Annotated in this window: 105 protein-coding genes, 1 tRNA gene, 1 other RNA gene and 1 riboswitch (2 of these 108 running past the window's edge); of the genes, 65 read left to right on the top strand and 42 right to left on the bottom strand. The window is 52.3% G+C overall.

The window, feature by feature from the left end; all coding sequences use genetic code 11:
- Together nadE and J0A68_RS16925 are read left to right on the top strand one after the other, a co-directional pair.
- Positions 1-156 carry the final stretch of an NAD(+) synthase gene (gene nadE / locus J0A68_RS16920; RefSeq protein ID WP_206579418.1) on the top strand. The gene continues 1,683 nt to the left of window position 1, outside the view, so the window shows 156 of its 1,839 coding nt (coding positions 1,684-1,839); its start codon lies beyond the left edge, outside the window; its stop codon occupies positions 154-156.
- A gap of 9 nt (positions 157-165) precedes the next feature.
- Positions 166-1,269 (top strand): prolipoprotein diacylglyceryl transferase, encoded by a 1,104-nt coding sequence (locus tag J0A68_RS16925; protein WP_206579419.1) that lies wholly within the window; start codon positions 166-168, stop codon positions 1,267-1,269.
- A 7-nt stretch (positions 1,270-1,276) separates the two neighbouring features.
- Here J0A68_RS16925 and yidD read toward each other — a convergent pair whose 3' ends face one another.
- Positions 1,277-1,486, bottom strand: coding sequence for a membrane protein insertion efficiency factor YidD (gene yidD, locus J0A68_RS16930; RefSeq protein WP_206579420.1), 210 nt, complete (start codon positions 1,484-1,486; stop codon positions 1,277-1,279).
- A 74-nt stretch (positions 1,487-1,560) separates the two neighbouring features.
- Between yidD and J0A68_RS16935 the strand changes: the two genes are divergently transcribed.
- The 8 genes from J0A68_RS16935 to J0A68_RS16970 all read left to right on the top strand — a co-directional run bounded on the left by J0A68_RS16935 (position 1,561) and on the right by J0A68_RS16970 (position 14,187).
- Positions 1,561-3,006 (top strand): POTRA domain-containing protein, encoded by a 1,446-nt coding sequence (locus J0A68_RS16935; RefSeq protein ID WP_317195126.1) that lies wholly within the window; start codon positions 1,561-1,563, stop codon positions 3,004-3,006.
- A 70-nt stretch (positions 3,007-3,076) separates the two neighbouring features.
- Complete coding sequence (locus J0A68_RS16940; protein ID WP_206579421.1) at positions 3,077-3,898, top strand: PorV/PorQ family protein; 822 nt, start codon at positions 3,077-3,079, stop codon at positions 3,896-3,898.
- Positions 3,899-3,978: 80 nt separating this feature from the next.
- Positions 3,979-5,979 (top strand): ComEA family DNA-binding protein, encoded by a 2,001-nt coding sequence (locus tag J0A68_RS16945; protein WP_236025645.1) that lies wholly within the window; start codon positions 3,979-3,981, stop codon positions 5,977-5,979.
- A 146-nt stretch (positions 5,980-6,125) separates the two neighbouring features.
- A complete protein-coding gene (locus J0A68_RS16950) occupies positions 6,126-8,459 on the top strand; it encodes a zinc-dependent metalloprotease (protein ID WP_317195127.1) in 2,334 nt (777 codons plus the stop codon).
- A gap of 230 nt (positions 8,460-8,689) precedes the next feature.
- Positions 8,690-10,063, top strand: a complete 1,374-nt coding sequence (locus J0A68_RS16955; protein ID WP_206579424.1) for a tetratricopeptide repeat-containing protein — start codon at positions 8,690-8,692, stop codon at positions 10,061-10,063.
- Positions 10,064-10,087: 24 nt separating this feature from the next.
- Entirely contained in the window at positions 10,088-12,118 is a 2,031-nt protein-coding gene (locus J0A68_RS16960; protein ID WP_206579425.1) for a M3 family metallopeptidase, read from the top strand.
- Positions 12,119-12,176: 58 nt separating this feature from the next.
- Positions 12,177-13,271, top strand: coding sequence for an AI-2E family transporter (locus J0A68_RS16965; RefSeq protein WP_206579426.1), 1,095 nt, complete (start codon positions 12,177-12,179; stop codon positions 13,269-13,271).
- Positions 13,255-14,187 (top strand): tetratricopeptide repeat protein, encoded by a 933-nt coding sequence (locus J0A68_RS16970; RefSeq protein ID WP_206579427.1) that lies wholly within the window; start codon positions 13,255-13,257, stop codon positions 14,185-14,187. Before J0A68_RS16965 ends, J0A68_RS16970 begins: the two co-directional genes overlap by 17 nt.
- On the opposite strand, the gene J0A68_RS16975 is transcribed toward J0A68_RS16970, so the two are convergent.
- The 3 genes from J0A68_RS16975 to J0A68_RS16985 form a co-directional block, all read right to left on the bottom strand.
- Entirely contained in the window at positions 14,175-17,108 is a 2,934-nt protein-coding gene (locus J0A68_RS16975; protein WP_206579428.1) for a hybrid sensor histidine kinase/response regulator, read from the bottom strand. The genes J0A68_RS16970 and J0A68_RS16975 overlap by 13 nt on opposite strands.
- Before the next feature lie 129 nt (positions 17,109-17,237).
- Positions 17,238-18,440: a porin gene (locus tag J0A68_RS16980; RefSeq protein WP_206579429.1), complete on the bottom strand. Its 1,203-nt coding sequence runs from the start codon at positions 18,438-18,440 to the stop codon at positions 17,238-17,240.
- Between the two features lie 64 nt (positions 18,441-18,504).
- Positions 18,505-20,766 (bottom strand): aconitate hydratase, encoded by a 2,262-nt coding sequence (locus tag J0A68_RS16985; RefSeq protein ID WP_206579430.1) that lies wholly within the window; start codon positions 20,764-20,766, stop codon positions 18,505-18,507.
- A gap of 409 nt (positions 20,767-21,175) precedes the next feature.
- On the opposite strand from J0A68_RS16985, the gene J0A68_RS16990 reads away from it, so the two are divergent.
- A complete protein-coding gene (locus J0A68_RS16990; protein WP_206579431.1) occupies positions 21,176-22,951 on the top strand; it encodes a sensor histidine kinase in 1,776 nt (591 codons plus the stop codon).
- Here the strand turns inward: J0A68_RS16990 and J0A68_RS16995 are convergent.
- Positions 22,948-23,976: an acyl-CoA reductase gene (locus J0A68_RS16995; RefSeq protein ID WP_206579432.1), complete on the bottom strand. Its 1,029-nt coding sequence runs from the start codon at positions 23,974-23,976 to the stop codon at positions 22,948-22,950. The two genes, J0A68_RS16990 and J0A68_RS16995, sit on opposite strands and share 4 nt — an antisense overlap.
- A gap of 119 nt (positions 23,977-24,095) precedes the next feature.
- Here J0A68_RS16995 and J0A68_RS17000 point away from each other — a divergent pair, with 119 nt between their 5' ends.
- The 5 genes from J0A68_RS17000 (at position 24,096) to cas6 (ending at position 28,215) form a co-directional block, all read left to right on the top strand.
- Positions 24,096-24,443 (top strand): 4Fe-4S binding protein, encoded by a 348-nt coding sequence (locus tag J0A68_RS17000; RefSeq protein ID WP_206579433.1) that lies wholly within the window; start codon positions 24,096-24,098, stop codon positions 24,441-24,443.
- Between the two features lie 178 nt (positions 24,444-24,621).
- Positions 24,622-24,951 carry a DUF3276 family protein gene (locus J0A68_RS17005; RefSeq protein WP_206579434.1) on the top strand — a complete coding sequence of 110 codons (330 nt, stop codon included), beginning with the start codon at positions 24,622-24,624 and terminating at the stop codon, positions 24,949-24,951.
- Between the two features lie 82 nt (positions 24,952-25,033).
- A complete protein-coding gene (locus J0A68_RS17010) occupies positions 25,034-26,128 on the top strand; it encodes an AI-2E family transporter (protein ID WP_206579435.1) in 1,095 nt (364 codons plus the stop codon).
- Positions 26,128-27,225, top strand: coding sequence for a redox-regulated ATPase YchF (ychF, locus tag J0A68_RS17015; RefSeq protein WP_206579436.1), 1,098 nt, complete (start codon positions 26,128-26,130; stop codon positions 27,223-27,225). Before J0A68_RS17010 ends, ychF begins: the two co-directional genes overlap by 1 nt.
- 93 nt (positions 27,226-27,318) lie before the next feature.
- Positions 27,319-28,215: a CRISPR-associated endoribonuclease Cas6 gene (cas6, locus tag J0A68_RS17020; protein ID WP_206579437.1), complete on the top strand. Its 897-nt coding sequence runs from the start codon at positions 27,319-27,321 to the stop codon at positions 28,213-28,215.
- 35 nt (positions 28,216-28,250) lie between these two features.
- On the opposite strand, the gene J0A68_RS17025 is transcribed toward cas6, so the two are convergent.
- Together J0A68_RS17025 and J0A68_RS17030 are read right to left on the bottom strand one after the other, a co-directional pair.
- Positions 28,251-29,525: a type IX secretion system plug protein gene (locus J0A68_RS17025; protein ID WP_206579438.1), complete on the bottom strand. Its 1,275-nt coding sequence runs from the start codon at positions 29,523-29,525 to the stop codon at positions 28,251-28,253.
- A 36-nt stretch (positions 29,526-29,561) separates the two neighbouring features.
- A complete protein-coding gene (locus J0A68_RS17030) occupies positions 29,562-31,487 on the bottom strand; it encodes an ABC-F family ATP-binding cassette domain-containing protein (RefSeq protein WP_206579439.1) in 1,926 nt (641 codons plus the stop codon).
- 93 nt (positions 31,488-31,580) lie between these two features.
- Between J0A68_RS17030 and J0A68_RS17035 the strand changes: the two genes are divergently transcribed.
- A complete protein-coding gene (locus J0A68_RS17035; RefSeq protein ID WP_206579440.1) occupies positions 31,581-32,744 on the top strand; it encodes a PQQ-dependent sugar dehydrogenase in 1,164 nt (387 codons plus the stop codon).
- Positions 32,745-32,760: 16 nt separating this feature from the next.
- Here the strand turns inward: J0A68_RS17035 and J0A68_RS17040 are convergent, their stop codons facing one another.
- The 4 genes from J0A68_RS17040 to J0A68_RS17055 form a co-directional block, all read right to left on the bottom strand.
- On the bottom strand, positions 32,761-34,080 hold the full coding sequence (locus J0A68_RS17040) for an ABC1 kinase family protein (RefSeq protein ID WP_206579441.1): 1,320 nt from the start codon (positions 34,078-34,080) through the stop codon (positions 32,761-32,763).
- A gap of 3 nt (positions 34,081-34,083) precedes the next feature.
- A complete protein-coding gene (locus tag J0A68_RS17045; RefSeq protein WP_206579442.1) occupies positions 34,084-34,749 on the bottom strand; it encodes a TetR/AcrR family transcriptional regulator in 666 nt (221 codons plus the stop codon).
- A gap of 113 nt (positions 34,750-34,862) precedes the next feature.
- Complete coding sequence (gene hslV / locus J0A68_RS17050) at positions 34,863-35,405, bottom strand: ATP-dependent protease subunit HslV (protein WP_206579443.1); 543 nt, start codon at positions 35,403-35,405, stop codon at positions 34,863-34,865.
- Between the two features lie 132 nt (positions 35,406-35,537).
- Complete coding sequence (locus J0A68_RS17055) at positions 35,538-37,187, bottom strand: pyruvate dehydrogenase complex dihydrolipoamide acetyltransferase (protein WP_206579444.1); 1,650 nt, start codon at positions 37,185-37,187, stop codon at positions 35,538-35,540.
- A gap of 110 nt (positions 37,188-37,297) precedes the next feature.
- Between J0A68_RS17055 and J0A68_RS17060 the strand changes: the two genes are divergently transcribed.
- From J0A68_RS17060 to J0A68_RS17080, 5 genes are all read left to right on the top strand, one after another.
- Positions 37,298-38,257: a YheT family hydrolase gene (locus tag J0A68_RS17060; protein WP_206579445.1), complete on the top strand. Its 960-nt coding sequence runs from the start codon at positions 37,298-37,300 to the stop codon at positions 38,255-38,257.
- A 30-nt stretch (positions 38,258-38,287) separates the two neighbouring features.
- Entirely contained in the window at positions 38,288-38,986 is a 699-nt protein-coding gene (locus J0A68_RS17065) for an SOS response-associated peptidase (RefSeq protein WP_206579446.1), read from the top strand.
- A gap of 173 nt (positions 38,987-39,159) precedes the next feature.
- The gene (locus tag J0A68_RS17070; RefSeq protein WP_206579447.1) at positions 39,160-40,158 is read left to right on the top strand and encodes a 3-oxoacyl-ACP synthase III family protein; all 999 of its coding nucleotides are present in this window, start codon (positions 39,160-39,162) and stop codon (positions 40,156-40,158) included.
- A gap of 2 nt (positions 40,159-40,160) precedes the next feature.
- On the top strand, positions 40,161-40,736 hold the full coding sequence (locus tag J0A68_RS17075) for a hypothetical protein (RefSeq protein WP_206579448.1): 576 nt from the start codon (positions 40,161-40,163) through the stop codon (positions 40,734-40,736).
- 106 nt (positions 40,737-40,842) lie between these two features.
- On the top strand, positions 40,843-42,387 hold the full coding sequence (locus J0A68_RS17080) for a toxin-antitoxin system YwqK family antitoxin (RefSeq protein WP_206579449.1): 1,545 nt from the start codon (positions 40,843-40,845) through the stop codon (positions 42,385-42,387).
- Positions 42,388-42,712: 325 nt separating this feature from the next.
- Here J0A68_RS17080 and J0A68_RS17085 read toward each other — a convergent pair whose 3' ends face one another.
- Positions 42,713-43,234 carry a cupin domain-containing protein gene (locus J0A68_RS17085; protein WP_206579450.1) on the bottom strand — a complete coding sequence of 174 codons (522 nt, stop codon included), beginning with the start codon at positions 43,232-43,234 and terminating at the stop codon, positions 42,713-42,715.
- Positions 43,235-43,437: 203 nt separating this feature from the next.
- Here J0A68_RS17085 and J0A68_RS17090 point away from each other — a divergent pair, with 203 nt between their 5' ends.
- On the top strand, positions 43,438-44,685 hold the full coding sequence (locus J0A68_RS17090) for an ROK family transcriptional regulator (RefSeq protein ID WP_206579451.1): 1,248 nt from the start codon (positions 43,438-43,440) through the stop codon (positions 44,683-44,685).
- 38 nt (positions 44,686-44,723) lie between these two features.
- On the opposite strand, the gene J0A68_RS17095 is transcribed toward J0A68_RS17090, so the two are convergent.
- Positions 44,724-45,584 carry an ROK family protein gene (locus tag J0A68_RS17095; protein WP_206579452.1) on the bottom strand — a complete coding sequence of 287 codons (861 nt, stop codon included), beginning with the start codon at positions 45,582-45,584 and terminating at the stop codon, positions 44,724-44,726.
- A 203-nt stretch (positions 45,585-45,787) separates the two neighbouring features.
- On the opposite strand from J0A68_RS17095, the gene J0A68_RS17100 reads away from it, so the two are divergent.
- Positions 45,788-46,366 (top strand): hypothetical protein, encoded by a 579-nt coding sequence (locus tag J0A68_RS17100; RefSeq protein ID WP_206579453.1) that lies wholly within the window; start codon positions 45,788-45,790, stop codon positions 46,364-46,366.
- Between the two features lie 85 nt (positions 46,367-46,451).
- Entirely contained in the window at positions 46,452-47,012 is a 561-nt protein-coding gene (locus tag J0A68_RS17105) for a pentapeptide repeat-containing protein (RefSeq protein ID WP_206579454.1), read from the top strand.
- 212 nt (positions 47,013-47,224) lie between these two features.
- On the opposite strand, the gene J0A68_RS17110 is transcribed toward J0A68_RS17105, so the two are convergent.
- Positions 47,225-48,865, bottom strand: coding sequence for a M28 family metallopeptidase (locus J0A68_RS17110; protein WP_206579455.1), 1,641 nt, complete (start codon positions 48,863-48,865; stop codon positions 47,225-47,227).
- 136 nt (positions 48,866-49,001) lie between these two features.
- On the opposite strand from J0A68_RS17110, the gene ffs reads away from it, so the two are divergent.
- From ffs to J0A68_RS17140, 6 genes are all read left to right on the top strand, one after another.
- Positions 49,002-49,088: signal recognition particle sRNA small type (gene ffs / locus J0A68_RS17115), an RNA gene on the top strand.
- Between the two features lie 139 nt (positions 49,089-49,227).
- Positions 49,228-49,887 carry a fructose-6-phosphate aldolase gene (fsa, locus tag J0A68_RS17120; RefSeq protein ID WP_206579456.1) on the top strand — a complete coding sequence of 220 codons (660 nt, stop codon included), beginning with the start codon at positions 49,228-49,230 and terminating at the stop codon, positions 49,885-49,887.
- A 55-nt stretch (positions 49,888-49,942) separates the two neighbouring features.
- The gene (locus tag J0A68_RS17125) at positions 49,943-50,146 is read left to right on the top strand and encodes a fructose-6-phosphate aldolase (protein WP_206569356.1); all 204 of its coding nucleotides are present in this window, start codon (positions 49,943-49,945) and stop codon (positions 50,144-50,146) included.
- Positions 50,147-50,149: 3 nt separating this feature from the next.
- Positions 50,150-50,860 (top strand): cell division ATP-binding protein FtsE, encoded by a 711-nt coding sequence (locus tag J0A68_RS17130; protein ID WP_206579457.1) that lies wholly within the window; start codon positions 50,150-50,152, stop codon positions 50,858-50,860.
- A gap of 74 nt (positions 50,861-50,934) precedes the next feature.
- Positions 50,935-52,320 (top strand): S41 family peptidase, encoded by a 1,386-nt coding sequence (locus tag J0A68_RS17135; protein WP_206579458.1) that lies wholly within the window; start codon positions 50,935-50,937, stop codon positions 52,318-52,320.
- Between the two features lie 141 nt (positions 52,321-52,461).
- The gene (locus J0A68_RS17140; protein WP_206579459.1) at positions 52,462-52,674 is read left to right on the top strand and encodes a hypothetical protein; all 213 of its coding nucleotides are present in this window, start codon (positions 52,462-52,464) and stop codon (positions 52,672-52,674) included.
- Between the two features lie 55 nt (positions 52,675-52,729).
- On the opposite strand, the gene J0A68_RS17145 is transcribed toward J0A68_RS17140, so the two are convergent.
- The 4 genes from J0A68_RS17145 to J0A68_RS17160 all read right to left on the bottom strand — a co-directional run bounded on the left by J0A68_RS17145 (position 52,730) and on the right by J0A68_RS17160 (position 55,809).
- A complete protein-coding gene (locus J0A68_RS17145; protein WP_206579460.1) occupies positions 52,730-53,434 on the bottom strand; it encodes a tetratricopeptide repeat protein in 705 nt (234 codons plus the stop codon).
- A gap of 3 nt (positions 53,435-53,437) precedes the next feature.
- Positions 53,438-54,886, bottom strand: coding sequence for a CCA tRNA nucleotidyltransferase (locus J0A68_RS17150; protein ID WP_206579461.1), 1,449 nt, complete (start codon positions 54,884-54,886; stop codon positions 53,438-53,440).
- Entirely contained in the window at positions 54,883-55,350 is a 468-nt protein-coding gene (locus J0A68_RS17155) for a hypothetical protein (RefSeq protein WP_206579462.1), read from the bottom strand. The genes J0A68_RS17150 and J0A68_RS17155 overlap by 4 nt, the downstream gene beginning before the upstream one ends.
- Positions 55,351-55,473: 123 nt before the next feature.
- Entirely contained in the window at positions 55,474-55,809 is a 336-nt protein-coding gene (locus J0A68_RS17160; RefSeq protein WP_206579463.1) for a DUF6249 domain-containing protein, read from the bottom strand.
- Positions 55,810-55,921: 112 nt separating this feature from the next.
- Between J0A68_RS17160 and J0A68_RS17165 the strand changes: the two genes are divergently transcribed.
- Both J0A68_RS17165 and J0A68_RS17170 read left to right on the top strand, forming a co-directional pair.
- Positions 55,922-56,497, top strand: a complete 576-nt coding sequence (locus J0A68_RS17165) for an RNA polymerase sigma factor (RefSeq protein WP_206579464.1) — start codon at positions 55,922-55,924, stop codon at positions 56,495-56,497.
- Positions 56,494-56,916 carry a hypothetical protein gene (locus J0A68_RS17170; protein ID WP_206579465.1) on the top strand — a complete coding sequence of 141 codons (423 nt, stop codon included), beginning with the start codon at positions 56,494-56,496 and terminating at the stop codon, positions 56,914-56,916. The genes J0A68_RS17165 and J0A68_RS17170 overlap by 4 nt, the downstream gene beginning before the upstream one ends.
- Before the next feature lie 51 nt (positions 56,917-56,967).
- Here the strand turns inward: J0A68_RS17170 and J0A68_RS17175 are convergent, their stop codons facing one another.
- Entirely contained in the window at positions 56,968-57,372 is a 405-nt protein-coding gene (locus J0A68_RS17175) for a hypothetical protein (RefSeq protein WP_206579466.1), read from the bottom strand.
- A 119-nt stretch (positions 57,373-57,491) separates the two neighbouring features.
- Positions 57,492-58,253 carry a hypothetical protein gene (locus tag J0A68_RS17180; RefSeq protein WP_206579467.1) on the bottom strand — a complete coding sequence of 254 codons (762 nt, stop codon included), beginning with the start codon at positions 58,251-58,253 and terminating at the stop codon, positions 57,492-57,494.
- A 344-nt stretch (positions 58,254-58,597) separates the two neighbouring features.
- On the opposite strand from J0A68_RS17180, the gene pyrG reads away from it, so the two are divergent.
- From pyrG to lepB, 7 genes are all read left to right on the top strand, one after another.
- Complete coding sequence (gene pyrG / locus J0A68_RS17185; protein WP_206579468.1) at positions 58,598-60,217, top strand: CTP synthase; 1,620 nt, start codon at positions 58,598-58,600, stop codon at positions 60,215-60,217.
- A gap of 40 nt (positions 60,218-60,257) precedes the next feature.
- Positions 60,258-62,051, top strand: coding sequence for a membrane protein insertase YidC (gene yidC / locus J0A68_RS17190; protein WP_206579469.1), 1,794 nt, complete (start codon positions 60,258-60,260; stop codon positions 62,049-62,051).
- Positions 62,052-62,255: 204 nt separating this feature from the next.
- The gene (locus tag J0A68_RS17195) at positions 62,256-63,038 is read left to right on the top strand and encodes a ParA family protein (protein ID WP_206579470.1); all 783 of its coding nucleotides are present in this window, start codon (positions 62,256-62,258) and stop codon (positions 63,036-63,038) included.
- 2 nt (positions 63,039-63,040) lie between these two features.
- A complete protein-coding gene (locus J0A68_RS17200) occupies positions 63,041-63,952 on the top strand; it encodes a ParB/RepB/Spo0J family partition protein (protein ID WP_206579471.1) in 912 nt (303 codons plus the stop codon).
- A 3-nt stretch (positions 63,953-63,955) separates the two neighbouring features.
- Positions 63,956-64,570, top strand: a complete 615-nt coding sequence (locus J0A68_RS17205; RefSeq protein ID WP_236025647.1) for a DUF5683 domain-containing protein — start codon at positions 63,956-63,958, stop codon at positions 64,568-64,570.
- Complete coding sequence (dapB, locus tag J0A68_RS17210; protein WP_206579472.1) at positions 64,570-65,292, top strand: 4-hydroxy-tetrahydrodipicolinate reductase; 723 nt, start codon at positions 64,570-64,572, stop codon at positions 65,290-65,292. The genes J0A68_RS17205 and dapB overlap by 1 nt, the downstream gene beginning before the upstream one ends.
- Positions 65,293-65,307: 15 nt before the next feature.
- A complete protein-coding gene (lepB, locus tag J0A68_RS17215; RefSeq protein ID WP_206579473.1) occupies positions 65,308-66,384 on the top strand; it encodes a signal peptidase I in 1,077 nt (358 codons plus the stop codon).
- Between the two features lie 213 nt (positions 66,385-66,597).
- Here lepB and ung read toward each other — a convergent pair whose 3' ends face one another.
- The gene (gene ung / locus J0A68_RS17220; RefSeq protein WP_206579474.1) at positions 66,598-67,260 is read right to left on the bottom strand and encodes a uracil-DNA glycosylase; all 663 of its coding nucleotides are present in this window, start codon (positions 67,258-67,260) and stop codon (positions 66,598-66,600) included.
- A 63-nt stretch (positions 67,261-67,323) separates the two neighbouring features.
- Between ung and apaG the strand changes: the two genes are divergently transcribed.
- Together apaG and J0A68_RS17230 are read left to right on the top strand one after the other, a co-directional pair.
- A complete protein-coding gene (apaG, locus tag J0A68_RS17225) occupies positions 67,324-67,710 on the top strand; it encodes a Co2+/Mg2+ efflux facilitator ApaG/CorD (RefSeq protein WP_206579475.1) in 387 nt (128 codons plus the stop codon).
- 1 nt (position 67,711) lies between these two features.
- Positions 67,712-68,491, top strand: coding sequence for an O-methyltransferase (locus J0A68_RS17230; RefSeq protein ID WP_206579476.1), 780 nt, complete (start codon positions 67,712-67,714; stop codon positions 68,489-68,491).
- On the opposite strand, the gene J0A68_RS17235 is transcribed toward J0A68_RS17230, so the two are convergent.
- Positions 68,474-69,100, bottom strand: a complete 627-nt coding sequence (locus J0A68_RS17235) for a class I SAM-dependent methyltransferase (RefSeq protein ID WP_236025648.1) — start codon at positions 69,098-69,100, stop codon at positions 68,474-68,476. The two genes, J0A68_RS17230 and J0A68_RS17235, sit on opposite strands and share 18 nt — an antisense overlap.
- On the opposite strand from J0A68_RS17235, the gene J0A68_RS17240 reads away from it, so the two are divergent.
- The 4 genes from J0A68_RS17240 (at position 69,099) to rplI (ending at position 71,280) form a co-directional block, all read left to right on the top strand.
- Entirely contained in the window at positions 69,099-70,028 is a 930-nt protein-coding gene (locus tag J0A68_RS17240) for a DUF8428 domain-containing protein (protein ID WP_206579477.1), read from the top strand. The genes J0A68_RS17235 and J0A68_RS17240 overlap by 2 nt on opposite strands.
- Before the next feature lie 149 nt (positions 70,029-70,177).
- Entirely contained in the window at positions 70,178-70,546 is a 369-nt protein-coding gene (rpsF, locus tag J0A68_RS17245; protein WP_206579478.1) for a 30S ribosomal protein S6, read from the top strand.
- On the top strand, positions 70,546-70,797 hold the full coding sequence (gene rpsR / locus J0A68_RS17250; RefSeq protein ID WP_092729973.1) for a 30S ribosomal protein S18: 252 nt from the start codon (positions 70,546-70,548) through the stop codon (positions 70,795-70,797). Before rpsF ends, rpsR begins: the two co-directional genes overlap by 1 nt.
- Before the next feature lie 39 nt (positions 70,798-70,836).
- Complete coding sequence (gene rplI / locus J0A68_RS17255) at positions 70,837-71,280, top strand: 50S ribosomal protein L9 (protein ID WP_206579479.1); 444 nt, start codon at positions 70,837-70,839, stop codon at positions 71,278-71,280.
- A 63-nt stretch (positions 71,281-71,343) separates the two neighbouring features.
- Here the strand turns inward: rplI and J0A68_RS17260 are convergent, their stop codons facing one another.
- Complete coding sequence (locus J0A68_RS17260) at positions 71,344-71,586, bottom strand: hypothetical protein (RefSeq protein ID WP_206579480.1); 243 nt, start codon at positions 71,584-71,586, stop codon at positions 71,344-71,346.
- A 303-nt stretch (positions 71,587-71,889) separates the two neighbouring features.
- Between J0A68_RS17260 and J0A68_RS17265 the strand changes: the two genes are divergently transcribed.
- A tRNA-Gln gene (locus J0A68_RS17265) sits at positions 71,890-71,962 on the top strand.
- A 69-nt stretch (positions 71,963-72,031) separates the two neighbouring features.
- Here the strand turns inward: J0A68_RS17265 and J0A68_RS17270 are convergent.
- Positions 72,032-72,787: an EcsC family protein gene (locus tag J0A68_RS17270; protein ID WP_236025649.1), complete on the bottom strand. Its 756-nt coding sequence runs from the start codon at positions 72,785-72,787 to the stop codon at positions 72,032-72,034.
- Between the two features lie 119 nt (positions 72,788-72,906).
- Positions 72,907-75,621, bottom strand: coding sequence for a M14 family metallopeptidase (locus J0A68_RS17275; RefSeq protein ID WP_206579481.1), 2,715 nt, complete (start codon positions 75,619-75,621; stop codon positions 72,907-72,909).
- 265 nt (positions 75,622-75,886) lie between these two features.
- Between J0A68_RS17275 and J0A68_RS17280 the strand changes: the two genes are divergently transcribed.
- The 4 genes from J0A68_RS17280 (at position 75,887) to J0A68_RS17295 (ending at position 79,694) form a co-directional block, all read left to right on the top strand.
- Positions 75,887-76,813, top strand: a complete 927-nt coding sequence (locus J0A68_RS17280) for a ribose-phosphate pyrophosphokinase (protein WP_206579482.1) — start codon at positions 75,887-75,889, stop codon at positions 76,811-76,813.
- Between the two features lie 26 nt (positions 76,814-76,839).
- On the top strand, positions 76,840-77,412 hold the full coding sequence (locus J0A68_RS17285) for a 50S ribosomal protein L25/general stress protein Ctc (protein ID WP_206579483.1): 573 nt from the start codon (positions 76,840-76,842) through the stop codon (positions 77,410-77,412).
- A 78-nt stretch (positions 77,413-77,490) separates the two neighbouring features.
- Positions 77,491-78,051: an aminoacyl-tRNA hydrolase gene (gene pth / locus J0A68_RS17290; protein WP_206579484.1), complete on the top strand. Its 561-nt coding sequence runs from the start codon at positions 77,491-77,493 to the stop codon at positions 78,049-78,051.
- 275 nt (positions 78,052-78,326) lie between these two features.
- A riboswitch (SAM riboswitch) is annotated at positions 78,327-78,430 on the top strand.
- A gap of 97 nt (positions 78,431-78,527) precedes the next feature.
- Complete coding sequence (locus J0A68_RS17295; protein ID WP_206579485.1) at positions 78,528-79,694, top strand: trans-sulfuration enzyme family protein; 1,167 nt, start codon at positions 78,528-78,530, stop codon at positions 79,692-79,694.
- Between the two features lie 58 nt (positions 79,695-79,752).
- Here the strand turns inward: J0A68_RS17295 and J0A68_RS17300 are convergent, their stop codons facing one another.
- From J0A68_RS17300 to J0A68_RS17315, 4 genes are all read right to left on the bottom strand, one after another.
- Positions 79,753-80,211, bottom strand: a complete 459-nt coding sequence (locus tag J0A68_RS17300) for a CBS domain-containing protein (protein ID WP_206579486.1) — start codon at positions 80,209-80,211, stop codon at positions 79,753-79,755.
- 118 nt (positions 80,212-80,329) lie between these two features.
- Positions 80,330-81,868 carry an FG-GAP-like repeat-containing protein gene (locus tag J0A68_RS17305; protein WP_206579487.1) on the bottom strand — a complete coding sequence of 513 codons (1,539 nt, stop codon included), beginning with the start codon at positions 81,866-81,868 and terminating at the stop codon, positions 80,330-80,332.
- A 6-nt stretch (positions 81,869-81,874) separates the two neighbouring features.
- Positions 81,875-82,612: a copper homeostasis protein CutC gene (locus tag J0A68_RS17310; protein ID WP_206579488.1), complete on the bottom strand. Its 738-nt coding sequence runs from the start codon at positions 82,610-82,612 to the stop codon at positions 81,875-81,877.
- Entirely contained in the window at positions 82,609-83,598 is a 990-nt protein-coding gene (locus J0A68_RS17315; RefSeq protein WP_206579489.1) for an isoaspartyl peptidase/L-asparaginase family protein, read from the bottom strand. The genes J0A68_RS17310 and J0A68_RS17315 overlap by 4 nt, the downstream gene beginning before the upstream one ends.
- A gap of 84 nt (positions 83,599-83,682) precedes the next feature.
- Between J0A68_RS17315 and J0A68_RS17320 the strand changes: the two genes are divergently transcribed.
- Positions 83,683-84,444: a creatininase family protein gene (locus J0A68_RS17320; protein WP_206579490.1), complete on the top strand. Its 762-nt coding sequence runs from the start codon at positions 83,683-83,685 to the stop codon at positions 84,442-84,444.
- Here J0A68_RS17320 and J0A68_RS17325 read toward each other — a convergent pair.
- The 4 genes from J0A68_RS17325 to J0A68_RS17340 form a co-directional block, all read right to left on the bottom strand.
- Complete coding sequence (locus J0A68_RS17325; protein WP_206579491.1) at positions 84,441-87,965, bottom strand: VCBS repeat-containing protein; 3,525 nt, start codon at positions 87,963-87,965, stop codon at positions 84,441-84,443. The two genes, J0A68_RS17320 and J0A68_RS17325, sit on opposite strands and share 4 nt — an antisense overlap.
- A gap of 128 nt (positions 87,966-88,093) precedes the next feature.
- The gene (locus tag J0A68_RS17330; protein WP_206579492.1) at positions 88,094-89,827 is read right to left on the bottom strand and encodes a RagB/SusD family nutrient uptake outer membrane protein; all 1,734 of its coding nucleotides are present in this window, start codon (positions 89,825-89,827) and stop codon (positions 88,094-88,096) included.
- A 51-nt stretch (positions 89,828-89,878) separates the two neighbouring features.
- Positions 89,879-93,169 carry a SusC/RagA family TonB-linked outer membrane protein gene (locus tag J0A68_RS17335; RefSeq protein ID WP_206579595.1) on the bottom strand — a complete coding sequence of 1,097 codons (3,291 nt, stop codon included), beginning with the start codon at positions 93,167-93,169 and terminating at the stop codon, positions 89,879-89,881.
- A gap of 472 nt (positions 93,170-93,641) precedes the next feature.
- Complete coding sequence (locus J0A68_RS17340) at positions 93,642-95,348, bottom strand: TPR end-of-group domain-containing protein (protein WP_206579493.1); 1,707 nt, start codon at positions 95,346-95,348, stop codon at positions 93,642-93,644.
- A gap of 138 nt (positions 95,349-95,486) precedes the next feature.
- Here J0A68_RS17340 and J0A68_RS17345 point away from each other — a divergent pair, with 138 nt between their 5' ends.
- On the top strand, positions 95,487-95,705 hold the full coding sequence (locus J0A68_RS17345; protein ID WP_206579494.1) for a PspC family transcriptional regulator: 219 nt from the start codon (positions 95,487-95,489) through the stop codon (positions 95,703-95,705).
- On the opposite strand, the gene J0A68_RS17350 is transcribed toward J0A68_RS17345, so the two are convergent.
- Both J0A68_RS17350 and J0A68_RS17355 read right to left on the bottom strand, forming a co-directional pair.
- A complete protein-coding gene (locus J0A68_RS17350) occupies positions 95,702-96,703 on the bottom strand; it encodes a glycosyltransferase family 2 protein (RefSeq protein ID WP_206579495.1) in 1,002 nt (333 codons plus the stop codon). The two genes, J0A68_RS17345 and J0A68_RS17350, sit on opposite strands and share 4 nt — an antisense overlap.
- A gap of 63 nt (positions 96,704-96,766) precedes the next feature.
- A complete protein-coding gene (locus J0A68_RS17355) occupies positions 96,767-97,102 on the bottom strand; it encodes a YbaB/EbfC family nucleoid-associated protein (protein WP_206579496.1) in 336 nt (111 codons plus the stop codon).
- Positions 97,103-97,292: 190 nt separating this feature from the next.
- On the opposite strand from J0A68_RS17355, the gene J0A68_RS17360 reads away from it, so the two are divergent.
- On the top strand, positions 97,293-97,574 hold the full coding sequence (locus tag J0A68_RS17360) for a hypothetical protein (RefSeq protein WP_206579497.1): 282 nt from the start codon (positions 97,293-97,295) through the stop codon (positions 97,572-97,574).
- Here J0A68_RS17360 and hisS read toward each other — a convergent pair.
- Positions 97,571-98,932 carry a histidine--tRNA ligase gene (gene hisS / locus J0A68_RS17365; RefSeq protein ID WP_206579498.1) on the bottom strand — a complete coding sequence of 454 codons (1,362 nt, stop codon included), beginning with the start codon at positions 98,930-98,932 and terminating at the stop codon, positions 97,571-97,573. The genes J0A68_RS17360 and hisS overlap by 4 nt on opposite strands.
- A 166-nt stretch (positions 98,933-99,098) precedes the next feature.
- Here hisS and J0A68_RS17370 point away from each other — a divergent pair, with 166 nt between their 5' ends.
- The gene (locus J0A68_RS17370; protein WP_206579499.1) at positions 99,099-99,242 is read left to right on the top strand and encodes a hypothetical protein; all 144 of its coding nucleotides are present in this window, start codon (positions 99,099-99,101) and stop codon (positions 99,240-99,242) included.
- 186 nt (positions 99,243-99,428) lie between these two features.
- Here the strand turns inward: J0A68_RS17370 and J0A68_RS17375 are convergent, their stop codons facing one another.
- Positions 99,429-100,310, bottom strand: a complete 882-nt coding sequence (locus J0A68_RS17375) for a LysR family transcriptional regulator (RefSeq protein ID WP_206579500.1) — start codon at positions 100,308-100,310, stop codon at positions 99,429-99,431.
- Between the two features lie 182 nt (positions 100,311-100,492).
- Here J0A68_RS17375 and hutH point away from each other — a divergent pair, with 182 nt between their 5' ends.
- The 5 genes from hutH to J0A68_RS23175 all read left to right on the top strand — a co-directional run bounded on the left by hutH (position 100,493) and on the right by J0A68_RS23175 (position 106,334).
- Positions 100,493-102,058, top strand: coding sequence for a histidine ammonia-lyase (gene hutH / locus J0A68_RS17380; protein ID WP_206579501.1), 1,566 nt, complete (start codon positions 100,493-100,495; stop codon positions 102,056-102,058).
- A gap of 71 nt (positions 102,059-102,129) precedes the next feature.
- Entirely contained in the window at positions 102,130-103,365 is a 1,236-nt protein-coding gene (gene hutI, locus J0A68_RS17385; protein WP_206579502.1) for an imidazolonepropionase, read from the top strand.
- Between the two features lie 276 nt (positions 103,366-103,641).
- Positions 103,642-105,642 (top strand): urocanate hydratase, encoded by a 2,001-nt coding sequence (hutU, locus tag J0A68_RS17390; protein ID WP_206579503.1) that lies wholly within the window; start codon positions 103,642-103,644, stop codon positions 105,640-105,642.
- A gap of 219 nt (positions 105,643-105,861) precedes the next feature.
- Positions 105,862-106,044, top strand: coding sequence for a hypothetical protein (locus J0A68_RS17395; protein ID WP_206579504.1), 183 nt, complete (start codon positions 105,862-105,864; stop codon positions 106,042-106,044).
- Positions 106,032-106,334 carry a type II toxin-antitoxin system RelE/ParE family toxin gene (locus tag J0A68_RS23175; protein ID WP_206579505.1) on the top strand — a complete coding sequence of 101 codons (303 nt, stop codon included), beginning with the start codon at positions 106,032-106,034 and terminating at the stop codon, positions 106,332-106,334. Before J0A68_RS17395 ends, J0A68_RS23175 begins: the two co-directional genes overlap by 13 nt.
- A 50-nt stretch (positions 106,335-106,384) precedes the next feature.
- Here J0A68_RS23175 and J0A68_RS17405 read toward each other — a convergent pair whose 3' ends face one another.
- On the bottom strand, positions 106,385-107,008 hold the full coding sequence (locus tag J0A68_RS17405; protein WP_206579506.1) for a Uma2 family endonuclease: 624 nt from the start codon (positions 107,006-107,008) through the stop codon (positions 106,385-106,387).
- A gap of 187 nt (positions 107,009-107,195) precedes the next feature.
- Here J0A68_RS17405 and hutG point away from each other — a divergent pair, with 187 nt between their 5' ends.
- Complete coding sequence (gene hutG, locus J0A68_RS17410) at positions 107,196-108,158, top strand: formimidoylglutamase (RefSeq protein ID WP_206579507.1); 963 nt, start codon at positions 107,196-107,198, stop codon at positions 108,156-108,158.
- A gap of 87 nt (positions 108,159-108,245) precedes the next feature.
- On the opposite strand, the gene J0A68_RS17415 is transcribed toward hutG, so the two are convergent.
- On the bottom strand, positions 108,246-109,079 hold the full coding sequence (locus J0A68_RS17415; protein WP_206579508.1) for a 1,4-dihydroxy-2-naphthoyl-CoA synthase: 834 nt from the start codon (positions 109,077-109,079) through the stop codon (positions 108,246-108,248).
- 93 nt (positions 109,080-109,172) lie between these two features.
- Between J0A68_RS17415 and J0A68_RS17420 the strand changes: the two genes are divergently transcribed.
- A complete protein-coding gene (locus J0A68_RS17420) occupies positions 109,173-110,237 on the top strand; it encodes an AMP-binding protein (RefSeq protein WP_206579509.1) in 1,065 nt (354 codons plus the stop codon).
- Positions 110,234-110,662: a DUF2141 domain-containing protein gene (locus tag J0A68_RS17425; protein WP_206579510.1), complete on the top strand. Its 429-nt coding sequence runs from the start codon at positions 110,234-110,236 to the stop codon at positions 110,660-110,662. The genes J0A68_RS17420 and J0A68_RS17425 overlap by 4 nt, the downstream gene beginning before the upstream one ends.
- On the opposite strand, the gene J0A68_RS17430 is transcribed toward J0A68_RS17425, so the two are convergent.
- Complete coding sequence (locus tag J0A68_RS17430; RefSeq protein ID WP_317195128.1) at positions 110,659-111,270, bottom strand: 2OG-Fe(II) oxygenase; 612 nt, start codon at positions 111,268-111,270, stop codon at positions 110,659-110,661. The genes J0A68_RS17425 and J0A68_RS17430 overlap by 4 nt on opposite strands.
- A 73-nt stretch (positions 111,271-111,343) precedes the next feature.
- Between J0A68_RS17430 and J0A68_RS17435 the strand changes: the two genes are divergently transcribed.
- Both J0A68_RS17435 and J0A68_RS17440 read left to right on the top strand, forming a co-directional pair.
- On the top strand, positions 111,344-112,105 hold the full coding sequence (locus J0A68_RS17435) for a hypothetical protein (RefSeq protein WP_206579512.1): 762 nt from the start codon (positions 111,344-111,346) through the stop codon (positions 112,103-112,105).
- A 64-nt stretch (positions 112,106-112,169) separates the two neighbouring features.
- Complete coding sequence (locus J0A68_RS17440; protein WP_206579513.1) at positions 112,170-113,222, top strand: toll/interleukin-1 receptor domain-containing protein; 1,053 nt, start codon at positions 112,170-112,172, stop codon at positions 113,220-113,222.
- Here J0A68_RS17440 and J0A68_RS17445 read toward each other — a convergent pair.
- A complete protein-coding gene (locus J0A68_RS17445; RefSeq protein ID WP_206579514.1) occupies positions 113,219-113,992 on the bottom strand; it encodes a helix-turn-helix domain-containing protein in 774 nt (257 codons plus the stop codon). The genes J0A68_RS17440 and J0A68_RS17445 overlap by 4 nt on opposite strands.
- Positions 113,989-113,997: the 3' end of a hypothetical protein gene (locus J0A68_RS17450; protein ID WP_206579515.1), read on the bottom strand. It continues 249 nt past the right edge of the window; only the last 9 of its 258 coding nucleotides appear in the window; the start codon falls outside the window, past its right edge — the gene reads right to left on this strand; the stop codon is at positions 113,989-113,991. Before J0A68_RS17450 ends, J0A68_RS17445 begins: the two co-directional genes overlap by 4 nt.

Below are 113,997 nucleotides of genomic sequence, written 5' to 3' on the forward strand. Positions count from 1 at the left end.
TTCTTCCGACTTTGGTCACGAAACCAGTGGAAGCGCGAGCGATTGGCTCCCTCCTTTCATCTGGATGAATTCAACGTCGATCCCAAAACCTGGTACCGCTTCCCCATCCTTTCCGGAGGCTTTGCCGAAGAACTCGAACAACTAGATCACCTCTAATCCGACATTATGCTTGAATCTTTTCTGAACTACGTAGTCTGGGATCCAAACCAGGCGGTTTTTGCCGGTTTTGACAGACTCAGATGGTACAGCCTGCTTTTCGCGCTGGGCTTCATCATCTCCCAGCAGTTTATGGTTTACTTTTTCAGAAAGGAAGGGCAAGACGAGACCCTCGTCGACAAGCTGACGATCTACATGGTCTTGGCCACCATCATCGGTGCGAGGCTGGGACACGTGCTTTTTTACGAGCCGGAAAAATACCTCAGCGACCCGATCGAAATCCTGAAAGTCTGGGAGGGCGGATTGGCCTCCCACGGCGCGGCCATTGCCATTCTGTTTGCGCTTTGGCTCTATTCCAAAAGAACTCCAGGACAAAGCTACCTCTGGGTGGTGGACCGCATCGTGATCGTGACTGCCATGACTGGAGCCTTGATCCGCTTTGGCAACCTGATGAACTCAGAGATTGGCGGAAAAGACACCGGTTCGGACAGCGGATTTGTCTTTGCCCGCGATGCGGAAGAAATCCTGGAAACGCTGAAAGTGCCACTGGAGTCCATCGACGCATATAAGCCCGAAGACCGAAATGCGGAGCTGCAAGGCAACGGCATCGTACCGGTAAACTTTGACATCAAGATCGCCAAGGGCAGCTTCTCCAAGGAAGACCTGGGCAATATCCTGGAGCGGGACATCAAATATGCCCTGACCCAGTTCCGATCCTCCAAGGAATACCTCGCCGAGCCGGTCGAATCCCCGCTCAACTTTGAGATCATCGAGCAGCCCGACTCCTACCTGGTGACTGTGAAGACCTTCGGCCGAGCCAAATATCCTACGCAGATCTACGAGTCCCTTTCCTATTTTGTGATTTTCCTGATTCTGTTTGCGCTTTGGGCCAAATACAAATCCAGGCTACCCGACGGCCTTTTGTTGGGATTGTTTCTGATTTCGGTGTTCGGGATGCGCTTCGTGTGGGAGTTTTGGAAGGAAGTCCAGGTGGACTTTGAGCAGTCCATGCAGTTCAACATGGGGCAACTGCTCAGCGTGCCGCTGGTGGTGATCGGCGTCGTGCTGGTGGGTATGGCGTTGAAAAAAGGCATCAAGCCCGAGAAAATCTAATCCGGAACTAAGGAACCGGATCGTGGCCGTGCCCTCCCCATGGATGGCATCGGCATATTCTTTTCAGGCCCAGCCAACCGCCCTTGATCACCCCGTGCTTGGTGATGGACTCGATCATGTATTGGCTGCAAGTGGGGGTGTATCTGCAGCTCGCCGGGAAGAGCGGCGAGATGACGTACTGGTACACCAACACAGGAAATATGGCCAACTTTCTCATGGGTTTCAAACTTTTATCCTACCTTTTGGATCGGTATGCAGAGTTGCAACCAAAATTACTCAATTAGAATTCCTTTGGTTTCTCTTTTTAAATACATACTCACCACCTTCCTGATTGCCCTGCTGGTGAGCCTTGGAGAGATCAAAGCGCAGGACACGAGCCTGAGCCCCGTGAACCCTTCCACTCCCGACAGCGTCAAGGTAAACAACATCTTCATCATCGGGAATGAGAAAACCCAGAAAAGCATCATTCTCCGGGAGCTGGACTTCACCACGGACTTCGTGTACGACTGGGACACTTTCATGGGAATCATCAAGGCCGACCAGCAAAAGATCTACAACCTGAGGCTTTTTACCGAAGTGGAGATCACGCCGCTCTTCATGAATGACCGGGAGGTAGAAATCCTCATCTCGGTCAAAGAGCGCTGGTATGTCATCCCCTCCGTGATCTTTCAGCTGGCTGACCGCAACTTTTCCGAATGGTGGACCAACCAAGGCAGAGACTGGTCGAGGGTAAACTACGGCGTAAAAATAAACCACAGCAACGTAGGCGGAAGAAACGAAAAGCTCCGCTTCTCCGGGCAGCTGGGCTTCACCAAAGGCCTGGACATCCTCTACTCCAAGCCCTACATCGACAAGAAGCAAAAGCACGGTCTGGCCGTACAGCTGACCTATGCCGACCAGAAAACCATCCCGATCCGCTCTGCCGAAAACCGCCAGGTGTTCTACACCAATGAGACAGAAAGCGTGCTGAGGAAAAACTTTGCCACCGCCATCCGGTACAGCTATAGGAGGACCTTCTACAACTATCACTTTGTCACCTTGGGATACAACAAAACCTGGGTAAGCCCCGATGTCCTGGTAGAAAATCCCGAATACTTCCAGCATGGCGACAACGAGCTGAAATACGCCTACCTCCAATATTCCTTCCGGCACGACAACCGCAACGTGGCCGCCTACGCCACCAAGGGCGAACTGCTCCAGTTCACGGCTACCAAATACGGGATCTTCTATACCAAGGACCTCGACGAAGTCGAGCTGAACCTGGTCGCCAACAAGTATTTCACGCTCAGCGATCGCTTCCATTACGCCGCCGGACTGACCGGGGTGTGGTTTCTGAGTCCCCAGCAGCCTTACACTTTGGTCCGTGGGATTGGCTATTCCCCCAATTTCATCCGTGGCTACGAGCTGAATGTGATCGAGGGCCAGCAGCTCTACGTTCAGAAAAACAGCCTCCGCTACAAGCTGGTAGACCTATCCTTTGACATCTCGAGATTCATGCCCCTGGAGCAGTTTAGCACGGTGCCCTTTAAGGTCTATTTGAGCGGAAACTTCGACCACGGCAGCGTGACCGACAGAAACAATATTCCGGAAAACGCCAGACTGACCAACAAGTACCTCTTCGGCTACGGAGCTGGAGTGGACGTGGTGGCGATCTACGACATGGTGCTCCGCTTCGAATACTCGCTCAACAACCAAGGCGAGGGCAATTTCTTCTTCAATTTCCGGGCGCCGTTTTAGCGAAAAACCCTCTTTACTTAATTTCGATTTTTAACTAAATTACTTTCGGTATTTTTTTCCCCCGAAAGTGATGAAGCAGCTATTTTTCACGTGCTTCTGTATCCTCTTGGCAAGTTTGGGCTTCGCCCAAACCGACCCGCTGACCCAAGCCCAGGGAGCCCGGGCCCAAGGCATGGGCAATGCCAAGGTCTTTCTGCCCGATGCCTGGAGCTACTTCAACAATGTCGGGGTGCTCGACAGGCTGGAAGAAACCGAGATCTCGGCAGGATTTGACCATCGCTATGGCCTGTCGGAGCTCAGCACGGTGGGACTCGCGCTGGCCTGGAAAAAAGATTTCGGCACCTTTGGCTTGGGTGTTTCGCGCTTCGGGGGAAAACTTTTCAACCAGCAGCTCCTCGGCATTGGCTTTTCGAATACACTGGGAATAGTCAGCATAGGCGCCAAAATCGACTGGTTCCAGACCCAGATCGAGGGATTTGGCAATGGACACGCCTTCCTTTTCTCTCTCGGAGGTGTGGCCGAGCTGGGGCCAAAGTTCTTTTTGGGAGCAAACCTTTCGAACTTAAACCGAGCCAAAGTCAGCCAAAACAGCGAACAAAGGCTGCCCACGGCGATCCAGCTGGGACTGAGCTACCTGCCTGCGGAGTCGCTTCGAATCCTGATGGAGCTGGAAAAGGACATCGAGTCCGATCCTGTCTTCAAAACGGGCCTTGAATATCGGCTAAGGGAATGGATTCTGCTCCGAACAGGTGTCAGCAGCCATCCCAGCCGCCTCACATTCGGTTTGGGAATGAGAAGGGAGCAATTCGGCTTCGACTATGCCTATGCCCAAAACTCGGCGCTAGGCCCGAGCCACCATCTCAGTCTTTCGATGAAGCTGGCGGAAAAATGAAAGCGAGGTTCGGACTACTTTTGGCGACCTTGCTGCCCTTTTGGGTTTTCTCCCAAAATCCGCCTCGGCCCCCCATTGATATGGAGACCTTCATCGAGCGACTTTTTCCCATTCAGGAGGAGGACATAGACTATGAGGCGATCTATGAGGTGCTCTTTCAGCTCTACCTCAACCCCATCGACATCAACCGCGCCGATGCCGAAGTGCTGCAGGCCACTTACCTACTCAATCCCACTCAGGTCAGTGAGCTGATCGCCTACCGACGTCGCTTCGGCCCGCTGCTGTCCCTCTACGAGCTCCAAGCCGTGCCGGACTTTGACCTGCCCACCATCGAGCGATTGCTCCCCTTTGTGAGCCTGGGAGACTCTGGCTTGAAAAGCAAGCCCTTTTGGCAGCGGGTAAAAGAGGAAGAACAGGCCTACTTCCTGCTGCGCCACCAGCGTACTTGGGAAAAGCGTCGGGGCTTCAGTCCGGCGGACACCAGCAGCACGGGTACAGTGTCCAGCCGCTACCTCGGCGATCCCAACACGGTCTATCTGCGCTTTCGCATCCAGCATGCGCGGGACTTCAGCATGGGAATCACCCTGGACAAGGACGCCGGGGAGCAGTTTGCCTGGGACGGCAAGACCGCGCGCTATGGGTTCAACTTCCTCTCTTTCCACTTCACCCGCTACTACGTCGGCAGGTGGAAGACCCTCACGGCGGGAGATTACCAAGCCTCCTTTGGGCAGGGACTGGTCTTCGGGGCGGGCTACACCCTGGGCAAAGGCGCCGAGACCGTCCCCACCGTACGCCGCAGCAGCATCGGCATTCTTCCTTACACAGCCGCGATGGAGTTTGGGTTCTTCCGGGGCATTGCGGCTACGAGGCAGTTCAAAAATTGGCAAGCCTCGCTCCTCGCCTCCCATGCCCCACGGGATGGACGTGCGGCTGTCGCCAGCGAAGACGAGCGGGAAAGCATCAGCTCCTTCAACCAATCTGGGCTGCATCGTACACCGAGCGAACTCGCCACCAAAAACCAGATCCGGGAATCGAGCCTTGGGGCAAACCTGCAGTACGCCCATCCTTCCGGCAGATTCCAGACCGGGATCAATTCCCTCTACACCCACTTTGACCGACCGTGGATCCGCTCTCCGGAAGTGTACAACCAGTTTGAGTTTGCCGGGCAAAGCAATCTGGTCTCCAGCCTCTATTTCAACTACAACTGGAAAAACTTCCTGCTCTTTGGCGAGTCGGCTTTGGCCAAAAGTGGGGGTAGTGGCACGGTCTTGGGCTTCGTCAGCAGCCTCGGCAAGCAGGTGGATTTCTCCTTGCTTTGGCGAAAATACGACCGGGACTTCCACAGCTTTTACGCCTCGGGCTTTGCCGAAAATACCCGCCCGATCAACGAGCAGGGCGTCTATATGGGTGTCCAAGTGGTCCCTGACAAACGCTGGAAAATCAATGCCTACTACGACTTCTTCAAATTCCCATGGCTCGGGTACCGGGTCTATGCGCCCTCGGCTGGCTATGAATGGCTAGCCCGCCTCAGCTATCAGCCGCGAAGGACCTTGGTGGCTTTCGTCCAAGTCAGGCAGGAGGAAAAAGACCGCAATCTCAGCGACTCGGGCGAGCCGGCATTGCCCTACCTCGTCCACCCCGTGAAAAAGCTCAATGGTCTGCTCAGCCTGGAAAACCAGCTTTCCAGAAACCTCTTCATTCGCTCCCGCATCCTGATCAGCCGCGTGGAGATCTTGGAGAGGACCAGCCACGGATTTATGATGCTCCAGGATGTGCAGTATGGCCAGGAGAAATGGCGACTCACGGGGAGGGTGGCGCTCTTTGATGCGGAGGACTATGACAATCGCCTCTATGCCTTCGAAAACAACGTACTATGGACTTTTTCCCTCCCGGCCTTTTATGGGCAGGGCATGCGCTATTACCTACTCGGACAGTATCAAATCACGCCCAAACTCACGGCTTACCTGCGCTTTGCCCGCACGGCCTATACCGACCGGGAGTCCATCAGCAGTGGGCTCCAAACCATCGAATTGCCCCACCAAACCGACACCGCGCTCATGCTGCGGTATTTTCTTCGGTGAAATTCCATTAGTGGCGTGGGACTGCCTTTGCTTTTTGATAATTTGTGGCAAAGCAAAAATACCCTATGAAAAAACCACTTTACCTACTCTGTTTTTTGATGCTTTCCGCTTTTTCGGGTTTCTGTCAAAACCTCGATCTGAGCAAAATGAGCAAAAAGGAGGGATTTGTGCCTTTTTACCTCGATGAGGAAAAAGGCAAAATCTACCTCGAAATCGCCAATCTGGACCAGGAATTCCTCTACGTTAACTCCCTCACCGCCGGTGTCGGGTCAAACGACATCGGACTGGACCGTGGGCAGCTGGGTGACGACCGCGTGGTGGAATTCCGCAAGACCGGCAACAAGGTCTTCCTCGTCCACAAAAACCTCGGCTTCCGTGCCTTCACCGACAATCCCTACGAGGCCAAGTCCATCCAAGACGCCTTTGCGGAGTCTATCCTCTGGGGCTTTGAAATCGCCCAAAAGGACGGCGACAAGCTGATCGTGGACGCGACCAACTTTTACCTCCAAGATGCCCATGGCGTCGGCGAGACCCTGACCCGATCCCGTCAGGGCAGCTATCGCGTCGATGCCAGCCGCTCGGGACTGTACTTCCCCATGACCAAAAACTTCCCCGAAAACACCGAGGTGGAAGCCACCATTACGCTCACGGGCACCGGAGCAGGAGGCAATCTCCGCTCGGTGACTCCCACTCCCGAGGCTGTGAGCGTGCGCATGAGGCACTCGTTCATCCAGCTGCCCGACCTGTACGCCAAGCGGGAGTTTGATCCGCGCGGGGGATTCTTCTCCATCAGCTATCAGGACTACACTACCCCCATCGACCAGCCCTTGGTGAAGCGCTTCATCTCCAGACACAGACTGGAGAAAAAAGACCCGACAGCCGCTGTGTCGGAAGTCGTCGAACCCATCGTCTATTACCTTGACCGGGGCACGCCCGAGCCTGTCGCTTCGGCGCTGATCGAGGGTGGCAACTGGTGGGCGCAGGCATTTGAAGCGGCGGGCTTCAAGGATGCCTTTAGAGTAGAACTTGCTCCGGAAGGGATGGATCTCATGGACGTGCGAAACAACGTGATCCAGTGGGTACACCGCTCTACCCGAGGCTGGTCCTATGGCTCCAGCGTCCGCGACCCAAGAACCGGCGAGATCCTAAAGGGGCACGTTTCCTTGGGTTCGCTCCGGGTGAGACAGGACTACCTCATCGCGCTGGGCCTGTTGCAGCCCTTCGAAGACGGCAAGCCAGCCGACCCCAGAGCAATGCAACTAGCGCTAGATCGCCTGAAGCAGCTCTCCGCACACGAAATCGGCCACACGCTCGGCGTGGCCCACAGCTACGCCACCTCTCCAAACGGCCGCTCCTCAGTGATGGACTATCCCCATCCGCTGATCACCGAGGGCGCTGACGGCGAGCTCGACTTCAGCAAAGCTTACGACCTGAAAATCGGTGAATGGGACAAGTGGGCTATCAAATATGGCTACGGCACTCCAGCTCCTGGACAAAGTGAGGGCGAGTTCCTGACCAAAACCCTGGAAGACACCTATGCCGCCGGCTTTGAATTCATCACCGACTCCGACTCCAGAAACCCGAGCGGCGTGCATCCCCGATCCCACCTTTGGGACAATGGCGCTTCTGCCTCCGCAGAGCTAAACCGCATGCTGGAGCTTCGTGCCAATAGAATGAAGAGCTTTGGCCTGAATGCCATCCAATCCGGAGATCCGCAGGCCCTGTTGGAAGAGGTCTTTGTGCCGCTCTACCTCATGCACCGCTACCAGCTGGAGGCTACCTCCAAGCTGATCGGCGGACTGGACTACACCTATAAGATCAAGGGCGACAACCAGTCTAGCCAGAAGCCTGTCCCAGCAAAAGACCAAAACGACGCGCTTGCCGCGCTGATGAATACCCTCTCTCCCGCACAGCTGGAAGTCCCCTCCCACATCCTGGCACTGATCCCCCCGCGTCCCTATGGCTACGGCCGAAACCGCGAGACCTTTTCCTCGCGCACTGGCCCTACCTTTGACCCGATCGCTCCGGCGGAGACCATCGTCGACGCGACCTTTGGATTCCTGCTGGAAAGCGGCCGCGTGAACAGGGTCTATTTGCAAAAGCTTCAGGACAAATCCTTGCCGGGCTATCAGGATTTGTTGGACAAGGTCACCGCACAGCTCTTTTCCAACACCCTGCCCGGCGGATTGAAGGACGAAATCAAACTGATGACCGAGGCCAAATTCACCGACCACCTGATCGCTCTTTCAAAAAGCTCCAACGCTTCCCAAACCGTCCGGGCTATCACCAGAATGCAGCTCGAAAAGATCAGCGACATGACCACCGGCAGCGGTGCGCTCCTAGCCCACCGCGAATACCTGCACGACAAGATCGAGGCCTTCCTTGACCTGCCGGAAGAGTGGCCGGCCCAGCAGCAGTTGAGCATTCCGGATGGAGCCCCCATCGGAGCGGAAGCGATGAGCTGCGATTTTGAATTCTAAGAAGGAAACGGCCGTCTCGGACTGCTGCTATTGAAAGTCGAAAGCTGGGTGTGAGGACACCTGCTTTCGACTTTTTTGCTTCCTGCAACGCCAGTGTCCAGCCGTGCATATCTCAGTTTCGAGACTGTCCCCTGCTTTTCCAAAAAAAGAAGAAACCCAAAACACTTTCATAAAAGCCCTCCATTCGCAATATTTATAGCATCCAATTTTTCACTGGACAGTTTTTTAATATGGGCAATACCGACAAAAGGTGCTTCGTGGTAATGGGCTTCGGGATCAAAACCGACTATATCAACGGCCGCAAACTCGACCTTAACAAATCCTACCGCCTGCTGATCAAGCCGGTGGTCGAAGCCAAAGGAATAGAATGTGTGCGGGCCGATGAGATCACCCACTCCGGATCCATCGATGTGCAGATGTATCGGGAGCTGCTGCAGGCCGATCTGGTCATCGCCGACCTCTCCACGCTCAATGCCAACGCACTGTATGAATTGGGCATACGCCACGCCCTCCGACCCTATACCACCATCGTCATTTCGGAAAACAAGCTGGTCTATCCCTTCGATCTCAACCATGTGGTCATCCACAGCTACCAGCACCTCGGAGACGCGATCGACTACGAGGAAGTGGAGCGTTTTCGCGCTGCGCTGGGCAATGTGATTCAGACGGTGCTGGACAAAACCCAAGCGGACAGTCCGGTGTACACCTACCTGAATTCGCTGATTCCTCCGAAGCTTCAGGAGCAGATCGAAAAAGCGATGGTGGAATCCGAAAAACCCGAAAAGGCTCCCGAGATCGGCAAAGCCCTTTCCCTCATCATCCAAGAAGCCGAGGACGCCATCGACACCAAGGAGTTTGCCAAGGCAAAAAACCTCTTCCAAACGGCTGCCATGCTCTCGACCGCCAACTCGGGGCAAAACGACATCTACCTGACCCACCGTCTTGCCTTCACCACCTACAAGGCCGCCGAGCCCGACTTGGTCACCGCGCTGTATGAATCCCTAGGCCTGCTGAAGTCCATCCACCTGGACACCACCAACGACCCCGAAACCGTCTCCTCGGCCGGTGCGGTGGAAAAGAAACTCTATGAATGCGGCGAAGGAGACCAGCATCTGGAAGACTCCATCCTCTACTATCAGCGCAGCTACTACCTGCTCAACAACCGCTACAACGGCATCAACCTCGCGATGACGCTGGTCTATCACGCCACGTCCGCCTTGGCCGATTCGGATCAGGAGAGGATCGCGGACCTGGTCTTTGCGCAGCGCACCTGGAAGCGCGTGCTCTACCTCTGCGACCGAGACTGGAAGCTGATCCAGGAAAAAGAAAAAAACGACCAGGCCCTCATCACCGACGGCACCAAGGACGGGCAGGAACTCCAGGAATACTACAACAGCCAGAAATACTGGATCTTAGTGAATCGGGCCGAGTCCAGCTTTGGGCTGGGCGACTTCGACACTTACCGGGAGGCGCTCGCCCAGTCAAAAAATATCCCTTTCCATACTTGGCAGCTCGAAAGCTTTACTGAACAAATCGGTAAATTAGAGGCTGAATTGAAAAAAGTCGGGCATCTACTCGATCCGCAATGGATCGCCCCCAATTAAACTACCCAAAGCTTACCCACTACCATGACCAACCCTCTTTTGGCGGATTTCGCCACCCCTTTTGAGACTCCTCCTTTTGACCTGATCCATACTTCCCATTTTCTCCCGGCTGTCAAGGAAGCCATCCAGCTCGGCAAGGCTGACATAGAAAAAATCAAGTCGGAACCGCTTCCCAACTTCGAAAACACCATCGAGGCACTGGATCGCTCCGGCAAAAAGCTCGGCGTGATCTCCGCCGTTTTTTTCAACCTCAACTCCGCTGAAACCAACGATGAAATCCAGAAGCTGGCCAGGGAGATATCTCCCCTACTGACCGCCCATGCCAACGACATTCTCCTCGACCAGGAGCTGTTCCAGCGTGTGGCGCAGGTTTTTGGAGAAAAAGAAAACCTGAAGCTGAGCCCCGAGCAGGAGACCTTGCTGGAAAAGACCTACAAGTCTTTTGTTCGAAACGGCGCAAAACTCAGCCCCAGCGATGCGGACAAACTCCGGGAGATCGACCGGCAACTTGCCCAGCTCAGTTTGAAGTTTGGCGAAAATGTCCTCGCTGAGACCAACAAATACGTCCACTTCGTGGAAAGCGAAAGCGACCTGGAGGGCTTGCCCGAGGGGATCAAAGAGGCGGCTGCCCAGATCGCGGAGGAAAAAGGCCAGCCCGGCAAATGGGCATTCACACTGGACTTTCCCAGCTATGTGCCCGCCATGACCTATGCCAAAAACCGGGAGCTGAGAAAAACCCTCTATCTCGCCTACAACACCAAGTCGGCAAAAGGCGACAACCTGGACAACAAGGAGACCATCCGCGAGCTGCTCAGGCTGCGGCACGAGCGGGCCAATCTCCTGGGCTATGCCTCCCATGCAGACTTTGTGCTGGAGGAGCGCATGGCCAAAAGTCCCAAGGCCGTGATGGATTTCTTGGATTCAATTCTGCAAAAGGCCAAGCCCAAAGCAGAAGCCGATGTGAGTGAAGTGGCCGAATTTGCAAAGAAGAACGACGGACTGGAGCAGCTCCAGCGCTGGGACTTCGGCTACTACTCCGAACTGCTCAAAAAGGAAAAATATGCGCTGGACGACGAACTCCTGCGGCCCTATTTCCAACTGGAAAAGGTCATCGACGGCGTCTTCCAGACCGCTGAAAAGCTTTTTGGAATCACCTTCGTACCCAATGCGGACATCCCCGTCTACCATCCCGACGTCACCGCCTATGAGGTAAAAGACCGGGACGGGAAGCATTTGGCGGTCTTCTACGCAGATTTCTTCCCAAGGGCAGGCAAGCGAAACGGAGCTTGGATGACTTCCTTCCGCGGCCAAAACCTGGATAAAGGGCTAGACCATCGCCCACACGTCTCCATCGTCTGCAACTTCACCAAGCCCACCAAAAGCAAACCCAGCCTACTGACGTTCAACGAGGTCACGACGCTGTTCCATGAGTTTGGCCACGCCCTCCACGGAATGCTGGCAAGGGGCACCTACGAGTCGCTGTCCGGCACGAGCGTATTTTGGGACTTTGTGGAGCTTCCCTCCCAGATTTTCGAAAACTGGTGCTACGAAAAAGACTGTCTGGATCTCTTTGCGAAGCACTACGAAACCGGCGAAAAAATCCCCGCCGAGCTGATCGAGAAAATCAAGAATGCCGCCAATTTCCAACAAGGCTACCTGACGCTCCGCCAGATCAGCTTTGGCCTGCTGGACATGGCCTACCACAGCACCGATCCCGAGGAGATCTCCGACATCGCGGACTTTGAGCAGCAAGTGATGAAAAAGACCGACCTACTTCCCAAAGTACCGGGCACGCTGATGAGCACCAGCTTTTCGCACATCTTCCAGGGAGGCTACTCCTCCGGATACTACAGCTACAAGTGGGCAGAGGTCTTGGACGCCGACGCTTTCGAACTGTTTCAGGAGCAGGGCATCTTCGACCAGGAGACCGCCAGGTCTTTTGAGAAAAACGTGCTCGCTGCCGGAGGAAGCGAGCATCCGAGCCTGCTCTACAAGCGATTTAGGGGAAGGGAGCCCAAGCCGGAGGCCTTGCTGAAGCGCTCGGGGCTCCTGTGAGCGCATTGCAAAATTACGGGATATGTCCTACCTTTTTTGAAACCAAATTTTTGACTGCATGGATTCCGTCCGCCTAAAAATGCCGGCTTATTTGAAAGCCCTCTCCGTGATGGTTTTCATCATAGTTTTGGTCTTTTTCCTGATCATCGGCAAGAGCCTCTTGGTTCCGCTGTTCATGGGTGGTTTTTTCGCAATCCTGCTTACGCCGCTGAGCATGTTTTTGGAAAAATACCGAGTGCCCCGAACCCTCAGCTGCGTCATCTCCCTACTGGCGATGATCGCGATGGTGGTGGGGCTGATCAGCTTCATCATCAACAACATCGTCAACTTTACCAAGGATTTTGACGACGTCTCCGGGCGGCTGGTTCAGATGGCAGAGGACATCGATGCCTGGACGCTCGAGCACCTCGGCATGGACGAAAACCTGGCGGACAAAATCGAAACCGAATACCTGCTCACCCTCCTCAACGACAACAGCAGCAGCATCTCCAGCTTTGCGCTCAACTCCATCGGCTCCCTGTCTGGCATCGTTTTGATCCCGGTTTTCATGTTTTTCTTCCTGCTCTACCGCGACCATCTGGCCAACATGATGATCATGCTGTATCGGGACAAGGATCCGGCTTTGGTCAAGCTCCGCATCAGCAATCTCAGGCGGGTCATCCAGGGCTACATCGTGGGGGTGGTCAAGGTGATGGTCATCCTGGCCATCCTCAACATCATCGCGTATTCCATCATCGGGGTGAAGCACGCCATCTTCTTTGGCGTCATCGGGGCTATCCTGAACATCATTCCCTACGTGGGCCCTTTCTTTGGAGTCTTGCTCCCGATAGTCTATGCCTTTCTCACGATGGACAGCCTCTTCTACCCCTTGGCCATTTTTGCCTGCTACCAGGGCATTCAGCTGATCGAGGGCAACTTCCTCACGCCAAAGATCGTCGGCGGCAACGTGAACCTCAACGCCTTCATCACCTTCCTCGGCCTGCTGGTGGGAGCTTCGATCTGGGGCGTGGCAGGCATGGTGCTGGTGATCCCGACTTTGGCGATCCTGCGAGAGATCTTCGAATTGAGCGAGACTACCCGGCCTTTTGCATTACTTTTGGGGGAAGAAAAAATCGAAGCCAAGGATAAACCCAAAGATGAAGCTGAAGAGTAAAATTTTCTGTGCCCTGCTGATCGGAGCACTTGCGGGCTGCGACAGCCTGGATGACAAAAAGGGCAGATTCCTGCTGAAAGGAAACGAGAAGCTGGAAGAGAACGACGCCAAGTCGGCCATCGCCTTCTACAACGAAGCCATCGCCCTGGACTCTACCTATGCCGATGCCTATTTCAACAAGGCTATGGCCCATCTCCGCCTCAACCAACTCGACGAAACTATCCACGACCTCAGCAAAGCCATCCAGCTCCGTCCGGACTATTCCGAGGCCATCTTTCAGAGAGGCCTGTCCTACCTGGACAACGGGGAGTTTTACAAAGCCGAAGAAGATGCCGAGCGGCTGATGAGGCTTGACGAAAAGGACTGGAAGGCCCATTTTCTGTCTGGACTCAGCCAGGAAAAGCTCAAAAACTATCCGGCCGCCTTGGATGCATTTCAGAAAGCCGCCAACCTGGAACCGGGCAATTCCGATCTTTTGGTCAATCAGGCTACCGTGCTGTATTATCAGCAAGAATACGAGGGAGCAAAAGAGATTTTGGCAAAAGCCGAGGAAGTGAACCCGACCGAACCCAATCTCTACAACCTGAAGTCCATGATTTTATTTGCCGAAAAGGACCTTGAGGGCGCCTTGGCAGCAGTGGAGAAAGCGCTGGCCTTGGACAAGGGCCAAGCTTACTTCTATAATAACAAGGGCTTGTATTTGCTTTTTCTCGACCAAAAAGAAGAAGGGCTTGAGCTGATCAACCAAAGCATACAGATGGACTCAAAAAACCCCTTCGCATTCCGCAACAAGGGGATTTACTATGTGCTGACTGGGGATAAAGTCTCCGCTCTACGCTATCTGGAGGAGCTTGCCAGCAACTATCCCGACATGGAGCTGGTGCAGGAGTACTACGCGAAGGCTCAGGCTCTGTAGTAGCGGTTTGCCGTCACCTCTTTGACCTTTTTGAGCAGTTCGTTGGCATCGATAGGCTTTGCCACAAACCCCTCAAACCCGCACTCGTCGATCTTCTCGATAATCTCCAGCTTTGCTGCGGCAGTCAGCGCGATGACCGGACTGTCGCAAAACTTCTTGATCTCCATCGTCGCCTCAAAGCCGTCCATCTCAGGCATCTGAATATCCATCAGGATGCAGTCGTAGGCACCGATTCTGGCAGCCTCTACTGCCTCTCGGCCATTGTGCACCCGCTGGAAGGTGTAGCCCCATTTTTTGATGATCTTGCCCAGCACGAGAGCGTTGACGTCGTTGTCCTCGGCCATCAAAAGATGGAGCCCTTCGTAAGCGTACTCCTGACTCGTGCCAGTCAAGCCTTGTCCCACTGAGCGCTCGACGAGTTCAAACTCCAGTTCAAAATAAAACCTACTCCCTTTGCCCAGCTGGGACTCCAGTTGGATCTGCCCTCCCATCAGGTTCAGCAGTTTACGGGTAATGGACAGCCCCAAGCCAGTGCCGCCGTATTTGGAGCTGAAGGTGGGCTTCACCTGGTCAAAGTCGTTGAAGATTCTTTCCTGATGCTCGGGGGCGATGCCAATCCCGTTATCCTCGACGGCAAACAGCACCCGTACCTTGTTTCTGATTTGGCCCAAAAGCTCCGCTTTCACCTCCACAGCCCCTTCATGGGTAAACTTCAGGGCGTTGGTGATCAGGTTGTTCAGAATTTGGGAGAGCCGGGTTTTGTCTGCTTTCACCTGGATATCCAATCCCTCGGAGAGCTGTAGCCGCAGTTGGTTTCTGCTGTCTTTGGCGTGGAAGGCGAGCCCCTGCATGACCTGCTCCATCAGCCCGCTCAGGTTCATCGTACTTTGCTCGATCGTCAGCTTGCCCGCCTCGATCTTTTGGAAGTCAAGCAGGTCGTTGATCATGATGATCAGGTTGTCCACCGCAAAATTGATCGTATTCAAAGCCGCACGCTGGCTTTCCGTAGGATTTTCATGGATCAGGGAATACACCGACCCAGAGATGGCGTTGAGGGGAGTACGCAGCTCGTGGCTGATCATGGAGAGAAAATCAGACTTGATCTGGGTGGCTTTCTCTGCCGCCATTCTCGCCTCGTCCAGCTTTGCCTCAAACTCCTTCTGCTTGGAAATATCCGTCAGGTAGCCATACCAGACCATATCCCCAGATTCCAAGGCCTGAGGTCTCGCGGCCCCCAATACCCAGCGGTATTCAGCATCCGCCTGCTTAGGCTTTACCCTAAACTGGCATTGCCAAGGCTCCATCTTGCGGGCGGAGGCCACCGAAGACATGATCACCTGAGGAAGATCCTGTGGATGTACCCTGGAGATCACGGTGGAAAGGTCCGTCATCCCGTTGATTTCCTCCTGGGAGATACCCAGCACCGAGTCTATGCCTTTTGACAAAAATGAAAAATTCATCTGCCCTTCGGCATTCAACACGAGCTGGTAAAGGCCGCCGGGAACCTGCTCGGTCAGATTGACCAAAAAGTCGCTGCTTGCCTCCACCTTTTGCTCCAAGCTGATTTTTTCCGACACATTCCGGAATGAAAGCACCACATAGGCGGTATCGTTGAGCACCGCCTTTCTGGAGGCGACTTCCAAATGGAGTTTCACTCCATCCTCTCCGATCAGATTCGTGGAAAAGTGGGAAACGGAACCGCCGGCAGCCGTAGTTTGCAGCCAGTCTGTCCAGGGAGAGGAATCCTGTAGGAGGATGTTCAGATTGTCCAGATGCCGGATGGGATGGGATCTATCAAAGCCGAAAAGCAGGTCGGCTTCCTTGTTGGCCAAATAGACCTTGCCATCGGACTCCACGACCATCATCGCCTCCGGACTGTCGAGCCAAAGGCCCAATCGCGTCTCGGACTCGGCCTGAAGCGCAAGGCTTTTGCCTTCGTCCCAAACCACTCCCCAGATTTCCACGGGATTGTTTTCGGCGACAAATGCCGAAAAACCCAGACTCAGTGATTCAGAAAGCTTCAATACACCATCAAACTCAGACCTGCTGGAGTTGAGCAATGCAACCTGCTGTCCCAGCTGATCCAAAAAACACGCGGCGAGCTCCGTTGGGCTATAGCTTTCTCCCAACAAATCCCCCAGCATTTTCTCTGTCACGCCTTCCAGCACCAGGCTTTTCTTTCCCAAATCAAGTGTCCAGCCACCGACTTCGGCCAGCTCGGGCGCCTTGCTCCGCAAAGTAGCAAGCTTCCTTTGTTTGGCTTCTTGATACACCCGATCGGAAATATCCCTCGCCATCACAAAAAAACCGTCTGGACCAAACTGGGCAGAGCATTCCAAATATTTGTAGTCACCCTGCTTCGTCTTGCAGCGAAACTCAAAAAAAGCCGTCTCCTGACTTTTCTGGTGCACTTTCCAAAGCTCCTGAATCCTTGCCAAGTCATCTCCATGTACCAGGGAGCAGAGATCGGAATGGATCAACTCGTCTTGCCCATAGCCCAAGATTCGCTGTACGCTCGGGTTGAGGTAAGTCAGGCAGCCCGCCTTTCCCATGCCTATCAGATCTGGATTTCCCTCAAAAAACCGTTGGACCTCCTTTCTATCTGGCAACCCATCGGATTTGATTTCCTGGCCTTTGTAGAAGAGAAAATAGCTGGAACCGCTGTCTTGTGGGAGCTCCAGCTTGAAGGAAAAATCCCTGTGGTCATGGGAAAGGATCAATTCCTCCTTGAAAAGGTAAGCATTGATATCCAGGCCCAAGCCAACCAGTGACCGTTCAGAGAGATCGTTGCCAATCTGCTCCTCGAAGGCCTCATTGGCGTAAAAAATGGAATAGGGATAGGTATCGTCAGCAAGGAAGACCATCTCCGACGACTCGAAAATGATCTTCTTAAACGTGCTGTTTATCCCCTTGTCCTGCATCGAACCGAAAGTTGCTGTTCCTTTATCCGTGAAAAGACGACAATATGTCTCCCCTAGACCGTAAACATACAGCAATTTGTATTTCGTAGCAAATTTGGGTAATTATAAATACATTTTTTTGAAGAAAAGTTAAATCCCAAACTCCACTTGGAAGGTAGCAAACCAGAAATTGGCTGTTTGGATCAAATCAATCTCGCGATTGGCCCAGGAGTAGCCCACATTCCCCTGTAGCTTGATCCTATGCCCGTTGACATAGTGGGAGTAACCCATAGCTGTCTCCTCCAGACGCTGCTCGTAGGGCTGGACTTCCTCGCTTGGGCGCACTGAGGCGTATCGAAATGCCAACTCGGACTTTCTGGTAATCATCCGGCTGAGGTGCACATTGCTCCCCTGTCCTACCCAAACCACCCGGGTATCACCATTGGCGTTGTGCGTAAAGGGGTCGTTGGCTGTCCTTTGGAAATACTCTCCCATCACTCCCCAGCCCATGTATTTGAACATCGCATCGGCTATAAAGACCTGCAGGTCTCTCGCCTCATAGAGGCTAGACCCGAGCTGCCCCCTTGTCCTGACGGCCTCATCGTTGTAGTTGTAGGAAATCCCAATGGAGAGCTTCGGAGTGGGCTCAAACTCCAGGTCCCCCTCGGAGTAGTCTCCAGAATTGCGGAATGTGCCGAAGGGCAGGTATTCAAACCTGGCCGTGTAGCTCAGGCCACCATCTCCAGGTGAGGGATTTCGGCCTTCCCCAGTATTGATCGCTCCTTTGAGCTGATAGTTTGCTCTTCCCTTGGTAGGCAAGGTGTAATAGGCGAAAAAACCAAAATCACGATCTAGGGTGAATACCCCGTTGGCTATGGATCGATCTGCAAACTGCAGGTTGCCAGAGCTGACCACGCGCTCTCGGTTGCCAGGCAACTTACCCTGGCCAAAGCCCACGTAGAAGTTTTTGTCAAAAAAGTAGTAGATCATGGCATCCCGGATGGGCTGGGCGTAGCCCCCACTTTCCAAATCCAAATCAGCCTTTGAAAACCCGAGCTGGATGTAGTATTGCATCCGCGGGTTGAGCACGTATCCGTCAAACCTCAACCGAAGCCTACGCACCCTGAAATCGGTCTGCTCAATGGACAGATCCTCGCCGCTTTCGGTTCGGATACCAAACCTGTTTTGCATCCTGAAGCGGATATTCATCAGAAAAAGGGAGTCCTTTGAGATGCTGATGCCTTTGTCCACTTTGATCAAAGCTCGTTCATCGGATTCATTTTGGGCATAGCCGCGTCCGGCTGCCAACATCAGGCAGGCCAGGGAAATTACAGTATATAAAGATCGTCTCATGGGAAATAGTAAAAGCCGCAACCACGAGGGCTACGGCTTTTAGGGATACTGGTACTGGTAAATATTAAGCTTTCGCCTTGATCAAGTTGAGGGCAGAACCTGCCTTAAACCACTCGATCTGCCCTTCATTGTAGGTATGGTTAGCAGAGATAGTGTCCTGGCTGCCATCTTTATGGTTGAGCACGATCTCCAGAGCCTTGCCCGGAGCAAACTCAGTCAAGCCAAGGATGTCGATGGAATCGTCCTCCTGGATCAAGTCATAGTCGGCTGGGTTGGCAAAAGTCAGGGCAAGCATGCCCTGCTTCTTCAGGTTGGTCTCGTGGATACGGGCAAATGACTTCACCAAGATCGCACGGACGCCCAAGAATCTAGGCTCCATGGCCGCATGCTCTCTGGAGGATCCTTCTCCGTAGTTTTCGTCACCGACTACGATGGAGCCGATTCCCTGAGCTTTGTACTCTCTCTGGGTAGCAGGCACCTCTCCGTAGGCACCGGTCAGTTGGTTTTTCACGGAGTTGGTAGACTCGTTGTAGTAGTTTACCGCGCCGATCAGCATGTTGTTGGAGATGTTGTCCAAGTGGCCACGGTACTTCAGCCAAGGGCCTGCCATGGAGATGTGGTCGGTGGTACACTTTCCTTTGGCTTTGATCAAAAGCTTCAAGCCCTTGAGGTCTGTACCTTCCCAAGCCGCAAAAGAGTCGAGGAGCTGCAGACGGTCAGAAGCCGGATCTACGATCACGGAGACTTTGGAACCATCCTCAGCCGGAGACTGGTATCCAGCATCCTCTACGGCAAAGCCTTTGTTTGGAAGCTCCAAGCCGCTTGGCTCGTCCAGCTTCACTGCGTTGCCCTCGGAGTTGGTCAGGCTATCCACGAGTGGGTTGAAAGTCAAATCACCAGCAATAGCCAAAGCAGTCACGATCTCCGGAGAGGCGACGAAGGCGTGGGTGTTTGGATTGCCATCCGCACGCTTCGCAAAGTTTCTGTTGAAGGAAGTGATGATGGAGTTTTTCTCCTGCTTTTCGGCACCGTGGCGAGCCCACTGACCGATGCACGGTCCACAGGCATTGGCCAGGACGACACCGCCCATTTTACCGAAGGTGTCCAAGAAGCCATCACGCTCTACGGTGTAGCGTACCTGCTCGGAACCGGGAGTGATGGTGTATTCAGACTTGGCTACCAATTTCTTGTCTACGGCCTGCTGGGCCAAAGAGGCTGCTCTGGAGATGTCTTCGTAAGAAGAGTTGGTACAGGAGCCGATCAGACCCACGTCCAATTTCGCTGGCCAGCCGTTTTCCTTCACCGCAGCGGCAAACTTGGAGATAGGCCAAGCCAAATCCGGCGTGAAAGGCCCGTTGACATGAGGCTCCAGCTCGGAAAGGTTGATTTCGATCACCTGATCGAAGTATTTCTCAGGGGCTGCATAAACCTCGGCGTCACCGGTCAAATGCTCGGCGATCTCATCTGCCATCGCTGCTACGTCGGCACGGCCGGTGCCTTGGAAGTAAGCTGCGGACTTCTGGTCGTAGCCAAAGATGGAGGTAGTCGCACCGATCTCAGCACCCATGTTGCAGATAGTGCCTTTGCCTGTCGCGGAAAGGGAACGAGCTCCCTCGCCGAAATATTCAACGATAGCGCCGGTTCCGCCTTTTACGGTCAGGATACCCGCCACTTTCAGGATGACGTCTTTGGCGGAAGTCCAGCCCGACATCTTGCCAGTCAACTTCACACCGATCAGTTTTGGAAACTTCAGCTCCCATGCCAAGCCGGCCATCACGTCGCAAGCATCAGCTCCACCGACGCCGATCGCGATCATGCCCAGACCTCCTGCGTTTGGAGTATGGGAGTCCGTACCGATCATCATCCCCCCCGGGAAAGCGTAGTTTTCCAACACCACCTGGTGGATGATACCGGCACCCGGCTTCCAGAAGCCGATTCCGTATTTGTTGGACACGGAAGCCAAAAAGTCATATACTTCTCTGTTTTTATCCTTGGCCTTGTTCAGGTCTTTCTCGGCTCCGATCTCCGCCTGGATCAGGTGATCACAGTGCACGGTAGATGGAACTGCGACCTTGTCACGACCTGCTTGCATAAACTGCAAAAGCGCCATCTGCGCCGTAGCATCCTGCATTGCCACCCTGTCCGGCTGAAAGTCTACATAGGAAGCACCTCTTTTATAAGCCTGAGTGGCAGGCCCTTCTGTCAAGTGGGCGTAAAGAATTTTTTCAGTCAAAGTAAGCGGTCTTCCCACAGCCTTTCTAGCTGCAGCGATACGCTCGGGAAACCGGGCGTATACCTCTTTGATCATCTCGATATCAAAAGCCATTGTTTTTGGATATTTAGGTGGATATTTAGGTACGATTTTTCGTGGGCGAATATAGCAAAAAGCCCCCAAAAACGGTAACCGATTGCAGAGTCTCTTCCTTGCTTTTACTCAAGCATTTAACTTTCCGCAGCTTCAGGAAGTCCGAAAATCCCTCGCCTGCAGAAACGCCTCCCCTTGCTGGGAGACGACAAGTTACCCAAAAGAAGCTCGGCTGTACCTCGCGGCCAAATCGAAATAGCTCCCTGCTTTGCGAATTTCCAAACCGAAAAATAGCACTGACGAGACCCGAGTTCACAAATAATTTCGTTCGAATTCGACCATGTTTTTTCTAGTTTGATCAATATAGTTTATTATTGACCGTCCAACACCCCCTACCACCCTCCACCCAAAAAGTACGACTGTAGTTCCTATGGAATTCATCCTCAATCCCTATGCGTTGACATTGATCATCTCAAGCTTGCTGGTGGGCGGATTGTCGGTGTACATAGGCTTCAAGCTGGAGGACTCGGTAAGGTGGATTGTGTTTACGATGCTGGCGAGCTCGGTCTGGGGCTTTTTCTATGGTATAGAACTCACCGCGCAGACAGTTGACGACATGCTGGTCTGGAGCAAGCTGCAATATGCCGGCCTGGTGATGGCCCCCTCCTGTTGGGTGGTGTTTTCCCTCAAATACACGGGCTACGACAGCAGCGACAAGCCCTGGGTATATCCCAGCCTCTTCTTCCTCCCCATCGTCACCTACATCCTGGTACTCACCAACTCCTGGCACCACCTGCACTATCGAAGCACCTGGCTGATCACCAGCGGGCCTTTCCCCATCCTCGGAATAGAAAAAGGCATCTGGTACCCAGTGCTGGTCGCATACTCCTACGTCTTCTACTTTCTGGGGACCTTCACACTCTGGAAGCGCTTCAAGTACGCCAACCTGCACTTCCAGCGACAGACGCAGCTGCTGATCATGGGAGGCCTATTCCCCTTTGTTTTCAACCTGCTCTACCAGGCCGCTTGGTTCAAGCCCTTTGACGGGCTGGACATCACCCCTTACGCGTTTTTGTTCACCTACCTGCTGATTTCCATCGCCATCCTGCGGTTTAACCTGTTCAATCTGAAACCGGTGGCTAGGGAAAAAATCCTGGAGGTCATGACCCATGGCGCCATCATCTTTGACCATCGTCACAAGATCGTGGATTTCAACTCCGCCGCCAGGAAGTTTTGGAACGATCCCCTCGACCTGAAAATAGGCGTGCCGGCTGAGCAGATCTTTCATTCCCACCCAGAAATCCTCCAGCTCCTGGGCCAGCCCAGCCATCGGGTACTCCAAACCCGAATGAGCAAAAAAGACTGCTTCTGGGACGTCAAAGTCGAATCCGTGCCCCTCTCCGACAGCGGCGCGATCGTCTCCGGCGGCTTGATGCTCTTCGAAAACATCACGGAGCAGATCAAAACCAACGAGCAGCTCAAAAAGCAGGCCTCTGAACTCCAGCAACTCAACGACCTGAAAGACAAGTTTTTCAGCATCATCTCCCATGACCTGAAAGGACCGGTTTTTGGAGTGAAAGAGCTCATCCACCTCACCCAAAACGGCATCGTCACCGAGGAGGAGTTTTTGGAGATGCTTCCGGAGATATCCAAAAACATGGAGCATGTGGCCATCCTGCTGGAAAACCTGCTCGCCTGGACCAGCTCCCAGCTTCGTGGGGAATATATACAAAGAGAAACGCTGGACCTCGGCAAACTCATCCGCAGCCAGAAAAACCTGCTGGAACGCATTGCGAGGGAAAAATCCATCCTGCTGGAACTGAGGGGATTTGAGGACATTTGGGCAAGCGTGGACAAAAACATGTTTGAGCTGATCATCAGAAACCTGGTATCCAACGCCATCAAGTTTTCCAAGCCGGGATCAAAAGTGCTGATTTCCTGCGAGCAGGAGGACAAGACGCTAAAACTGTGCGTCAAGGACTACGGCATGGGGATATCCGAGGAAAATCTCCAGAAGCTCAACGCCGGCATCTCCTTTTCTACCCGAGGTCAATCCAACGAAAGCGGCACCGGCCTGGGCCTGCTTCTGGTAAGGGAATACATTGTCAAAAATGGCGGCACGCTCACGATAGACTCCAAGCTTGGCGAAGGGACGAAGTTTTGTGTCACCGTCCCCAGAGCCAAAGCTCCGGTCCCGGTAGCCTAAGCCAAATCCAGCAAAAATCCCATCGTGTCCACCCGATCCGCGTAGTCCCAGGGCATTGGACTCTGCGCCTGTCCAAAGGCGACTGCGTCCGCGATCATTTCCGGGCGCGACACCACGCATTGGATCTTCGCCTCCGCGGCGATCAGCTGCTGCCGCAGAGCGGCCAGGTCGTCATAGACTTCATAGAAAAGTACGGCAATGGGAGACACCAGCTCCTGACTTTGCTTCATGATCAAAAAACCGTTGTCCAGGTGAGGGTCACCGTTGACCAAGTAGATGGACTTGTTGTACTCGTAGTTGTTGAGGTACTTGTGGTTTTGGGCCACCCAGTCAAACTTCTCCAGGACTGCCAGCACGCGCTGCAGCTGATCCTCGCTTTTGACATAAACCTTGGAGACGTTTCTACAGCCGAGGCCGAAGTAAAGAAAAACGTCCTTTCCCAATGCCTCAAGCTCGGCATCGCTTTCCTCCCCCGACAGCACCGCCACCGAGGTGCGGTTAGCTCGGATGATGCTCGGGTATTTCCCGAAATAGTAGTGGAAGTATCGGGCGGAATTGTCGCTTCCCGTGGCGATGTAGGCGTCCATGCCCTTGAGCATTTCCTGTATCTGGACAAAGTCTTCCAGCAAAGGCTCCAAAAGGATCAGCTGGCTGATGAGCCACTTGGAAACCACCGAGTCAGAGCTGCTCAGCTTGACTACGGCAATGTGTCCCGAAAGCAGCACACACATCAAGTCGTGAAAACCCACCCCCGGGATGTTGCCGGCCATAAGAATCCCGACTTTTTTGGGAAAAGCCTGCTCCCGCAGGTCGTAAGATTCCAGCCACTTGGAGAGGTTTTCTTCGCTCAGCATTACGGACAGACCGGCAAGGGCCGCCTCCATGGAGACGGGGGTAAACCAGCTGTTTTGGTTGTGGGCGCGGCGGAAGAGATGCTCCTTTTCTTCTACATCCAGATTCTTGATCAGCGTACCCAGCTCCGCAAATACCTGGATTCTCCTGGCGGGTGAAAGTCCTTGGCTCATGCGGCAAAGGTACCAAATGAGGCCCAGCTTAGAATAAAATTAAATTAATTAGTATGACAACTTTTTATTGCCTTGGAGCTGATGAGATTGTACTTTTGGGCTTCAAAATAGATGGAACCATGGCTATAATGATTACAGACGAATGCATCAACTGCGGTGCATGCGAACCTGAATGTCCAAATACGGCAATCTACGAAGGTGGTGTCGAGTGGACTTGGGGCGGAGGAACCAGCCTAAAAGAAGTAACTCTCGAAGACGGTACCGTAGTCTCCGCAAGCGAAAAGCAAGAACCGGTATCCGATGAATTCTACTACATCGTGACCGCCAAGTGCACCGAGTGCAACGGCTTTCACGAGGAGCCACAGTGCGCTGCGGTATGTCCGGTAGATTGCTGCGTGGACGATCCGGATCATCCCGAAACCGAAGAAGAACTGCTTGCCAAAAAGGCATTTATGCACGGAGAATAAGAGTAGCGAAAGCTACTTTTTTCATTTATAGCCCCAATTTTATTGCCGATTTCAAAGTCTTTGTTCGAATTTGTTAGCGAGTTGGTAAAAAAACAACCGTTCATTTTGATTTCTACAGGCCTTTTGTTTTATCTTAGGCACCAGTTAAATAGAACAAAACCCTAATCCGGAAAGCACTGTGGACGATCATCGAGGATACGACAGAGAGGAAATCTTCTCCAAAAAAGTAAAGGCAGGAAAACGAACCTATTTTTTTGACATCAAGTCCACTCGGGCCAACGACTACTACATCACCATCACGGAGAGCAAAAGAAGGACTAACGGCGACAGCTTCAGCTACGAAAAACACAAGATATTCCTCTACAAAGAAGACTTCTTCAAGTTTGCAAACGCGCTCAACGAAGCAGTAGAGCACGTGAAAACCGACCTGATGCCGGACTATGATTTTGAGCAGTTTGAAAACGAAGACTCCGAAGACGAGATCAACAATGAGCTAAGATGGGAGTAAAAACCCCACGGGTGGGCGGTTGCTTATCCCAGAGCGAATAAAGTATATTTGAGGAGGCCCATGCCTCCTTTTCTTTTGTCCTATGCAGCGGTTTTTCATTTACCTGGTACTATTCATCGGTTGCTTCCTGCTCTTTGCGTGGTATTTTTCCAACATCACGCTCTACCTGATCGTGTCCCTGATCATAGCCGCCCTGCTGCGCCCGATGACCAACCGGCTGAACGACTTTCACCTGGTCAAGCAGCACATCCCCAGATGGATGGCCATCATCATATCCTATGCGTCCATCGTCCTGCTGCTTTTCCTGCTGAGCCTGCTTTTCCTGCCTCTGATCAACAACCAGCTGATCATCCTCTCCGAAATGGACCTGGAAGGACTCTACCTCCAAGTGCAGGAGCCCATCGAGCGGATCGAGCGGGTACTCCTGAGATACCAGCTCTTGGAAAACAAGCCGGGCTCGCTCTTTGAAGAGCTGAAAAGCTCCGTGGTCGCCTTCATCAAGACCTTCGATTTCGGCGGCTTTATCAGTGGCTTGGTCAACGTGACCAGCAGCCTGCTGATCGGCGTTATGGCCGTGGGATTCATCACGTTTTTCCTCTTGCTGGAAAATGGCCTGCTGCGCAGAAACCTGCTCAACCTGATCCCAAACGCGTATTTTGAGCTCTCCGTGGCCACCTTTACCAAAGTGGAAAAACTCCTGTCCAACTACCTCTTTGGACTGCTGATCCAGATGCTGCTCATCTTTTCCATCGCCAGCCTCGGGCTCACGATCGCCGGCGTGGACTATGCTCTGACGATCTCGCTGTTTGCCGCTGTAGCCAACCTGATCCCCTACGCGGGACCGCTGCTGGGAGCGGCTTTTGGGATCGTCGTAGGCATATCCACCGGCACTTTTGCCACCGATGCGGAGTATACCTATTTCCTGGTGAAGATTTTGTCCGTTTTCGCAGTGGTACAACTCACTGACAATCTGATACTCCAGCCAATGATTTTCTCCAAATCCGTCAAGGCACATCCCCTTGAGATATTTGTTATTATCTTTGCCGGGGCAAAAATTGCCGGCATCGTGGGGATGATCTTTGCGATTCCGGTGTATACCATCTTCCGGGTTTCCATCATGGAATTTTACGAAGGGTACAAGGCCTACAGGATATTTAAAATTAAAGCAACGAATTAATGGCACTACAATGTGGCATTGTTGGGCTTCCCAATGTGGGCAAGTCCACCTTGTTTAACGCGCTGTCCAGCGCCAAAGCAGAAGCGGCAAACTTTCCTTTTTGTACCATCGAGCCTAATGTGGGCGTCGTGTCAGTACCTGACAAGAGACTGCAGGTACTGGAGGGTTTGGTCAATCCACAGCGTGTCGTGCCCACGATCATCGAGTTTGTGGACATCGCCGGACTGGTGAAGGGAGCATCCAAGGGAGAAGGCCTGGGCAACAAGTTCTTGGCGAACATCCGGGAGGTAAATGCCATCATCCACGTGATCCGCTGCTTTGAAGACGACAACATCGTGCACGTGGCGGGCGGAGTAGACCCTGTTTTTGACAAGGAAGTGATCGACACCGAGCTCCAGCTCAAGGACCTGGAGTCCATCGACAAAAAGATCCAGCGAATCGAAAAGATCGCCAAATCCGGGGATGCCAAAGCCAAAGCCGAACTGGAAATCCTCAACCGATTCAAGCAGGGACTGACCTCCGGTCTCAATGCCCGCGCCATCGAAGTGGAGAAAGAAGAGCTGGAAGCCGTGCGAGACCTGCATCTGCTCACCATCAAGCCTGTCCTCTACGTAGCCAACGTGGACGAGGGGAGCATCCTCAGCGGCAACAAGTACGTGGAGCAGCTAAAGGAGAAGGTGAAAGAGGAAAACGCCGAAGTGATCCTACTATGCGCCGCGCTGGAGTCCCAGATCGCGGAGTTTGACGACCCGGAGGAAGAGGCCATGTTCCTGTCCGAATACGGTCTTGAGGAAAGCGGACTCAACAGATTGATCTCAGGAGCCTATACATTACTCGATTTAATCACCTATTTTACAGCAGGTGTGCAGGAAGTGCGTGCCTGGACGATCAAGCGAGGCTGGAAAGCACCCCAAGCGGCCGGAGTCATCCACACCGATTTCGAACGGGGCTTCATCAAAGCAGAGGTAATCAAGCTCGCGGACTACGTACAATTCAAGACAGAAGCGGGCTGCCGTGAAAATGGGAAAATTGCAATTGAAGGTAAAGAATATGTAGTCCATGATGGTGACATCATGCATTTTAGGTTTAACGTTTGACTTTTTTTGAAATTTATTTGTACTTTTGACACCTGCTTATCCACCCATAAGTATTTTAATTCACCATTTGTCTCATTTTATTTTTAAATCACCGTGAGAGTTAGACTGATATTTTCACTTAAAAACAAAGGCTCCTATTTGCCTTTTCACCACCAGTATATCCTGGCGCAATTCCTGAAAGGACTGATTGTCAAGGGAGGTAGAGAAGAATTCTTCAACTACAACTATTTCAATTTTTCTGGATTGAAAGGCCAGACGAAAGTAAGTAGAAGTGGCTTGCACTACTATTCAAGCCTGGTGACCTTGGTCCTCTCTTCCCAAAGCGAGGACTTCATGGACTACCTGCTCGAGCAGGTCTTTGCCACCCCAAAGATCGAACTGGGCAACCTGATCCTTTCCCCCGAGTACACCGAGCTGGAGACTGAGCCGACCTTGGAGACCAACAACAAGTTTGTCTGCATCTCTCCCCTGGTACTGATTACCCCGGCGTTTAACGAAGAAGCGGGCAAGCGATTCATCAATCCAGACAGCGATGAATTTTCCGACCTGCTCTATGAATCCACCCTTACCCGGATGGAAAAGTCCGGCTGGTACACCCCAGAGCAGATGGAGTCATTCTTCAAGTTCCAGGTGGTACCCGACATGGTGTATGTCAACAAACTGAAAGAACAGCAGAAGAAATTCGCCAGAATCTACGCCGTGTACGACATGGACGTCAAGTATGAAGTAAGGGGCTACACTCTTCCCTTCACGCTCTACGCCGCACCGGAAGTACAGGACTTCGTCTTCAAATGTGGCCTGGGCGCTTTCACCCACAAGGGCTTCGGTATGCTAGACTTGGCCAACCATCCTTCTGGCAACCGCACCACGACGTACAAGTTCAAGCGCGAAGGCTTTGTGCCTTATAAGCCAACCGAGCGGGTGAGACAAAACGTCGCCCCTACTTCGGACGAAGCGAGCAGCGAAGGCGATTCTCCTGAAGAGCTTTAATCATAAAAAAACCTCCCAATGGGAGGTTTTTTCTTTTATAGCCTTCTTCGGTTGGGATGAAGGTAGACGTAGCCGACCAATTGGTCGTATCGCGATCCAAGCGCTCGGTAGTACACCATCACCTCGTATTCGTTTTCCGTTTCGAAAAAGCTCCCCTCAATCGGGTCGGAATCGTATCCCTCCGACGTCATAAAAGCATACTGGTAGTCGTACCAACCCTGCTTCAACAACAGGGACGTACTGTAGTGGCCGGTCTTGGGATCGTAGTTCATTTTGGCTTCCGGACTGTTTCCCCAGGAGGTCAAAGCCCCGAGCATCCGGATATCCCTGCCCGGATCCGCCTCCAGATAGAAAGTCGTGTACATGTACTCACTCTCCACTTCGGGGTTGCCACCGGGGCGATCATTGGTGTACACCATGTATTGTCCATTCAGATCGAGGTACTGGGAGTACACGCCACCCGATCGAGGCTTTTCTGCCAGGGCATTGGCAAAGATCACCGTCTCCTCCACTTGCACCTCGGCGATGTTGACCCCAGTGGCGCGGATAAACCGCAGATCGACAAACCGAAACTCGTTGCCTGCGCGGAAGGTGCTCGACCCGTCGAAGGGCTCGTAGCGTATGGTTTTGGAGTTTTGGTTTAGAAATGTCGGCTTCGCCAAAAACTTCGCATTGTCCCAGCGCTGGTTTTGACGGATCAGCACTTTGACCTGCGTCGTGGGATCCGTCAGGTCAACCTTTGAATAGTTGACCAAGACGTTGATCTGCTGAAGGGCCCTCCTATCCTCCGTCTCCGTCGGAGGCACCACGGAAGCGCCAACCACGAACAACTCCTCGTAAACCATGAATCTACGGGTCAAGACCACGTCCTTTTCATCGCGGTTGCGATAGACTTTCAGCACGTAGTTGCCCGACTTGGTGACTCGAGGCACTGCAAAAGAATAGTGGATGTAGGGAATCCGCGTGTTGACCGAGTAGCTGTATTCCTGGATATTGTATTCGTTGAAGGACAGGGAAAAGTCGTTGTCTCGAAGGGCTGACTTCTGCCAATCGGCATCGCAGTGGATGAGCTTGGCGGAATACTGCTCCGGATCGTAGGCGATGTCGTCAAAGAGCAACACCAAAGGTCTGGAGTCGCTGATCGCGACCACTGGCGCATCCAGCTGGCTGTCCTGCTGCACGCCGAGTGGAAACAACCTGACGGAGTGGATATGCTCGGAATAGACCTTGTCCTCCAGCGCTTGGGCAAAGAGATTGCCCGCGTGGACCAAGGTCAGTAGAAAAAAACAGAATAAGGGCTTTTTAGACATGGGGTCAAAATAAAGAATTCAGCCCAATCCCTCCAATTAGCCGGCCAATTCCTGGAGCGAAGAGATGCGGTCGACCAGCTCTTCCCATTTCCCGTTGGCTTCGGCCAGGCTGGCTTGGATGCGCTGATAGCCTTCCTGGATCTTCTGGGCCTTGGCCTCGTCCTCATAGAGCGCGGGGTCGGCCATCTTTTCCTCGGTTTCAGACTTGAGCAAATCCAGGGATTCGATTTCCTTTTCCACCTTTTGCAGCTGCTCTTCGAGCTTTTTCAGATCCCGCTTGGCCTGCTGGGCCTCGGAGCTGTTGCGCTGCACGGGCGGCTGGACTTTTTTCTCCACCTTCTCGGCCGCTGGCGCAGGCTTCACTTCCACCTGCTGGCTTCGCCAAAACTCATATTCCTCATAAGTCCCCGGATACTCTTTGATCTCGTGGTCTTCGATATACCAGATCTTGTTGGCTACTCCCTTGATAAAATGACGGTCGTGGGATACGGTGACAAAAGTCCCCTCGTACTGCTGCAGCGCCTGGATCAGGATGTTCACCGACTGGAAATCCAGGTGGTTGGTCGGTTCGTCGAGCAGGAGGAAGTTCGCCTCAGAAATTAGGGTTTTCGCCAGCGCGACACGGGATTTTTCACCCCCAGAGAGCACTTTGATTTTCTTGAAGACTTCCTCATTGGAAAAAAGAAAGCAACCCAAAACGCCTCGCAGCTCCATTTCGGACTTGGCGCTGCCCGCCTGGGCAAGCTCCTGGAGGATTTCGTTGTCCAGCGTCAAGGCTTCCAGCTGGTGCTGGGCAAAGAAGGCCTTGACGACATTATAGCCTTCCGTTCTGCCAACGACTCCCTTTTCGGACCCATCGATGATCCGCAGCAAGGTCGACTTACCTTTTCCATTGGCGCCGATCAGAGCGATTTTGTCCCCCCGCTCGATTCTGGCCGAGGTGTTTTTCAGGATGACGTTGTCCCCATAGGCTTTAGAAATGTGATCCAGGACCACCACATCCCGGCCGGAAGGTTTGGAAAACTTAAACTTGAAATTGACGGAAACCTCGTCGTTGACCACTTCGTGCACCCGCTCCATCCTATCCAGCGCCTTGATCCGGGACTGAACTTGGTTGGATTTGGTGGCCTTCGCACGGAATCGCTCGATGAACTTTTCCGTCTGCTTGATCATCTGCTGCTGGTTTTCATAGGCGTTCTGCTGCAGCTCCATGCGCAGCTTTTTCTCTTCCTTGTAGAAAGAGTAGTTACCAGGGTAAAGCGTCAGGCTGTGGTTGGCGACCTCCACCGTACTGCTGATGCAGTTGTCCAGGAAAGTCTGGTCGTGGGAGACGACAATGACCGCCCCCTCGTAGTTTTTCATGTAATTTTCCACCCATTGGATCGAGGGAAGATCCAAGTGGTTGGTAGGCTCATCGAGCATGAGCAGGGAGGGCTTTTCCAACAGTAGCTTGGCCAGCATCACGCGCATCCTCCAGCCTCCGGAAAAGGTTCGCAGCGGCTTTTCCAAATCCGAGGATTTAAAACCTATCCCCTCCAACACCTCTTCGGCCTTGGACTTGATGGTATAGCCCTCGTTGGCTTCGAAGCGCTCCTGCAGGTGTGCGAGGCGATTGATGACTTCCTCGGAATAATCCGTCTCCATCTGCTTGAGCACCTTGTCGATTTCATCTTGCAGCGCCAAAGTCTCCTTGAAAGCGGCCAGGGCCACATTCAAAATGCTTTCGTCAGACTGGTAAGAAAGCAGGTCTTGGTTCAAAAACCCTATCGTGCAGTCCTTCGCTTTCTGCACCTCCCCCGTCGTCGCCTGGTAGTCCCCGTTGATGATTTTCAGCAGGGTGGACTTGCCCGTTCCGTTTTGGCCGACGAGACCGATTTTGTCCTTGGGCTTGATGTGGAGGTTGGCGTTTTCGTACAGCGGACGTCCGCCGATGAAATAGGAAAGGTTGGAAATCGATAACATGGCGCAAAAATAACCAATGCCCCGTTTATACCGTCGCCGCTCGGAAAACATTCTTATTTGTAGTAGCTTATTTAGGACAAAAATCAGAATGCAATGAACCCATCCAAAGCAATATTTTGGTGTCTATGCCTCGGAATGCTGTGCCTGAACGCACATTGCCAGCAAAACGCCAGCGGCAAAAAAGACATCCGATCTGCCACAGCCAAGGTCAAGCTCGACCGGCTCGAGCTCCAGCCCGGCTTCAAAATCGAAGTGTGGGCGGCCGAAGTACCCAATGCCCGATCCATGGCCCTTTCAGACAATGGGACGGTCTTTGTCGGCACTCGCCAGGGGAAAAATGTCTATGGGTTGGTCGATGAAGACAAGGACGGAAAGGCGGATGTTAGATACACCTTGGCGACTGGCTTGGACATGCCCAACGGCGTCGCCTACAAAGACGGAGACCTGTATGTCGCCGAAGTCAGCCGAATCCTGAAATTCGCCGATATCCAAAACACACTTGCCCAGCCTAGCTATGAGGTGGTTTTTGACGGCTATCCCAGCGAGAGACATCATGGCTGGAAATTCATCGCCTTTGGCCCGGACGGCCTACTCTATGTGCCGGTGGGTGCTCCCTGCAACATCTGCGAAAGCGAAAACCCGTTCTTTGCCAGCATCACCCGGCTGGACATTTCCAAGCCGGGTTCCAAACCGGAAATCTACGCCCATGGAGTGCGAAACTCCGTCGGCTTTGATTGGCACCCTGTGACAAAAGAGCTATGGTTTACCGACAACGGACGTGACCTCATGGGAGACGACATCCCGGACTGCGAGCTCAACCATGCGACCGCGGCGGGACAACATTTTGGCTATCCCTACTGGCATGCAGGCACAGTCAAAGACCCTGACTTTGGCGACAAGGGAAAGCCAGCCTCTGCCTACATAGCTCCATCGGTGAAGATGGGGCCACACAACGCGCCCTTGGGAATGAGGTTTTATCGGGGCAGCATGTTTCCCGAGCCATACCACCACAGTGCGATCATTGCCAAACACGGCAGCTGGAACCGAAGCAAAAAGGCGGGCTATGAGGTAGAATGGGTAGCAATGGATGCATCCGGAAAGGTCACTGGGCAGCAAACATTCATCACGGGCTGGCTAGACGATGCCAGCCAAGAAGTCTGGGGTCGCCCTGTGGATGTGCTCGAACTTCCGGACGGAAGCCTTTTGATCTCCGACGACATGGCCGGCTGCATCTATCGCGTGACCTACTCCAATTGAAGTCAAAGGAAAATGGTTACTTAAGCCAGTCCGGTTTGGTAGTCGTGACTTCCGCCTGCAATTGATTCAGCAGATTGTAAAGTCCAAAGTAGGTTCTGTTGATGTAGAGGCCATGGCGTGAACCTCGGGCCTGCCGTGATTTCTTAAACATCTTGTCGTTGGAAATCCTGTCGCCCAGCTGGAAGATCTGCTCGAAATACGAATCGTCCGAGAAATCAAAGGTATCTACATGGAAGGGCTTGCCAAGGAGCGAAATCATTTCCCTAAAGACCTGCTTGAAATAGCTTTTCTCAGCTGGAGAGTCTTTGTCAGAGATAAAGTCCAGTGCATAAAACACCCGATCCAATTCCTCCTCGTCCATTCCCAGCTCCTTTTTGATCAAGGCAAAGTAGCCTTGGTAAAAATCCTCCGGAATGACCTTCACACAGCCAAAATCGATGATACCCAATCGGCCGTCTTCTTGGATGATGAAATTTCCCGGATGTGGATCGGCATGGACCTGCTTGAGCTCGTGGACTTGGAAATGGTAAAAGTCCCACAGGGCCTGCCCAACTTGGTTCCTCAACCCCTGACTGGGCTTGGTCTCCATCCATTCTTTGATGTGTTTTCCAAAAATCCAGTCCATGGTAATGATCCGCTCCGAGCTAAACTCGCTGTAGTACTTTGGAAAGACCAGGTTGGGAATGGAAGCACAGGCTTTGGAAATTTCCCTAGACCGCCGTACTTCCAGCAGGTAGTCCGTCTCCTCCAGCAGCCGCTCCTCTACCTCTTCCATGTAGTGGTCAAGCTCCTTTTCGTTCATATTGAGCAGTCGCAGCGCAAAGGGGCGCACCAGCTTCAGGTCTGAGCTGACGGAGTCAGCCACACCGGGATATTGGATTTTTACCGCCAGGTATTTCCCTTCCAAGGTAGCCTGATGCACCTGACCTATGGAGGCGGCATTCACGGCAGCTCTGGAGAAGGTGTCAAAAAGCTGCTCCGGAGTCTTGGCGAAAAATCGCTGAAACGTCTTCACGACTAGAGGATAGGACAGCGGAGGCGCGGAGTATTGCGCCATGGTAAACTTGTCCTGATAAGCCCTCGGCAGCAGGTTCTTGTCCATGGACATCATCTGGGCGACTTTCAGCGCGGAGCCTTTCAGCTCGCTCAGTGAGGAATAGATGTCTTGGGCGTTGCTTTGGTGAAGCTCCTCCTTGTCCAGTGAGGGATTGACCATCTTCTTGGCATAGTGCTTCACGTAGTTCCCTCCTACTTTCGCTCCCGTAGAGATGAACTTGGCAGCACGCTGCACCTTTGACACAGGAATGGACTCCTGCTCTTTTACTCCGTCAGCCATCGCTTATTTGTTTTGGTAGAGAAACTTCGCGAAGTCCAAAAAAGTATCCAGCGCGCTCTTGCCCATCAAATCAAAGGCGAGGTTGACCGACTTCTCCACTGCCGCATCCGTCTTTTCAAACCTAGGGCTCTTGTCATCCACCCAGAATCCAAAGACGAACATCACCTGAAGCCAAAGCGCTTCTCCATATTTCTCTGTGACATAGGGCCGGCTGGCGATTTCCTCGCTCTCTTTGCCCTCCGCCAAAATCTCCTCGCTGAATTCCAAAAAGGCCTTTTTGAACTCCTTCGTATCAGTGGGAAGCTCCCGGAAAGCCCGCCCCTTGTCCCCGTACAGCACAAGCAGGTAAGAGCGGCTTTTTTTCAGCTCTTCTATCCAGGTAAAAAGAAACCCGAGAAATTTCTCCCTCGCAGAGTATCCGGCGAAAACCTCCTGACTGTGCAAGTCCGCAAGCGTGTCCTCAAAGATCGCCGTCCAAATGGCGGACTTGATCGACTTGAAGGAGGTGAAGTAGGTGTAGAAATCAGCCTCTTTGAGCTTGAGGCTTTGCGCAAATTTGAAGATGGAGGCAGGCTCGGTACCGTGCTCCAACACGTGGTTTTTGAATCCTTCCAAGATCAGCTTTCGCTGGTCTTTTTTGGTTGTCTTTTTCGCAGGGGCAGTTTCCATAGTTCTTTGTTGGCTCTATGGATTTAACCCATCCTGTTTGAGATGGTTTTGATATGGAAGCAAAAAAGCCGGAAATATTTTCCGGCTTCGCTCCGTGAGCATGCGAGATTACTTTAGTCTTTCACCTTCTCCACCACCAGGTTGTGGTTGGTATAGATGCAGACGTCTGCAGCGATATGGAGGCTTTCCCGCACCATTTCCTCGGCGGAGAGCTGGGGAGCAAACTTCTTCATCGCGCGCGCAGCTGACTGGGCAAACATACTTCCTGACCCGATGGTGGCGATCTCCATATCCGGCTCGATCACGTCTCCATTGCCGGAGATGATCAGGATATCCTCGCGGTCGGCCACGATCATCATCGCCTCCAGCTTGCTCAGCATGCGGTCGGTGCGCCATTCTTTGGCCAGCTCTACAGCCGCCCGCTTCATGTTGTTGCCAAAAGCGCCCAGCTTCTCCTCAAACTTCTCCAAAAGCGTAAACGCATCGGCCGTGGATCCGGCAAAGCCGGTGACGATCTTCCCGCCCTGCAATACGCGTATTTTCTTCACCGAACTTTTGGCTACTGTGTTTCCAAGCGTGGCCTGTCCGTCGGCTCCTATGACTACTTCACCGTTGTGCCGAATGGCGACGACGGTGGTTGATTTGATTTTTTCCATGTGGCAAAAGTTGGATAAAGAGTTAGTGGGTTATTGGTTATTGGAGTTTACAGTCCCCGAAACCTTTTACCAATAACCATTCTAAAGCAAAAAGTCCTGTCGAAACAGGACTTTTTGGCAGTTGATTTTTTCTTAGACTAAAATCCTGACCGGATCTTCGAGCAGGCCTTTCAGCGTCAAAAGGAAAGCAGAACCCACGGCTCCGTCCACCACGCGGTGGTCGCAGGAGAGCGTCACCTTCATGATGTTGCCGATCTTCATTTGGCCTTCTTTCACGATCACCGTCTCCTTGATCCCTCCTACTGCAAGGATACAGGCATCCGGCGGGTTGATGATGGCAGTGAACTCGTCGATTCCAAACATGCCCAAGTTGGAGATGGTGAAGGTATTTCCCTCCCAATCTTTCGGCTGTAGTTCTTTGTTTTTGGCTTTTCCACCCAAGGTCTTGGCTTGGTTGGAGATCTGGGACAGGGACAGGCTGTCTGCAAAGCGGATCACGGGAACCAAAAGGCCCTCCTCCACAGCTACCGCCATGCCGATGTGTACGTGGTCGTTGTAGCGGATCTTGTCACCCAGCCAGCTGGAGTTTACTTTGGGATGCTGGCGCAAAGCTGCCGCAGTAGCTTTGATCACCATATCGTTGAAGGAGATTTTCACAGGGGAAATCTCGTTCATGCTCTTTCGCGCTTCGATGGCCTTGTCCATGTTGATCTCCATGGTCAGGTAGAAGTGAGGCGCTCCAAACTTGCTTTCGGCCAAACGCTTGGCGATCACTTTTCTCATTTGGGAGACTTTCTCCTCACGGAAGCTCTCCTGACCCAAGGCAGGAGCGGCGCTTGCGGCGGCGACCGGAGCGGCTGCTGCCGCTGGCACGAAGGTTTCGATATCGCGCTTCACGATTCTTCCTCCTTCGCCTGATCCATTGACCTGACGGATGTCGAATCCTTTTTCCTCCGCCATCTTCTTGGCCAAAGGAGAAGCTTTCACTCTTTCGCCACTCGCGGCAGGGGCCGGAGCACTTGAAGCGGCCGGGGCTGGCGCAGCCTTGGCAGCTGGTGCCTCGGATTTGTCTTCGGCCACTGGCTCAGGCTTGGCTTCCGCCGGGGCGGATGCTTTGCTACCGGCCTGCTGTGCTTTCAGCAACGTCTGGTAGTCAGCGCCTTTTTCCCCGATCACGGCGATCACACCGTCCACCGGCACGCTGTCGCCAGCTTCTACGCCAATGTACAGCAATACGCCGTCCTCGTAGGATTCCAGTTCCATGGTAGCCTTGTCGGTCTCCACTTCGGCAATGATCTCGCCGGACTTGACGCTATCGCCTACTTTCTTGAGCCATGTGGCGATGGTACCCTCCTGCATGGTATCACTCATTTTTGGCATGGTGATCACCGTCGCGTTGATGTTGGAGGTATCTATTTTCTCTGCGGGAACTTCGGCTTTCTCAGCGCTGGCTGGCTCTTCGGCCTTGGCTTCCGGCTTGGATTCTTCTTTTTTGGCTTCGGCGGAGCCGGATGATCCGTTGAGCAGGTGCTCGTATGCTTCGCCCTTTTCGCCGATGACGGCGATGACGCCATTGACAGGTACTGAATCTTTCTCCTGAACTCCAATATATAAAAGGACACCCTCTTCGTAGGACTCCAACTCCATGGTTGCTTTGTCAGTCTCCACTTCGGCCAAGATGTCGCCTGGTTTCACGGTATCCCCTACCTTTTTCAACCACGCAGCGATCACACCCTCCTCCATGGTGTCACTCATTTTTGGCATTCTGATTATTTCGGCCATAGGTAATTTCGAGCTTGTTCGTTTTTAAAGTGTCCAAAAATAGTTTTTAAAAACGCTTTATTCAAATTTATATCCTGTATTTTCCATGTCGTTTTAGGCCGTTTTTCATCATGCCATTGACTTCTGAAAGCCCCTACAAGAGACCTAATTGGCTCTTTAGCGGACACTTAGAAACCATTTATCCCGCGCTTTTCCGAAAAGTAGAAATCCAAAAACCTGTGCGTGAGCGGATAGAAACTCCCGACGGGGACTTCCTGGACTTGGACTGGTTTAGGTCGGGCAATCCCCGCCTGGCCATCATCAGCCATGGCCTGGAGGGCAACAGCAGCCGGCCCTATATGCTGGGCATGGCGAGGGAGTTTGTCCAAAAAGGCTTCGACGTCCTCACCTGGAACTTTCGTGGATGCAGCGAGGAGATGAACCGCAAGGCGATCTTTTACCACAGCGGCGCGACCTATGACCTCCATACCGTCGTCTCCCATGCGCAAGCCGGATATCCCGAGCTCTGCCTGGTCGGCTTCAGCCTCGGTGGCAACCTCACGCTCAAGTACCTGGGCGAGCAACAATCCACCAACCCGCGGATCAAAAAGGGCGTCGCCATCTCGGTGCCCCTTGACCTGGCCAAGTCCTGCGAAAAAATCTCGACTCGGGAAAACACCATCTATTCGAAGCGCTTTCTGAACACGCTGAAGGAGAAAGTGCTTCTGAAGTCGCGGCTTTTCCCCAAAGAACTGTCGACAAAGCCGCTCCGCAAAATCAAAACCCTGCGCGAGTTTGACGATGTCTATACGGGCCCCTTGCATGGCTTTTCCGACGCTGCCGAATACTACGAGGTCAATTCCTCCCTCCAGTTTTTGGACCGAATCGAAGTGCCCACGCTGGTGCTCAATGCGCAAAACGACCCCTTCCTCAGTGACACCTGCTTTCCGGCCGATCTTGCCAAGAGCCTCGACCAGGTTCATTTCGAATTCCCAAAACACGGCGGACATGTAGGTTTTACGGGGCCGTATCCGGAAAAAAGCTATTACTCTGAGCGCAGGGCAGTTGAATTTATAACCTGTGATCTTTAACTTCCGCTCGAATAATTTAACTCCCTGACCATGTGTGGAAGATATTCCCTGAGCAAAAGTAAAGCAGAACTGGAGGAACGGTTTCAGGCAGAAATGCTGGTGGACTTCAAACCCAGGTTCAACATTGCTCCCACGCAGCTGGTGCCGGTGATCACTTCGGACAGCCCGAGGGGCTTTTCCTTTTTCTATTGGGGAGTCACACCTGACTTTGGCCACAACAAGCCCGTCGCCCAAAAACTGATCAACGCCAAGGCGGAATCCGTGCACGAAAAAATCTCGACCAAAGGCGCTTTTCAGAGACGGCGCTGCATCATTCCCGCAGACGGCTATTTTGAGTGGAAAAAACTCGGAAAAAAAACCCGCATCCCTTACCGCTTTACTTTGCGGGAGGAAGAGCTGTTTTCCTTTGCTGGCATTTGGGAGGAGTACGAGACCGTATCGGGCGATACGCAGCATACGTTTCTGATCCTCACCACCACACCCAACGAGGTCGCGGGAGAAGTCCACGACAGCATGCCGGTGATCCTAAGCCGGGAGCAGGAAAAAAAATGGCTGGACAAATACAGCTCGGAAACCGACCTGCTGGCCTCGCTCAAGCCCTATCCCACCGAACTGATGCTCAGCTACTCGGTATCCTCCCTGGTCAATTCGGTCCAAAACGACTCCCCCGGGATCATCCGCAAGATCTCCCCCATGGACCAGTTTGGCAACTACACGCTCTTCGGCTAGTCCCCACACGGCTTCTTTCTTGAAAAAGACCAAGCGGCGGCTTGCTGCCCTTCTTCAGAGAAAAAGCCAAAAGAAAGAGCTGCCACTCCTGTTCACAAAGGTTTTGTGCGTATGCCTGCTAGTAGCGATATTGGCGAATTCATGTATTTCCCCAAAAATAGACCCTAGTACCAATGAACAAATCCCGGATACTCGGCGCTGGCCACTATGTCCCCGAGCGGATCGTGACCAATGAGGAGCTTTCCCAAATGATGAACACCAACAACGAGTGGATCGTGGAAAGGACCGGAATCCATGAAAGAAGGTGGTTTACCCCCGGCGTGGACACGGTCACCAACATGTCGGCCAAAGCCTGCCGCATGGCCATGGAGCGTGCCGGTGTGTCGGCCTCGGAGATCGACTTCATCGTTTTTGCCACGATCACCTCGGATTATTTTCTCCCGGGAAATGGCGTCCTGCTGCAGCGGGAACTGGGAATGACGAGCATAGGTGCGCTTGACGTCAAAAATGCCTGTTCCGGGTTTCTCTACGCCCTCTCGGTGGCAGACCAGTTTATCAAAACAGGGATGTACACAAAGATCCTCGTGGTGGGCGCCGAAATCCAGTCTTCGGCCTTGGACAAAAGCGACGAAGGACGTTCCAGCGCAGTGATCTTTGCCGATGGCGCCGGGGCTGTAGTCTTGGGGACGGCAAAACCGAGCCAGCCGGGCATTCTCAGCTCCCACCTCCATTCGGAAGGCTCCTACGCAGAGGAGCTGTATTGCATTGCCCCTAGCTCCAGCGGAAGCGTCCGCATCTCACAGGAGATGATCGACCGCGGGGACTTTTTCCTAAAGATGAACGGCAACACGGTCTTCAAGCACGCCATCGTCCGATTCATGGAAGTGATCAACGAGGCACTGGACCACAACGGCGTGACCAAAGAAGACATCGACCTCCTCATCCCCCACCAGGCCAACCTCCGGATCAGCCAGTATGTCCAGCAAAAGCTGGAGCTCCCAGACGAAAAAGTGTTCAACAACATCATGTATCTCGGCAACACTACCGCCGGCACCATCCCCATTGCGCTCTCGCAGGCCTGGGAGCAGGGAAGGCTCAAAGAGGGCGACCTGGTGTGTTTGGCGGCATTTGGATCCGGCTTTGCCTGGGCCTCAGTCCTTTTAAGATGGTAAAAATGGAGGATCTGCAACAGCCCTTGGATCTGGATCTCTGGCTAAACCGGGACCTGATCCGCCGCCAAAACTTTCTCAAAAACCAATTTATCAGCATTCTGGAGGAGGTGGCCAACGCCTTTCCGGCACGGGAATTCCAAGACCTATCCCAACGGCCCCGGGGATCCAAGGTATCCAAAGGCAACGATCTACTCGGACTCCCCTACCAAGTGCTTGACCTGATCCGGGACTTCGACTCGCTGGACGGGGTCAATATCCGCCTACTCAACTGGTTTGGGCGGGGATTCTACCTCACGCTACTGCTGGGCAAGGAGAGAAAAAATCCGGTACAGCCCCTGCTGGAGGAAGGTTTTTCCTTCGGACTGAGCGAAAACAAATGGGACTATCCCGACCTGATCCTGAATGGCAACCAGACCCGAGATGCCGCTGCCATCCGGAAAAACGACACCGGCTTTCACCTTTGGATCAAAGCCCTCCCCATCGACGCCAATCCCCAAACCAATGCATCCACTCTCCGTGTAGAGGTAAAAAAAATCCTTGGTATCCTGAGGCTTCCGGGCGAACAAAGCAGGAATTAGCGTAATTTTAAACAGGAAAGTGATTCGCACGTAAAAAGTATGTCGAATCCCTTCTTTCGATCGTTAGTCTTAGGTTCTACCCGGACCACACCCAAATCTACCCACCATGAGAAATTTGCTTCTGGCAGTTTTTACCTTTTTATATTTTTCAGTCTATTCCCAAGAGCCCCGTTTGATTCGGCAATTCAACGCCGACTCGACCTTCATGGCTACAGGAGTGATAGACGGGGGCCTGCGGGAGGGACTGTGGAAATTCTACAATCCCAAGACCAACACGCAGATCGCGGAGGGAAGCTTTGTGGCTGGAAAAAAGGAAGGCACATGGACGAATTTCTACCCAGACGGAAAACGGAGGGAAATCACCGAGTACCGCAACGGAAAATTGTTCGGTCCCGCCCAGTACTTTGATTCCGAGGGAGCGCTGAAAAAGCAGATGATCTTCCAGGACAGCGTTTTGGTAGGCAAATACACCGAGTATTTTGGCAAAGCCGGAAACCCCTCGTACATCGACGCCAGCCAAGTCCAAGTCGAGGGACAATACGAAAACGGGCTTCGATCCGGCCAATGGGTGAGCTACTATGAGTTTGGAGAGTTGGCCGCGAGGGAGTTCTATTCCAAGGGACTTCGCGAGGGGCCTTACCTCGAATACGACCCCGACGGCAACGTCACGGTGGAAGCTACCTATACCGGGGGCCAATTGGAAGGAAGCTTCAAACGATACCTTTTCTCCATCCTACTCGAAACCGGCAACTACAGAAACGGAAAAAAGGTCGGAGACTGGAGGCGCTATTTCCCCGAAACCAAAGTACTGGAAGCGGAAGAGTTTTTCGACAAAGACGGAAACCGGACCGGAGAATGGAAATATTACTACCAAAATGGCAGAACTGCCAGAGTAGAAAAATACGAAAATGACATCGCCGTAGGGGTTTGGGAGGAATATTTTCCGGACAAGAGCTTGTCAAAACGCAAAACCTACGAACTCGGCGTGCCTGTGGGCATCTACATCGAGTATCACAGCACAGGCAATATTTCCGTGCAGGGAGAGTACGAAGGCGGAGCCAAAAGCGGTGTATGGAAGAGCTTCTTCCCCGACGGGAAAGTTTACTCCATCGGAGCGTACAAAAACGACCTGAAAACCGGCCTTTGGAAGTATTTCAACAAAATCGGAATCCTGATCGCAGAGGGCCACTACCAATTGGGCATGGAAGAAGGCCAGTGGTTTTACTACTACGATGGGGGCCAGCTCAAATCGGTCGGCACCTACAAGCTAGGTCTGGAAGATGGGATTTGGGGGCTTTTCTATGACAACAAGCAACTCACCCAGGAGGAATTTTGGGACAACGGAAGCCTAAGAAACGTCGGCGACTACTTCAGCTATGACGGATCGACCAAGCTGGACAAAGGCACGCTAAAAGACGGCGACGGCACGCGTATCACCTACTACGTCTCGGGACAAAAGGAATCTGAGGGCACCTTCAAGTCTGGCAAGGCCGACGGACTGTGGATTTTTTACCATGAAAACGGCCGCAAGGCGTCGGAAGGAGCAATGATAGACGGCTTGAAAGAAGGAGCTTGGAGATACTACAATTCGGCAGGAAGGCTGGAAGACCTGGTCAACTTCAAGAAAGACGAGATTGTGGAAGCCCAATAGTTCAGGAGAAAAGCAAAAACCTGACAGTTCGCTACGTCTGTCAGCCAAACCAGCGTGATAGAATCCGTTTTGGCCAGTTCGACCACGCAAGTCAAAAAAGGGCCTCGAGAAAAACAGCTACGAAAGCAAAAAAAACATTTTTACAGGCATACCGAGCATTTTTAAACCCAATTAATTGGATTTCAAATTTTTATAATTAGCTTCGTATACTTCTTTCGGCTTGTCCGCAGTAGTTTTTTAGACTTGAGTAGTTTATTTTAAGGGTGATTGAGCTACGGACTAAAACTTAAATTTTTAGAGCTCGGGGTGATCCCCCGAGCTTATTTTATTTTCTGGCGTAGTCGTCTTGCAGTCTGACGATATCGTCTTCGTTGGATGGATTGGCAGGATCAGAATGCATCCAGATCTCGGCCACCACTCCCCAGTTTCCTGTACCGATGAGTCTATGCCGCTCCCCTTTGTCCAAGGACACGACTTCCCCAATATTCATGGCCTCCACCGGCCCCTGCTCGTCCGTATGGCTTCTGGCGATGGCGGATTCCCCGGCGATCAGCTTCCATAGTTCCGCCCGTCTGAAATGATATTGCCAGGAAAGCCGTGCGTCCGGCGCCACCAGCAAAAACTTGGGGCTCAACTTCTGCTTCAGCTGCTCCTCAGACAGAGGCACCTCGTCGAAAAACTCGGTTTTAAACTTTAGGATTTGGGATTCGTCAAGCACAAAAAAACCGCCCCAAGGCCGGTTCATGTCTTTTGAGGCGATTTTAAACCCTTTTGCGGCAAGAAACGCTTCCACTTTTTCAAAAACTTCGGCTTTGCTCAGCTGAGCGGCAATTTCAAGATTGTTCATATGGTAAAAATTTTGGTAAACATAAGAAAAGAACAAATCCCCGAAAATCCGGCAAAGAAATTTTCCAATCTTTTCGAAAAACACCGAGCCGATCTGGAATAATTTGGGTTTCCTTCTACTAATCTCTCGATGTTACCTAATTTTTTTCAGGAAGTCTTTTTTGAAATCTAAAATTTCCCTTAATTCAGGCATTCCAAAACGCTATGAACCTAATAAACCCACAAGAGCTCATCTCCAAAATGGAAGGGGTGGTAGAAATAAAGAGCTACCTGAATAAAATCAAAATCATCAAAAACCTTTATCTCAAAGGAGCGAATACAGCCAGCGAGATCTGCAGCGAAGTGGGGATCTCCCTCCCTACCGTCAATGCCCTGCTCGCAGACCTGATGAACTCGGGCGAAGTGATCAAGCAAGGCCGAGCAGAGTCCCAAGGAGGCAGGAAACCAGACCTCTATCGCTTGGCAGAAAACGCATTTTATGTGCTGTCCGTGGACCTTTCCAAGTTTAACATGCACCTGGCGCTCTATTCCTGCACGCATGAGCTTGCCTATGAGAAAGAGGACCACAAGATCATCCTCAACAATGAGAAGGAGACTTTTGACCAGCTGTGCGACTTGATCGAGAGCTATCTGGAGAAGACCAAGATCCCTGCCGAAAAGGTCATCGCGATCGGATTTTCCATGCCAGGTCTGGTAGACTCCATCGGAGGAGTCAACTATACCTACCTTAGATTTGGGAAAAAGACGCTGCTGGAAAACCTGGAGGCCCGATTCCAGAAAAAAATCTTCCTGGAAAACGACGCCCGCGCGATGACTTTGGCCGAATTCAAGTTCGGATCGGTGCACAACCACAAAAACGTACTGGGCATCTTCATAGGCTGGGGAATTGGTCTGGGCGTGATCATCGACGGAAAAATCTACCACGGAGCCTCAGGCTTTGCCGGGGAGTTTTCCCACTCTCCCATCTTCGAGTCCAGGGACGTCACCTGTACCTGCGGCAAGAAAGGCTGCCTGGAATCGGTCTCCTCGGGTACCGCTATCGTACGCATGGCCGAGGACGCCATCAAGCTGGACAAGGACAGCATCCTTGCCCGGATGGTGAGAGATCACCAAGGAGAGCTGGAGCCAGGACTGGTGGTAGAAGCCGCCCTCGCCGGCGACCAGCGTGCCATCACCATCCTATCGGAAGCAGGCCTGGACTTGGGTCGTGGCATCTCCATCCTCATCCAGCTGCTCAACCCCGACCTGATCATCATCGGTGGGTCGGTGGCGGAAGCCAACCAATACCTGATCACCCCTATCCAGCAAGCACTCAATATCTACAGCATGGCGAAGTCCCGCGAAAAATCACAGCTGGCGCTCTACCAGCTCGGCAAGGACGTAGGCCTGCTCGGCGGCGTGGCCGTGGTCAATGAAAAACTCTTTGACGATGTGATCAATCGACTCGGATAAAAGCAGCCGATCTTCAATTTTTTATAATTGGTTTTCAGCTACTTGACACTAGAGATAAAGGGCAGGCAGGCTCCGAGCATGGCTGCCCTTTCTCCCAACTCTCCCACACGCACATCCAGGGCTTGCCCCCTCCCATCCAAATAGGCACGGGTGTAGGGCAGAAACCGTTCGGATGCAAGCGAGATTTTCCCTCCCAAGACCAGGCCCGTAAGCTGCATTTCTGCCAAATAGGGGTAAAGAAACTCGCCCAGTGATTTCCCAAACTCGGAAAGAACCCCTTCTTCCACCTCCCGGCCAAAGCCTCCGGAAAGAAGCTCTTTCATGCCCGTGACTCTCGCTCCAAACCTCTCAGCTGTGTATCTCCTGATCCAGTCCGTCCCGAGATAGTCTTCCGCGATCCCGTCCCGAAAGGGAGCCGTCCATAGCTTGGCATCCCACACCTTCTCACCGACTTTAAACGCGGAGCCTAGCCCCGTGCCGAGCGTAAGACCAACCGAGTTTTTAAATCCACGCCCCGCACCGGCCAAGCTTTCCCCCAACAAAAAGGCTTCTGCGTCATTGGTAAAGGAAATATGGGCGGGATCAATCCCCAGACTTTCAGCCAGTAGGTCTTTCACCGAAAGTCCATAGAGCGCCTTCATTTTCCCCTGATCTATCATCAGAGAAACCCCATTCGGATAGTCAAAAGGGCCCGGCATGGCGATTCCAAGCCGAATATCTCCCTCTGATCCCGCGGCCTGCCTGACTAGGTCGGCCCAAGCCTTGACGATCTCCCCGGCGGACTGAAATGTATCCACATCGGCCTCACAGGGCTTGGAAATTTCGGCATCGGTACCATCCCAGAGAATCCGGGCAACGGAAGCATGGGAGCCTCCTATATCCATTCCAAGTAGTTGCATTTCGATTTGCTTGTCTTCGAGGCTGAATTTGTGGAGAAAAAAGCCAAAACAAAAGGCAAAAGCCATTCAGTACTGAAGTGATTTGTCTAAACCGCAGAAAATCAGGCAAGCCTACCATCCAATCAACCAAGCTCGGCAGAGGCTAAACGCCGTTCTGATCAATCGAAGACATCGGTTATATTTTCATTCAAAACCTTACTCCCATGAAAACCTTTAGCCCCAGTCATCAAAGCCCATTCGAGCTCTATGAATTCTCCGGTTCGGTAGAGGAATCGGGCAAAAACATGGAAACCCAAGTCTACGGAGGCGGAGGAGGCGGCGCCACTTACCGGGGAACCGGCGGCACTGCGCCCGTATCGATCTCATCGCGCACCATCGTCCACGACCAGCTATTCCTTTCCAATGCCATCACGGGAAAAGAACGGGCGTTTCAGCTTCAGGACTTCAACCTCGCTGCGAGAAAGGGAAATTTGCTCACCGTATTCTGGGGTATTCCCTCCGGAAAAAGTTCGGGCTCTTACATCGCGGTCAAAAACCACAGCACCGAGCAGACCTTCTACGCCGACAAGGAGCTCAACAAGCTCTTCATCAAAGGCTGGATTCAGATCATCCTTCTGGCCATTGGCGCCATCTTGCTACTCTCTGGCATTCTCGGGGGATCGGGACTGATATTCGTCGCCCTTGGAGGCGGGGGATTGTTTTTTGCCTGGAAGAGATGGGACACAGCGAAAAAAGAAATATCGGATTTCAAGGCTCATGTCAGCAATTTCACGCTGGACTAGCTTTGGAAGTGGTGCGGATTGCATCCCTCGGCTTTCGGAGGTAGCTTTGGGCAAGTTCATGAGATGAATCTCCAAGCCTTCCAAAATGCCCTTCTTCAGCGACCAGACTTTCCAAAACCTCCAAGCTTCAGATTTTCAGCCCGGCGAATATGACTCCTGTACCTTCACCGGATGCAACCTTTCCAACCTGAACCTCCATGGCTCCAGCTTCGAAAACTGCACCTTCAAAAATTGTGACCTGAGCAACGCCAAAGTATCCGGGGTATCGCTTCAGATGGTCCGTTTTGAGCACTGCAAAATCCTCGGCGTGCATTTCAACTCCGCCAATCCATTTTTGCTGGAGTTCCACTTCGATGGATGCCAGCTGGACTACTGCAATTTCTTCAACCTCAAGCTCAAAAAATCGGTTTTCAAAGCCTGCAGGCTTTTGGAGGTAGATTTTTCGCAGGCGGACCTCGGCGGGGCGAGCTTTGTGGGCTCAGACCTCAGCGGGACTGTGTTCGACCGCAGCCAGCTGGAGAAAGCTGACTTTCGCGAAGCGCTCCACTACCGCATCGACCCAGAGACCAACAAGATCAAAGGAGCCAGATTTGATCTGGAGGGCCTGCCGGGACTACTGGGAAAGTGGGGGATCAAAATAGATTAAAAGAGAAAGCCGGATCTATCGACCCGGCTTCCCTTTGCTTTTTATGATTATCAGCTTTTAAGCCTGTAGGCAGCCGAGACAATCCGAAAGAACGCTAAAGTTGGGGCTTTGCCCTACTTCGGTCTTCGCCTGCGCGCCGTGGCGTGGTCATCGGTCTTCCAGCCCTATTCAAGAAGCAAATTCGCCAACTGGCAAGATTGCGGATAACCATGTTATTTTTTCATATACCCGTCTCTGACCGACTTAAACTCCGAACCTTCCTTCCAGCTCGGCCACTTGTCCGAGTTGGCGAGTGACTTGCCGACGTTGAAGAGCAGCTGCACATCGTCCACTGCCCCGTCGAGGTTCCACCGCTCAGGGTCGTACTCCTCGTTTGGCTTGTGGTAGTAGTTGGCCGTGTAGTCATCCTGCAGCTGCTTGCCATACTCCTTTCCTTTTTCGACATGGTCTATGCCCGTGCCAAAGTAGAGCGCAGGAATGCCCACTTTGGCAAAGTTGAAGTGGTCGGATCGAAAGTAGTAGCCGGCTACCGGATTGGGTTCCGGAGCGCTGTAGCGACCCAGTTTTTCCAGTTCCACATTCAGCAGATCCTCCATCTCAGACTGGCCCACGCCGATGATGGAGACGTCCTTCATCTTTCCATAGGGATTGATGCCGTCCATATTGATGTTGGCGACGGTTTTCTCCACCGGATAGATGGGATTTTGGGCGTAGTAGGCCGAGCCCCAAAGCCCCTGCTCCTCCGCTGTGACAGCGAGAAAGACGACCGTCCGCTCCGGCTGGGCAGCTGTCTTGAAAGCCTTGGCCAGCGCCAGCAGCGCGGCAGTCCCAGACGCGTTGTCCAGCGCGCCATTGTAGATCGAATCCCCGGTCTCGTCTGGCTTTCCGATACCAAAGTGATCCCAATGCGCGGAGTAGATCAGGTATTCCTCAGGCCGGGTTTTTCCGGTCACTTTGGCGACGACGTTTTTGGAAACGTTGTAGTTGGCCTCTACTTGGATGGATGCCGAGGCGGACACCCCCATCGAGACGGCCTGGAAGTCCGACTTTCTCGCCTTTGCCAACATCTCGGAGTCGGTCATCCCTGACATTTCAAAAAGCTTCTTGGCAGTAGGCAGCGTGATCCAGCCTTCAAAGCCCAGCTTGTAGGGCTCCTTGCCGCGATCGTCGAGGTAGAGCTTGGAGGCTTTCCAGCTGTTTTGGATCACGTTGAAGCCATAGCCCGCCGGGATGGTGTTGTGGATGATCAGACATCCCGCAGCGCCTTGCCGGGCGGCTTCCTCGTACTTGTAGGTCCAGCGACCGTAATAGGTCATCGTGTTGCCTTTGAAAAGGGAGGCATCCTCCGTCCCAAAGCCTGGGTCATTGACCAGGACGACTACGATCTTCCCCTTGACGTCGATGTCCTGGTAGTCATTCCAGCCGTATTCGGGCGCCACAATGCCGAAACCCGCAAAAACCACCTCGGCGTCCTTCACCTCCACCAGCGAGTCGGTCCGCTGTGTCCAGATCACAAAGTCCTGCAGCCCCTGCACCTCCAGGTTTCCCTTGGCCGAACTGAAGGTCATTTGCTCCGAGGGTTGGGAGAAAATCGAAACCATCGGCACGTCCTGGAAATAGGAATCGCCGTTTCCCGGCTCCAATCCCATGCTTTTAAACTCGGTTTCAAGAAACTCGGTGGTGATCTCTTCCCCTTCGGTGAAAGGCATCCTCCCCATAAACTCGTCTGAAGAGAGCTTGATGAGATTGGGCTCCAGATCGGCTACCTGAAAGGTATAGCCTGGCTTTTTGGGTGCTTGGCAGGCCACAAGCCCGGCGGAGATCGCCAGGGCTGCGAAAAAGGTCTTTTTCATAAGTCTGATTTGGGTTGGTGGAGATAAACTGCTTAAAGACCCCAAGATAAAAATTTTAGCAGTTGATTTCCTGAGGCATAGGGGCAAAATGGCAGAAAGCCCTTGGATCGGGCAAAATTTGACTTACCTTTGTGGCCTAGCGGCACGACCAGCTCCTGCTGAATCCCCCAGGTCCGGAAGGAAGCAAGGGTAGGCGGTTGTAGCGGTGCGATGCCGCTTCTTTTTTTGCCCTAAATTTTCCAAATACCCCACTTTTTGGAATTCCTAATCCTGATTTAAATTCTAACTTTGTCCGTTAGCCTTTGCTGACGCATTCTCAACCTAAGGCCTTTTGAACAAGTCTTAACAAAAAACCTATTCCCATGAAATTCTTTATTGACACCGCCAATCTCGACGAAATCCGCGAAGCCTACGACCTGGGCGTATTGGACGGCGTGACTACCAACCCTTCCCTGATGGCCAAAGAAGGCATCAGCGGAGACGCAAACGTAAAAGCCCACTACAAGGCTATCTGCGATATCGTGGACGACAAAGTAAGTGCGGAGGTGATCTCCACGGACTTTGACGGCATGATCAAGGAAGGCAAGGAGCTGGCAAAAATCGACGACAAGATCGTGGTGAAAATCCCGATGATCAAGGACGGCGTAAAGGCCCTGAAGTACTTCCACAGCGAGGGCATCCGCACCAACTGCACGCTCGTGTTTTCCGCGGGCCAGGCTATCTTGGCTGCGAAGGCTGGCGCGTCTTACCTTTCCCCATTCATCGGCCGACTGGACGACATCTCCTACGACGGACTGGAGCTGATCGGGCAGATCTCCCACATCTACCAAAACTACGGCTTCGAGACCGAGATCCTCGCAGCGTCAGTGCGCCACACCATGCACCTGATCAAGTGTGCTGAGATCGGTGCCGACGTGGTCACCTGCCCACTGAAAGTGATCACCGGATTACTGAAACACCCCCTGACCGATTCGGGTCTGGCACAGTTTCTGGCTGATCATGCGAAGGCAGCCGGAAAATAACACTCACGGGAGGCTGTTTCTTGCAAGATGCAGCCTCTTTTTTTAACACCACAGCATGTACATCATCAAGGTAAAAGGAAAAGCCAAAATCCCGGACTACATCCAGATCCGGGACGAAAACTTCGTTTTGGTCGCTTACTTCAGGGCTGACCGGCCGCTGAAAAGCATAGAAAAATTTGGGCTGGCAGGCAGGGAAAGCCAGCTTGAGGAAGTGATCAAAAACCTACCTTTCGGCAAACTTCAAAAACTAGAACTCTAAACCATGGATTTCAGTACCCAACCTGTGCTTCAGGTCACGCAGGCCACCATCTTCCAGGGAGACAGCCCCGTGCTATCGGACATCAATTTTGCCGTGGAGCAGCACGAGTTCGTGTTTCTCATCGGACGGACAGGCAGCGGCAAAAGCTCCCTACTCAAGACCCTCTATGCAGACCTTCCCCTGCAATCCGGACTGGGGGAAATCGTGGGATACTCCCTCACCAAGATAAAAAACAGCGAAATCCCCTACCTCAGGAGAAAAATCGGAATCATCTTCCAGGACTTCCAGCTCTTCAGCGACCGCACGATACGCGAAAATCTGTCTTTCGTCCTGAAAGCCACCGGCTGGAAAGACACCTCCAAGATCAAAGAGCGGATCAGCGAGGTATTGATCCAAGTCGGGCTGACCGACGCCCTCCAAAAGATGCCCCACCAGCTCTCCGGCGGAGAGCAACAGCGTGTGGTCATCGCCAGAGCCCTGCTCAACGAACCCTCCATCCTCCTGGCTGACGAACCCACCGGAAACCTGGACCCGGACGTCGCCGATGGAATATTTAAGCTCTTTCAGGAGATCAACAAAAAAGGAACCGCCATCCTGATGGCCACGCACAACCATGAGCTGCTTCGCAAGTTCCCCTATCGCGTCCTGAAATGCGAAAACGGAAAGCTCCTTGACAGCAAACTTCATGACATTTCCTTCAGCTCTTCCTTCTGAAGCCCAAAAAGAACCACCGCCCGACAAAACAACCGCACACCCGAGGCCGTTTTGAAAAGGCTAACATATCAACCATGAGACTTACCAAACCAACTCTATTGCTTCTGGCGGCGGGCTTGGCATTTTCCTGCCAACCCGAAGACGAACTTCCACAGGTCGATCCGGCTTCCAACCAAGCGGCCAACCGCTGGATACTCGATGTGATGGAGGAGGTTTATTATTGGCTCGATGATCTCGGAACCCCCATCTCGGAGAGCTCCGACCCGGCGGATTACTTCGAAGCCCTGCTCAACCGGCCCACGGATCGATTTTCGGTGATCTATCCCGACTATCAGGAGCTGATCAATGCGCTCAGTGGAGTCAATCTGGAGGCTGGATATGAATTCATCCTGTACCGAGAGAGCTCCGAGGCCAACAGCAACGTGTACGCCTCGGTCTCTTATATCAAGAAAAACAGCCCCGCTTCCAATGTCGACCTCAAGCGTGGCGACATCATCAACAAGATCAACGGCACACAGCTGACGATGAACAACTACTCCGAGCTGCTCGGGGCCACAGCGGGCATGCACACGCTCTCCTATGCCAGATTCAGCGAAGCCAGCAATGCCTATTCGCCCATGCCTGACGTGACGCTTACCGCAGTGCAGCTGGCAGAAAACCCGAACTTTCTCGACACGGTCTACACCATCGACAATGAGAAAATCGGCTACGTGGTGTACCACTTCTTTGCCCCTGGGCCGAGCGCAAACAACACCTCCTACGACACCGAAATGGATGGTATCTTTGCCAGCTTCAAAGCCGAGGGCATCGACCATCTGATCGTGGACTTTCGCTACAATGGTGGCGGATACGTCTCCTCGGCGGTCAATCTGGCCAGCCTCATCGCGCCGGGCGTGGGAAGCACGAGTGTTTTCTCAAAAACCAAGTACAACAACTATCTCATGGATCAGTTTTCCGAACTGAGAAACGTGCAGACCCCCTTCCTTGCCAAGACCCAAAATCTCGGAAACACACTCTCCGACAACCGGGTCTATATCCTGACCTCCTCTAGGACCGCCTCTGCCTCGGAGCTGATCATCAACGGGCTAAAACCCTACATGGATGTATTCCTGATCGGTGACGTGACTACGGGCAAAAATGTCGGCTCGATTCCTTTTGAGGACGAAGAAAACAGCCAAAACGAATACGGCATCCTGCCCATCGTCTCCCAAAGCTTCAATAGCCTCGACCAGTCTGACTACACCGCAGGCTTCACGCCAAACATCACCGTAAAGGAAACACAGGAACGCCTTCGGCCCTTTGGCGATATAAACGAGCTCCTGCTGCGAACGGCCATCTCCCAGATCACGGGCGTGCCCTCGGGGGCAAGATTTGAGCAGCTCAGCCGCCAGGATATCGGCAGCTCGCTGGACGTCCAGATCCGCTCTGGTATCCAGATCGAGGCCCCACTCCAAAAGTAACCCACAGCCCCTTCTAGGGGCTTTTTTATTGTCTTTTGCCGCGCTTGCCAAGAGCAAAATACCACCAAGTCACAGATTAACAAATTGTTAAGTATCCGGTCATGGGTTCATACTTAGCCGCGACAACTTTAAATTCGAGGCATGGAAACTGCAGCGTCATTTTTGATTCTTTTGGTCTTGTATTTTCTGGGAGGGCTTGCGGTCGTGCAGCTCGTGGTCAAGCCGGTCAGAAAATTGGTCCCCAACGCCAACGGGCAGAGCAAGCACTGGGAGACAAACTATTCGAAACTTTTAGCCATCAGCCTGCTGCTCTCCATCGCCACCGCCACCTTGGCTCTTTTTATTTTCCCCTGAGAAAACAAAAAGCCGGCTCATCGGCCGGCTTCAAGGACATCTAGAGTGATTCAGATCAGTTGGTCTTCTTCAGGTTTTCTTTGGCCTGATCAAACGCGGGATCCATTGCAATGGCCTCGTTGAAAGCGGTTTTGGCTTCCGCCTTGGAGTTTTGATCCAGGTAGATCAAGCCTTTCAGGTTAAGTGCGGCTGCCTTCATGCTGATCTGCTGGGTCTCGGTCTGCGACTTGGGAAAGCCGATCTTTTCGTCTGCCTTGGCATTTTTCACCAGCATGGTCACGGAGTTCATCGCTTCTTCATAGCGCTTCAGGTTGTACTGGATAAAGCCGGACTTGTAAAGGCTGAAGTTGTCCCCAGTCAGCAGGTAGAGGCTTTCGAAGTGGGGCAAAGCCCTGTCCAAAGCGCCCAGTTGCTCCAGCGAGTAGGCGGCGATCTCGAGAGCGCCGATATTTTTGTCATTTACCTTGAGGATATCCATGGATACCAGCGCCGCGGAAGCATACTGCTGGGCGTCAAAATACAGGTTTGCCAAAGCTTCGCGATAGCGCATGTCCTCGGGATTTCTCACCATGAGGTCAAAGAGTTTGGTCTTGGCAATGCCGACGTCGCTGTAGGACATGGCGATCTGGTAGGCTGCCTGGTCGGTCGCGTTGAGTACGGCTTTCAGCTTTGGATCCAGCTTGGGCAGGGAGTCGTTGGTTTGGGCAGTGAGATTTCCGGCACAGAAGGCCAGGAGCAGCAGGATTAAGGTGCGCTTCATTTGTTAATCGTTGTTTTCTTGGTGATGTGAATTGTCGTCTACAGGAGCGATGCCTTTTTCACGGGCAATGTCAAACATGAGTTTTCGGGCAGCTTCTGGATTGTTTTGGATTTTGCCCTCCAATATAGCTTCTTTTATTTCTTCCTTGATTTCCCCGATGATTTTGGACGGAGGAAGGCCAAAAATCGCCATGATTTCCTCGCCGCTGACCGGAGGCTGGAAGTTTCGTACCTGGTCTTTCTCCTCCACCTCTTTGAGCTTCTCCTCTACCTTGTCAAAATTGTCCAGGTAGCGCTGGACTTTCTTGTTGTTTTTGGAGGTGACGTCCGCCCGGCAGAGCTTCATCAGGTCGTCGATGTCATCCCCTGCGTCAAAAAGCAGCCTTCGCAGCGCCGAGTCAGTCACCTCATCCTTCACCAGCGCGATGGGGCGAAGGTGGAGCCTCACGAGCTTCTGCACGTATTTCATGCGCTCGTCCATGGGCAGCTTCATCCTGCGAAAAATACCCGGAGTCATGCGGGCGCCTTTGTCCTCATGGCCGTGGAAAGTCCAACCCACCTTGGGGTTGAAGCGCTTGGTGGCAGGCTTGGCGATGTCGTGCATGATCGCTGCCCAGCGGAGCCAGAGGTTGTCCGTCATCACACAGACATTGTCCAGCACCTGGAGCGTATGGTAGAAATTGTCCTTGTGCGACTTGTCATCCACGGAGTCCACGCCCTGCAGGGCGACCATTTCCGGGAAAAACTCCTGGAGTAGCTTGGACGCAAAGAGCAATTTAAACCCATAGGAAGGCTTGGGAGTCTTCACGATCTTGTTGACTTCGTCGATGATACGCTCGGCAGAGATGATCTTCAGCCGGTCGGCATTTTCCGTGATCGCAAAAAAAGTGTCGGGGTCGATGTCAAAATTGAGCTGCGCGGCAAAGCGGACCGCCCGCATCATGCGCAGCGGATCGTCCGAAAAGGTCACCCCAGGCTCCAATGGCGTCTTGATGGTCTTTCTTTTGATATCGCCTATGCCGTCAAAAGGATCCACCAGCTCGCCATAGTCCTCAGCATTGAGCGAGACAGCCATCGCGTTGATCGTAAAGTCCCTGCGCTCCAAATCCTCCTGCAAAGTACCGTCCTCGACGATAGGCTTGCGTGATTCCAGGCGATAGGATTCCTTGCGCGCGCCGACAAACTCCAGCTCACAGTCCTCGAGCTTCAGCATGGCGGTGCCAAAGTTTTTGAAAACGGAAAGCGGCACATGCGTGTCAAAAGACTTGGCGACTTCCTGCGCCAGGCTGATTCCGCTTCCCACACAGGTAAAGTCTATGTCCTTGCTGGGACGGCCCAGTACCAAGTCTCGGACATAGCCGCCCACCACGTAGGACTTGATGCCCAAACGGCCAGCTGCCGCGCCCACTTTTTCAAATATGTCGTGCTCGTCCAGCCTCGATTTGAAATTCATCCGGTGATAATTTTGATGTCGCCCTCAGGGCCCAGAAACATTTCTTTGGTATTGGGTCCCAAAAGGGGAAAATAAAGATCAGTACTAAAATCCGCCTCTCCGGAACCAATCCTGGCCAGAACAGGCTGGGATATGGCGAAAAGCAGTTTGTTCCAGTTGGAATCCCGAATCAGGGAAAAGCGGATGTTGCCATCCCGCAGGGGGGCTGTCTTCAGCACCGGATTCACCGGGCTGTGGTAGATCGTAGGCTTGGTCGCAAACTCCACCACATCCAGCGACACTTCCGAAAAAGGCTCACATACAGACCGGATCTGGAACATGTCAAACAGGAGAAAAGTCCAGTCCTCCCCCATTTCGGCTTGCCAAGACTCGCTTTTCAAAAGCGTCAAGGTCTTGCCGTTTCCCTCTTTGATAGTCACCTGCCCTTTGTCACGAAAGGTTTTTACGATTGCCTGCTGATCCAAGTGATTTTGAATTTTGGCGTAAAAATAGTCAGATTATCTTGCCCGAGCCGCTAAAATCTAAAACACAAAAAAACCTCCCCGGAATACGGAGAGGCGAAAGGGCAGTCTTTAGCGTGGTTTAGCTTACTCTTTTTCCAGCTTTCGGTTGACAAAAAAGCTGGTCACCAGCCCGAGTCCGCCGAAGATGAAAATACTTGCCGGGAAGGACACGTCGTCATCCATTCCTGCCTGCTCCAGAGCCGCTCCGACCAGCACACCGATGCCGATACCGATGGCCAGCAGGGCCAGATTGAGGATGATAGAGCCTATGCCGTTCTTTTTGCCGGTGTTGAAGAGCGAGGCATCCGCCCCCTTTTCGATGAGCGCCAGTCGCTCCTTGTTTCTTGTGGTCAGGTAGACGTACACTACGCCAAAGATGGAGGAGAAAACGATGAGCGGGATGAGGATGTCTTCTTGCATGTGGTTTTTGGTTTGTTTGTCCTTTGGATGCGGGGTGGGCAAAAAAGGTTACAAGACACTTTAAAAAAAATTGCTGTAACTTCTTTGGCGGTATCCGCATCTAAGCTTTTGAATGCAATTCCTGGAAGACAACCACTACATCGAGCTAGCCCGCCAAGGCGACACGAAGGCTTTTGGCTCTCTGGTGCAAAAACACCAGCGCCTGGTCTATACCTTGGCACTCCGGATGCTGAAAAATACCGAAGAAGCACAGGAAGCCGCGCAGGACACCTTTGTAAAGGTGTACCAATCGCTGGGCAGCTTTGAGGGAAAGTCGAAGTTTACTACCTGGATGTATCGGGTAGTCTATAATGAGTGCGCCGGAAGGCTGAGAAAAACCAAAAGGCAGCTGACCTGGATCGAGGACCTGATGGAAAAATCCGGCGAGCCAGCGGACTTTTTGGACGGACTGGAGATCTTGCAGCGCGATGAGCGGGCAGCGCTAGTAAAAAAGGGAATCGAGCTCCTCACCCCGGCGGAGGCCGTGGTCTTGACCCTGTTTTACTTCGAAGAACTCTCCATCAAGGAAATCGTCTCTATCACCGGACACACCGAGTCCAACGTAAAGGTGCAGCTCTTTCGCGGAAGGAAGCATCTGGAAGAAAATCTGAAAAAACTGTCAAGCAAAGAACTAATTGGCCTGCTATGAAAGAAGAAAAAGCCACCTCCCAAGACTCCCTGAAAAAATGGATCGTCGAAGCAGGAATGGATTCGCCTGGAGAAGACTTCCACCTAGCGGTATTGAAAAAAATCGAGTCCCTACCCCAAGCCGCTCCCGCCTATCGTCCGGTCATCGCGCCCTGGGCCTGGATGCTCATCTTGGGACTGGTGTCCCTGATTGTCGCCGGAAGCTTCCTTACTTCTGCCTCTCCCTCTTCCCCAGAAGCGGACCTGCTGGCGGAGAGCTTGCAGCGACTGAAGCAGACTTTGCCCAACTTCGGAGGTCTGGGATTGACTTTGCCTTCACTCCACTTGAGCCCTCCCTTTGTCATCGGGGTACTGGCTTTTTTTATATTGGGTTTTATCGCGATAGCCGGTCCGCTCAGGCGAAGACAGGAAGCTATATAAAAACAAAAAAGACAGCAATGCTGTCTTTTTTGTTTGATGCCATTGGCTAAATTAACCTTTCAACCAGTTAATAAAAGTCTGATAACCAACACCAATTTCTCTAGCGAAAGCTGCTTTGGTTTTTTTGCCGGCAGCTTCTACTTTTTGCCACTCTTCTACAATTTTGCTCTTCTCGGCGTCAGAAAAAGATCTTCTTTTGCCAGTTCCTTTGGATGAAGAACCACCGCTCAATGCAGCAATCAGATCATTCAATTCGCTTACAAATTTACCGTCTGTCAAAAACAAACCAGCCGCTTCCAGCTTCTTGATCACCTCGTCTTTTGGATTTACGGGAGTGACGGCAATGCCTCTTGCAGCAGCTTCATGCAAGTCGATTTTCTTTCCTTCAGAAGTTACATAGATAAAGCCCTCTGTTCTTTTTAGATCAGCGATAGCTTCTTTAATTAGTTCTCTCATTTTCGTAAAGATTAATATGTATCAATATAAATCCCCGAAAGATATCAATTGATTTTTATTCGATAAATAGATTTAATGAATATTTACAAATTAATATCCAGGCTATCTCCGAGCACACATCAATTTAAAGAATAAGAAAGCAACCAGGCTTCTATTAGGTTTCCGGATCCGGTCTTTTTGGCCAACAGGCTAAAGTAAGTTTTCTCCAAATGTGGATCGCAAAACTGCGTTTGGTAGAGACTGAGGTCTTTGCTGGCCAGGAGCTGGGCCAGCATCTCGTGGAAGGAGGCAAATTCCGGCAGCGTGTTTGGGATGCCCTTTGGAGCAAGATCATTGCCCAAGCCCTCTCCACAGTAGGCAAACGTATATCTAGGCTGCCCCTCCGCACCCAACTTGAACAAAACAATAGAGTCACGGCCAGAAGTAAGCGTGGCCACCTCCTCCAGATCCTCGTTTAGCCGGATATCTTCCAGTAGAGACTCGACCAAAAAATACACAAAACGCTTCCATGCCCCAAGTATGGAAGGGCTGAAACCATAATTGTCCACTTCAAAAAACCCGTGTTTATATACTTCCAATTCCCAGTCATTGCTCTCGCATAGCGAATTCAATTCAAACCACTCGCCACCAAATTGCTCCGAAAGAGGCCAAAAACAAACCAACTTTTTTCTCGCTATCACTATTTCATCAAAAACATGTGAATAGATCTTGTTGATCACATTTACATCTTCTTCAAAACGAGTCCAGTCGGTTTGGGAAAATAACCTAACAGGATCCAATGCAAACGCTTCCACATTGCTTGTTGAAAAACCGAAAGGCTCCTGACCGCCTTCATCTGACAGGTGATCTACCAACGCAATACTTTTGTTTCTTAAGTCCATGACCGTGCTTATTTAATTTTTCTATTATATTCTTAATCCACATTTTGAATCCTATGCTTCCTACTCACTGACAGCTAATTGGTAAAAAAACAGCTGTCAAAAGAAAAGAAATCAGGGATTACTCAAGTCCCTTGGAATCATGAATCTAAGGTAAGCCAGTACTTCCAGTCAAAAAACCAATTGACATATATTGTCACGAAATACTTTGTCGTAATCCCTCGTCCGCATGGAGCTAAAAAGGGAGAATCCTCAAAAATGAAATCAGAGAACAGAAGCCAAGTCAGGAAATTTCCCTAATTTTGAGCCCCATAAGATTCCAACCAAAATCATCCTTCTCCATTCTTATGGGCTCATCCACCAAGTACATTTTCATCACCGGAGGTGTTACCTCGTCTCTCGGCAAAGGCATCATCGCTGCATCTTTGGGCAGACTGCTGCAAGCCAGGGGCTTCTCTGTGACCATCCAAAAATTTGACCCCTATCTCAACATCGACCCGGGGACGCTCAACCCCTACGAACATGGGGAATGCTACGTGACCGATGACGGTGCCGAGACGGACTTGGATCTGGGGCACTACGAGCGGTTCCTAAACGTCACCACCTCCCAGAGCAACAACGTCACCACCGGAAGGATCTACAACAACGTCATCACCAAAGAGCGCAAGGGTGAATTCCTCGGCAAAACCGTCCAGGTCATCCCCCACATCACCGACGAAATCAAGGCCAACTTCTACAAGCTGGGCGAAGACGGCAAATACGACGTGGTCATCACCGAAATCGGCGGCTGCGTGGGCGACATCGAGTCCCTGCCCTTCATAGAGGCGGTGCGCCAGGCGCGATGGGACCTGGGGCCAAACAACTTTTTGGTGATCCACCTCACGCTCATCCCTTACCTCAGCGCTGCCAAGGAACTGAAGACCAAGCCTACCCAGCACTCCGTGAAGCAATTGCTGGAGGCCGGTATCCAGCCGGATATCCTCGTGTGCCGCACCGAGCACCACTTGCCGCAGGACGTCAAGAAAAAGCTGGCGCTCTTCTGCAACGTGCAGCTCAACAGCGTGATCGAAGCCATGGACGCCGAAACCATCTACGATGTGCCGCTGCTGATGAAAAAGGAAAAGCTCGACGAGCGGGTCATGTCCAAACTCAAGCTGACCTCCAAGTCAAACACCGACCTGGAGCACTGGAAGGATTTCCTCGGCAGGCTGAAAAACCCAACCCAGGAAGTCACCATTGGCTTGATCGGCAAATACGTGTCGCTGCCCGATTCCTATAAATCCATCATCGAATCCTTCACCCACGCCGGCGCGGCAGTGGAGTGCAAGGTACACCTCAAGCTCATCTCTTCTGAGGAAATCCACAACGACAACATCGAAGCCAAGCTGAGCGAGCTGGACGGCATTTTGGTCGCTCCGGGATTTGGTGAGCGGGGCTTTGAGGGAAAAATCGAAACTGTCCGCTACGCCCGAGAAAACAAGATCCCGTTCTTTGGGATCTGTCTGGGCATGCAGGTGGCGGTGATCGAGTTTGCCCGCAACGTGATGGGACTGGCAAGCGCCAACTCCACAGAGATGGATCCAGCCACAGCCTATCCTGTGATCGGACTGATGGAAGAGCAAAAGAAAATCGACCAAATGGGCGGAACTATGCGACTAGGTTCGTATGCTTGCGACCTCAAAAAAGGAAGCAAGGCTGCCCAGGCCTACGGCAAGACCAAAATCCACGAGCGCCATCGCCACAGATACGAGTTTAACAACGACTATCTGGAGCAGGTGGAAGAAGCCGGACTGCTTGCCACGGGCAAAAATCCGGACACCGGATTGGTGGAGATAGTAGAGCTGAAAAACCATCCTTGGTTTGTCGGCGTACAGTTCCATCCAGAGTACAAGAGTACAGCCCTGAATCCTCAGCCGCTGTTTGTCAAATTCATTCAGGCAGCAATAGACGTCAAAAAAGTAAAGTAATCCCGTAGCGCTAAGTCCCTTAGCCACGAAAAAAACACCTATGGATAGAAATCAAGCAACGGGTTTGATCCTGTTTGCAGCGGTGATCTTGGTCTACTCGCTCTTTTTCGCGAGCAGTCCCGAGATCCCTGCTGTAGAAGAACCCCCACAGCAAACCGAAACGCCCGTTTCGGCAAATGTTCAGGAATCCTTTTCAGAAACCACCCTGCCAGACAGTCTGGTAGACGCCCAGCGAGTCGCCCAATACGGCGCCTTGGCTCCCCTTACCTCCGGTGTCGAGGAAGACATCGTGTTGGAAAACGACCAGGTCACCGTGACACTTTCCACCAAAGGCGCGGCGATCAAGTCGGTAGTGCTCAAGGAATACAAAAGCTGGGACGGCGAGCCGCTCGTCCTCTTGGACGAAACCAGCTCTTCGATGGCCTACACCCTCGAGAGCAGCAAGGGCTCGCTCAACCTGGCCGACCTCTACTTCAGCCCAAAGCTGAGCGAGACCGACGCTGAGGGAGTAAAAACCAAGGTTTTGACCCTTACGGCGGCCACCGAAGCTGGACAGATCTCCCAGACCTTCTCGCTTGAAGAGGGCAGCTTTGTAGTCAAAAAATCCCTCCAGATCGATCGCTTTCAGGGAGTATTCACCGGCAACGCGCTCAATCTAGCTTGGGAGGACCACATCAAAGCCCAGGAAAAAGACCTGAGCGAGTCCCGCAGACAAACAAAGCTCAACTACTACCTCGCCTCTGAGTCCTACGAAAACCTGGGAGCAGGCAATGATCCCGAGCAGGAGCAGGTAGCCGAGCCGGTGAAATGGATCGGGTTTAGCCAGCGCTTCTTCACGGCAGGAATCATCGCGGACTCTGTGTTCCAAAACGTCAGCCTCACGCAGACCACCCCGACAGACTCCTCCATCGTGCGGACCATGACGGCGTCGTTTGCCATTCCTATGCAAAACGGACAGGCGGACATGAGCTTCTACTTTGGCCCGGACAAGTACAAAACTCTGAAAACCGTGACTGACGGCTTCGAAAAGAACGTCGACATGGGCTACTTCTTCGTCAGCTGGGTCAACAAGTACATCGTCGTACACCTCTTCTCCTTCTTGGAGAAGTATTTCAACAACTACGGCATCATCATCATCCTGATCGTGCTGATCATCAAGCTCGCCCTGTCGCCTCTGACCTACAAGTCCTACATCGGCATGGCCAAGATGCGGGTGATCAAGCCGGAGATCGACGAGCTGAAGGAAAAATACGGCGATGACGCTACCAAGATGCAGCAGGAGCAGATGAAGCTCTTCTCGCAGCTCGGCGTGAGCCCGATCTCAGGATGCCTTCCCCTCCTACTCCAGATGCCCTTCCTTTTTGCGATGTTCTTCTTCTTCCCCAATGCAGTAGAACTACGCCAGGAATCCTTCCTTTGGGCCAATGACCTCTCCACGTACGACGAGTTCATCAAGCTGCCCTTCACCATTCCGTTCTATGGCTCCCATGTCAGCTTGTTTACCTTGCTGATGACCGTGTCGCAGATCATCTACACGCACTTCAACAACCAGCTGACCACGGCCACCGGCCCGATGAAAAACCTCGGCTACATCATGCCGGTGATGTTCATGTTCATCCTGAACTCCTACCCGGCTGGTCTGAGCTTCTACTACTTTGTGTCAAACATCGTCACCTTCAGCCAGCAGGCGGTCATCAAGCTTTTTGTGGACGATGAAAAAATCCGCGCCAAGGTGGAGGAAAGCAAAGCGAAAAACGTCAACAAAAAGAAGTCTAAGTTCCAGCAGCGATTGGAAGAGGCGATGAAAGCCGCCGATGCCAACAAGAGGAAATAAAACCGAAAAAAGGAGCTTTTCATAGAGCTCCTTTTTTCTTGGCCTAGCCTTGGCAAAAGCTCCAACGGCAGCTCTGTTACACGTCTGGTTTTAACCCATTTAACCTTTTTTCACAGGAGTCTTTAGCCAAAAAAAGAAAAACCGACCCAAGGAAAAGACCCGAATTTGATTAATATTGGAGTCAAATTACCCTTTAGCTCAACCATGGGAAAAATAATTGCAATAGCCAACCAAAAAGGCGGAGTGGGAAAAACCACCACTGCAATGAACCTTGCTGCCAGCTTGGCTGTATTGGAGTTTAATACCCTGGTCATCGATGCCGATCCCCAGGCCAACACCACCTCCGGGCTCGGGCACGACCCAAAGGCCATCGACACCAGCATCTACGAGTGCATGGTCGACGGGATCAACGTCCGGGACATCATCCTCAAGACCTCCATCGAGCATCTGGATCTGGTTCCCTCCCACATCGACCTGGTCGGTGCCGAGGTGGAGATGATCAACCTGGAAAACCGGGAAGAAAAGATGAAGGAAGTCATCGCTCCCATCAAGGACCTCTACGACTTCATCATCATCGACTGCTCCCCTTCCCTAGGTCTGATCACCATCAATGCCCTCACTGCGGCCAATTCTGTAATCATACCCGTCCAATGCGAATACTTTGCATTGGAAGGCCTGGGCAAACTGCTCAATACCATCAAGATCATCCAGACCCGGCTCAATCCCGACCTGGAAATCGAAGGCATCCTCCTCACCATGTACGACGTGCGCCTGCGCCTGTCCAACCAAGTGGTGGAAGAAGTCAGGCTGCACTTCAAAAACATGGTGTTTGACACCATCATACCAAGAAATGTCCGGCTCTCCGAATCACCGAGCTTCGGTTTGCCGGTCATCGCATTTGACGCAGAGGGCAAAGGCTCCATCGCGTACCTCAACCTGGCCGGGGAAATAGCCCAGAAAAACGGCCTCCAAAAAGTGACCACGTAAGCATGTCTGATCATAAACCCAACCGAAAAAGTGCGTTAGGAAGAGGGCTGGGAGCGCTGTTGGAAGACAGTCCTGCCAAGCACAAAAACACCGAAATCCTACCGGAAGTGGCCAAAACGGGAATTTTCGAAATTCCTTTGGGCGAAATCCAAGTCAATCCCTTTCAGCCACGGGTCCACTTTGACAAAGAAGCGCTGCAAGAGCTGGCGGACTCCATTTCCGTCCAGGGCATCATCCAGCCGGTGACGGTCAGAAAGCTCGCCCCAAACGAGTACCAGCTCATCTCCGGAGAGCGCCGCTTCCAGGCTTCCAAGCTGGCAGGCCTGACCCAGATCCCTGCCTATGTCCGCACGGCCAACGACCAGCAGATGCTGGAAATGGCACTCATCGAAAACATCCAGCGGGAAAACCTCAATGCGCTCGAAATCGCCCAATCCTACCAACGTCTCCTTGCCGAGTGTGATCTCAAGCAGGAGGAACTGGGCGACCGCGTGGGAAAAAACAGGACTACGGTCAACAACTACCTCCGCCTGCTGAAGCTTCCCCCAACGATCCAAGCGGCTATCCGGGACCAGCAGCTCACCATGGGCCATGCCCGCGCGCTGATCAACATCGAAGACGTGGACAAGCAACTTGCGATATTCAGAAAAGCCATCGATGAGGAACTGAGCGTCCGCAAAGTCGAGGCACTGGTAAAAGCACTCAATGAGGGCAAACCCCAAAAAGAAACCACCGAAAAAGGACTGGATCCGGTAAGGAAATACGAGATCAACAAGATACAGCAGCGTTTGGCTTCCCACTTTGGCACCAAAGTCGGCCTAAAAGCGGACGACAAAAACCGCGGGGAGATCAAGATTCCCTTCAACTCGGCTACGGACCTCAACCGCATCCTCGAAATCCTCGAAATCATCTGAAAATTGAAAGTCTTTTTTCCAGATATTACAGCAAAGCCCAAGACCCCATGGATTTCCTTGGGGCTTTTGCTTTTGGTAATCCTGCTTTCCAATCCGGCATTTTCCCAGGAGAACGCTGCTGCCAAAGCACCTGAGCCTCCCAAAGAGAAAAAGGAAAAGCCAGACTACTCCTCCCTGCCCAAAGATCCGAGAAAGGCCACCATCCTCTCCGCGATCCTACCGGGAGCCGGCCAGGTGTACAACGGCAAAGCTTGGAAAGTACCGCTGCTCTACGCGGGATTCATGACGGACATCTACTTCATCGGCTACAACAACAAGCGCTACCAGACCTTTCGCAGCGCGCTGTTTGCCTACGACGATGGAGACCAGAGCCAGTTCCCCTCTCTTAATCGGGAAGGCCTGGTGCGAAATGTCGACTACTGGCGCCAAAACCGGGATCTGACCATCCTCCTGCTCCTGGGCATCTACGCGCTCAACCTGATCGACGCCAACGTGGACGCACACCTGTCAGGCTTCGATATTTCCGACGACCTGGCCCTAAAATTTGAACCAAATGTGGGTACTTTCGCAGCATCCAGTACCTCCATGGGACTCACTATGAAACTTCAATTCAAATAATGAACATTCTCATCCTAGGATATGGCAAAATGGGCAAGATCATCGGCGAAATCGCCGAGTCCCGCGGCCATTCCCTTGCAGCCAAGATCAATATTGACAACCGCCACGAGCTGGACAGCCTTGACGCTTCCAAGATCGACGTGGCCATCGAGTTTAGCCAGCCGGAGGCCGCTGTGGAAAATATCGCCTGGGCGATGGAGCGCGGCATTCCCGTGGTGTCCGGCACGACGGGTTGGCTTTCCCGCAAGGCGGAGATCGAAAAGCTCACCGCCGAGCAAAACGGCGCATTCTTTTACGCTTCCAACTACAGCATCGGAGTCAACATCTTCTTCAAGGTCAACGAATTTCTCGCCAAGCTGATGAACGAAACCTCGGGCTACCAAGCCTCCATGGAGGAGATCCACCACACCGAAAAGAAGGATGCCCCCTCGGGCACCGCGATCACCCTGGCAGAGGGGATTTTCAAAAACCTGGAAAGCCTCAATAGCTGGCACCTGGCCGGACAGCCGAACGGAAATGAACACTCGCTCCCCATCACCGCCAAGCGTATAGACCCCGCTCCCGGCACCCATATCATCCGCTATAGCTCTGCAATCGACGAGATTGAGATCACGCACACCGCACACAGCAGACAGGGTTTTGCCCTTGGCGCAGTTTTGGTGGCGGAGTGGATCCAAGGCCGAAAAGGAGTGCTCTCCATGGACGATTTTCTATCTTTCTGAATCAACTAGCAACACATGAGTCAACCTAAAAAGAAAAAATCAGCAACCCGCGAATGGCTGGACGCGCTGGTTTTTGCAGTCGTCGCAGCCAGCTTGATCCGTTGGCTTTTGCTCGAGCCTTTTACCATCCCTACCGCTTCCATGGAGAAATCCCTGCTGGTAGGCGACTTCCTTTTTGTCAGCAAAATGCACTACGGCACCCGGATACCAAAGACCGTCCTCCAGGTACCGCTTACCCATCAGAAGATCTGGGGAACAGACATCCCCTCCTACTCTGATGCGATCCAGTTGCCCTACTATCGCCTTCCCGGATTCAGCGACGTAGAGCGAAATGACGTCGTGGTATTCAACTACCCGGTCGAATTCCAATATCCCAGCGACCTCAAGACCAACTACATCAAGCGCGCAGTGGGTATCCCCGGTGACGTGATTGAGGTCAAGGCAGGCGAACTCGTCGTCAATGGCCAAGCCGCCCCCAAACCGGAGGAAATGCAGTATTCCTACGACTTGATCAGCAACCGTCCGCTCACTGTGGACTTCTTTGCGGAGTACGGTGTGAATCCAGACAGCTTCATGGCTTTCTCCAACGGCTCGGGCTACATGGTCTTTGCGACCAATGAGGTCATCGAGCGGCTGAAAACTTCCCCCGTAGTCGTCTCCATCAACAAGCGCATCGAACAGGCGGGAGAAAACAATTCACGGATTTTCCCAGCCGGCTCAAACTATGGCTGGAATGCCGACAACTATGGTCCTCTGCAAGTACCCGCCAAGGACTGGACCATAGAGATGACCGCCGACAATGTCCTGCGCTATGGCTCTACCATCGAGCACTACGAAGGGCACGGGCAGGTCGACATCCGCGACGGGGAGCTGTTCATCGACGGACAAAAAATCGACAGCTACACCTTCAAGCAAGACTACTACTTCATGATGGGCGACAACCGCCACGACTCTTTGGACTCCAGATTCTGGGGCTTCGTGCCGGAAGACCACATCGTAGGCAAAGCTTGGTTCCTGTGGTTATCCCTGGACAAGTACGAGTCCATGTTTGGCAAGATCCGATGGAGCAGGTTCTTCAAAGGCATCAACTAACCAAAAGCCCCGACCTCCAAGTCGGGGCTTTTGGTTTTATGACTATCCTCAATCAGGCACGTCGCCAAATGGAATCAAACGCGGATCGCATTTCCACCTGCCGCAAACCGTCCTCTGTGGACCCTGCCTACCGCAGGCGAGAGTGGTCGAAGAGCCGTTACAGATCTTGTTTGGAAAGTGGCTCGTGCAACATTGCGTTACTCCTATTTTGATTTACCACTTGATCGGCTCGAGGCCTTTTTCACGGAGGTATTGGTTTGCTTGGGAAAAATGACGGCAGCCCAAGAACCCCCGATGTGCCGACAGGGGACTGGGATGGGGCGCTTTCAGAATCAGGTGTTTCTTGGGATCGATCAAAGCCGCCTTTTTCTGGGCATAAGCGCCCCACAGCATAAAGACGACATTTTCCCGCTCCGAGCTGATGATACGGATCACCTCATCGGTAAACTCCTCCCAGCCTTGGTTTTGGTGGGATCCCGCCTGACTGGCGCGTACCGTCAGCGTAGCGTTGAGCAGAAAAACGCCCTGATCCGCCCATCTGGTCAAGTCTCCGCTCGGGGGCATATCCACGCCTAGATCCGCTTTGATTTCCTTCAGGATATTCAGCAAGCTCGGGGGAAAAGGAACACCTGGCCTGACCGAAAAAGACAGCCCGTGCGCCTGGCCCTGACCATGATAGGGATCTTGGCCTAATATCACTATCTTTACCGCCCCCAATGGGCAGTGGTCGAAAGCGTTGAAAATTTCTTTGCCCGGAGGGTAAACTTCCTGATTTTGATATTCGTACCTTACGAAAGTAACCAAGCGTTTAAAAAAGTCCTTTTCGAATACGTCCTTTAATGAATTACTCCAGCTTTCTTCAATTTTTACGTTCATTAATCCCGATTATTTAGTTAGTACAAGGAATTTCAACTCATTCTCGCCCAAAATTATCTACAAATGGTAATCGCAGTTACAAAAGGCATCAAGGTAAGCGTGGAAGTCACCTACCAGGCGGAATTCTCCAGCCCCCACCAGCACCATTATGTGTTCACCTACAAAGTGACCATTGAAAACAACAGCCAATATACCTATCAGCTGTTGAGAAGAAAATGGGAGATCTTTGATGCAGCCGAATCCTCCAAGATCGTCGAAGGCAGCGGTGTCGTGGGGCAGCAGCCAGTATTGGAGCCCGGCGAGTCCCACTCCTATGTCTCGGGATGCAACCTCAAGTCAGGATTGGGCAAGATGAAAGGCTTCTATACCATGGAAAAGCTCAATGATGGCTCGCTGGTGGACGTCGCCGTCCCGGAGTTCCAGATGATCGCCAATATTTTCCACAATTGATTTGGGGGACATTTTTTTCAGTCTCCGTGCGTTTGTTTCCCATTGGCTAAACAAAGAGGACCGGTTCAGCCAGCAATCCCCCTTCGTATTCCAAACCTATTCGGGTTTACGGCATTTCCTCAACCAAAACAAAAAGGGAAATCCCGAGATCGAAGCGTTTAGAGCGTCCTTGCTCCAGGATCACGAGTATATCGAAGTGCTGGATCTTGGCGCCGGATCCAAAAAAGTACCCCAAGCGCTACGACCCATCTCCAAGATCACGCGCTACTCCACCAGCAACAGTAAATTTGCTCAGCTCTACCAGTATTTTTGCGGCATGACCCCTGCCGAATATGTACTGGAGCTGGGTACCTGTATGGGGATTTCCACGCGTTACCTGGATGCGCAGACCAGGGGAAAGCTTTTCACTTTTGAAGGGTCGGAACAAATCCAAAAAATAGCCCAGAGACGCCCACTACCTCCCAAGACTAACTTTATTTTAGGTCCGATTGAGCAAACGCTTCCCCAGACACTACAATCTATTCCGAAGGTTGATTTTGCCCTGATAGACGCCAACCACACCTATGACGGGACGATCAGCGCATTTCGAGCTATCCTTCCCAGACTCCAACCCACCTCGATCGTAGCGATCGGAGATCCCCACTGGACTCCGGGTATGGAGCGGGTATGGGAAGAAATAAAGGCCCTCCCCGAGGTGAAGCTGACCCTGGACTTTTTCGAGTGCGGCATCGTTTTCTTTGATTTTCCGGGCGAAAAAAGCCACCTAATCCTTGACGTCTAGCCTGCAAAACTGGATAAAAAGCTCGGTGCCCGCCCGCTCGGGAATAGAATTCGTGCAGGGCTCCATGTGCTCAATCCTAAAATAAGGCTCAAAATAGCGGCGATACTCCGCCACACTGCCTCCAAATGGCGGCCCCGCCTGCCCAAACTCCCGGTCAAAGAGCACCCCGACCAGTCTACCCCCAGGCTTAAGCAAAGTGTACATTTTCTCCGCATATGCCGGACGCAGTGCCGGATCCAAGGCGCAAAAAAACGTTTGCTCCAAGATCAGGTCGTAGGCACCCTGATGCTCAAAAAAGTCTTCGCAGTGCAACTGAGACTCAGGAAAGCCCGGATGTTTTCTTAAAAAACCCTGTATCGGCAAAGGGGAAATGTCCAGCAAATGGATGTTTTGGAGCCCCAGACGCCATCCAGCTGCTACTTCGTGGGCATTGCCGGCACCCGGAACGAGCACCTTAACTGATTTAGTATCAATTTGGCAAAGATATTGATAAAGTGGTGGTGAAGCATAGCCGATGTCCCATCCCGTAGCCCCGCTGCGGTATCGGGAAGACCAGTAAGTTTCGTCAAATGTCAGCATATCATAAGCCCCAAACAGATCCAAACACATGAGCACTAATTTCGAAAAGGAACCAGGCCAAAAGAAAGACCAAAATAAGAACATCATCATTATTGTCCTTGTTTTGCTGGTCATCATCAGCGGCATCAAGCTCTACACAGACTACGTAGACCGTACCAAAAAGACCGAGGAAATCCTCCTCCTCTCCACGGAAAACAACGAACTGAACATGCGTCTCGACTCGGTCACCTATCAACTGGATCTTCGGATCAAGGAGATCGAAAAATTGGGAGGTGATATCCAAGCGCTGGAGGCGGTGAGAGACCAACTGATCGCTGAGCGCAACTCCACCAAGCAGCGCAGCGCGTCAGAGATCGCCGCTCTGAACGGGAAGATCACCAACCTCAATGGACTCATTGCGCAAAAGGACCAGGAAATCCTGGAACTGAGAGCGGCAAACCAGCAGCTTTTCGCAGAAAACCAAGACCTGAAGACGACCCAAGCCGAAATCGAAGAGGAAGTCGCCCAGCTCAATATCCAAAAACAAGACCTCCAAGCCAAAGTGGACGTGGCTTCCATGCTGAAAGCCGAAAACATCAGCATCGCCGCAGTAAACGCGCGGGGCAAAGAGCGGATCGAAACGACCAAAGACTTCCGCAACAGACAGATGGAAAGGCTGAAAGTGAGCTTTAACCTTGCAGACAACAAAGTGGCAGAAAAAGGCCCTAGAAACGTGTACGTGCAGGTTTTGGGACCAAACTCCCAGCCCATTTTCGATGTAGCCAAGGGCTCTGGCACCTTTATGATCCAAGGGGCTGAGCAGTTTTACACCGTAAAACAGGACATCATCTTTGACAACTCCGAGCAGGATCTGGTCTTCTACTACGAAAAAGGCTCCGACTACACCTCCGGGACTCATGAGGTCAAAATCTACGTCGACAACTACCAGGTAGGGTCCAAGACCTTTACCGTAAAATAACAGGCTGACGAGCAGCCAGCGCAAAAGCCTCCCCATCGGAGGCTTTTTTCATTTACAGCCTTTTTGATTGTTGCCAAGGATTTGGAATCCAGCAGCAAATCCTCTACTTTTGCGGTCTGTTTATTCAAATTCCTTAAACACATTCAAAAATGTTCCAAAGAAATTATGAGACGGTATTCATTTTAACTCCCGTTTTGTCTGATGTTCAGATGAAGGATACTGTCGACAAGTTTGTGAACTTGTTAAAAGAAGAGGGGGCAGACGTGATCAATGTGGAGAACTGGGGGCTGAAGAAGATGGCTTACACCATCGACAAGAAGACTACTGGTTTTTATGTATTGGTTGAGTTCAAGGCTAATCCGGCTATCATCCGCAAGTTTGAACTGGAGTTCAGACGCGATGAGAAAGTGATGCGATTCCTGACCACTGTACTGGACAAGCATTCTATCGCTTACGCAGACAGAAGAAGAAAAGGAGAATTTAACAAAAAAGCTGAAGCTAAGGAGGAGCAAGCCTAATGACACTAGTAAACGAACCAATCAACAGAGGCGAAATCAGAAAGAAATATTGCCGATTCAAGAAGCACGGTATCAAGTATATCGACTACAAGGATCCCAACTTCCTTTTGAAGTTCGTCAACGAGCAAGGCAAGATCCTTCCTAGAAGACTTACCGGCAACTCTGCGAAATACCAGAGAAAAGTAGCCCAGGCTATCAAAAAAGCAAGACATTTGGCCCTGTTGCCATTCGTAACCGATGGTTTGAAATAATTCGGTCTTGTATCGTTCAATCACAAAAGATCATTACAAATGGAAATCATTCTAAAAACAGACATCAAAGGTCTTGGATATAAAAATGACTTGGTAGACGTGAAGCCAGGATACGGAAGAAACTACCTGATCCCTCAGGGCTTCGCGGTATTGGCTACCGGCTCTAACAAGAAAATCCTTGCTGAAAACATCAAGCAGGCCGCTCACAAAGCTGAAAAAATCAAGACTGAAGCAGAAAACACCGCTGCCAAGCTCGAAGGCGTAACCTTGGAAATCAAAGCGAAAATCGGTGACTCCGGAAAAATCTTCGGTAAAGTGACCACGCTTCAGATCTCCGACGCGCTGGCCGCGCAGGGCTTCGACATCGACAGAAAGAAAATCGCCATCACCGTTCCTGTAGAAGGCGCGGGCGAATTCACCGCTGACGTAGACCTTCACAGAGAGGTGAAAACCAAAGTGAAGTTTGTCGTAGTGGGAGAATAAGTTCTTCTCGACACCCAAACAGAAAGGCTCACTATGACGTGAGCCTTTTTTGTTATCGGAAAATCAGTCCAATGCCTTTTCCAAATCCTCTATCAGCTTTTTGGCCACTGCCTTGGAGTTCTTTTCCCTTGCTTCTTTGAAGGCATCCAGGGCCAATGTAGCCTTCTCCACCACCCCACTCGGGTTTTGGTCGTGCTGGTAGCTTCCCCAGCACCAGCTCAATTCGGCCGCCAGCTCAGACTTCTTCAGTTTTTCCAGTTTTTCGATGACGTCAGCCACCAGTTTTTCCATTTTTTTCGCTTTCATAAGTCAATAGGTAGTTACCATGCTAGTTTGGAGTGAAAAAACACAAATATTCCCAATCACACAATACAAGTGACTGGAAATTAACGATTCAGTAATTTTGAAATGTTTTTGATGCGATTTTCACAAAACACCTCTCCAATATCGAGAAAATATACACACTTTTGCATCGATTTTTTTTCCTGCTGAAAGCAAGGATTTTACAGCCCTATTCCAAAAATCTTTAAAGCCCCATTTGGAAAGAACCAGTCAAAAATCTACCTTTGTGACACTTTAAAGCAGACGAAAGAGTCGCTTCCAACAAACTGGTCTATGGTGTAACTGGCAACACGTCTGATTTTGGTTCAGAAGAGTCTAGGTTCGAGCCCTAGTAGACCAACGAAAAGCCCCAATTCGAAAGATTTGGGGCTTTTTTTTGTTTGTACTTGTCAGTCTTAGGTCGTCTTTTTCAAATCCCGCTTCCGCTCCCGAGCAGCCTCAATCGATACGCATTCATGGCATACTCCCCCAGTTGCTCGGTCAGCTTATAATTGGCAATCGCGCCTACTGGCGCACCGATGATGGGCACGAGTTGGGCAAGCTTGGCCAGATCGATGTAGTCACGGTAGTCCAGCTGAAAGGTCTTCCAGTCAAACTTCCCCAGGTCTTTGGGCAGATCTTCGCGGAATGAATCCCAATTTTCGATCAGGCCGATCAGCTCGTTCCTCCTCTTTTGGCTCGAAAAGCTCAACTGAAACAAGTAGAGCAAAAACAGGCGCTCCTGATAGTCTTTGGCATCGACCCCGTAGAGCGCCGCGATGTCAAACAGCATTTTCATCTTGATCGTGAGAAACGCCGGAAAGTCAGCCAAGCCGAGGAGAATGCCTCCAGCCCCTGTCACAGCACCTTCCGCAGACGCTGTATTCCGATACCACTTGATCCGGTTTCGCACGCGGCCTTCCCGCTCTTTGAGGGAGATTAAATCCTGGACTTTGGGTAAAATCCAACCCGATCCGGTCAGTACTGCCTTGACCATGTTTTCTATGGCCAGCGTGATCGCCCGATGCACCTTTTCCGGAATCCAGGAATTGATCTTTCCCTGTACGCCATGGCTCACCCGGCTCAAAATCCCCGGCGGTTTCTTCACTTTGAGCAGCCACACCAGCAGCTCTGCCTGTACATAGTGAAGGTAGGGGTCTTGGGGGTGGACGATGGTGTTTTTCAAAAGCTGGTCAGGTCAGTTCCCCCAAGTTAACGAAGGATTTGGAATCGTGTTCTGGATATCAAGGCACAAAAAAAGGATGGCCTACCGACCATCCTCCCTTAAACCGTGTTAGTTTTCGCTTATTGGTAAAGCTGGTTGAAGAGCATCTTGAAGGTGCCGTGCGCTTGGCCTCTAAACGTGATCTCCGGACCGTAGGCATAGAGCTTCCCTTTTCCGACTTGGGCTTCAAAGGCCGTCACGCCGTTTTTAAGGTACTCCTGGCCCCAAGCCCAGCCGCTGCGCAGCGGAGCTTCGGCACCAAACCAAGCCAAAGGCTTTACCCCTTTCAGAGCCGCGTCCGGCCCCAGCTTGAACACCGGGCTGTTGTTAAACAACACGTCGGCTTTTGCACCCATGCCGTAGTTGGCAGCCAGGCTATTGTCCACGTACATCTCCAGCACACTGCCCGGGATGTAGTATTTGTCGCCAGTGAGCGTCTTTTCGCTTCCGTTGGAGATTTCTACCAAAGCGTTGGAGACGGGAAGATCCAGCTGATACGCCAAAGAAGTGGCGGCGCCAACGGCCACGATTTCCCCTCCGTTTTCCAGGAAAGCCTTCAGCTGCGGAATAGACTTGTCAGTAGAAAGCCTGCCCAGCATATGGTGATACTCCGCTGGGATTTCCTCCTGCTTGGGCTGGCCACCGCCGCCATACCCCCCTCCGCTTCCCGGTATTCCGGGGCCGATGAAAAGGATCACGTCATACTTGTCGGAGAGATTGCCTCCGTCGATCTCCTTGGGGAAGATCTGCTGGAAGTCAAAATGGAACTGCTCCATCATCCATCTCACCCATCCCGACGGCATAGATCCGCCGTAGTAGTCATACAGTGCGATGCGGGAAGGCTTGATTTCCTTCGCCCCTGCCGGCTGGGAAGAAGCCACAGCCTCGATCCCATAGGATTTGGCAGCAGCCTCCAGCACTTTCTTCCCTGCGGATGGCACGTAGAACGAACCAGCGGGCAGCCCCTTGGAAGCGGACACGGTGCGGTACACCTTCACTTTTGCTTTCAGCAGATCATTGACCGCAAGAAAAGAATCGTTGGCTCGCGCGTCCAGCAGGTAGCCGGATCCGGACGGAAGCGAGGCTGGCTCGGGGGCAAGCAGCTGTCCATAAGCCACCCGCTCAAATGGCCCCTCAAGTCCGTCCATGATCCTGTCGAACTCGACACCCATCTGGAAAGCAAGTGTCCAGCCAGCCGCGTCGTAGGGACGGATAGGAGGCCCTCCCGGATAGAGGAAGTCATTGGGATGGTCTTGCGGCTCAAACATGTCCAGCACGTGAGGGCGAAAAGCCTGCGCAGTCTTCACAACATAGGAACCTGCGGGGTAGCTTTTGCCATTCAGCGAAAAGTCCGCCGTGGCCTTCTCCACCAGCACGCCAGACTTGATCAAGGCATTGAGAAACTTGATCGCGGTAGAAAAATCCGCTTGGTCTGCAGACAGGACATATCCTCGTGGATCTTTTTTCGAAGGGTCCTTGTACACCGAATCATAAAACTGCAAAGGCAAACCAGCCCTAAAACCAAAACTTGCCATTTCCGGGTCGTCTGCGTCCTTCTTCTTCTGGGAAGCATTGAACTCATCCTGTACCGCCTGCGCGTACTTCGGATACTTCGTCCAGGTATCGGTATTGCCGCGATCGATGGAGTTTTTGCCCATCAGGTAGAAGTTGTACAGCAGCTCATCCCCATGTCTCACGGCATGGTTGAGAATCGCATAGTTGAGCGACACCGAGTACTCGATGGAGCGTCTGAAGGGCCATGGGCCAGGAGTCACCGGATAGGGAGTACCGTTGTTTGGGATAAGTCTATCCGGCACCAAGGGAATAGAAAACGGCGAAGGATCACCTACGATCTCGGTCAGGATCCCGATCATGTTGTGGTAGTACGGGGTAGTCCTCAGGCCGCCATTCCACCAGGTCGAAAAGACAGAGCCGTCCAAACGGGTGTAGCCGGGCTTGTCTTCCACATGCAGGCGGTTGATCATTGCCGCACCTACCGCGTCAAGACTGGTGATGATCAAGGGATCAAAGACATGGTTGAAGGGGTCTCTGTAAGGGGGGCCAGCCACCACAGTTCCGGAAGGGCCGCTTTGGTGGTGGTTGTACACGATCTGCGGAAGCCACTCGACATACTGCTGCAGGGAGATGTTGGTGGTTTCCTTCATGTTGTTCATGTAGAAATCCCTGTTGTTGTCATGCCCCACGTATTTCTGGTACAGGACGGGAATATTTTTGCTTCTCTTGCTTTCGTCCTCGTTTCTCATGTACCAGTCGGACATGATCTCCATGCCGTCCGGGTTGGCGTGAGCGAGGAGGATGATCACTTCGTCGAGGATTTTGAGGGTTTCCTCGTCATTTCGGGAAGCGAGGTGATACAGCGTCTCGATGAGCTGCTGCGCACCGACCACTTCGCTGGCATGCAGGCCGCCGTCGATCCATACTACGGGCTTGCCTTCTTGGGAAAGCTTTCTGGCCTCCTCCTGGCTCAGCTCCGCCCGGCCGAGCTTCTGGGAGATTTCCTTGTATTTTTCCAGCTGGGCAAAGTTGCCCGGCGCGGTGATGATCAGCATGGGCTGCTCCCGGCCAAACTCCGTCTGCCCGATGCTGGTGTACATGACCCGGTCGGAGGCTGCATCCACCTTTTTGAAGTAGGCTTCGGTCTGTGAAAAATTGGCCAGCATGTAGGGATCGCCTATATCGAATCCGAAATGTGACTTGGGAGTGGGGATGGATTGGGCCTGCGCCAAAAACGGCAATAGCCCAAGAGCCAGGATAAGGGTTAAAATTCTTTTCATAAGGTCAGGTTTAGTACCAGTGTTGGTAAAAATAAACCAAGACACAGGGACTAGAGCTATTTAAAACCCCTTAAAGTCAAAAAATTACAGGATCGGTCAATCCATGAAAAAGGCCAAAACACCGCACGTCCATCGGCTCGGACCTATTTTGAAAATTACCGCAATATTATTTGGATGAAAGGCCCGGCCCTTAGCCCATCTGTCAAAAATCCTTACTTTTGCCTTTGTTTCCATTCCTTTCCAAACTCCCCCAAAAAAATCCACCATGTCTGAGGTCAAAATATTTGCAGGTACCAACAGCCTCCACCTGGCAGAAAAAATCGCCAAAAACTACGGCAAAAAGCTTGGCGATTTGACCATGTCCAAGTTTAGCGACGGAGAAATGTCGCCGAGTTTTGACGAGTCCATCAGAGGTTGTACGGTATTCATCATCCAAGGCACCAACCCTCCCAGCGACAACATCCTGGAGCTTTGCCTGATGATCGACGCGGCCAAGCGCGCCAGCGCCTACAAAGTCTGCGCCGTCATCCCCTATTTTGGCTATGCCAGGCAAGACCGAAAAGACAGGCCCCGGGTGTCCATCGCAGCCAAGCTGATCGCCAACATGATCACCTCTGCGGGCGCAGACCGCATCATGACCTGCGATCTGCACGCCGGACAAATCCAGGGATTTTTTGACATCCCTTTGGATCACTTGAACGGATCAGCTATCTTTGCACCCTATTTGAGCACGCTCAGGCTTCAGGACATGATTTTCGCAGCTCCTGATGTAGGGGGCGTGGCTAGGGCAAGATCGTTTGCCAAGCACTTCGAAGTAGAAATGGTCGTCTGTGACAAGCACAGAAAAAGAGCCAACGAGATCGCATCCATGCAGGTGATCGGAGACGTGGAAGGAAAGGATGTCATTCTCGTGGATGATTTGGTCGATACGGCAGGCACGCTCTGCAAAGCTGCCCAGATCATCAAGGAAAAAGGAGCCAACTCCGTCAGAGCTATCGTCACGCACGGTGTACTTTCGGGAAAGGCCTATGAAAACATCGAAAACTCCGTCTTGGAGGAACTGGTCATCACCGATACCATCACCCCAAAGATGCAGTCTTCAAAAATCAAAGTACTGAGCGTGGCCGAACTGTTTGCCAAAGCCATCCATGCGGTGACCGGCAACACCTCGATCAGCTCTTTGTTTATCTGAGAAACCAATTTTAAATACAAGTACATATGAAAACACTAGAGATTATAGGGTTTAAAAGAGCAAATCTCGACAGTGCCGCTTTGAACGAAATCAGAGATTCAGGCAATGTTCCCTGCGTGGTTTACGGACCTGGTATCCCTGAGCAAGTTCACTTCTCATCTCCAGCCATCCTTTTCCGCGACTTGATTTACACTCCTGAAGTTCACCTGGTTGAACTCAACATCGAGGGTACCATCATCAAAGCCGTATTGAAGGAAGCACAATTCCATCCGGTAAGCGAAATGCTGCTTCACGCAGACTTCATGGCTTACACCGAGGACAAGCCTATCAAATTCGAGATCCCAGTGAGCATCGAAGGCAGCTCCCCTGGTATCGCCAAAGGTGGTAAGCTGGAATTCAAAACCAGAAAACTGAAAGTAAAAGGTATCGCAGGCAACCTTCCTGACTTCATCTCTGTAGACATCTCCAACCTCGATTTGGGTAAGTCTTTCAAAGTAGCAGAATTGCAGCCAGAAGGATTTGAGATCCTGACTTCTCCAAACGTGTCCGTAGTGACTATCGGTATCCCGAGAGCACTCAGAGGCAAGAAGGCGGAGTAATCCTCTCTTACAGATTCAACAAATCCTGTCCCCAACCGGACAGGATTTTTTATTTTCATGCCCCGAATCCCCACACTTATGAAATACCTCATCGTCGGCCTGGGCAACATCGGCCCCGAATATGAACTCACCCGCCACAACATCGGCTTTCTCACCGTAGACCGATTGGCTGACAATGAAGGAGCCACTTGGAAAAGCGACCGATTGGCCTTCAAAACCGAACTCAAGTACAAAGGCCGCACCCTGCACCTCATCAAGCCTACCACCTACATGAACCTCAGTGGCAAGGCCGTCAACTACTGGATGAAGGAGCTCAACATCCCCAAGGAAAACATCCTGGTGGTCGTGGACGAGGTGGCTATCCCTTTTGGGAAGCTCAGAATGAGGGGAAAGGGAAGTGCAGCCGGACACAACGGACTGAAAAATATCGAAGCGCTCACGGGAGGCCAGGACTATCCTAGGCTGAGAATGGGAATCGGCGACGACTTTCCCAAAGGCCGGCAGGTGGATTTTGTCCTGGGCCGCTTTTCGCAAAAAGAATTTGACGAGCTGCCCATCATGATGGACAAGGCCATCGACATGATCCTGGGCTTCTGCACCATCGGCATTGCCCAGACCATGACACAGTTCAATGACTAGGCATAAATAACAGACCAATCTACAAGGCCTGCGCTCCATTCCATCCCAAATGGTTTAAGATTTTTGACCTCGATTTACGGGGTCCATGCAATGTGACTGTCTGGCTTTTCCAAGCCAAACTCGAAGGCCCAAAGAATCCTGCAGCTTTGTCAAAGCCCGAATTTCAAACCTCAAATTTTGAATTTCGATTCTCAACTCCGCTACAGCCAAGATCAATGGGGCTCCGCTTGCTTTTCTCCCAATCTCCCTCTTTCTTTGCAACACTTCAGGAGACTGATTTATAAAGAAGAGGCGAGAGAATAGGCTCGATGACCCTCTGGCAACCATCCCCGCCAAGGTGAAAGGTGCCAAATCCTACCCTCTGCGGGAACTATAAATTGGCGTACACACTACTGCCTCAATTCTGGTTCGGAATCTGCGCTTGGGAAAATTCTTTTTCAGCCCTGACTCTATTTCGTATTCAAACCTACCAGAACATGAGTCATTTCGAAACCGATGCGATCCGAATCCAAAGCCGCTCCGACCAGCGCGAGCACTCCTCCTCCATCGTACTGACCTCCAGCTTTACCTTTGGCTCAGCCGAGGAAGCCCGGGCGATGTTTGCCGAAGAAATCCCCGGCAACATCTACTCCCGCTACGCCAACCCCAACTCCTCTGACCTGATCGAAAAGGTCTGCGCCGCAGAAGGCACCGAGGACGGCCTGGCGACCGCCTCCGGTATGGCGGCCATGTTTGGCAGTATGGCGGCGCTGCTGGAGCAGGGAGACCATGTGCTGGCCTCGCGCTCCCTCTTTGGCTCTACCCACCAGCTCCTGACACGCGTCTTCCCCAAGTGGGGCATCACCTCCACCTACGGAGACATCTCCGACTGCCAAAACTGGGACAAACTCGTGCAGCCCAACACCAAGATGCTGTTTATCGAGACCCCTTCCAATCCGGGATTGGAGATCATCGACTTGGAGTGGGCGGGCAAATTTGCCGAAGCGCACAAGCTCATCCTCGTGGTGGACAACTGCTTTGCCACGCCGTATCTGCAGCAGCCAGCCAAATGGGGCGCGCATATCGTCGCCCACAGCGCCACCAAGTTCATCGACGGGCAAGGCCGCGTCATTGGAGGTTTGATCCTGGGGAAAAAAGAGCTGATCAAGGAAGTGCAGTTTTTCACCCGCCACACCGGCCCCTCCATTTCGCCCTTCAACGCTTGGGTGCTGGCGAAAAGCATGGAAACGCTGGCCGTCAGGATGGACAGGCACTGCGAAAACGCACTGAAAGTCGCCAGCTATTTCGAAGGCAACGCCGAACTGGAAGCCGTCAAGTATCCCTTTCTCAAGTCACACCCGCAGCATGATCTCGCCCTCAAGCAGATGAAGGCTGGAGGCGGCATCATCACGCTGACGCTAAAGGGTGGTGGCGCCAGGGCGCAGCGCTTCATCGATCAGCTACAGATGGTCTCCATCACGCCAAACCTCGGAGACAGCCGCAGCATCGTTACCCATCCTGCCTCCACCACCCACAGCAAGCTCTCCGCGGAAGAGCGTGCCCGGGTGGGGATTACCGATGGACTGGTGAGGCTTTCGGTAGGATTGGAGTACTGTGACGACATCATCAAAGATGTGGAGCAGGCCATCGAAAAATCCAAGTAAACGTCCACCGACTAGATCAAAACAAAAAGCGGCCCCGGATATCCGGGGCCGCTTTGCATTACCAGGTCGTATGCTGGAGCTTGGGAAAAGCGCGAATCACGTCGCTCAGGCTGATTTGCCCGAGTAGCTGCCCGTCCTTGATGACGGGAAAACGCCTGAACTTGCTCTCCAGAAACTTCTGCGCTACGTCAAAAAGCGACATATCCGGTGACACGCTCACGATCTTTGTACTCATGTGGTCTTTGACCTTTGAGGGAAACCTGACCGTATTGGTGTATTTGCCTCGGATGATCTCCGCCAGGCAATCCGTCTGCGAAATGATCCCCACCAAAGCTCCCGACTCGTCCAAGACCGGACCTCCTGAGATCTTTCGCCTAGTCAACACTTCCAAAACTTGGTCTATCGAATCCTCGGGACTAAAAGTGGCTAGATTGGTACTCATATGGTCTCTGACCAAAATCTGCTTGATTGGGGCTTTCGGCTCCACCTCTCTGACCCCTTGAAAACTTTTTACCATAGCTTATTATTTAAGGATGAATAATAAGATACTGATTTCTAGACACAAGAGAAATATTAACCCAGGAATTAAATCCATTGCGGGTTTTTATTTTGAAAACCAGTAAAAGAACAGACGTTTATTTCAATCCATTCCGCAGAATCACGAACGGAGCCCAAGTGGATACAGGAGGCTGATAAAGCTCGTCAAACGCAAAAGTCCCAACGACTATGTCCAGGTCACCGTCCAGATCCAAGTCGCCCTTGGCGATGCTCAGCCAATGCAGATCCGGAGCCTGTGGAAGCACATGGGCTTCAAACCTACCCTTCGAAGCCTGCCGAAAGTATAGCAGGTCCCGTTTTGGCTTTTGGGCCTTGTCCGGAAAAAAAGAAATGGCGACCAAATCCACCATCCCATCTTGGTCAAAGTCCCCCACCTCCAGTCCACTGGCCCCGTGCATGGGATAAAACCAGCTTTCCTCAAAGTCACCGGAACCTTGGTTTTCAAAAATGCGCACCCCATGATAGGGTTTCAAAACCTGCGAGAGGTCAGCATTGTCGCCATTGACCAAGATCAGGTCAGGCAAGCCGTCCCCGGTCATGTCCTCGTAGCGAAAATCGCTGGAGCCAAAGGCCGGGTGAAAGGCCAACAATCTCTCCTCCCGGAATTTTCCTCCGCCCAGGTTTTCAAAAAGCAAAACAGCCTCCTTGGCCTGAGTCATCAAAGCAAGGATATCCAGATCGCCATCCCCGTCAAAATCCACCGCGATCGTCCTTCTGGCACCTGGGTCTTTTTTGAGAATCAGCTCTCTAAAGCCAGACGAATCCGAAAGGTAGAGACTCAACTTCCCAAGATGGTTTCCAAAATGGCTGATCAAATAATCCTCTGTTCCGTCTCCATTCCAGTCGGCAAACTCCACATGGACTGGACGCAACAGCTTTTCCTGGAGCGGACTCCCAGTCCAGCCAGTCTCGCGTCGAGTATAGTCAGCCAGCACACCTAGAGAATCATTGGCGGGATCCATCAAGCCCATGGAAAGGAGGGTAAAGGAACCGTCTTCCTTCCATTTCATTTCCACCGGAGCCACCGGAGTGGGAATCGAATCCAGCTCCTTAAAGCCGTTTTTTGAATCCAGCACAAAAAGGGAACGGAAGCGGTGCCCAAGCCACAAATGCCCAGTCTCGGGCTCCACCTTTAGCATGGTGGTCAGGCTCGCCCTCACCATGGGAAACCGTGGGATCTCAAGCTTAAAACCCGGAATCCCACTTTTCGGCAGAGGCATTTTCTGCTGGGGAATCGGCTTTTCCGGGGCCTCTTCCAGATAGTAGGCCAAAATCTTCTGCCAGTTCTCCCTCGTGATCAGAGGCACTTTGGAATAGATGCCTTCCGGCACTCCTTCATCTTCGGGAAGGCTTGTCCCAAAGTCCTCAGGCAGGAACAGGCCCATCCGCTTGCGCATGTCTGGAAGAACTTTGCCCTCCCAGGTCGCCCGATCCAAGACCTCCGGCTCGGGCTTCACATGGCAGGCGGCGCAGTAGCCATTGGCGAGCTGCTCGCCAGAGAGGTCCAGGTCGGAGCTGGCAAGCTGCTGCAGGCTGGGCGGAGGCTGCTTTCTTTCGGAAATCTGCCCACAGCCACACAGCCACAACAAAACCAACCCGACTAGACCTCGCTGCATAGACTTTTATAACACCTCTTTGAAGCCTTTGACCAGATCCGGATCCACACCAAAATGCAGGGAGTAGTCCAGCGGCATGGCGGAAAAGGAAAGTCCGGAATTGATGAACTGATTCGGAGAAGGCTTGGCCAACTTGCAGGAAGCGTGCACTTCCTTCAAGTAGCCGCTTTGCTTGAGCAAAGGAATGTGCTCGGCTTTGGTGCCTCCACCCGGCATGATGATGATGCGATCCTTGGCTTTGTTCAGCAACTGCTGGATCACCGGCAAGCCCTCCGTCAGGGAGTTTTTGCCTCCGGAAGTCAGAATGCGCTGAAAGCCCAGATCGACTATTTTCTCCAGGGAATCGTCCAGACCCGAGGAGGCATCAAAGGCGCGGTGAAAGGTACAAGGAAGGTCTCCCACGGCGCGCAGCAGCATCTTGCAGGCCGTTTCATCGACCTTTCCCTTCTCGTCCAAGATTCCAAACACAAAACCATCCGCGCCCAGCTCCTTCAGGAGCTGTATGTCCTGCTTCATCACGATGAGCTCCTTTTGGGAATAAACAAAGTCGCCTCCCCGCGGACGGATCATCACAAAAACCGGGATATCCACCTCGCTTTTCAGAAAGCGCAGCATCCCGGCGCTGGGCGTTTCTCCCCCTTCGGGAAAATTCGCGCAGAGCTCCAGGCGGTCTATGCCGTATTGGGCAGCCTCCAGTGCTCCCTGCAAACTGAAAACAGGTGCTTCGAGTAAGACTTTCGTCATGACTTCTTGAAATGAGAACCAGAATCGACCATCACATTGCCCGAATTGGTGGCTTTGGCAAAGTTGAAGCCCGGATGAACGGCAAAAGCGCCGGTTTCGCCTTCCTTATTGATAGCCAGGAACCCAGCCTGGATGTCTTTGATGTCTTTGTTTTTGGAAATCAACCTTCTGACCGCTTCTTCGCAGGCTTCCTGCGGGGTGCGCCCCTGGCGCATCAGCTCTACGATCAAGAAGCTTCCGCAAATTCGGATGATGGACTCTCCCAGTCCGGTAGCCGTAGCCGCTCCGACTTCGTCATCCACGTACAGTCCCGCGCCGATGATCGGGCTGTCGCCAACCCTGCCGTGCATCTTATAGGCCAGCCCACTGGTGGTACAGCTGCCGGCAAGTTTGCCGTCGGCATCGAGGCCGATCATCCCGATGGTATCGTGGTTTTCGATGTTGATGATGGGCTTGTATTGGCTGGTGACTTTCCACTTGTCATAGGCCTTTTGGGCATTGGGACTGAGTTTTTCTTCTTCCAATGGAAAACCCTGGGCAATGGCAAACTGTCTTGCACCCTCTCCGACGATCATCACGTGGGGGGTTTTCTCCATCACCGCACGCGCCAAAGAAATCGGATGCTTGATCTGGCGGACAAAGGCCACCGAGCCACAGGCTCCGTCTCCGGTCATGATTGAGGCATCCAGAGTCGCAATGCCCTCCCGATCCGGCAAGCCCTGAAGGCCCACGGACAGATTGGTCAGGTCGAGCTCGGTATTTTTCACCCCGGCTTCCACCGCATCGAGTATGCTGCCGCCAGCCTTGAGCTTGGCCCAGGCGTCGGCATTGGCGGGAAGGCCGTGATTCCAGGTAGAGAGGATTAGCGGCTTGTCACCGGCGATAGGTTGGCGTGTTTCCGAGGCCAAGTGGGCAGAGGCCACACCCGGCAAAAATATGGCTGAACCCAAGAGGGATTGCTTGATAAACTTTCTTCTTTGAGACATGAACTGTAATTTAGAAATGGGGTTCAAATTATGAATTTGGCCCTAAAAATCCCCCTCTTCTTCCTAAATCCAACCAACAAATCCATGAGACCCTATATCCTGAAAGAAGCCAATTGGAAAGATCTGCAGACTTTTCGCTTCGAGCTTGCCATCCTTCCCTGGGGCGCGACCGAGGCGCACAACTACCACATGCCCTATGGCACAGACGTTTATGAAGCGGACGGGATAGCTGCTGAGGGGGCAAAAAAAGCCTGGGAAAAGGGTGCGAAAGTCGTAGTACTCCCCTGCGTCCCTTTCGGGGTCAACACCGGGCAAAGCGACATCTATCTCGACATCAACCTGAATCCCAGCACGCAGCTCATCATACTCCAGGACATCATCCAAGTGCTCAATCGCCAAGGACTCAAAAAACTCCTCATCCTCAACAGCCACGGAGGCAACAACTTCCAACCCATGCTGCGCGAGCTGGGATTGAAGTTTCCGGAGATGATGCTCTTCACCTGCAACTGGTTTCAGTCCCTGGACAAGAGCAAGTACTTCGAGGAAGCCGGGGACCACGCCGACGAGATGGAGACCTGCCTGATCCAGCACCTTCATCCAGAGCTCGTCCTCCCGCTGGAGGAGGCTGGAGATGGAGCGGAAAAAAAGTCGGTAATCCGCGGAGTCAGGGAAAAATGGGCCTGGGCCGAGCGAAAGTGGTCTGAGGTCAGCGCCGACACCGGCATAGGCAATCCCAAAAAAGCCTCCCCTGAAAAAGGGAGGCTATATTTCAATGATGTGACGGACAAAGTCGCCGAGCTGATCGAGGACATCTGCCAGGCCAAGCCAGGCGAGCTCTACCGCTAGTTTCTGGTAAAAATCTCCACGGGCACCATCTGCCCCTTGTAATCGATCATCACTGCCGACTTAGCTCCCTTCGGAAAGGTAATCTCCCGCGAGGACTGGGATCCAAAGCCGGAGCCGAGGCTAAGGTCATAGCGCTGCATCTTGCCACTTTCCAGCTCCAAGATCAGCGCCATGGCTTCCTGGCCGAAAGACAGCGTTTTTCCCTCGTGGTTTTTCGCTTTGAAGGCCATCAGCTTCCCTCTGTTTTGCGAAGCGAAATACACCGGCGAACCTTGTACAGAGCTGAGCTTAACCAAAGCTTTGGCATCTCCCGGCACCACAAAGCCACTTTCCCTAGGGTTGACCGGCTTAAACTGTCCCTTGCCATCCCCCAGCAGCAGGAGCCCTACCGACGCATCCAGTCTGCCGATGAAGATCTCATTTCCATAGTCATTGCCGACCAAAAGGATGTCCATAAACCCGTCTCCATTCACATCGTCTGACACGATACCATTGGTAGGCGCGATCTGGGCCATTGTCGGCAGCTCATGTACTTTGAATTTACCGCTGCCGAGGTTCTCCACCCAGACCGTGCGATCGTAGTTGCCGGTGAGGATCTGCACATCTTTTTTCTCCTCCTCAGTGAAAAAGGACTGCTCCGTGCTCAGCGCGTAGTACTTATAGCGTTCAAATTTCCTTCGGAACATCGGGCTCTGCCCGTTCAGGTCGTCCCAGAAGTGGCTCGGAAAGGAATTGAAGGCCCCGCCCTGTTTGTCCTTGTAAAAGGCAAAGGTCACCGGATCGACGCTTCCGTTGTTGTCAAAATCCTTGGCATAGATTTTCAGCGGTCGCTCTGCATTGGGATGATTTGAATTGTTGGCGCCAAGATTTCCCACTACCAAGTCGGAATCCCCGTCTTGGTCAAAGTCGGCCGTGGAGACGGAGTTCCACCAACCCAGATAGTTCTCCAGGCCGGTATCGGCGAGTTTCTCGAAGGAATCGCCCCGATTGACGAAAACCGTGATCGGCATGAGCTCGCCTACAACGATCAAATCAACCTTGCCGTCCCCATTGACGTCTGACCAGACCGCATCCGTCACCATCCCGATCTCGCTCAGGCCGGGAGCGAGCCGATCCGTCACGTCGGTCATTTGTCCATTTTCATTCCTCAGTAGAAAGCTTCTCTCCGCAATCGGGAATTTGCCGATAGGGCTTCTCCCTCCGACAAAAAGATCCACGTAGCCATCCCCATCAAAGTCTGCCCCTCGCACCACGCTGCCGTTTGCCTTGACCAAGGAGAAGTTTTGGTCCAAAGTGAAATTACCCTTGCCGTCATTGAGGTAGATGCGATCCATGTACTCGGCCGCATCCGGAAGAAATTCCGCACTTCCGCTGACCAAATATAGATCTAGGTCTCCGTCGTTTTCCACATCGAGCAGCAAGATGCCGGTTTCTTCGAAAATATGGTTTTGACCGGGCAGCAGCTCCCTTTCCACAAAACTTCCATCTTCTTGCTGAGCGTACCAAAGCGGCGCATAGCCCGAGGAAGAGCCGATCACCAGATCCTCTGTCCCATTTCCATCCAAGTCGCCCACAGCCAGAGCGGGCCCAAATTGGGTCAGCTTATGGGGCAGCGTCCGCTGGATGTTAAAGTCGATCTTGTCCTCCTCCTGATGGAGATAGGTGATGCCCAAGTCGGAAGACACTTCCGCAAGCATCTGCGAAAAACTGCCCAAATCGACTATCGCAACCGGATTGCTGCCTGCGAGGGCCGAGCTGTAGTCCACCTCGACGACTTGGTTGGAATTGAGATTTTCCAGAACAGACTCCTTGCCGTCAGGCCATATCACCCGCAGCTCTGACACCAGATCCACGGTATCCAGACCAAAGTGAAGAATATCCTCCACCGAGGACATGTATCCTCTCGCCACCTGCATTTCTTGGTAAAGCAGACCGGATGGGATGGGCTTTAGCAGCACTTTCGCACCCAAGCCTTGGGGATTTTTCTCCGTACCCTTGAGCCTTACCCTGAGGTAGTTTGGCGCAGACTCTCTTTCATTGAGCTTGTTTTCGAAGACAAAAGCCGGATCGTTGATATTGTTGACCACGTAGTCCAAGTCCCCATCCAAGTCCAGATCGACCAAAGCGGAGCCGTTGGAAAAGGAAGGGACATTCAACCCCCAGGCCGCACCGCTGTCCTCAAATCCGAGGTTGCCGGTGTTTCGGTAGGAGTAGTTGGGGATTTTGACGATGGGGATGGAGTCCAAGAGCTGGCGCACGGTGGCAATGCTGCCTACATCCGCGCGGTAGTTTGCAAAATCCTTATCGGTAATATCCCTTGGGAATCCGTTGGTCACCAGCAAGTCCCTCAGTCCGTCATTGTCCACATCCCCAAAAAGCGGCGCCCAGCTCCAGTCGGTCTGGTAGATCCCCGCCATCAGCCCGACCTCGGAAAATGGCACGCCGGGGCCGTTATTGACGTGGAGCATATTCCGCACGTACTGGTATTCGTAGCCAAACTGCTCGTTGTTGAGGTAAGTTTGGTAGACGTTTTTCCCTATGGTAGTCTTCTTGCGGTAGTTGTCCTCGCCCAGCATGTCGATGGTGATCAGGTCTGGTTGCCCGTCGTTGTTGAAGTCGGCGATGTCGGCCCCCATGGAAAACTGGCTCTGATGGCGGAGGTTTTCCTTGGTCTGATTGGAAAAAGTCCCGTCCTGGTTGTTGATGTACAGGATGTCATTGGTGATGTAGTCGTTGCTGACGTGGATGTCGGGCCAGCCGTCGTTGTTCATGTCGGAAATGACCAGTCCCAGTCCAAAGCCTTCGAAGACGATTCCCGCCTCAAGGGTCACATTGGTAAAGGTTCCGTCCCCGTTGTTTCGGTAGAAGCTGTCGTTGTTGATGGCCGATCCGTCGGTGACCTTCGGGCGGAAGTTGGTGGGCTTTGCCGCCAATTGCTCATTGTTGAGCACGTAGAGGTCTAGGTCACCATCCAGGTCATAATCGAGAAAAGCCGCTCCCATGCTGTTGCCCGGGTCGGCGATTCCGTAGTCTTGGGCCATTTCTTTGAAAGAAACATTGCCGGAGGAATCCTTTCCCTGATTGACAAAAAGCAGGTTATTCCGCTCGCCGATGCCCTTCTTCATCGCAGTGGCTACGTAGATATCCGGCCAGCCGTCCTGGTTGATGTCCACGACCACAGAGCCGGTACACCACTTTTCGGAGGCCATTATTCCTGCCTTCTCGGAAATATCCCGGAACATAAATTCGCCCTCGTTGAGATATAGCTTGTTTGATACTTGGTTGCCGGTAAAAAACAGATCAGGAAGACCGTTCTGGTCAAAGTCCGCGACCGCGACACCTCCGCCGTTGAAGATGTACTCGTCGGTGAGGATATTGAAGGAATCGGACTCGGTAATTTCGTTGTTGAAATCTATTCCCGTATCGGCCGGGGATCTGAGCGTGTAGAGCGTAGTATCCTTTTTACAGGAGGTAAAGAAAAGGGCAACAACTAGGGTAAAGGGGGTGATGTAGTACTTCATAAGGGAATTTCGGGTATAGATAGGGTACTTCAAATTAGCATTTTCCCGACTGTAGAAAAAAATGACGGGAAGTAAAAACCAAAAAAAGGGGGCTTACGCCCCCTGATTTTTATCAACTCAAAAACCGCTTAGAAGCCTGGATTCTGAGTAAGGATATCAGACCCCGCCAAGTCAATCTGATCTTGTGGAATCGGAACCCATTTGTATTTCTCAGTGTATTTTGCACCGCCGCCTAATGCAGCAGGCAACTTTACTGCATCATAAGCCAAATAGAAATCCAGCTCGGCCTGGGCAGTACCCCAGCGCTGCAAGTCATAGAAGCGGTGGCCTTCCATACCCAACTCCAGCAATCTCTCGTGACGTACCGCTGTCTGGGCAGCAGCCTTGTCAGTCCAAGGAGCAGAGTAGGTGTTGATCACGTAGTTGGCAGCCATTGTACCGTCTTCACGCATGAGCTTGGAGTTCATGGCACGGGTTCTTACGCGGTTTACATATTCCCTGGCTTTCTCCAGAGATCCCACCTCGATCTCAGCCTCTGCAGCCAGAAGCAACACATCGGCAAAGCGGATGATCATAAAGTTGATCCCGGTGTAGCCGGGAGTCCAAGAGGAATTGTCCTGATAAGACCCCTGCTCGGACTTGGCATAGACGTACTTCTTGGGAGAATATGGCCCGCCGTTAGGTTGGTTTCTGATCCAGGCGTTGCCTGGGTGATCCTGCCAATCCAAGTATGGAAGACCTCTTCTACCTACGGTGTGGTCAAGACGTGGATCCAGCGGACCTGCGTCAGGGGTAAATGCGGCACCAGAAGCTACGCCCATGTCACTCTTCACCTCGTTTGCAGGGCTATTGTAGGACTTATCCAGCAAAGGCAATCCATTGGCAGTCCTGAAGGCATTCACAAACGTAAAGCTTGGCTGGAAGAAGCCACAGCAGTTGCCAGGTCCTGAAGGGCCTGTGTTGTAAGGGAAGTTGAGGTCAAACTCAGGGTTTGCATTGTTTACCGAGCCGGTATTGGCAGCAGCTTGATAAGCCCAAACAGACTCTTCGTGGTTGTCATTTGCTGCCCGGAAGGCATCATCATAGTAAGGAACCAATCCGTATTTCAGCCCATTGGAAGTCACACCGTTTGCGATGACATCGTCAAACAATGTCTTCGCTTTGGTGAAGTCTTTTTGGTACATGTACACCTTGGCCAAGTAGGCTTTGGCAGCCCATGAATTCACACGGCCTACCTGTGCCTGCGTGGCAGGAAGATTGGCTGCCGCATACTCAAAGTCAGCGATGATAAACGGCCAAAGCGGCTTGTCATTTTTCACATCTTCCAGACCACTGCCGTAGTCGACCGTCTCGTCCACATAGGGAGTTTGGTTGTAGTCTCTCGCCAACTCAAAGTAGAAGTGGGCGCGGAGAAATCTCGCCTGGGCGGAAAGTCGCGTCACGTCAGCTGGAGTCACGTCCGAGCCGGGATTCTGAAGCAGCCGCAAGACGTTGTTGGCTCGGGCAATGCCCTCGTAGCAAACGTTGTACTTGGATCCCATTTCACCTCCAGCAGCATTGTTTTCATAGCGCTGAATCGGGTTGATCGTGCTGAAGTCGCCGGGGTCAGTCCCTTTGTTGGCCTCACCGCCTCGGATACTTCCCCATACCCAGTTGGATGGAGAGCCCAATCTGTTGCCTCGGCCGTTGACTTGGGAGTAGGCCGCTATCAAGGATGCGTCGAGCCCTGCAAGTGTACTCAACTGGGCTTCCGACAACTGTCCTACGGGTGGTATTTCGAGAAACTCATCACTACAACTCACCGCGACCATCATCGCGCCGGATACGAGCAAGGCACCTAGTTTCAATTTATAATTCTTCATCTGTCTAATCTATTATAGTGTCTATAAACGATTCAAATTTTCTTGTCCAGCTTAGAAGCTAAGGTTCAAACCAAAGGTCCAGCCACGGGTAACAGGGTAGTTACCTACGTCGATACCGAAGGTAAGGTCAGCATTGCCACCAACTTGGGGATCCAACCCTTCATAACCCGTAATCGTAAACAAATTGTTTACAGACGCGAATACCCTAGCTCTTTCCATTTTCCACTTTTGAAGCAAAGAAGCCGGGGCCGAGTAGCCCAGCGTCAGGTTCTGCAGCCTCAGGTATGAACCATCTTCTACATAGAAGGAGTTAGAAACATCTGAGGTTGAGAAGTTCGCTGTTCTTTCAACAATTGGAATGGTTGCGTCCAGATTTTCTGGAGTCCAAGCGTCCTTCAAGCGCTCGGAAATCGCCGCTCCTTCGAAAGTCTGGAAGAAGTCGGTAAACCATTTGGACTGGTTGAAGATCTCGTTTCCGATAGAAGTGTAGAGGTACGCGGAAAGATCAAATCCTTTGTATCCTAAAGTAAAGTTCAATCCGCCCGTAAAATCAGCGACTGGACTACCCATAAATACTCGGTCATCCGGAGTGATGCTACCATCACCGTTGACATCTTCAAACTTGAAGCGGCCGGGAGCCTTTCCAGGTTGAGCTGCGTGGGAGTTCACATCCTCCTCGTCTCTAAACAGACCGATAACGTTGTAACCAAAGAAGGAGGACAGCGGCTGTCCAACGGCATTTCTGATAGGTTCAATACCCCTAAAGCTTGGATTGGCGTTTGGTGAAGTAATAAATTCCAAATCTCCCGATAAAGCGACAACTTCATTTTTCAAAAAACTGCCGTTAACAGCAAGTTCATAAGTTAGATCTGTCGATAGATTACCTCTAGTGGACACCAAGAAATCAAGACCTCTGTTCAGCATTTCACCCACGTTTACTGCTGGAGCGGAAACGTTTTGAGGGCTACCCGCAGTCAATGGAATTGGAACCTGGAACAATAAATCTTTTGTATCCTTTTTCCACCAGTCAAAGATCACATCCAATCGACCGTTGAAGAAGGTTCCGTCCACACCGATATTTTGGGTGACGGCTGTCTCCCACTTCGCGTCAGGGTTACCGATACGGGATCTTCTGAAACCGATAACAGCTCCGGAGTTAGATCCGGTGATGTCATAGGAGGAAGCTCCCACGTTTCCGCCAAACAAGGAATACTGGTTGTTTGGATCTACGTTGTTGGAGTTACCCATTTGGCCCCAGCCCCCACGGACTTTCATGTCGTCGATCCAAGTGGCTCCCTGTAGGAAGGATTCCGAAGAAATCCTCCAAGCGGCAGAGAATGCCGGGAACACCCCGTATCGGGAATTCTCACCAAAACGGGAAGAACCGTCACGTCGTACCACCGCGCTCACGATGTACTTGTCGTTGTAGGTATACTTCACTTGCCCGAAGTAGGAAGCGAAGTTTACTCCCTTAAACTGGGAAGAGTTTACCTGTCTGGTGCCTACGGGAAGGTTGGAGATGGTGATGAAGTCCGGATCTTGGGAGAAGGGGTTCTGTCCGACGGCATCAATAGTTCTTCCAGACCCAGTATTCAACGCTTCTTGGCCCAAGAGTACGTCAAAGGAGTGAAGATCGATCTTTTTCTTCCATGCCAGAGTGTTGGTGAAAGTCCAGCCAAAAGAGAAGCCTGATCCTTCGCCATAACCGAATGCAGAGTTGTTTTCCGAGTTCTCATATTGCAAGCGGGTGTAGTTCCAGTAATAGTAGTTGTTGTACTGGCCACCGATGGACGTTCTGAAAGTCAGGTCATCGATGATATCCCACTCGCCATAGATGTTCCCAAACGCGGCAGCATTGAAGTTTCTATTATCAGCAATCCCGTCCCTGTTCGCTATCGGGTTTCTTGGGTTGTTGAAACCTCTGGAAGCAGTACCGGCATATCCCCCAAACTCGTCATAGACAGGGATAATAGAAGGCATACGGAAAGCCTGCAGGATGTCGTTTTCGTCTCTCGAAACACCACGACCGCCTTCGCCACCCGTTTGACCTAACCTTTGGAGGTATGTGCCTTGGAAATTTTGGCCGATTCTGATTCTTTTGGTTACGTCAAACTCAGAGTTTGCCCGCAGGGAATATCTGCTGAATGTGTTATTGGACATGATACCTTCCTGCTCCTGCATTCCCAATCCAACGAAAAACCTGCTGGTTTCCGAGCCGCCATTGAAGCCCAAGGAGTGCCTGTGGAGCGGAGCAGGTGCGGTCAGGGCATCATACCAGTCGGTGCCTTCGCCGGTCATCGCTCTAGTCAGCTGACGGACAGTTCCCTTAGTCGGGTCGATGTTGTACCATTCTCGCTGCTGCTCAATTTGGGCTGCAGAAAGTGGGCCTGGCTGGCCGGAAACAACCGTCAAATTCCCTTCTGCATCTTGTGAAATCATGCTGAGGTAATAAGGCATCACCGGTGATGTTCCTGTGCCGAATTGCGGGTGCTCGTATTTTGCAGGAACACCGTTAATTCTTGCAGTATTGGTCTCAGCCAGCCAAGTGTAGGTGGCAAAATCCTGTGGATTCATCATATCCAATCCTTTTCCGGGATCGGTCACCCCATACATGCCGTTGTAATCCACTCTCAGCTTTTTGTTTCTAGCACCGCGCTTGGTGGTGTAGACTATTACACCGTTGGCGGCGCGGGCACCGTAGATGGAGGCCGCGGCCGCATCCTTCAATACCGTGGTCGACTCGATGTCGTCAGGGTTGAGGAAGTCGGTAGACCCAGTCGGCAAACCGTCGACAATGTAGAGAGGCTCGTTACCCCCGAAAGCTCCAAAACCGCGAACACGGATGATGGAAGAGGTACCTGGCTGACCGTTGGTAATCACGGTCACACCGGATACACGACCTTGGAGGGTCTGCTCGACGTTACCGGTAGGAATCACGGTCAGGTCTCTGGGATCCACCGTCGCGATCGCACCGGTGGTCTCTCTTCTGGAATCGATGGAGTAACCGGTCACGACCAGTTCGGTCAGTGTCCTTTCGTCCGGCGTCATATTCACATCGATGACGCTGCGGCTTCCTACCACCTGCTCTATCGCAGAGTAGCCGATAAAAGAAAATACCAGGGTAGCCTGGTCGTTTGCAACACTGAGGGAATACTTTCCGTCAATGTCAGTGGCGGTTCCGGTGGTAGTGCCTTTCACAAGGACCGAAACCCCCGGAAGCCCTACCCCAAACTCGTCTAGAACCGTACCCGACACGGTTTTTTGCGCATAGGCAGCACCCGCGGATAGGACTAAGAGCGTGAGGCACACACTTAGAGTTTTGTAAACATTTTTCATAAACATAGATAGATTGGGTAACAAGGTTAATCTTAAAAACTTGTTAGTTAATTGATTATGCAATCGTTTTCGATTGTTCTCAAAATAAAAGCAACAGACCTTGGCTTGACTGTCAAGCCACTATCGCGATTATACCTTGGTCGGTCGACCAGCTTAAAGAACCAGTAGGTTTGAGTGCATCGGGTGATGCTGATTGGGAGAGGGAATTCGTCTAAGTAAAATAGATCATAGGCTTGAATTTTGGGTTTAATTGTTATTTCTTAACCGTCAATGTTAAATAATCTAAAACAAAATTCAAACCCGAAAGCCTAAATAAAATTAGGAAATCAATCTATTTGACAATAGATTCTAATGCATACGCCCTAAAAAAAAAAATTTAAATTTTAACCCATTGCAAAAAATCAAACAGTAAGCCCGATATTTTGCAAAGATGGACAGCAAAACTATTGTCTTATTATTTTTTTTTCAATGCAATGCCCTAGTTGCTGTCCAAGTTGGCGAAAAAGTCGGGACTGCTTCTCAGCTCCTCAAAAAGCGGATCCTGAAATGCCCGCTCTGAAAGTTGCCTGTTGGCCGCTATGGCTTTTTTCAACTGGATCATCGCGATCTCCTGCTGTCCTCCGGCCGCCGCTATCATCGCCAGCCCGTAGTAGCCGTAGCCAAAGCTCCTCCCCTGCACCACCGACTCTTCAAAAGCCATGTTGGCACTGGGATAGTCTCCGATCATGTAATAGGCCAAGCCCTTGTTGAAAAAATCCTTGGGGTCGGTAAAGCGGTAGTCAAAACGAAGCGTCGCCAGCTTGTAGTCACCCCGGAGTATGTCCAAGGCCCCTCTGAGTGCCTCATTGTGTTGCAGAAAGTCCGGATTGAGCGTGAGCGTCGACGCGTCGGACAGTTTCTTGTACGCAGTCCAATAATCCCCCATCAGCGCCAAGACTTGGCCTTGGTTGTGAAGGGTCTGAGGCGTGGGTTCGATCCGATAGGCTTGGGTCAGCAGCCTGAGCGCCTCCTCCCAAAGCACTTCCTTGGATCCTTGGTCGAGCGTCCGCTGAGCCTGTCGCATACGCACCACCGCCATGTTGTTGTAGGGAAGTGGGGAGCGGAAAAACTCGGTCATCTTGGAGTAGATCGTTGCCTTCTCCTCTATGCTTTGGGTAGCTTCCGCAGCCAGCGTCCATTCCTCAAAGGACAAGGCATTCGTCCCGTCGTTTTTGGAAAGCGCCTCTTTCAGCTTCATAGACTGCTGCAAATCCAGCCCTGTGAGAGGCTTGGAGGTGATCTCCACCTTTGCCGCACGCAGCATGGGATAGAGATCTTGGGCGACTTGGGAATACCCGGGGATTTTCTTGAGCCGCTCGCTCTGCTCCAAGTAGGTTTCCTGGTTCATCAACACGGCATAGAGCTCATCCTTGCGATTGGTGGAGATACCCTTGTAGTCCCTGAGCAGAAGCCGCAGGTCAAACCAATCGTTGCGGCGCGAATCCATTTTCAGCTGGGACTGGGGCAGTCGGGCAACCCGAGCCCCCAGCGTCTTTCTGACCGACTCCGCCCGATTCATGCCTAGGGCGCTGTTTTTCCCCTCAGAAGCCTCCGGCGACTGCAGGCCGGTGATCTTTAGCTCCTGCACGTCTGGATTGGATTCCAGAAAGGCATCCAACTTCTTCAGCATGGCGGAATTGGCCGAGCTGGTCTTGTAGGTAGAGGAGCCCGGGTCAAAAAGAAACAAAAACTCCTCATTTCGCACCACTTCCCTATCCAGTGCGCCCGAGGTGATAAAAAGCCCGACGACGGGAATGGGCTCATCTGGATACACTTCCCCCAGCTTGACCATGAGTTGGGGGGCGATGATGCCCTTGGCGAGAATCTGACGCTCAAAGGGTGGCCGCTCCTCTTTCTTTCCTTGGTAGAAAAACACCTCCAGCGTCGCCCCGGCCATCCAAGGCTCAAATTTCAGGGAGTAGCTTCCCTCGTACTTGTAGTTCGCGACCTGCCGCTTCAGCTCCAGCTCGCCCAGCTCCAGCTGCTCGCCCTCCGAATGGAAACTCAGCGTCACTTTTGGATTCTTCGGGGAGAGGACCGACTCGATCGGGATAGTGCCCTTGACGGTGAAGCGGACTGAGTCACCTTCCAGCTTGAGTTTGGCTGGCTTCAGCTCCACATCCTGTAAAAATTTGTTTTCAGGCACCATTATTGATTTTGAAAACAAGGATTGGCTCGAAAGTAAAATTAAGATGAACAGGATGTTAAACATTCTGTTATTATATTGATTTGTAAATTTCAAATCCATTTTCTGCTAATTTTAGACCGAAAATACTACTGCGCTATGGAAAAACTGAAACTGTTCTTTGAAGAGAGGGCCTTCGGGGTCTGTTCTCGATTGGGCGAGAAACTTCACTTTCCCATCGACAGCATCCGCCTGTTTTTCATCTATTCTTCCTTTGTCACGCTAGGCTCGCCGATCATCATCTATGTCAGCATGGCCATGATGATGAAGATCAGAAAGTACTTCCGCAAGATGAACAATCCCGTGCTCTTTGACTAAAGCTTTGTGAAAACCCGCTTTCCAAGGACCAGGTAATTCCAAAATATAAACCGAACCGGGCCGGAACTGGACTTTTCCATTTCCGGCTTTTTTGTGGCCTTTTCCATAGCCCCCATGCCGGTAAAGAAATCCACGTATGCCTGCCACACCGCCCGGGCAAAATCCCTTTTCCCCCGAAACAGATAGCCCAGCGCCGCGGCGATTTCCAGAAAGGACTTAGCCACAACTATTCCAAAAAACCGGATAGCGGCAACATTCTTGTAAACCATCCGCAGACTATTGCGGATATTCAGATAGAGCTTGCGGGCATTCCCGCGATCCAATGTCGCCCCTCCTTGGTGAAAAACCGTCACCAAACCCAGGTACCCGATCTTTCTGCCCGCGCTTCTAAGCCTCCAGCAGAGATCGATCTCTTCCATGTGGGCAAAAAAATGCGCATCAAATCCGCCCTGTGAAAAAAAATCCACCGACCGAATCGCCAGGCAGGCACCCGAGGCCCAATCTACCTCCACCGAGTCGTCGTATTGACCTCGATCCTGCTCGATGGTCTCCCAGATCCGACCCCGGCAATAGGGATAGCCCAAGTGGTCGAGATACCCTCCCCCAGCTCCGGCGTAGTCAAAAGAGCGACGGTCTTGCCACGACAGGATCTTCGGCTGAAGCGCGGCATGCCCCGGATTTTGATCCAGCCAGGAGACCAGATCGGCATCCCAGCCGGCAGTCACTTCCACGTCCGAATTGAGGAGGATAAAATACTCGTAGCGTCCCTTCAGCTCCTCCAGCCCCCAGTTATAGCCTCCCGCATAGCCAAAGTTGGCATCCAGCTGTATCCGCTGGACGCTTGGATAGGCTGATTTCAAAAAGTCCACGGAATCATCCGTGCTGGCATTGTCCACCACCCAGCAGTCATGCCGGCTATGCAGTAGCACAGAAGGCAAAAAGGTAGGCAGCACCTGCCTACCGTTGTAATTGAGGATGACGATCGCCGCCTTTTTCATCAAGTCAATAGTCGCTTCACAGTGTCCAATCAATCGGCACTTCGTATTAGATCAAGGGCGATTTCACCCAAACATACTTCCCAGATCCATACCTGGAATGTTTGGCAGCATGCCTTCGGTTGCCTTTTTCATCTCAGCCTTGATCTTCACTTCTATAGCTTCCATGGCCTTGTTGGTGGCAGCTACGACTAGATCGCTGAGCATCTCTTTGTCTTTTGGGGTCAAAAGCGACTCGTCCATCTCGATTTTGAGGACTTTGCGGTCCCCGTTGACAAAGACCCTGACCAGGCCTGCGCCGGACTCGCCCTCGGCAGTGAGCAGCACCAGCTTGGACTGCGCTTCCTTGATTTTTGCCTGGGCTTCCTTCACCTTGCCCATCATTCCCATGATATCAAACATAGCCTGATTTTTATTTATAAATAAAGTTGTTTCTACTTAAGTACCAGCTTTTTGACCGGTAATACCCGCTTTTGCGCGCGGGTAAACTATTACATTTCAAGTTGTCCCGACGCTAAAAATCCTCGGGAAATTTCGGCTATCTTTTATAGGCCTTACGTATGACTCATTGACGATCAACCCTTTCAACCCTATGAATACTATTGTCTTAATCTCCAAGGAACAAATTCCGCAACTGACTTTTGGAAACAAGGAAGTCATCTCCGATGCCGATGCCAGAAACGAACGACTGCACAGTCTCTATCGCTCCCAAACGCTCGGAAACCTGCTCCAAACCAAGGTCAAAATCACTTTTGAAGCCGCCGACGAACAGGTCTATGTGGTGGACACCACAGTCTGGGCAGTCGGCAACCGATTTATCTCCCTAAAAGGCGGGATATTCCTACCCATCCACGCCATCCATCATGTAGACTAGGCAAGTGCCGCCAAAACCTCCGGCAGGGTCATTTTGTCTTGCTCGCCCGTGGCCATGTTCTTTACGGAAACCGTCCCGGTACTGATCTCTTCGCTTCCGCACACCCCGACAAAAGGCACTCCCTTCTTGTTGGCAAAATCGAACTGCTTCTGGATTTTCACCGGATTAGGATAGATCTCCGTTTTGATTCCCGCATTTCGGAATTCGTTCAGCAAGCCCAGCGCATAGTCGAAGCCCGCCTGGTCGAAATACGCCAACAGGAGTCGTGTGCTGCTGTGGCTTTCCGCCGGGAAAAGCCCCAACTCGTCCAGCACATCATAAAGCCGGTCCACGCCAAAGGAGAACCCAACACCGGACACGCCAGGAAGCCCAAAGACTCCCGTGAGGTTGTCGTATCTACCTCCACCACTCACCGAGCCGATGGAGACATGGTTTACTTTCACTTCGAAAATCGCCCCGGTATAGTAGGACAGCCCTCGCGCGAGCATGATGTCAAAGTCCACATGCGCCAGATCCTGGCCCATTTTTTCCAAGATCCCAAAGACCTCCTCCAGTTCCTCCACGCCTTTCAGACCGGTGTCGGAGCTTTTCAGGAAATCTTTCAGAAACTCCAGCTTTCCAGCCAGATCGCTTTCCAGGGCCACCAGCGGAGCGAGTTTGGCGACCGAGCTGGCTTCAAAGCCTCTTTGCGCCAGCTCCTCTTTCACCTTTTCCCAGCCGATCTTGTCCAGCTTGTCGATGGCCACGCAGAGCGGACCTTCTTTTCCCGCCTCTCCTATCGCCTCGGCGATGCCGGTGAGGATCTTTCGGTTGTTGATTTTGATGTTGTAATCTTGGAGGCTGAGCTTCGCAAAAACCCTTCGGATCATCAGGATGATTTCAGCTTCGCACACCAAGCTATCAGTCCCGACTACATCCGCATCGCACTGGTAAAACTCGCGATAGCGTCCCTTCTGCGGGCGATCCGCACGCCACACAGGCTGGATCTGATAGCGTTTGAAGGGAAAAGTCAGTTCGTTGCGATTCATCACCACGTAGCGGGCAAAGGGAACCGTCAAGTCGTAGCGCAGGCCTTTTTCAGACACTTTGTTTAAAAGAGCAGCCGGGCCATTCCCCAAGTCTTCCGCTTTCACGTCTTTCGCAAAATCCCCGCTGTTGAGAATCTTGAAAAGCAGCTGATCACCCTCATCTCCATATTTGCCGGTCAGCGTGCTGAGATTTTCCATGGCGGGAGTCTCGATCTGCTGGTAGCCAAAAAGCTGAAAAGTCTCCTTGATGGTATCCAGGATGAAAGTTCTTCGGGCCATTTGCAGGGGGCCAAAATCTCGGGTGCCTTTGGGCAAACTCGGCTTTTGCATGGGTGATTTTTGGTGAATGAGCTCCAAATTTATTCAAAAATCAGGAAAAGCCTGTCCGAAGTGCCGTTTTACTCCCGAATAAATTCAGGGGATTTGTAGGCAAAGAAAAATTGTTTCCTTACTTTTGCGCTTCGTTTCGAATCCAAAAATTTAAACATATACAGCCATGGCCGTTACCACACTCAAGAGAAAACTGAAAAGAAAAAGACAAAGCCAGACTGCTCGCGTGATCAAAATCAAGCAGTTGAGCGCTAAGCCAGTGATCAAAAACGTTGACGTAGAAGAGCTCAAAGCTTCTTTCGGCAAGTAATCACTCCTCTTTCGAAGATACTAAAGGCGGCCTATGGTCGCCTTTTTTTTTGCCCTGGCACATTCTCTTCGAATTAAAAACCATTGAAATGGTTTTTTTGTACGTGCGTTCAATCCTCCATAGCCCACGGTTTAAACCGTGGGCTATGGAGTCCGAGACTCCAACGCACAAATGGCTTCAGCCATTTTAACCCGTACGTTTTATCACTAAAGGCAACGCTTTCTTCAGCGCTGGATTGCGATTGCCCGGCTTCCAGATCACCGACAGCTCGGTAAACTGCGATATCCCGCGAATCTCCATAAAGCGCACATTCAGGTCATAGCCCACGCCCAGCGAGCTCGGCACGATGGCCACACCGAGGCCGTTTTCCACCAGCCGGAAGATCGTGAGCGCATGTACGGACTTGTGCCGGATCTTGGGAGAAAAGCCCGCATCCCGGCAAATCCCCATGATTTGCTCGTAATAATAATTGGAGTAGTCACTGGAAAAAAGGATAAAAGACTCCTCGGCAAACTGGGAAACCGAGCGGAAATCAGCCTCCTCGACGGGATGGTTTGCCGGCACGACCAGCGAAAAGCTGTCCCGAAAAACCGCCCGCATCTCCAGATCCTCCGGCACCGAAGCCAGGCGCACAAAGCCCAGATCCAGCTTGTCCTTTTGGATCATCTCCACCTGCACGGCATTGCTCAGCTCCTCCAGACTTGCGCTGATCCCCGGCTGCTCGGCATTGAGTCGGGCGAGGAGATCAGGCAGGATACGGTTGGATGCAGAGCCAAGGAAACCGATCCGCAACTCCCCTACCTTCCCGGATGCAATGAGCTTAAGTTGGGTCTTGGCGGCTTCCAGATGGTTGATCACAAAGTCCACCTCCCCTTTAAAAAAAGCACCCGGAACGGTCAGTTCCACATGTTTTTTGTCCCGATCAAAGAGCTGCACGCCGAGCATTTCCTCCAGCTGCTTGATCTGTCGGCTCAAGCCGGGTTGGGAGATAAAGAGTCGTTCGGCAGCTTTGCGGTAGTTCAATTCCTCCGCCACCGCTTGGAAATAAATGAGATGCCTCAGCTCCATTGATACGTTTCAGTTATTGAATGATGACAAAAATAGTATCAAAAAGCATCAATAGTATGCGTTAATTTTGGAGAGCGTATGAACCCAGCCGCTGACCTGTCAGGTTTTGAAAACCTGACAGGTCTTTGCCTCGGTCGGTGTCCCCACCGACCGAAACCAAAAAACCACAAAAGACTTTAGCCATGAACATATTCCACTACGGCCAAGATCACCTCACCGCTTCCTTGGCACTCCAGCTGGCCAGAAAGGAAACCAAAGGTATCCTCAGCGCAGAGACCATCGCCAAAGTCGAGCAATCTGCCCAAGCCGTCGCCCAGATCGCCCAGGGTGAAGCCGCGGTCTACGGCATCAACACGGGTTTTGGCCCGCTCTGCACCACAAGAATCTCCGCAGCAGACACCACGACTTTACAGGAAAACCTCCTGAAAAGCCATGCCGTCGGCCTCGGAGAACTGATTCCCGAGGAAATCTCCCGACTGATGCTGGTCTTGAAGATCCACGCGCTGGCTCAGGGATTCTCGGGAATCCGATTGGAGACCCTGGAGCGCATTCTTTGGATGCTGGAGAATGAGGTCATCCCGACCGTGCCTGAGCAGGGTTCGGTGGGTGCTTCGGGAGACCTGGCACCGCTTTCACATTTGTTTTTGCCCTTGATCGGTTTGGGGAAAGTGCATTTTCAAGGACAAATCGTCAAGACAGAAAAGGCTTTAGCCCATTTCTCCAAAGCCGCATTGGCCCTCGGCCCAAAAGAAGGCCTGGCCCTGATCAACGGCACCCAGTTCATGGCCGCCCATGGGGTCAAAATCGTGGAACGCCTGCACAACCTCCTCACCCACGCCAGCATCACCGGCGCGATGATGATCGAAGGATTGATGGGTTCGGTCAAGCCTTTTACCGCCGCACTGCATCAGCTGCGGCCTTTTGCGGGCAACCAACACGTCGCCCAGACCATCCTAAACCTACTCCACGAGTCGGAGATCGTCAACTCCCACCTGCACTGCGCACGGGTGCAAGACCCCTATTCCCTCCGCTGCATGCCCCAAGTGCACGGTGCAAGCTGGAATGCCTGGGCGCACCTGAGGGATTCCATCGAGACGGAGATCAACTCGGTGACGGACAACCCGGTGGTTTTTGACGCGAACACGACCGTGTCTGGAGGGAATTTTCACGGACAGCCCATCGCCCTTCCGCTGGACTACGCCTGTCTGGCGGCTTCTGAGCTCGGCAATATTTCCGACCGCAGGATCTATCTCTCGATAGAAGGGGACACGCCGGGCGTGCCCAAGCTTTTGCTCAAGGAAACCGGCCTCAACTCCGGCCTGATGATCCCGCAGTACACCACGGCGGCTTTGGCCTCCGAAAATAAAGGCCTTTGCTTCCCCGCTTCCGCCGACTCGATCCCGACTTCCTTGGGTCAAGAGGATCACGTGAGCATGGGAAGTATCGGTGCAAGAAAAGCGCTGCGAGTGATAGGAAACGTGGAAAAGATTCTGGGAATCGAGCTTTTCTATGCCGCACAGGCCATGGACTACCACGCTCCGCTGAAGTCCGGAAAGATCATGACCGCCATCTACGAGCGGGTGAGAAAGGACATTGAACCAGTGGTCTCTGATCGAATCATGTACGAGGATATGGAAGCCGCAATTGAATTGGTCCAAAGCGGCGAACTCATCGAGCTGGCAAAAAGGGTTGCAGCTGCCGAAGGACTTGACTTTGAAACACCTTGGAGCGAGGCTTTTGCTTTCTAACTTAAATTGAAACCGGCAGACCCACACCCCAAGATCTCTGTGGGAATCTGTGACTAAATCTGTGAAAATCTGTGGGAAACAAAAAACTTATCGGCCCCATCACACAGCTCCTTACGCTGGATCAGCTTCCGATCAAGGGAGCTTTGAAAGACGAACAGCTTGAAATCGTCGAGCAGGCAGGCATCGTGGTCGAGGGAGAAAAAATCCTGAAAACCGGCCTTTGGACGGCTTTGAAAACCGAGTTTCTGCAAGCGGAACTTGTCGAGCTCAAGGGTGATTTTGTCGCGATTCCGGGTTTGGTGGATTGCCACACGCACATCTGTTTTGGTGGAAGCCGCGCGAGGGATTTTGCCATGCGAAATGCGGGTAAGTCCTATCTGGAAATCGCTCAGGCCGGAGGCGGCATTTGGGATACCGTAACGCAGACCCGCGCCTTGAGTCTGGATGAATTGGCGGCCGCCACCGCCAAAAACGCCAATCGCCATCTCTCCGAAGGCGTGACCACCATCGAGGTGAAGAGCGGCTACGGGCTTTCGGTCGAGGAAGAACTCAAAATGCTCCGGGCAATCCAAAAAGCCAAGGCCTCCACTCCAGCAGATTTGGTTCCGACCTGCCTCGCTGCCCACATGAAGCCAAGGGATTTTGAAGGAAGTCCGACGGAGTATTTGGAGCGGATGGCAAATCAGCTTTTTCCAGTCTTGGAGGAAGAAAAACTCAGCGGCCGCATCGATGCCTTTGTGGAGAAAAGCGCCTTTTCTCCAGAAGAAATCACACCCTACCTCGAAAAAGCCAAAGCGCTGGGCTTTGACCTCACGGTCCACGCGGATCAGTTTACGGCTGGCGGATCGGCGGTAGCGGTAGAGCTGGGAGCCAAATCCGCTGACCATTTGGAAGCCTCTACAGACACAGAAGTTAAGCTATTGGCAAAATCCGACACCATTGCCGTGGCGCTTCCGGGCGCATCAATTGGTTTGGGTTGCGCCTTTACGCCAGCTCGGAAAATCCTCGACCAAGGTGGCGCCTTGGCCATTGCCTCGGACTGGAATCCGGGTTCGGCACCCATGGGGGATCTGATCGCCCAAGCGTCGATCTTGGCGACCTTCGAAAAGCTCAGCACGACCGAAGTCCTCGCCGGCATCAGTTTTCGCGCAGCAGCGGCATTGGGCTTGGATGATCGGGGCAAAATCACTAGCGGTAAACTCGCGGACTTTGTCCTTTTCCCCACTTCAGACTACCGGGAAATCCTGTACCAGCAGGGAAAGTTGAAGCCGACGATGGTGTGGAAAAATGGTAAAAAGGTCGGATGACCGATGTCCGATGTCAGATGAACACCAGATTCAAGACGCTAGACTTAAGACATTAGAATCGGGAAAGAGCTAAAAAGTTAGAATACAACCCGTAAATCATAGATAAAAATCAACATGTATGTCCGTATTGTGCCAGTAGGTAACCTTGAATACACGACATAACGCAAAACTCCGGCTTGCCCTACTTCGGTCTTCGGTCATCGGTCTTCCGACCCGACTGAAAAAGCAAATTCGCCCACGGCCAAGATTGCGGATATACACAAAAATAAAAACCCCATGACTTTTCAGGATCAAATCAGACAAGGTATTCCTTCGGTTTTACCTCCTAAAAGGGAGCGAAACCCGAAGCTTTCCCACGCACCAAAGCGCAAGGACATCCTTTCTCCGGAAGAGAAAAAACTGGCTCTAATGAATGCCCTGCGCTATTTCCCAAAAGCTTGGCATCAAGAACTGGTGGTAGATTTTTTGTCCGAACTGAAGGAATACGGGCGGATCTACATGTACCGCTTCATCCCGGATTACGACATTTTTGCAAGGCCGATCTCGGAATATCCGGCCAAGTCGCCCCAAGCGGCAGCCATCATGCTCATGATCCAAAACAACCTGGATCCGGCCGTGGCCCAGCATCCCGAGGAACTCATCACCTACGGTGGCAACGGAGCCGTTTTCCAAAACTGGGCGCAGTACCTGCTGACGATGAAATACCTGTCCGAAATGACGGAGGAGCAGACGCTGCACATGTATTCGGGCCATCCCATGGGGCTTTTCCCCTCCTCCCCCGACGCTCCCCGCGTGATCGTCACCAACGGTATGATGATCCCCAACTACTCCAAGCCGGACGATTGGGAGCGCTTCAATGCCCTAGGCGTGACGCAGTACGGGCAAATGACCGCGGGCTCTTACATGTATATCGGCCCGCAGGGAATCGTCCACGGCACCACGATCACGGTGATGAATGCCTTCCGGAAAAAGCTTGGTTCGGGCATCTCGCCTGCCGGAAAGATCTTCCTCACCGCCGGACTTGGCGGCATGAGCGGCGCGCAGCCCAAGGCTGGAAATATTGCGGGCTGCATCACGATCTGCGCGGAGGTCAATCCTGCCGCGGCAAGAAAACGCCACGAACAAGGCTGGGTGGACGAGCTGATCGAGAACTTGGATCAACTCGTAAAACGGGTTTCTGAAGCCAAATCCAAACAAGAGGTCGTATCCATTGCCTTTTTGGGAAATATCGTCGACGTCTGGGAGCGATTTGATGCGGAAGGCCTTTTCGTAGAACTGGGCTCCGACCAGACCTCCCTGCACAATCCTTGGGCTGGAGGCTACTATCCCGTAGGGCTTTCTTTCGAAGAATCCAACCGCATGATGGCGGAAAACCCGGAGGAATTTCGCGTTAAAGTCCAGGAATCCCTTCGCCGACAGGCCGCTGCAATCAATCGCCATGCGGCAAAAGGAACCTACTTCTTCGACTACGGCAACGCTTTTCTCCTCGAAGCTTCCCGGGCTGGCGCCGAGGTGATGGCCGAAAACGGCATCGACTTCCGCTATCCGAGCTATGTGCAGGACATCTTGGGGCCGATGTGTTTTGACTATGGCTTTGGGCCTTTCCGATGGGTTTGTACTTCCGGCAAGGCCGAGGATTTGCGGAAGTCCGACCAGATTGCCGCTGGCGTTTTGGAAGAAATCCAAAAAACAGCGCCGGACTCCATCTCCCAGCAGATGCAAGACAACATCACGTGGATCAGAGAGGCGGAAAAAAACCAGCTCGTCGTCGGTTCGCAGGCGAGGATTCTCTACGCCGACGCGGAAGGAAGGGCGAAGATCGCTGCGGCTTTTAATGAAGCAATTGCAAAAGGTAAAATCTCCGCTCCCATCGTGCTCGGGCGAGATCACCACGACGTGAGCGGCACGGACTCGCCCTATCGTGAGACGAGCAATATCTACGACGGCAGCCGGTTTACCGCGGACATGGCCATCCACAACGTGATCGGCGACAGCTTCCGAGGCGCCACCTGGGTCTCCATCCACAACGGCGGCGGAGTCGGCTGGGGCGAGGTGATCAACGGTGGCTTTGGAATGGTGCTGGATGGAAGCGTCGAAGCCGAAAGAAGGCTGAAATCCATGCTTTTCTACGATGTAAACAACGGCATCGCACGAAGAGCCTGGGCAAGGAATTCGGGTTCACTGGAGGCGATCCAACGGGAAATGGAGCGAAGTCCGGGATTGAAAGTGACGATTCCGAATTTGGTGGACGAAGAACTTCTGAAAGGGGCATTTTAATTTCGTCATCAGTCGACGGTCGACAGTCCACTGCACGTCGCGTGATAGCAAAGATGTTTGTTACTAGTATTTAGCTAACTCCTAAATGACCTTTCGACTTCGCTCAAGGTGACACCGGACTGTCAGGTCGAGCGGAGTCGAGACCTTATTCACACGACAAATAACACTAGAAGAATTCCGAATTCCCATTTTGGGTATATTTGATCAAACTGAATCGCAATGCTCACAAAATCTTTGGTCAAAAAACAACTCGACAAACTGCCTGAAGAATTCACTTTGGATGATCTGGTGGAGCAATTGATCCTAGTCCAAAAAATCGAAAAGGGACTGAAGGACTCAGAGGAGGACAAGGTCATTTCGGAAGAAAAACTCGACAGTGAAATCGAAAAATGGTTCAAATAAACTGGACGGATCGGGCTGTTTTGGATTTGAAAGAAATCGCTGATTACATCAGCCGGGATTCCAAAAAGTACGCAAAAATCCAGATTCAACGAATCAAACAGCGAACCCAGATACTGAAGAAAAATCCTTTTTCCGGACAGCTCCTAGACTTCTTCAATCATCCGCAAGTCAGGCAGCTCACTGAAGGAAACTACTTGGTAATTTATTGCGTCAAAAGCGAAACTAGGATTGACATCGTCTCCGTACACCACGCTTCACGAAGTCTCGAAAAAAGGAAACTGGACGTTTAAAAAAGCCTTCGACTCCGCTCAGGCTGACAAAACAAGCCATTTAGCACATTTTAATCCTCCGAAAACACCTCTTCCAGATCGAGCACAAACCCGGGAAGAACGGTGGATTGGATTTTGTCCCCAGAGGTAAAAAGTCGGGAGGGTTGATATTTCCCGTCGACCAGGGTATAAACCAGAAGCGTACACTCTACCGGATGGATGACCCAGTATTCCCGTACACCAAACTCCTCATACAGCTCATACTTATTCTGAAGTTCCACGCGGTTGTTGCTCGGTGAGAGGATCTCCACGATCAGGTCGGGCGCACCTAGGCAACCCTTGTCGTCGAGTTTGGAAGGATCGCAGATCACGGAAAGATCCGGCTGGACTACAGAATCGACCTTTTTGTCCTCAGGATTTCTGGAAAAGCGCACATCAAAGGGAGCGGCGTAAACCTCGCATTTTTTGCCATCCAAAAAACCAGCAACAATCCGGGACAAAGCCATGGAAACCTTCTGATGCCTCCTGCTCGGTGCGGCGGCTTTTTTGAACACCTTCCCCTTAATCAGCTCGACGATTTCCTCAAAATTCCAATTGAGGTAATCCGCGTAGGTATAGCCTGTGAAGGAATCGCTGGGTTCATGAAAAGCATCGATGTCGATCTTCTCTCTTTGCGGAATTCGGTATTCTTTCATGGTCGGAAGCTCCAATTGACAACAAAACTAACAAGCAACTTTTCTTAAGTTAGCATATAATCCGCTATTTTGGTACAGGGTAAATCAGCGATCGCAAACTCGGATTATAGTCCACAGACCACAGTCAACGGTCCACCGACATGGCCGCAAAGCGTCCTTTTCTACTTTCACATTTTCTAAACTTCGCATGAATCTGAATCAAAATCCATCCCCTTTTCACTGGTCAGGCCGCAAGTCCGAGCAAACCGAATATTGGCACCAAGCCGTCCAAACCATCTCCAACCTGAAGATCAGCCAAGACGCCGGGGACAAGATCGGGATCTTGGGCTACTCCGGTGAGGAGGGCGTGATCCGCAACCAAGGCCGCATCGGCACCATCGAAGGGCCGTCCGTCATCCGTAAGATGCTCGGCTCGATCGCCCTGCACTTGCCGGAAAACCTGCCCATTTTGGACTATGGCGACGTGTTTACCCTGGATCAGGATATGGAGGCTTCCCATGATGCGATCACACGAATCACCTACGACCTGCTTGCCTCCAAGCATTTCCCTGTGCTCTTGGGCGGCGGGCACGACCTGGCCTTCGCCCATGGCCGCGGAGTGCAGAAGTTCGTGGGGGAAAAGAACCAGAAACTAGGAATCATCAACCTGGACGCGCATTTTGACCTGCGTCCGCTGGTGCGGGACAAGGGTCATTCCGGTTCGCCTTTCCTCCAGCTTGCCAACGAATATCCCGACAACTTCCACTACCTGGCCCTGGGAATACAGCGTGCTGCAAATCCTCGCTCCCTCTTCGAAACAGCCGAAAAACTGAAAGCCAAATACATCGTGATGGAGGACTTCCGCCTGCACAACTGGGAATTTATCCAGGAGCAGATCCTGTGGTTTATCGACTCGGTGGACAAGATCTACCTCAGCATCGATATGGACGGGTTTTCTTCCGCCTTCGCTCCGGGAGTCTCGGCCCCCTCTCCCATGGGCTTCAATCCCCAGATTGCCTTCAAGGTCTTTGAGCTGATCGTGAAAAGCAAAAAACTCATCAGTCTCGACGTGGTGGAGCTCAACCCTCAGTTTGACCAGGACAACGCTACGGCAAGGCTAGCGGCAAGGGCTGTGGAGTATATCGTGAGGAAAAAGTTTGTAACTCAGTAAAATGAAAAAGAGCCTGATTTGATCGTCAGGCTCTTTTGTTTACCAAGACCTTCCAGGTTTCGAAAACCTGGAAGGTCTGACTTTACTTTAAGGTATCCACTTCACCTTGCTGAAGTCCGGCTTGCGCTTTTCCAGAAAGGCATTTCTACCTTCCACTGCTTCCTCGGTTCCATAGGCCAGTCGCGTCGCTTCTCCGGCGAAAACCTGCTGCCCCACCATCCCGTCGTCGGTCAGGTTCATGGCAAACTTCAGCATTTTGATCGAGGTTGGCGATTTGGCCAAGATCTCTTGAGCCCATTGATAGGCTGTATCTTCCAGCTCTGCGTGCGGGATCACGGCATTGACCATTCCCATTTCGAAGGCCTCTTGCGCGGAGTAGTTTCTTCCCAAAAAGAAGATCTCTCGCGCTTTCTTCTGCCCCACCATCTTGGCGAGATAGGCCGAACCATAGCCGCCGTCGAAGCTGGTCACGTCCGCATCTGTCTGCTTGAAGATCGCGTGCTCCTTGCTCGCCAGCGTCATATCACAGACCACGTGAAGGCTGTGTCCGCCGCCCACTGCCCAACCGGGCACAACCGCAATCACTACCTTTGGCATAAAGCGGATCAAGCGCTGCACCTCCAGGATATTCAGGCGATGGTAGCCGTCCTCACCTACGTATCCTTGGTTTCCACGTGCCTTTTGGTCGCCGCCGGAGCAGAAAGCCCAACCGCCGTCCTTCGGCGAAGGCCCCTCCCCACTCAGCAGCACCACGCCGATCGAGGTATCCTCCTGCGCATCGTAGAAGGCATCATACAGTTCGGCGGTCGTCTTTGGACGAAAGGCGTTGCGCACCTCGGGTCGGTTGAAGGCGATGCGGGCCACGCCATTGCATTTTTTATAGGTGATATCTTCGTATTCCTTGGTAGTAATCCACTCCATGATTTTCGTTTTGGTTAAAAATCCGATTTTTGTGCAAGATAGCAGCCTCGCCTGAGATTTGACCCAAAACCAGCCCCAACCCGCGCCTTTTCCATGTTTCAGCTTCATATCGCAAACCAGATTTTCGCCCAGCCCATCGACTTTGAAGGAGACTTTTCCGGCTTTTCGGAGATGGAAAAAGCCGCGCTGGACTTTTGCAAAGCCTGGCTTTCGGGGCAGAAAAACTTTATCCAGCAGACTTCCGGCTCCACCGGCATCCCCAAAAAGATCGAACTGACCCGCGAACAAATGCAGGCCAGCGCCGCAGCGACAGGGGATTTTTTCCAAACCCACACGGAAAGCCGACTACTTTGCTGCCTCAGTCCGGAGTACATTGCCGGCAAGATGATGCTAGTGCGCGCGATGGTCTGGGACTGTCCGATCTGGCTGGTTGAGCCGAGCGGAAATCCTTTGGAAGGCCTTGACTTTATCCCCGATTTCGTAGCAATGGTTCCGCTTCAAGTAGAAAAATCGATGAAAAGTCCTAAGTCTCTCGAAGTCCTCCAGCAGGTCGAAAATCTAATCATCGGCGGCGCGCCGATTTCCGAAACACTAAAAAAGCAGCTGTTGAAAAATCAGATCCGCGCCTGGCAAACCTACGGCATGACCGAGACGGTCTCGCACGTTGCTCTGGCGAAAATCACGGATGAATCACTTGTCTACCAAACGCTTCCCGGCGTAGAAATCGGCCAAGACGAACGGGAAGCACTTTGGGTCAAATCGCCCATGAGCGGGGCGCACCCAATCCAAACCAACGACCTGGTAGAGCTCATTTCGCGCACCAGCTTCCGCTGGCTGGGTCGGGCGGACTTTGTGGTCAACTCGGGCGGGATCAAGCTCCATCCCGAGCTGCTGGAGGGAAAAGCCGAAGCTGCTGTTCAGGCTCTTTTTCCGGGTTCGCGCTTTTTCTTTATCGGAGAAAAAGACGAAAAGCTGGGAGAACGACTCGTTTTGGTACTGGAAAGCCCGGAAAACAAAGAGAAATCAGCGGCATTGCTCAAACAATTGGAGGCAGTTTTGGGTAAATACGAAGTGCCAAAAAAAATCCTTTTCCGCTTGGCTTTTGCGGAAACCGCCAGCGGAAAAGTCAACCGCAGACTTAGCTTCGAAGGCCTATGACATTTTTGACACTCCTCTTTTCCCTGCTGCTTTCAGGGCTTCATACCAGCCAAAACCAGGCTTCGGACTTGCATGTCCAGATTGGGGAAACCCGCTCCGACCGTGGTAAAATACTGGTTTTGGTCTTTGATCAGGAGGAGGGGTTTCCAGATCAAGTTGACAAGGCCTTTCGCAAGTTTGCCCTTTCGCCCCAAAACGGAAAAGCCGAGCTCACGCTTTCGAACCTGCCTCCCGGCAAGTATGCGTTCACAGTGCTCCACGACGAGGACGGCGATGAAAAAATGGCCACCAATTTCCTTGGCATACCGACTGAGAAGTACGGCTTTTCCAACAATCCGAGAATCTACTTCAGCCCACCCAGCTTTGAGAGCGCCGCGGTAGCCCTGGACGGAAAGCCCAAAACCATTCAGATTAAGCTGCGCTAGTCGATATTGCGGAGCCAACCCGTGATGCTGATGCGCTCCTTGTTGGTCGGCAAGACTTCATGGGGGATTTCTCCGCTGAGGAAGACCACCAGCCTGCCACCCAAGGGCAAAATATCCTCGACCAATTCCGAGCCGTCTTCCTGCGGCAGGTACATGCGCAACGCACCTCCATCGGCCGGTGTCCAGGAGTCATTCAAGTATAGAATCACCGTCACCAGGCGATGCGGCACAGCCTGAAACTGGTCTAGGTGCCGCACATAAAATGACCCAATGGGATACCTCGCAAAGTGGCTTTCAAAAGAGCGCAAACCCAGAAAACAACGCTGGTTTACCGCCTGGCGCACTCCCTCAACTTTTTCCCAGTATTCGGCTTGTAGTGGACTCAAATCCTCGGCGTCCATCCAGAGCACCTGGTCGTTGCGGATCTCGGTACGGATCTGCTTTTTCTCCCCCACACCCACGGCGGCATGCCGGAATTTGCCTTGGTTGAGCAGCGCTATCTGCTCTTCCAGGAGGGCTTTTCGAAACTCCTCGTCGACAAAGCCATCGACGACGACATAGGATTTTTGGTAAATCTCCGCCGAAATATGATCCAGAAGTTCTTCCACGGGAATGGGGTTTAGGCTGCAAAATAACCACTTAATTGGGCGAAAAACCATACTTTTGCGCAAAGCAAAAACGATGAATTCTTCAAAAAGCAGCTATACCGGCCTGGTGCTCGAATACGACTCAGGGATCGTCCCTCCTCCCTACAGCCATGTTTTTCGCCTTGCCATGGACTGGACCAAAGGCTCGCTCAGCGTCGCGCTGGACCTCCACTACACCGAGCGGGAAGAGCTGAGCGAAGAGGAAATCCTCGACGAAGGCTTCACTCCCAACGACGACTACAGCCACAAGGGGGCGCTGGACTCCGTCTGGATCAAGCCCCTGCAGCAGCTCTATGACAAAAGCCGCTGGACCAACAAGGACATCGAAGAAGGCGGCATCACCGTGTCCCCCATCGAGAAGGGAAAGGACGAGGGCGTAAAAATCCCCGCCAACCAGGAAGAATGGCAGCTCATGGCGCAGGACCTGATCCAGGCGATCTATGAGACCGTGAAAAAAGAAGCGCCGCTCAAGGTCAACTATCGCCTCGTCGACAACGAGCAGACCACCGACTGCAGTGTCACCGTGCACTTTTCCAATCGGCAAGTGATTTTTGAGAAAAACGGAACCTCCCGCACCATCAACTGGGAGTACGCCATACAGCTCATGAAACTGGTCTTCACGCCGGACTACCACTATGAAATGGCCAAGGAAGAAGCAGGCAAAAAGCGCGGCGCCTACATCGACTGTGGGGACGGCTACTGGCACGAGCTGGGCAAGGGCGTGGTCAACATCGATCCTTCCTTCGATGCCGTTGGCAAAATCAAAGCCGGCTTCGAAGATTTGGTTTCTGACTGAAAACCAAATAATTGTATTTGAAACCTGATTTCGCTACATTAAAAGGAGAAATCAGTTTTTTTTTATGGCAAACGGAAAAATTTTTATCAGCTACCGAAGGGAGGACACTTCGGGGGAGTCTGGCAGACTCAAGGACAAGCTTGAACAGGTCTTTGGCCAGGAAAACATCTTCTACGATGTGGAGACCTTGGAAGCTGGGCTGAATTTTGACCAATCCATCGCCAAGGCCCTCGGGGAAAGCAAGGTCCTCCTGGCCATGATCGGCCCACACTGGCTGAAAGTCGCCGACTCCAAGGGAGTGCTCCGCCTCCAAAAAGAGGACGACTGGGTCCGCAAGGAAATCGCAGAGGCACTCAGAAGGGAACTGCGCGTCATACCCATCTTGGTCAATGGTGCCGAGATGCCGGGACGGGAAGACCTGCCCAGTGACTTGAAGGAGCTTTCCCTCAAGCATGCCCAAGAACTCTCCAGCTCCCGATGGAACTATGACGTGGGGGAGCTGACCAAAGTGCTGGAGAAAATCATAGCCAAAAAGCCGGAACCCAAACCCCAACCCAAGCCGAACCCCGCGCCCTTCCCCACACCAGATCCCCAGCCCAAAAGTTGGCTGGTAAAAAACTACCTGTGGATATTGGGAGGTGTGGTCGCTTTCTCGGTCTTGATCGCTATGTGCTCGGATCCCGACACTGACACCTACCCAATCGAAGACACCAACACGCTATCCGCTGAAACACCTACCGACGGCTCAGGAGCTGCCACCAACCCCGCAAGTCCGCCTGATTTGCAGGAAAGCGATACGCAGACTGGCGAAGACTACGACTTTGACCTGGCCGGTGAATGGTCGCTCTACCTGAATGGCCAAAAAGTAAGTGTCTTCGCCTTCAGCCAAAACGGGGCAAGCGTTGCCTACTATGAGTACGACCTGCTCAACCAAAGAACCGGAGAAGGCAAGGGGCTGCTGGACGGAGAGTTTTTGGAGATGGACTATTACAGTACCGCCACGGCAGTCTCCGGCACGATATCCATGAGCACGCAAAACTCGGGACAAAGCTGGGCCGGGACGATCTATTTCCCGGCATCGGGAGTCTCGGCGCAGGTGGAACTGGCCAAATACTAACCCCGGATCTTTCTCAGGTCTGCGTGGATATCGCGGATCATTTCTCCCAGATCATCCAGCGTAAGCGGCTTTTTCTTATCCCCCGGATTGGGAAAGTCGGTACTGATAAAAGCTTTGGCCTCCCAAATCTCCAACACGTCCTCGCCTCGCACCTCATAGGGCTTGTAGTGATCGTTGTCAGAGACCAGGAAAAGTTTCCCGTTTTCCTCCAGGTAGTTAAACACCCGCTTGTACACCACACCCTCGGTCTGGGTGACCAGCACGTAAGTTTTTCCACTTTTGATCTCCCTCAGCTGCTCCACGTAGGCTCCTATCACGACCGTCCCTGGCACGAGTGGCAGCATGGAGTCACCAGAGAGCTCAAAAGCCCGATAGGTAGCCTGCCGGGACAACTGGGGCAGGTGAAACTGCGGCAGAGTCTCCATGTACTCGGGATCCGCAAAACCGTTCAGATACCCAGCCGAAGCCTTCTGTCCCACCAGGGTAATATTCTCGCGATCCGACTCGTCTGCCGCGATGGTCAGGATGCTGATTCCACGTTTCTGGACAGCCTTCCTTCCCTTTGACTCGATATCGTGCTCCAGCAGCTCCTCGACGCCCACATCCAGGATTTCGCAGAGCTTTTGCAGCGTGGCCAGCTTGGGCTCGGAGCGTCCGTCTTCATAGGCCGAGATCATCGTCCGCTGCACGTCCAGCTGCTCGGCTAGATCGTTTTGGGTGATGGCCTTTTGCTTGCGCAAAAAACGGAGGTTGGAGGACAGAAAGCTCATGCCGA

It is taken from the genome of Algoriphagus oliviformis, from assembly GCF_017254915.1.
GTDB lineage: Bacteria > Bacteroidota > Bacteroidia > Cytophagales > Cyclobacteriaceae > Algoriphagus > Algoriphagus oliviformis.

What these genes read in the sequence shown, in the direction of transcription:
- J0A68_RS17320 (WP_206579490.1), top strand. Translation starts at nt 83,683, where the DNA reads ATGAGACCCTATATCCTGAAAGAAGCCAATTGGAAAGATCTGCAGACT.
- hutG (WP_206579507.1), top strand. Translation starts at nt 107,196, where the DNA reads ATGAATCTGAATCAAAATCCATCCCCTTTTCACTGGTCAGGCCGCAAG.
- J0A68_RS17295 (WP_206579485.1), top strand. Translation starts at nt 78,528, where the DNA reads ATGAGTCATTTCGAAACCGATGCGATCCGAATCCAAAGCCGCTCCGAC.
- J0A68_RS17110 (WP_206579455.1), bottom strand. Translation starts at nt 48,865, where the DNA reads ATGAAAAAGACCTTTTTCGCAGCCCTGGCGATCTCCGCCGGGCTTGTG.
- rplI (WP_206579479.1), top strand. Translation starts at nt 70,837, where the DNA reads ATGGAAATCATTCTAAAAACAGACATCAAAGGTCTTGGATATAAAAAT.
- J0A68_RS23175 (WP_206579505.1), top strand. Translation starts at nt 106,032, where the DNA reads ATGGTTCAAATAAACTGGACGGATCGGGCTGTTTTGGATTTGAAAGAA.
- J0A68_RS16950 (WP_317195127.1), top strand. Translation starts at nt 6,126, where the DNA reads ATGAGCAAAAAGGAGGGATTTGTGCCTTTTTACCTCGATGAGGAAAAA.
- J0A68_RS17445 (WP_206579514.1), bottom strand. Translation starts at nt 113,992, where the DNA reads ATGAGCTTTCTGTCCTCCAACCTCCGTTTTTTGCGCAAGCAAAAGGCC.
- J0A68_RS17075 (WP_206579448.1), top strand. Translation starts at nt 40,161, where the DNA reads ATGGAGGATCTGCAACAGCCCTTGGATCTGGATCTCTGGCTAAACCGG.
- J0A68_RS17310 (WP_206579488.1), bottom strand. Translation starts at nt 82,612, where the DNA reads ATGACGAAAGTCTTACTCGAAGCACCTGTTTTCAGTTTGCAGGGAGCA.
- J0A68_RS17150 (WP_206579461.1), bottom strand. Translation starts at nt 54,886, where the DNA reads ATGAATTTCAAATCGAGGCTGGACGAGCACGACATATTTGAAAAAGTG.
- J0A68_RS17435 (WP_206579512.1), top strand. Translation starts at nt 111,344, where the DNA reads ATGAATTCTTCAAAAAGCAGCTATACCGGCCTGGTGCTCGAATACGAC.
- lepB (WP_206579473.1), top strand. Translation starts at nt 65,308, where the DNA reads ATGAGTCAACCTAAAAAGAAAAAATCAGCAACCCGCGAATGGCTGGAC.
- apaG (WP_206579475.1), top strand. Translation starts at nt 67,324, where the DNA reads ATGGTAATCGCAGTTACAAAAGGCATCAAGGTAAGCGTGGAAGTCACC.
- J0A68_RS16965 (WP_206579426.1), top strand. Translation starts at nt 12,177, where the DNA reads ATGGATTCCGTCCGCCTAAAAATGCCGGCTTATTTGAAAGCCCTCTCC.
- J0A68_RS17125 (WP_206569356.1), top strand. Translation starts at nt 49,943, where the DNA reads ATGTACATCATCAAGGTAAAAGGAAAAGCCAAAATCCCGGACTACATC.
- J0A68_RS17045 (WP_206579442.1), bottom strand. Translation starts at nt 34,749, where the DNA reads ATGGAAACTGCCCCTGCGAAAAAGACAACCAAAAAAGACCAGCGAAAG.
- J0A68_RS17130 (WP_206579457.1), top strand. Translation starts at nt 50,150, where the DNA reads ATGGATTTCAGTACCCAACCTGTGCTTCAGGTCACGCAGGCCACCATC.
- J0A68_RS17025 (WP_206579438.1), bottom strand. Translation starts at nt 29,525, where the DNA reads ATGTCTAAAAAGCCCTTATTCTGTTTTTTTCTACTGACCTTGGTCCAC.
- J0A68_RS17425 (WP_206579510.1), top strand. Translation starts at nt 110,234, where the DNA reads ATGACATTTTTGACACTCCTCTTTTCCCTGCTGCTTTCAGGGCTTCAT.
- ychF (WP_206579436.1), top strand. Translation starts at nt 26,128, where the DNA reads ATGGCACTACAATGTGGCATTGTTGGGCTTCCCAATGTGGGCAAGTCC.
- J0A68_RS16980 (WP_206579429.1), bottom strand. Translation starts at nt 18,440, where the DNA reads ATGAGACGATCTTTATATACTGTAATTTCCCTGGCCTGCCTGATGTTG.
- J0A68_RS17305 (WP_206579487.1), bottom strand. Translation starts at nt 81,868, where the DNA reads ATGCAGCGAGGTCTAGTCGGGTTGGTTTTGTTGTGGCTGTGTGGCTGT.
- J0A68_RS17140 (WP_206579459.1), top strand. Translation starts at nt 52,462, where the DNA reads ATGGAAACTGCAGCGTCATTTTTGATTCTTTTGGTCTTGTATTTTCTG.
- J0A68_RS17055 (WP_206579444.1), bottom strand. Translation starts at nt 37,187, where the DNA reads ATGGCCGAAATAATCAGAATGCCAAAAATGAGTGACACCATGGAGGAG.
- J0A68_RS17360 (WP_206579497.1), top strand. Translation starts at nt 97,293, where the DNA reads ATGAATACTATTGTCTTAATCTCCAAGGAACAAATTCCGCAACTGACT.
- J0A68_RS17405 (WP_206579506.1), bottom strand. Translation starts at nt 107,008, where the DNA reads ATGAAAGAATACCGAATTCCGCAAAGAGAGAAGATCGACATCGATGCT.
- rpsR (WP_092729973.1), top strand. Translation starts at nt 70,546, where the DNA reads ATGACACTAGTAAACGAACCAATCAACAGAGGCGAAATCAGAAAGAAA.
- J0A68_RS17010 (WP_206579435.1), top strand. Translation starts at nt 25,034, where the DNA reads ATGCAGCGGTTTTTCATTTACCTGGTACTATTCATCGGTTGCTTCCTG.
- ung (WP_206579474.1), bottom strand. Translation starts at nt 67,260, where the DNA reads ATGAACGTAAAAATTGAAGAAAGCTGGAGTAATTCATTAAAGGACGTA.
- J0A68_RS17165 (WP_206579464.1), top strand. Translation starts at nt 55,922, where the DNA reads ATGCAATTCCTGGAAGACAACCACTACATCGAGCTAGCCCGCCAAGGC.
- J0A68_RS17275 (WP_206579481.1), bottom strand. Translation starts at nt 75,621, where the DNA reads ATGAAAAGAATTTTAACCCTTATCCTGGCTCTTGGGCTATTGCCGTTT.
- J0A68_RS17260 (WP_206579480.1), bottom strand. Translation starts at nt 71,586, where the DNA reads ATGAAAGCGAAAAAAATGGAAAAACTGGTGGCTGACGTCATCGAAAAA.
- J0A68_RS17180 (WP_206579467.1), bottom strand. Translation starts at nt 58,253, where the DNA reads ATGGACTTAAGAAACAAAAGTATTGCGTTGGTAGATCACCTGTCAGAT.
- J0A68_RS17160 (WP_206579463.1), bottom strand. Translation starts at nt 55,809, where the DNA reads ATGCAAGAAGACATCCTCATCCCGCTCATCGTTTTCTCCTCCATCTTT.
- rpsF (WP_206579478.1), top strand. Translation starts at nt 70,178, where the DNA reads ATGTTCCAAAGAAATTATGAGACGGTATTCATTTTAACTCCCGTTTTG.
- J0A68_RS17040 (WP_206579441.1), bottom strand. Translation starts at nt 34,080, where the DNA reads ATGGCTGACGGAGTAAAAGAGCAGGAGTCCATTCCTGTGTCAAAGGTG.
- J0A68_RS16985 (WP_206579430.1), bottom strand. Translation starts at nt 20,766, where the DNA reads ATGGCTTTTGATATCGAGATGATCAAAGAGGTATACGCCCGGTTTCCC.
- J0A68_RS16960 (WP_206579425.1), top strand. Translation starts at nt 10,088, where the DNA reads ATGACCAACCCTCTTTTGGCGGATTTCGCCACCCCTTTTGAGACTCCT.
- hutU (WP_206579503.1), top strand. Translation starts at nt 103,642, where the DNA reads ATGACTTTTCAGGATCAAATCAGACAAGGTATTCCTTCGGTTTTACCT.
- J0A68_RS17370 (WP_206579499.1), top strand. Translation starts at nt 99,099, where the DNA reads ATGGCCGTTACCACACTCAAGAGAAAACTGAAAAGAAAAAGACAAAGC.
- J0A68_RS17240 (WP_206579477.1), top strand. Translation starts at nt 69,099, where the DNA reads ATGAGCACTAATTTCGAAAAGGAACCAGGCCAAAAGAAAGACCAAAAT.
- J0A68_RS17145 (WP_206579460.1), bottom strand. Translation starts at nt 53,434, where the DNA reads ATGAAGCGCACCTTAATCCTGCTGCTCCTGGCCTTCTGTGCCGGAAAT.
- hisS (WP_206579498.1), bottom strand. Translation starts at nt 98,932, where the DNA reads ATGCAAAAGCCGAGTTTGCCCAAAGGCACCCGAGATTTTGGCCCCCTG.
- J0A68_RS17135 (WP_206579458.1), top strand. Translation starts at nt 50,935, where the DNA reads ATGAGACTTACCAAACCAACTCTATTGCTTCTGGCGGCGGGCTTGGCA.
- yidD (WP_206579420.1), bottom strand. Translation starts at nt 1,486, where the DNA reads ATGAGAAAGTTGGCCATATTTCCTGTGTTGGTGTACCAGTACGTCATC.
- J0A68_RS17335 (WP_206579595.1), bottom strand. Translation starts at nt 93,169, where the DNA reads ATGTTTATGAAAAATGTTTACAAAACTCTAAGTGTGTGCCTCACGCTC.
- J0A68_RS17350 (WP_206579495.1), bottom strand. Translation starts at nt 96,703, where the DNA reads ATGAAAAAGGCGGCGATCGTCATCCTCAATTACAACGGTAGGCAGGTG.
- J0A68_RS17060 (WP_206579445.1), top strand. Translation starts at nt 37,298, where the DNA reads ATGCCATTGACTTCTGAAAGCCCCTACAAGAGACCTAATTGGCTCTTT.
- J0A68_RS16970 (WP_206579427.1), top strand. Translation starts at nt 13,255, where the DNA reads ATGAAGCTGAAGAGTAAAATTTTCTGTGCCCTGCTGATCGGAGCACTT.
- J0A68_RS17085 (WP_206579450.1), bottom strand. Translation starts at nt 43,234, where the DNA reads ATGAACAATCTTGAAATTGCCGCTCAGCTGAGCAAAGCCGAAGTTTTT.
- J0A68_RS17200 (WP_206579471.1), top strand. Translation starts at nt 63,041, where the DNA reads ATGTCTGATCATAAACCCAACCGAAAAAGTGCGTTAGGAAGAGGGCTG.
- pth (WP_206579484.1), top strand. Translation starts at nt 77,491, where the DNA reads ATGAAATACCTCATCGTCGGCCTGGGCAACATCGGCCCCGAATATGAA.
- J0A68_RS17095 (WP_206579452.1), bottom strand. Translation starts at nt 45,584, where the DNA reads ATGCAACTACTTGGAATGGATATAGGAGGCTCCCATGCTTCCGTTGCC.
- J0A68_RS17330 (WP_206579492.1), bottom strand. Translation starts at nt 89,827, where the DNA reads ATGAAGAATTATAAATTGAAACTAGGTGCCTTGCTCGTATCCGGCGCG.
- J0A68_RS16925 (WP_206579419.1), top strand. Translation starts at nt 166, where the DNA reads ATGCTTGAATCTTTTCTGAACTACGTAGTCTGGGATCCAAACCAGGCG.
- J0A68_RS17315 (WP_206579489.1), bottom strand. Translation starts at nt 83,598, where the DNA reads ATGTCTCAAAGAAGAAAGTTTATCAAGCAATCCCTCTTGGGTTCAGCC.
- J0A68_RS17070 (WP_206579447.1), top strand. Translation starts at nt 39,160, where the DNA reads ATGAACAAATCCCGGATACTCGGCGCTGGCCACTATGTCCCCGAGCGG.
- J0A68_RS17280 (WP_206579482.1), top strand. Translation starts at nt 75,887, where the DNA reads ATGTCTGAGGTCAAAATATTTGCAGGTACCAACAGCCTCCACCTGGCA.
- J0A68_RS17375 (WP_206579500.1), bottom strand. Translation starts at nt 100,310, where the DNA reads ATGGAGCTGAGGCATCTCATTTATTTCCAAGCGGTGGCGGAGGAATTG.
- J0A68_RS16995 (WP_206579432.1), bottom strand. Translation starts at nt 23,976, where the DNA reads ATGAGCCAAGGACTTTCACCCGCCAGGAGAATCCAGGTATTTGCGGAG.
- J0A68_RS17100 (WP_206579453.1), top strand. Translation starts at nt 45,788, where the DNA reads ATGAAAACCTTTAGCCCCAGTCATCAAAGCCCATTCGAGCTCTATGAA.
- hslV (WP_206579443.1), bottom strand. Translation starts at nt 35,405, where the DNA reads ATGGAAAAAATCAAATCAACCACCGTCGTCGCCATTCGGCACAACGGT.
- J0A68_RS17195 (WP_206579470.1), top strand. Translation starts at nt 62,256, where the DNA reads ATGGGAAAAATAATTGCAATAGCCAACCAAAAAGGCGGAGTGGGAAAA.
- pyrG (WP_206579468.1), top strand. Translation starts at nt 58,598, where the DNA reads ATGGGCTCATCCACCAAGTACATTTTCATCACCGGAGGTGTTACCTCG.
- J0A68_RS17030 (WP_206579439.1), bottom strand. Translation starts at nt 31,487, where the DNA reads ATGTTATCGATTTCCAACCTTTCCTATTTCATCGGCGGACGTCCGCTG.
- J0A68_RS17440 (WP_206579513.1), top strand. Translation starts at nt 112,170, where the DNA reads ATGGCAAACGGAAAAATTTTTATCAGCTACCGAAGGGAGGACACTTCG.
- J0A68_RS16990 (WP_206579431.1), top strand. Translation starts at nt 21,176, where the DNA reads ATGGAATTCATCCTCAATCCCTATGCGTTGACATTGATCATCTCAAGC.
- J0A68_RS17035 (WP_206579440.1), top strand. Translation starts at nt 31,581, where the DNA reads ATGAACCCATCCAAAGCAATATTTTGGTGTCTATGCCTCGGAATGCTG.
- J0A68_RS16955 (WP_206579424.1), top strand. Translation starts at nt 8,690, where the DNA reads ATGGGCAATACCGACAAAAGGTGCTTCGTGGTAATGGGCTTCGGGATC.
- J0A68_RS16945 (WP_236025645.1), top strand. Translation starts at nt 3,979, where the DNA reads ATGGAGACCTTCATCGAGCGACTTTTTCCCATTCAGGAGGAGGACATA.
- J0A68_RS17345 (WP_206579494.1), top strand. Translation starts at nt 95,487, where the DNA reads ATGGAAAAACTGAAACTGTTCTTTGAAGAGAGGGCCTTCGGGGTCTGT.
- J0A68_RS17325 (WP_206579491.1), bottom strand. Translation starts at nt 87,965, where the DNA reads ATGAAGTACTACATCACCCCCTTTACCCTAGTTGTTGCCCTTTTCTTT.
- J0A68_RS17235 (WP_236025648.1), bottom strand. Translation starts at nt 69,100, where the DNA reads ATGTGTTTGGATCTGTTTGGGGCTTATGATATGCTGACATTTGACGAA.
- J0A68_RS17105 (WP_206579454.1), top strand. Translation starts at nt 46,452, where the DNA reads ATGCCCTTCTTCAGCGACCAGACTTTCCAAAACCTCCAAGCTTCAGAT.
- fsa (WP_206579456.1), top strand. Translation starts at nt 49,228, where the DNA reads ATGAAATTCTTTATTGACACCGCCAATCTCGACGAAATCCGCGAAGCC.
- J0A68_RS17420 (WP_206579509.1), top strand. Translation starts at nt 109,173, where the DNA reads ATGTTTCAGCTTCATATCGCAAACCAGATTTTCGCCCAGCCCATCGAC.
- J0A68_RS17415 (WP_206579508.1), bottom strand. Translation starts at nt 109,079, where the DNA reads ATGGAGTGGATTACTACCAAGGAATACGAAGATATCACCTATAAAAAA.
- dapB (WP_206579472.1), top strand. Translation starts at nt 64,570, where the DNA reads ATGAACATTCTCATCCTAGGATATGGCAAAATGGGCAAGATCATCGGC.
- J0A68_RS16940 (WP_206579421.1), top strand. Translation starts at nt 3,077, where the DNA reads ATGAAGCAGCTATTTTTCACGTGCTTCTGTATCCTCTTGGCAAGTTTG.
- J0A68_RS17080 (WP_206579449.1), top strand. Translation starts at nt 40,843, where the DNA reads ATGAGAAATTTGCTTCTGGCAGTTTTTACCTTTTTATATTTTTCAGTC.
- yidC (WP_206579469.1), top strand. Translation starts at nt 60,258, where the DNA reads ATGGATAGAAATCAAGCAACGGGTTTGATCCTGTTTGCAGCGGTGATC.
- J0A68_RS17170 (WP_206579465.1), top strand. Translation starts at nt 56,494, where the DNA reads ATGAAAGAAGAAAAAGCCACCTCCCAAGACTCCCTGAAAAAATGGATC.
- J0A68_RS17395 (WP_206579504.1), top strand. Translation starts at nt 105,862, where the DNA reads ATGCTCACAAAATCTTTGGTCAAAAAACAACTCGACAAACTGCCTGAA.
- J0A68_RS17000 (WP_206579433.1), top strand. Translation starts at nt 24,096, where the DNA reads ATGGCTATAATGATTACAGACGAATGCATCAACTGCGGTGCATGCGAA.
- J0A68_RS17355 (WP_206579496.1), bottom strand. Translation starts at nt 97,102, where the DNA reads ATGTTTGATATCATGGGAATGATGGGCAAGGTGAAGGAAGCCCAGGCA.
- J0A68_RS17285 (WP_206579483.1), top strand. Translation starts at nt 76,840, where the DNA reads ATGAAAACACTAGAGATTATAGGGTTTAAAAGAGCAAATCTCGACAGT.
- J0A68_RS17175 (WP_206579466.1), bottom strand. Translation starts at nt 57,372, where the DNA reads ATGAGAGAACTAATTAAAGAAGCTATCGCTGATCTAAAAAGAACAGAG.
- J0A68_RS17300 (WP_206579486.1), bottom strand. Translation starts at nt 80,211, where the DNA reads ATGGTAAAAAGTTTTCAAGGGGTCAGAGAGGTGGAGCCGAAAGCCCCA.
- J0A68_RS17090 (WP_206579451.1), top strand. Translation starts at nt 43,438, where the DNA reads ATGAACCTAATAAACCCACAAGAGCTCATCTCCAAAATGGAAGGGGTG.
- hutH (WP_206579501.1), top strand. Translation starts at nt 100,493, where the DNA reads ATGAACATATTCCACTACGGCCAAGATCACCTCACCGCTTCCTTGGCA.
- J0A68_RS16975 (WP_206579428.1), bottom strand. Translation starts at nt 17,108, where the DNA reads ATGCAGGACAAGGGGATAAACAGCACGTTTAAGAAGATCATTTTCGAG.
- J0A68_RS17065 (WP_206579446.1), top strand. Translation starts at nt 38,288, where the DNA reads ATGTGTGGAAGATATTCCCTGAGCAAAAGTAAAGCAGAACTGGAGGAA.